We start from the raw sequence: 115,343 nt of genomic DNA, 5'->3' as shown, positions 1-115,343 counted from the left end.
GCCGGGTGCGGGCCGGCGAACAACTGGCCGCCCCACCGCTCCGCTCTTTCCCGCATCGACACCAGCCCGAGCGTGGTTCTCGGCGCCCGCTCCGCACCGGGATCGAGGCCGCAGCCGTCGTCGGTGACATCGATGGTGAGGGCACCGTCGACCAGGGCGACGCGGACGTTCACCGCGTGTGCCCGGGCGTGCTTGACGACATTGTGCAGGGCCTCCTGGACGATGCGGTAGAGGTCCTCCTGGATCTCGATCGCCAGGTCGAACTCCAGGTCCGCGGGTGCCTGGACGTCGATGGCCAGGGCGCCGCGCGCCTCCAGGCTCGCCGCGTGGGCCCGGACCGCGTCCACCAGACCACGCTCGGCCAGCTCCAGCGGGTGCAGCTCGAAGACCAGTCCGCGCAGGTCGGCGAGCGCGCTCTGGGACAGCTCGGCCAACTCGTGCGCCCGGCCGCGCATCCGCGCCGGATCCGGGTCGGCGCTGTCGACCTGGCTGCGCAGCGCCTCGGCCTGCATGCGCATCGAGAACAGCTGCTGGACGACCGAGTCGTGCAGGTCCCGGGCCAGCCGGCGGCGCTCGTCGGATTGCGCCTGCGACCGGGTCCGGGCGAGGTGCGCCGCGATGTCGATCGCGATGGCCGCGTGATCGGCCATGGCCTCGAGGAAGGCCAGCGAGCTGGGCCCGGGGTCCTCGCCCGGTACGTAGTAGGCGTTGATGGTGCCGATCGCCCGTCCACGCACCATCACGGGCATGGACACGAAGCTGTCCCAGTCCGGATGGTCCATGATCGCATGTAGCGGCGCCCATCTCGGGTCGACCAGGATCGAGGGCTTCCGGTTGAGCACGACGACCGGTTCCCGGTTCTGGATGGCGTCCATGAAACGGACGTGGGCGCCCAGCCGCCGGCAGGCGGACAGCCGCTCGATGAAGTCGGCGGCGTCCCCGAAGCCCGCCATGCCCAGCACCCGAAGCTCGTCCCGGGGATCGTCGATCGCCAGGATCTGGACGGCGGCGATGTTCGTCGTCATGACGATCTCGTTCGCCACGGCGTCCAGCGTCGCCCGCAGCGAGCCCGCGTCGGCGACGCTGGAAGCCGCGCGCGTGATGGCGGTCAGCCGCTCCTGCTGCCGCAGGACGTCCGTCACGTCGCTGAACCAGACCGCGTACGCGCCGCCGGCCAGGGGCACCAGCCGGTACTCCAGGTCGCGCCGACGCCCGTCCGGGGTCAGCCATGCGGCGCGGCGGCGGCAGTCGCGCAGCCCCGCGAGGTCGGCGTCGTCCAGCGGGAAGGGCGCCGGGTGACCGATCAGGTCGTCGGCGGGCAGCCCCAGCACCTCGACGGCGGCGGCGTTGACCACGGCGAACCGGCCGTGCCAGTCGAGCACCGCCAGACCGTCGGCGGACACGGCGACGAGGGCGCGCAGCAGGGAGTCGGCGTCGAGGCCCGGCACGGAGAGTTCATCGGCACGGCTTTTCACGTCGCTGCACACCTCTGCCTCGTCACCAGTACAGGGCCCGGATGGTACTCACCCGTATCGCGCCGCCCGCCCGGTGCGTCGCCGGAGCACGGGGCTCCCGGTGACGCACCGGGCGGGCGGGACGGAGGTTTCACCTGACTAGGCCGGCTCCGTCGCCGGGACCCCGCCGACCGGCTGGGCCTCCGGCGGGGTCGGGTCGGCGGCCGCCTGGCGGGCCTTGGCGGGGTTGGGCAGGCCGGCGGCGGCGATCAGGCTCACCAGCGCCAGCGCGGCGACGTAGAGGCCGATCGGGGTGGCGGAGTTGTAGGCGCCGTACAGCGCGGTCGCCACCATCGGGGTCACCGCCCCACCGATCATCCCGCCGAGCTGGTAGGCGATGGAGATACCGCTGTACCGGATGCGGACGTCGAAGATCTCGGTGAACAGGCCACCCTGGGCACCGGACATGAGCCCCTGCACCAGCGCGGCCACCATGAAGGCCACCAGAGCCAGACCGGCGTTCTTCGTGTTGACCAGCGCGAACATGGGCACCGGCCAGATCACCGCGGTCACCGCGCCGATCAGGTACACCCGCTTGGAGCCGAACCGGTCCCCCGCCACCGCCGCGCCCACGATCGCGGCACCCCACACCACGGTCGACGCCATGATCAAGGTCAGCAGCGTGTTCCGCTGGAAGCCGACCACCTTGGTGCCGTAGGTCAGCATGTACGCGATCACCGTGTAGCCGACCGCGGGCGGAGCGATGGAGGCCAGGCTGCCCAGGATCACCGCCCGCGGCTGCCGGCGGAAGAGTTCGACGATCGGCACCCGGCTCACCGCCTTGTCCTGCTTCACCGCCTGGAACTCCGGCGCGTCCTCCAGGCGCGAGCGCACCAGGAACCCGACCACGACCAGGACCACGCTGATCAGGAACGGGATGCGCCAGCCGTAGCTGAGGAAGTCAGCGTTGGACAGTCCGCCGACGGCCAGGAAGGCGAGGTTGGACAGCAACACCCCGATCGGCAGGCCGAACTGGGCGAAGCTGCCGTAGACCGCGCGGCGGCGCGGCGAGGCGTGCTCGGAGGCGATCAGCACCGCGCCGCCCCACTCGCCACCCACGGCGAAGCCCTGGATCAGGCGGAGCAGCACCAGCAGGATGGGCGCGGCGATGCCGATGGCCGCGTACGTGGGGAGCAGGCCGATGGCGAACGTCGCGCCACCGGTCAGCACCAGCGTGAGGATCAGCATCGACTTGCGGCCGATCCGGTCCCCGAAGTGCCCGATGACCGCGGCCCCCAGCGGGCGGGCGACGAAGCCGACCGCAAAGGTGGCGAAGGCCGCGAGGGTACCGGCGAGCGGCGAGAACTTCGGGAAGAACAGGCTGCCGAACACCAGCGCGGCGGCGGTGCCGAAGATGTAGTAGTCGTACCACTCGATCGCGGTGCCGATGAAGCTGGCGGCGAAGATGCCCTTCTTCGACGGCCCGTCGGGGGTTCTGGGTGAGGCCACGGGTGCGTACTCCTCTGGACGCCGGCTTCAGGACCTAGCCGGTACACGGTGTGATGCCGCTCTCACGGTTACAGGCATAGAAACGGGTCGACGGACGTAATACCCGAGCCTGCCGACCCACCTGCACCGCGTCGTCTGGCCCGAACGCCCTACGTCATATGACGTATCGACGCACGCCGACGGCCGGGCGGGACGGGCGACTACGTCAGATGTCGCATGGACGGCTGCCGGATCGCCCCGGTCGGTACGGGTCCGATTACTGGCGAGGCTGCGCACCCGCTGACCTATGGTGACCCGACACACAGTTCCCGGCCGGTTGTCCGGCCCTGCGGCGACCCGAGAGGAACAGCCCAGATGGTGTCCCTGGATCAGTTACCGGAGATCAGAACAGACCTCTTCATCGACGGCGCTGTGCACACCGCCGACGACGCGCTGCGGATCGTCGACCCCGCCGACGGCGCGTCCGTCGTCGGCTACGCGGCGGCCGCGAGCAGCAAGCAGGCCGAGTACGCGGTGGCCGCCGCGCACCGGGCGTTCCCGGACTGGGCGGCGCGCACCCCGCAGGAGCGGGCGGCGCTGCTGACCGCGGCGCTGGCGCCGCTCGAGGCCGACCGCCCGGCGACGGCGGAGGTCCTCACCCGCGAGAACGGCAAGATCCGGATGGAGTCGTTCATCGACTCGGTGGTGTTCGAGCACCGGTTCAACCTGGCGATCGGCCTGACCGACGAACTGGAGCAGGTGAGCCACCTGGCGGCCCCGCCGTACCGGACCGAGGTCTCGTACCTGCCGCTGGGCGTGGTGACGATCATCGTGCCGTTCAACTGGCCGCTCGCGATCCTGGCCGCTTCGCTCCCCCAGGCGCTGCTGGCCGGAAACACGGTGGTGGTGAAGCCGCCGCCCACCGCGCCACTGGCCACCGTCCGCACGGTTCAGCTCGTGGCCCGGGCGCTCCCGCCGGGCGTACTCAACGTCGTCACCGGTACCGATGCCGAGATCGGCCCCGTGCTGATCCAGGACGACCGGGTACGGAAGGTCTGCTTCACCGGCAGCGTCGGCGGCGGCAAGCGGATCATGGAGATGGCGGCCGCGTCGCTGACCCGCGTGGCGCTGGAGCTCGGCGGTAACGACCCGGCGATCGTCCTGGCCGACGCCGACCTGAGCCCGGAGGCGATGCAGCGGCTGTTCACCGGCACCTTCGACTCCACCGGCCAGATCTGCATGGCTTCCAAGCGGCTCTACGTGCACCGCTCGCGCTACGACGAGGTGGTGGACAAGCTGTCGGCGATCGCCGCCGACACCCACCTCGGGCACGGCCTGGACGAGGGCGTCACCATGGGCCCGCTGCACAGCCGGCGCCAGCTCGAGTACGTCCAGGAGCTGGTCGCCCAGGCCCGCCAGGCCGGCGCCGAGGTACGTGAGTTCGGCGAGCTGCCCGACCTCGGGGGTAACTTCCTGCGGCCGTCGCTGGTACTCGACCCCCGCGACGACGCCCGCGTCGTGGTGGAGGAGCAGTTCGGCCCGACCCTGCCGATCCTGCCCTTCGACGACGAGGACGACGCCATCGCCCGCGCCAACGACACCTGGTCGGGTCTGTGCTCCTCGGTCTGGACGCAGGACCTCGACCACGCCGCCGCGGTGGCCAAGCGGCTGCGGACCGGCTACACGTTCGTCAACGCGCACGGCGCTGCCCACCTGGACGAGCGGGCGCCCTTCGGCGGCTTCAACCAGAGCGGCATGGGCCGCGAGATGGGTATCGAAGGAATTCGCGAATTCATGGACACGCACTCCGTCGGGTTCCCGGCATGAGCGGCTCGGTGGTTCTGGTCCACGGCGCCTGGCACGGGCCGTGGTGCTGGGAGACGCTGATCCCGCTGCTGGAGGCGCGCGGACTGGCGGTATCCACTGTGGATCTGCCCAGCTCGGGACCGGACGTCACCGCGCTGGGTGACCTCGACGCCGACGTGGCGACAGTGCAGGCCGTGCTGGACGCCGTGCCGGGGCCGAAGGTGCTGGTCGGGCACTCGTACGGCGGGGTGCCGATCACCCAGGCGGCCGCGGGGCGCACCGACGTCGAACACCTGGTGTACGTCTGCGCGTTCATGCTGGACAAGGGCGTCAGCCTGTACGACGCCGCCGGTGGCGAGCCGGTGCCGTGGTGGCGGCTGTCCTCCGACGGCGCCTGGATGACCCCGGACACCCCGGAGCAGGTGTTCTACAACGACTGCGACCCCGAGGTGACCGCCGCGGCGGTGGCCCGGCTGTATCCGCAGTCGCTGTCCGCCTGCAAGCAGCCGCTGACGGCCGCGGCCTGGGAGACGATCCCGTCCACGTACGTCGTCGGCAACCTGGACGGCGGCCTGCCGCAGGAGGTGCAGGAGGGGATGGCCGCCGGCCGCGCCGGGCGGGTCGTGAACCTGGAGTCGGGGCACTCCCCGTTCCTGTCCCGGCCGGACGAGCTGGCCGATGTGATCGCCGGGTGCGCGGCGCAGGCCGAAGCGGACCGGCAGTCGACCGCCCGATAAGAGCCCTCACCTGACGGCGGCCGCCGGGAGCCTCCCGGCGGCCGTCGTCGGGGAGGTTCCCGGCGGCCGCCGTCGTCGGCTCAGCCCTGCCCCCGATGTCCGGTGAGGCCGAAGAACTCGACCGCGATCCGGGCCAAGCCGGGTTCGTCGAAGGCGACGTTGTGGGTTCCGCCCGCGACGCTGTACGCATCGACCGCGACCCGGCCGGACCGGTCGGTGTAGACCGTGTGGGTCCAGGTCGGCCGCGGGTGGTCGGTGCGCGTCGGTCGCAGGCCGGTGCGCAGGACGTTCGTCCATTGCTTCACTTCTTCGCCGAAGTTCGGGTAGTACAGGATGTCGTCGGCCGTGCCGTGCCACAGCTGCATCGCCGGGCGCGGCCCGCGGTACCCCGGATAGGCGGCCCGGACCAGGTCGCCCCACGCTTCGGGCGTCCTGGTGATCTTTCCGTTGGCGCACGCGCTGTTCCACCCCGATCCGTCCGTGGTGGCGAAGCAGCCGAACGGAACTCCCGACATCGCCGAGCCGGCACGGAACACGTCGGGATAGTCGCCGAGCAGGACGTTGGTCATCATCGCGCCGGATGAGATGCCGGTGGCGAACACCCGGCGCGGATCCGCGTGGTGGCGGCGCTCGACGTAGCGCACCATCGACACGATGCCGACCGGGTCGCTGGTGCCGTCGTGGGTGAGCGCGGCGGGCGAGGAGACGTCGAAACAGTGTCCGGCGCGCGGCGCCGACGGGTAGACGACGACAAAGCCGTAGCGGTCGGCGAGCGAAGCGTACGAAGTGCCGGCGAACATCGCGGGGCCGGATCCGGTGCAGTAGTGCAGTGCCACCACCACGGCCGGGTGTCGCTGGACGCGCTTCGGCACGTACAGGTGCATCTGCAGGCCGGTCGGGTTCCGGCCGAAGTCGGTGACCTGGGCCAGGGCCGCCGTCGGCGGGGGCAGCGGTCCGGTTGGGGTGGATGCGACACCGGCATCCGCCTGGGCGAGGACGCTCGACGCGATCAGCACCAGGGCTGCGGACGAGCGGCGTACGGAACGGATCACAGCGGCCACTTCCCTTCAGCCCCTTCCCGCGCCCCGGCCGGAGCGGTGCGGCGCGGCGGTGTGCGTGAGGATGTCCCGCAGGGCGTTGTACTGCGGCTTGGGGTTGAGGTTCCGGTCGTAGAGCAGGGCGGCGCCTTCGCCGACGAACCAGCTCGGCACCCACGAGTTGGCGTCGCCGAAGCCCCATGCGGTGTACGAGATGCACTCGCGCACCGCCAGGCAGGCCTGGAGCGACTGCGCCCAGTACGACTCCTGGGCCGCCTGCGCCTGCGGGGTCAGCGGCTCGTCGGTGTACTGGCCGTTCGCGTCCTTCTTGACCGGGGTCCGCACGTCCGCCTCGGTCACGGCGACCTTCAGCCCGAGGTCGGCGAACCGCTGCAGGTTCTGCCGCATCTGGTACGGGAATCCGTACTGGGTGGCCAGATGGGCCTGCAAGCCGACGCCGTGGATCGGTACGCCGTGCGCCCGGAGATCCCTGACGAAGGTGTACACGGCGTCGCTCTTGGCGTTGACGCCTTCGATGTTGTAGTCGTTGTAGAACAGCAGCGCCGTGGGGTCGGCCTGGTGCGCCCAGCGGAACGCGTCGGCGATGATGCCGGGGCCCAGGTGCGCGACCCAGAAGTCGCCTGCGTTGAGGGTGGACGCGTCACCGTCGGTGAAGAACTCGTTGGCGACGTCCCACTGCCAGATCCTGCCCTTGTAGTGGGTGACCTGGTCGGTGACGTGCTTGTGCAGCAGGGCGCGCAGCTGGGCGTCGCTGATCGTGCCGTCGGCCACGCCGCTGGTGAGCCAGTCCGGCAGCTGGTTGTGCCAGAGGAGGACGTGCCCGCGTACGAGCTGGTGGTTCCGCCGGGCGAAGTCCACCAGCCGGTCGCCCGCCGACCAGTCGTAGGTGCCCCGCGTCGGCTCGACGACCTGCCATTTCATCTCGTTGCCGGGGGTGACGGAGGAGAACTGCTGGGCCGTGATCGCGCGGTAGGCGGCGTTGTCCAGTTCGAACGGCGTGACGGCCGTGCCCATCCGGAGGCCGACGCGGGCGGCCAGGTCGCGGAGCGAGTCGGCGGGATGGGCGGCACCGCGCCCGGACCCGGACGTGACTGGCACGGTGTCCGGAGACGCCGCAGCCGGCAGCTGACCGGCCAGCGCGGTGGTGGCGCCTAACGCGCCGGCTAACAGAGCATGACGGATCCGCACAACGGACTCCTCGCAGGTGGGGGCTGGACGCACGCCCGGTCGAAAAATCATCGGAGCGCGGCCTGAATTGGCGGGTTACCTGCACGCTAGAAGCCACCGGCAGTGAACGTCAATGAGTTTCGATATTTTCGAAAACCGATTCCAACCGCATCGACGAGAAGGCAGCGGGTACTTGCGGAATTGCATTCACCATCCCGCGAAAATGTCGGAAGTAGCTCCGGTGGATATGGATCCAGCCTGGTCACTCAGGCGGTGAGATCGAGGCGCGCCAGGAATCGCAGTTTCTCGCGATGCTGGCGGATACCACCTCCCTGGTGTCCGGTGAACGGGTACGGAATGATTTCCTTGGGCCGCTCCCCCGATATCCGGTTGTAGGCGGCGAAGACGGTGGACGGCGGCGTTATCTCGTCGATCAGCCCAACGGAGAAAAGGGCCGGCTTCCTGATTCGGGTGGCGTGATTGGCGACATCGAAGTACGAGAGGGTGTGAAAGACGCGCTCGATCCGGTCGGGGTACACCGCGCAGTACTCGGCCAGCTCGCCGTAGGGTTTCGCGTCGGTGATCTGTACGGCGCGGACCGGATGCGACAGGAACGGCACGTCCGGCAGGACCACGGCGACGCGGTCGTGCAGGCTCGCCGCCGCCAGGGCGAGCGCGCCGCCCTGGCTGGCGCCGGTGGTGACGACGGCCCGCCCCGCGGACGCCCCGTGCGCCAGTACCGCGTCGACCGCGCGGGCCGCGTCGACGTACAGGCGGACGTAGTAGTGCCGGTGCGGGTCGGCGATGCCCTTGGTCAGGAAGCCGTTGCTGCTGGGCTCCCCCGGGTCGGCCGGATCGGCGGTGTCCGCGCCACGCCAGCCACCGCCCTGGCCGCGGTTGTCCATGACGAAGTGCGGGTGGCCGGTCCCGGCCCACAGCAACCACTCCAGCGGATCGCCGCGACCACCGTTGTAGCCGACGAACTCCACGACGACGGGGGCGTCGGCCGCCATCTGGCGCGGGAGCAGCAGCCACCCGCGGATCGGATGGCCGCCGTACCCGGGGAACGTCACGTCGAAGACGTCGATGCCGGCCAGCGGCGTGTCGATCGGCCGAAACTCGGCCGGCGGGTCGAACTGTCGCGCCGCGGCGAGTTCGGACGTCCAGAATTCCGCGAAGTCGTCCGGCCGGGCGATGGCCGGCCGGTACTCGCGCAGCTCGTCGAGCGGTAGGTCGACGAACATCAGGTCTCCTGTTCGATCGCGACATCGGACTCGAGTTGCCGGTCCACCCCGACGAACCGGACGGGTCCGGTCATGGTCAGCCGGAGGCGGTCGTGGATCATCGTGCTCGACGTGCCGATCCACAGCTCGACGGGGCCAGGATCGACCCGGCGGCGGCCGTCCCGCCCGGTGTAGGAGGTCTGGTCGCCGTGGATCCGGATCACGGCCGTGCGCTGCTGCCCCGGCGGCAGCTCCACGCGTACGGCCGCGACCAGTTGCTGCACCGGCCGGGCGACCTCCGCCACCTCGTCGTGCAGGTAGACCTGGACGACCTCGGACACCGTCGACTCGGCCTCGTTTCGCAGACCCACCCGGACCGTGACGGTGCCGTCCGTCGGCCAGGTGTCCGGCCCGTCGACGGTGGCGCCGAGCCAGCGGGCCGGCCAGTACGACAGACCGTGCCCGAACGGGAACAGCGGTGTCGGATCGACGGTGCTGACGTCGGACCGGCGACCCAGTTGCGGCGCGAGGTAGGTCGAGGGCTGGTTCTCCCCGGCGGCGGGAAAGTGCACCGGCAACCGGCCCGCGGGGTCGACCCGCCCGGCGAGGACGTCGGCGAGCGCCGCCGCTCCCTCCTCCCCGGGATAGAACCCGCACACCACCGCGGCGAGCCGGTCCAGTTGCCGCTCCAGCTCGTACGGGCGACCGACCAGCAGGACCAGCACGACGGGGGTCCCGGTGCCGAGTACGGCCTCGAGAAGCTCCTCCTGCCGGCCCGGAAGCCGCAGGTCCGTCGCGTCGCAGCCCTCCCCCGACGTGCCGCCGCCGAACAGGCCGGCCTGGTCGCCGAGGACGGCCACGCAGACGTCGGCGCCGGCGGCGACCCGGCGGGCGCGTTCGAGGTCCGCGTCGGAGCCGCCCAGCACCGGGCAGCCCAGCTCGTAGCTGACCTCGTAGCCGGCCGGGTCGTCCGTCAAGGCCGACAACAGCGTCGGCACGTCGACGCCGATCGGGACGTCCGGGTGGTGGACGCCGACGTGCATCGGGAACGAGTAGCAGCCCAGCATCGCCTGTGCGGTGTCCGCCCGCGGGCCGACGACGGCGACCCGGGCCCCGGGCGCCAGCGGCAGCGCCCCGCTGTTGTGCAGCAGGACCACCGACCGGCGGGCGACCTCGCCGGCGAGCGCGCGCCGGTCGGCGTCGTCGAGCGGGACGTTGCCGGCTCCGGCGAGGATCGGTGGCTCCGGTGACCAGCCGGCGTCGAGCAGTCCGAGTTCGCACTTCTGGCGCAGGACCCGCCGCAGCGCGCGGTCGACGAGGCAGGCGTCGACCAGGCCGCTGCTGACGGCGTCGGCGAGGGGCTGGCCGTAGCAGTTCAGGGTCGGCAGTTCGACGTCGACGCCGGCGTCGATGGCCAGGGCCGCGGCCTCGGCCGGTGACGCGGCGACGGCGTGCAGCGTCTGCAGGAAGGTCACCGAGAAGTAGTCGGCGACGACGGTGCCGGTGAAGCCGAGCCGCTCGCGGAGCAGATCGGTGAGCACGGACGGGTCGGCCGCGACCGGTACCCCGTCGATGTCGGTGTAGGAGTTCATCACCGACCGGGCGCCGGCCCGGAGCGCCATCTCGAACGGCGGCAGCAGGACGTCGGCGATCTCCCGCGCCCCGGCCGAGACGGGCGCCAGGTTCCGCCCGGCCCGGGACGCGGAGTACCCGACGAAGTGCTTGAGGGTCGCGACGACGCCGGCCGACTGCACACCGCGGACGTAGGCGGATCCGATCAGGCCGACCAGCTGGGGATCTTCCCCGATGGTCTCCTCCACGCGGCCCCACCGCAGGTCGCGGGCCACGTCGAGCACGGGCGCCAGGCCCTGATGGACGCCCAGCAGACGCATGGTGGCGCCGATCTGCGCGCCCATCCGTTCGATCAGTACGGGGTCGAAGGTCGCGCCCCAGCACAGCGGCGAGGGGTAGATGCTGGCCCGCCACGCCGCCAGGCCGGTCAGGCACTCCTCGTGCACGAGGGCGGGAATGCCGTGGCGGCCGGCGTCCATGATCGCCCGCTGCGCCTCGGCCACCCCGCGGGCCCCCGCCACCGGCTCGACCGGTGCGGTGCCGAACGGCCTGGTCAACTGGCCGATGCCGGCGACGATGAGCTCCTCCCACGCGGCCGGCAGGGTGGCCAGTTCGTGCTGGTTCGGCGCCACCTGGCCGGAGGTGCGGTCGACGCCGACCCAGACGCCGTACAGCTGGGCGATCTTCTCGCGCAGCGTCAGGCGACCGATCAGGTCGCCGACCCGCGCGTCGATGTCGGCTGCCGGGGCGCGCCACAGCTCGGTCGGTTGGCCGGGGTCAGCCGTCACCGCGTTCCCTTCCCACGTGGAGGCGGGGCCGCCGTGGTCGACCGTTGGACCAGCCGGGTCGGCAGCCGTATCTGCGTCTTTCCGTCGGTACCGTTGATCAGCCGCAGCAGCATGGCCACGGCCTCGCGGCCCATGCGGCGAACCGGCTGTTCGACGGTGGTGAGCGGTGGTGTGGCGAGCGCGGACTCCGGCAGGTTGTCGAACCCGACGACGGACAGGTCGCGCGGAACGGCCAGGCCCCGTTCGCGCGCCATCTCCATCACCGCGATCGCCGAGACGTCGTTGGCCGCGAAGACGGCGGTGGGGCGAGCGGGCGCGTCGAGCAGTCGCCGGGCCGCCCGCGCCGAGGGTTCGGGCTGGTAATCGCCGCGGACGACGAGCATCTCGTCGACCGGGATCCCGGCTCTCTTCATCGCTCGCCGGAACCCCTGTTCGCGCAGTCTGGCCGACTCGAGATCGGGGCGACCGGTGACCATCGCGATCCGGGTGTGCCCCAGGCCGATCAGGTGCTCGGTCGCGAGCACCGCACCCTTCAGGTTGTCGGCGACGACGGTCGGCAGCGCGGAGGTCCCGGTGTGCGGATCGACCGCGACGACGGGGGTGCCGAAGTTGACGTCGACGACGGTCGGCGTCACCACCACAGCCCCGTCGATCAGGGTTCCGCTGAGCCGGCTCAGCGACCGGCGCTCCCAGCCGTCATGGCTGTCGCCCAGCCCGCTGGCCGAGTAGACCAGCAACTCGTAGCCGGTGCCACGGATGGCGTCGGCCACCCCCTTCAACAGTTCGGTGCTGAAGGGTTCGAGATCGGCCACCAGCACCCCGATCACCATCGTCTGGCTGTTGCGCAGGCTCTGCGCCACCAGGCTCGCCTGATAGCCGATCTCCTCGACGACCCGCATGACGTGCGCGTACGTCGCCGCGGCGACCCCGTAACGCCGGTTGATCACCTTGGAGACGGTGGCCACCGAGACGCCGGCACGGTCGGCGACATCCCGGATCGTCGGTCGGGCGGTGCGTTCCACGATCCCGGATCGTAATGTTCGAAATCGTTTTCGACAACGATTGACATCGATCGGACACGTGCGCAGAATCGCGGCATCCAACCCGTCGGGCTCCGCCTCCCGGGACTAGTCAGCCCAGGTCAGGAAGGACAGCTATGGTCGGAGTGAAGCGGCTCGCCGCGGCAGCGACCGCGGTGGGGGCGGTGGTGATCCTGGCCGCCTGCGGCAGTGGTGGCAGCGGCGGTGGAAACGCAGGAGGCCCGGTCACCTTGACGTGGTGGCACAACGGAACGAACGAACCGCTGAAGACCCTGTGGCAACAGGTCGCCGACGCCTACCACCAGGCCCACCCGAACGTGAAAATCAGCGTCGTCCCGATCCAGAACGAGCAGTTCACCACGAAGATTCCCCTGGCGCTCCAGTCGAACAACCCGCCGGACATCTACTTCAACCAGGGCGGCGGCCTGCTGGCCACGCACACCGAATCCGGCCGGGTCGCGCACCTGACCGACCTGACGGCCGGGTTCGTCAAAGACCTGGGTCCGGCCGCGGCGGGCTGGCAGGTCGACGGCAAGCAGTACGGCATCCCCTACGACACGCACGTCGTCGGCTTCTGGTACCGCAAGGACCTCTTCGGCAAAGCCGGAATCACCACGCCTCCGTCCACGATGGACGAACTTAACGCGGACATCGTGAAGCTGAAGGCCGCGAACATCACGCCGATCGCCCTCGGCGGGAAGGACCGCTGGCCGGACGCCTTCTACTACAACTACTTCGCGGTGCGTGAGTGCAGTGTGGACACCCTCAAGTCCTCGGTGAAGGCGCGGAAGTTCAACGACCCCTGCTTCACCAAGGCGGGCCAGGACGTCCTGGACTTCCTCGCCAGCAAGCCCTTCCAGCCCGGCTTCAACGGGACGCCCGCGCAGCAGGGCGCCGGAAGCTCGGCCGGCCTGGTCGCCAATGGCGCCGCCGCGATGGAGCTCCAGGGTGACTGGGAGCCGAGCGTCATGGTCGACCTGGCCACGGACAAAAACTTCACGGCCAACCTCGGCTGGTTCCCCTTCCCCTCGATCAGCGGCGGCAAGGGCGACCCGAACGCCGCCCTCGGCGGCGGGGACGGCTTCTCCTGCACCACGAAGAACGCCGCCGCCTGTGCCGACTTCCTCACGTACCTCGCCGGCCCCGAGGTTCAGACGAAGCTGGTGAAGGCGGGTGCGGCGGTCATCCCGGTCAACGCGGCCGCGGCGTCAACGATCACCGACCCGACCGTCAAGCAGGTCTTCGACTACAGCCACCAGGCCAGCTACGTGCAGACGTACTTCGACATCGCGCTGCCGACCAACCAGGGTCAGGCGCTCGATGACGCCGTCGCGAACATGTTCGCCGGCCAGGGCGGGGCGGACGCCGTCGCGAAAGCCGTCAACGGAGCGAGCTGAGTGATGGCCGAGCCCGTGACAGCCGATCCCGACACCGGCGGCGTCACCGCAGAGCCGACGCCGCCACCCGGCCGCCCATCGGTACGGCCGGGCCGGCGCCGCCCGCCGGTCCGTCGGGCCCTGGAGCTCAGCCTGCTGCTCGCGCCGGCCCTGCTGCTCTTCGCCGTCTTCGTCCTGCTGCCCATCGCGCTCGCCGTCTACTACAGCCTCTACAGGTGGAACGGATTCGGACCGCTGTCGGACTTCGTCGGCGTCGAGAACTACCGCAGGGCGCTCGCCGATCCCGTCTTCGACCGGGCCATCTGGCACAACGTGCTGATCGCCGTACTGTCGCTGCTCATCCAGCTGCCCCTGAGCATCGGGCTCGCGCTGTTGCTGAACGGGCGCATCCGCGGGAGGGCCGCGCTGCGACTGATCGTCTTCACCCCGTACGTGCTGTCGGAGGCCGTGACCGCCGTCGTCTGGCTGTCCATCCTCCAGCCGAACGGCGTGTTCGACCAGTTCCTCACGGCGGTCGGTCTGCGCGGGTCGATCCACGAGTGGCTCGCCGACGGCGACATCGTGCTGTACACGCTGTTCGGCGTGATCACGTGGAAGTACATCGGCTTCGGCATCATCCTGATGCTCGCCGGCCTGCAGGGCATCCCGTCCGAGCTGCGCGAGGCGGCGGCGCTCGACGCGTCGAGCTGGCAGAGCACCCGGTACGTCACGCTGCCGCTGCTCGGCCCGACCATCCGCATCTGGATCTTCCTGTCGATCATCGGTGCGCTGCAGCTGTTCGATCTGATCTGGATCATGACCCTGGGTGGTCCCGCCGGCGCCTCCACCACGATGGCGACGTACCTCATCGACCACGGCTTCCGCCGCTACCAGTTCGGCTACGGCAGCGCCGTCGCCGTCCTGCTGTTCACGGTGTGCTTCCTCTTCGCACTGGCCTACCAGAGATTCGCGCTCCGCCGGGACACCGCCGGAGCCGTCGACCGAGCCATGAGGTAACGGCCCATGACCTCAACAGCCGCCGTCGCACCGGCGAAAATGCCCCGGCGCCCCCGGCGGGTCGGGCCTGCGCTGCGTTACCTGGCGGCGCTGGTGATCGTCGCGGTGACGGTCGTACCGCTGCTGTTCGTGATCCTCGGCGGTTTCCGCACCACCGCGCAGATCAACCAGTCACCGGCCGCCTTGCCGGAGCCCTGGGTGCTGTCCAACTACGCCACCATCCTCACGTCGGCGGACTTCTGGCGATTCCTCACCAACAGCGTGATCATCGCCGTCGTCGCCACCGTGGTCGCCGTCGCGTTCGGTTCGATGGCGGGTTTCGCGCTGTCGCACTACCGGTTCGCCGGCCGGGAGGCGCTCTACACGCTCTTCACCGTCGGGCTGCTGTTCCCACTCGGCGTCGCGACGCTGCCGCTGTACCTGCTGCTCCGGCAGATCGGGCTGCTGGAGAACCTGATGGGCGTGGCCATCCCGCAGGCGGCCTTCTCGCTGCCGGTCACCATCGTCATTCTTCGGCCCTTCATGACGGCGATTCCGGGGGAGTTGGCGGACGCGGCGGCCATCGACGGCGCGGGCCGGCTCACGTACTTCTGGCGCATCCTCCTGCCGCTGTCGCGCCCGGCGCTGGTGACCGTCTCCGTACTCGCCTTCGTCACGAGCTGGAACTCGTACCTGCTGCCGCTGCTCGTCTTCAACGACCAGTCCCACTTCACGCTGCCCCTGGGGGTGGCGACCTTCCAATCCCAGTACTCGCAGGACACCGCGCGCATCCTCGCGTTCACCGCGTTGTCGATGGTGCCGGCGCTGGCGTTCTTCTCGTTCGCCGAACGGCGCATCGTCGGGGGCCTGACCGGATCGGTCAAGGGCTGAGCCGGTGGGTTACTTCAGCGGAACGTCGAGATAGGAGCCGCCGGCGATGGTGATGGAGCCGAGCGGGGCATTCTCATCGAAGTAGAGCGGATCGACGCTGTCGACGACGAGGGCGAGGCTGTGGCCGGCCGGCATGTCGTAGGCGGTCGCCGACAGGCCGAGGTCGACCGTACGGCTGCCGGGTTTGCCGCCGAGCCAGCTGACGGGCGCGTGGGTGACCAGCTTGGCGTTGCCGAGCGGGTCGAGGTCGTACAGGTACGCGACGACGGTGCCCTGCGCCGTGGTGCCGGTCAGCTCGAGGTGCAGCGTCGGGATGCCGCGGACGCGCAGCGGTGTGGCCGACGGGGCGGACATCCAGACGCCGGCCCAGGCGCGGTTGACCGTGGGAAGCAGGATCTGCGGCTGCTGCCCAGTGAACCCGGCGGCACCGTTGGTGAGGAGCATGACGCCACCGTCGGCAGTGGTGTCCAGGTCGGTCGGGATCGTCTTGCTCCACCCGGCGGTGGGCTTCCCACCGAGCGAGCCGGTGCCGTCCAACAGCCGGATCCGGCCCAGCCCGTACCGGCGGGTGCTGGAGTTCAGCGCCGACCAGGACGAGCGTGCCTCGGCGGGGGCGTTGAGCGGTTGGATCTGGACCGGTGCTTCGCGGGTGACTCCCGTGTCGACGCCGGCCAGGTACTGGTCGAACCACCGGCGCAGGCTCGTCCACGCGGCGTTGTCCAGCCCCATGAGGCCGGTGAGCTCCGCGGTCGCGTGGTCGCCGGGGCGAAGCTCCAGGCGCTTGGGGGTGGTGAGTCGGCCGTAGAAGTCCGCCAGCTGATTGGGGGCGAAGATGGTGTCACCCCACGCGTTCGCGATCAGCACTGCCGGCCGGTTGGCGTTGATTTTGTCGATGTACGTCTTCGCCGAGCGGACCTTGGCCCACGCGATGATCTGGTCGACGTTGCGGTTGGCGGCGAAGTCGGCCATCACGCCGGCCAGGTCCGGACCGATGTGGCCGGCCCCCGCGGCGGCGACCGTGAGCAGGCCGACCGACTGCTTGTGCCGGGTGGAGTCGCCGTAGAGGGAGTACACCAGGTCGGTCCAGCCGCTCAACATGGCGACCACCCGGATGCGCCGGTCGAACGCCGAGCCGAGCAGGCTGATGCCGGCGCCGTAGGAGACGCCGGCCGCCCCGATGCGGGTCGGGTCCGCGGCCGTGTTCGCGATCGTCCAGTCGATGACTTTGGACAGATCGGCCATGTCCTTCGGCCCGGCGGTGTCGATCTCGCCGCCGGAGAGCCACCAGCCGCGCGGCGTGTACGAGACGACGACGTAGCCGTGCGCGGCCAGCGCGCTGGCCTGGGCCAGGTACTCGGCGTCGTTCATTCCCCAACTGGACGGGAAGACGAGCGCCGGGTACCGGCCGGCCGGGGCCGGGGCGATGACGTTGGCTTTGAGGACCACCCCGTCGCCGGGGATGTCGACGGGCCGGAATCCGGTCGTGGCCACCGTCGTGCCGGAGGCCTGGACCCGGGCCGTGGGTACCGCGCCGGCGGGGGCCGGGCTCACCGTACCGGCCAGGAGCGCGGCGGTCGCGACCGACAGGAGGCGGACGGGCAGGGGCGAACGGCGGGGCGCCATGCGGACTCCTAGCGCGGAGGTCGGATGTGGGGCAGCGGCATGCATGACGGCCTGTCAATGCTCTGGTCCAGAGCGAGGCGACAGCTGTGGTCTTCCGGTTACGGCAGCGTAGGAATCAGTAACGAGAATTTAAATAAGGTGACTTTCTCATTACTCGGAAGTAACATATGTCACTTCGAGAAGGGTGACAGTCATGTACGGCGCTCCGCGGCGGTGTCGCCAAGACGCCCAACGGAACCGCTTGGCCATCCTCGAGGCCGCCAACGACGTCATGGCCGGCCAGCCGCCCGCCGCTGTCATGCCGGAGGTCGCCCGGCGTGCCGGCGTCAGTCAGGCCACGCTGTACCGCCACTTCAGCAATCGGTACGCGCTGATTTCCGCCCTCGTCGCGCACCAGGTGCAACGACTGGAAGCCCTGGCCGCAGCGCTCACCGACCACCCCGAGACGTTTCGTCCGCTACTCCGCGCGGTGCTGCACGCCCAGGTCGCGATGCGCCCGCTGGTACGCCTTACGCAGCACCTGGATCCGGCCACCCGGGACCGGTACCACCAGCGCGTGATCGCGGCGCTCTCCGCGCCCCTGCGGCAGGCCCAGACTCACGGATACGTGCGCGGCGACATCACACCGGACGATCTGGCGCTGTTGTTCCTCATGGTCCAAGGCGTCACCGAAGCCACCGACGACGCGTCGGCGGCGTACACCGCCGCCGAACGCTCGATCGAACTCGCCCTCGACGGTGTGTTCCGCCCGGAAACCTGAGCAGAAGCCGAAGCTTGCGCAGGATCAGCGCTCGACCAGGGCCAGCACCCGCGCCGGGCTGCCCGAACCGCCGACGATCTTCAACGGACTGGCGACGAGGACCACGCCGGTCGGCGGGAGCTGGCTGAGGTTCTGCAGCTGCGTCAGACCGTACTTGCCCGCGCCGTGCATGAAGGTGTGGCAGGGGAACATCGGGTCGAAGCCGGCCGCGGCGCCCGCATCCGTGCCGACGGTCTCCACGCCGAGCCCGACGATCGGCGACTCGTGGGCCAGCCACTGCGCGCACTCGATCGAGATGCCCGGGGTGTGCGGGCCGTTGGAGTCGGCGTTGAGGAACTCCTCCTGGGAGCTGGAGCGGGCGTCCCAGCCGGTGCGGTAAAGCAGCCAGCCGCCCTCGGGGAGCGGCTCGTGCTCGCTCTCCCACTGCTTGATGTGGTCCACCTCGAGCAGGAAGTCGGAGTTCTTCGCCACCTCGGCGGAGAAGTCGAGCACCACCGCCGGGCCGACCAGCCGGCGCGCCGGCACCGACGCCACGTCCTCGCGGTCCCGCCCGGTCACCCAGTGGTTGGGGGCGTCGAAGTGGGTGCCGGTGTGCTCGCCGGTGCGGAAGTTGTTCCAGTACCAGCCCGGGCCGCGGTCGTCGTAGCGGCTGATCTCCTCGAGCTCGAAGGCTGCCGTCTGGCCGAACTGCGGAGGCAGCGCCAGCGTCGGGGTCTCGCTCGACAGCGGGGCGCTGAGGTCGATCACCTCGACCGAGCCGGACGCGAGGGCGGCGGCGAGGGTGGAAAGGACCGACATCTGAAGCCTCCTACGAACTCCCTCACGGTGAGGGTTGAGCGGCTGCCGAGCTGGCGACCGCCGATCCTATGTGGCGTTCTTTGCCCTGGTCAACGAGCCGAGATGCGTCCCAACCCGTGGTATCAGTGGCCTCGGAACGCCTCCTCGAGCCACCACGCGCCGCGGGACGAGATGACCTTGGCGTCGACGACGAGGGGGCGCTCGCGCGCTCCGGCGAGCCAGTCGCCGACCCCCTTAAGGTCGTCGACGGTACGGACCGTCACCGCGTCACAGCCGAAGCCCCGCCCCATGGCGGCGACGTCGGTGTCGGGGAACCGGACCGTCTCGAGCGGGTACCCGTCCGGTCCGAAGTGGTGCACCTCCGCGCCGTAGGCCGCGTCGTTGTAGACGACGATCACCATGGGCAGGCCGAGCCGCGCGACGGTCTCGAGTTCGGCGACGCCCATGAGGAAACCGCCGTCCCCGCAGGCGGCCACGGCCAGCCGGTCGGGCCGGGCGAGGGCCGCGCCGATCGCGGTGGACAGGCCGAGGCCGATCGACTGGTACGCCTGAGTGAAGCAGAAGCCGGCCTCGTCGGGTACGGACAGGAACATGCTCGGGTAGCCCATGAAGTTTCCCGAGTCGACGGCCACGGTCCGCTCGGCGGGCAGCAGGTCGTCGAGCGCGGCCGTCAGCGTGCGCGGGTCGATGTGCGTGGCGTCGGAGGTGTCCGGGTACGGGTGGTCCCGCCAGCGGGGCCGGCGGGCGATGCGGTCGCGTACCTCGTCGGTGCGGTAGCCGCCTGCCTCGTGGCCGCGGGCGGCGAGTTCGGCGGCGACGGCCTCGGCGGTCGCCCGCACGTCGCCGAGCACGCCCAGGTCGACCGGGCGGTGCGCGCCGAGCGCGTCGACGTCGAGGTCGACCTGGACCACCGTCGCGCCGGGGGCGATCAGCCGGCCGTGGCGCATCGTCCACATGTTCAGCGCGCAGCCCCAGCCGACGATGAGGTCCGCGCCGCGGATCAGGTCGGCGGCCAGGGGCGAGGCGAAGCCGCCGGAGACGTCGAGGGCGAACGGCGAGCCGTTGAACAGCCCCTTCGCCACCGCGCTGGTGGCCAGCAGCGCGCCGCACCGCTCGCCCAGGTCTTCGAGCGCTGCGCGGGCGCCGGACAGCCGGGCGCCCCGGCCGGCCACGAACACCGGCCGGCGGGCCGCGGCGAGCACGTCGGCGAGCGCGACGACCGACTGCCGGGCGGGGCCGGGCGGCGGCACGTCGAGGACGGCCGGCACCTCCAGCGCGTCCGCCGGGTACGCCGCGTGCTGGACCTCCAGCGGCAGGTTCAGCACGACGGTGCGCCGCTCCGCCGACGCGCGCTGGTAGGCGCGCGCCGCGTCGGCGACCGCGGTCTGCGGCGACCGTACGCGCTCGGAAAGGGCGCCGACGGCGGTGGCGAGCGCGTCCTGGTCCACGTAGAAGTTCGAGCCGGGCTGCGTCGCCTCGGCGGTGAGCACCAGCAGCGGGGTGCGACTCTTGGCCGCCTCGGTGATGCCGGTCATCGCGTTGGTCAGGCCACAACCCTGGTGTACCGAGAGGGCCGTGACCTTGCCGGACACGCGCGCGAAAGCGTCGGCCATCGTCGCCGCGCCACCCTCGTGCCGAGCGGCGACGAACCGCGCGCCGGCGGCGACGAGGGCGTTGGTGACGTGGAAGTTACCGCTGCCGACCACCCCGAACACGTGATCGACGCCGAGTGCCGCAAGGGTACGGCCGACCGCCTCCGCAACCAGCATCGTTGTGCCTCCCGCCTGCCATGTTCCGGATCATTCTGCACCCCGACCCCCGGTAGTCCCTGGTCACCGGGCGGACATAGGTATTTGTTTTCCGGCATCCGGAAACCACGGTTCTGCGACGACCGTGACAGGGGTCACCATCTCCCTCACCTTCGTCGTCGAGGAGTGTCCCGTGTCCACGATCCCCCGCAACCAGTGGTACGTCGCCGCCTACGGCCGCGAAATCGGCCACGACCTGTTCTCCCGGACCATCTGCGGCGAGTCGGTCCTGTTCTGGCGTACCGAGTCCGGTGATGTCACGGCCGTCTCCGACCGCTGCGTGCACCGCCGCTTCCCGCTGTCGCAGGCCCCGAGCCGGCTCGTCGACGACCAGGTCGTGTGCGGCTACCACGGCTTCACGTACGGCGCCGACGGCCGCTGCGTCGCCGTGCCCGGCCAGACCCGCATCCCCCGCACCGCCCGGCTGACGTCGTACCCGGTCGTCGAGCAGGACTCGTTCGTCTGGATCTGGATCGGCGACCCGGCCCGCGCCGACAGCACCCGCATCCCCCGCGCGCCCTGGCTGGACTCCCCCGACTACACCACCGTCTCCGGGATGGAGCCGCTGCAGGCGCGCTTCGGGCTGCTCGTGGACAACCTGCTCGACCTCTCCCACGAGACCTACCTGCACGGTGGCTACATCGGCACGCCCGAGGTGGCGGGCACACCGATCACCACCGAGGTCGACGAGGAGGCTGGCATCGTCTACGTCAGCCGGCACATGGACGACGCCGAGTGCCCGCCGTTCTATTCGAAATCCACCGGCCTGTCCGGGCGCATCACCCGCTGGCAGGACATCGAGTACACCCCGCCGTGCCTGTACAAGCTGCACAGCCGCATCGCCCCGGTCGGCGTGCTGCCGAACGCCGACGGCACCGACCCCGACGCCTTCCACGTCGAGGTCGTGTACGCGATCACGCCGGAGACGGAGAACTCCACGCACGACTTCTGGGCCGTCGCCCGGGACTTCGCCCTCGACGACGAGTCGGTGTCGGACTTCCTGCGGGAGAGCAACCGCACCGTCGTCCTCCAGGACGTCGCCGCGCTCGACGTCCTGGAGCAGGTCATCGCGACGGAGCCGGAGGGTTACCAGGAACTGTCGATCAACATCGACACCGGTGGCCTGGCCGCCCGCCGCATGCTCGCCGCCCAGCTCGCGCAGAGCGCCGACCGTACCGCCGTCGCCGGGAGCTGAGCCTCGTGGAACCGACCCGCGTCCTGAGCGGCCGCAAGGTGCTGCGCGTGGTGTGGTTGCCGGGCAGCGACCGCCTGCAGGGCAACTGCCACTGCGGTGCGGTGCACATCGCCGATGACCCCGTCGAGGTCTGGACGTGGCTGCTCGCCCACCCCGTCGGGCATGAAGCACCGGCGGCCGACCCGCCACCCCCCGCACGCCCCGAACCCGCCCTCGCCACCGCGGGAGCCGGCTCATGAGGACCGTGCCCGACGAGGTCGAGGTCGACCTCGTCGTGCACGAGCGCCGGGAGCCGGCCGCCGGGGTGGTCACCGTCGACCTGCGCGATCCGTCCGGCGCCGAACTCCCGGCGTGGGCTGCCGGCGCGCACATCGACCTCGTGCTGACCGACGACCTCGTCCGGCAGTACTCGCTGTGCGGCGACCCCGGCGACCGGACGACGTGGCGGGTGGCCGTGCTGCGGGAGCCCGACGGGCGGGGCGGATCGGCGTTCGCCCACGACAAGTTGCAGCCGGGCGCCACCGTGCGGGTACGGGGCCCGCGCAACCACTTCCCGCTGGTACCCGCGCCCCGGTACGTGTTCATCGCCGGCGGAATCGGCATCACCCCGATCCTCCCGATGCTCGCCGCGGCCACCGCCGCCGGCGCGGACTGGCGGCTCACGTACGGCGGGCGCAGCGCCGCGTCGATGGCCTTCGCCGACGAACTGTGCGCCGCCCACCCCGACCGCGTGGTCTTGCGTCCGCAGGACGAGTACGGGCTGCTCGACCTCGACGCCATCCTCGGCGAACCCGCCGCCGACACCCTCGTGTACTGCTGCGGGCCCGGTCCGCTGCTGGATGCCGTGGAGCAGCGGTGTGCCCGCTGGCCGTCCGGGGCGCTGCACGTCGAGCGGTTCGCGCCGAAGGAGCAGGGCGCACCGGTGCTGTCCGGCGCCTTCGACGTCGAGCTCGCCGTCACCGGCACGACGCTGACCGTGCCGGTGAACCGCTCCGTCCTCGAGGTGGTGGAGGAGGCCGGCGTACAGGTGCTGTCGTCGTGCCGGGAAGGCACCTGCGGCACCTGCGAGACGACCGTACTCGCCGGCCAGGTTGATCACCGCGACTCGCTGCTGACCGAGGAGGAACGGTCGGCCAACGACACGATGTTCATCTGCGTGTCCCGCGCAGCCTGCCCCACGCTCGTCCTCGAGCTGTGAGGGGCGATTATGGGTCCGTGAATGGCGACGGCCGCGACGGCGGTGAGCGGTGCGCGGCGGCCGGGCGTACCGGCCCGGTGGTCGCGCGGGCGCTGCACATCCTCGGCGCGTTCACCGCCGACCACCGCCTCATGACGCTCAGCGAGCTGTCCCGGCGAACGGGCCTGCCGGTCTCGACCGTGCACCGGCTCGCGACCGACCTGGTCGCGAGCGGGGCACTCGAACGCAACGCGGCGGGGTCGTACCACATCGGGCTGCGGCTTTGGGAGATCGGATCCCTGGCCCCGCGCGGTCAGGGGCTGCGGGAACGCGCGCTGCCGTTCCTGGAGGACCTCTCTCAGGTGACGCGCGAGAACGTGCAGCTCGCCGTGCGCGAGGGCACCGAAGTGGTGTTCATCGAACGGATCGCCGGCACGGGCGCGGTACCGGTCCTCACCCGGGTCGGCGGCCGGTTTGCGCTCACCGCGACGGGTGTGGGCCTCGTGCTGCTCGCCCACGCGCCCGTCGACATCCAGGAACAGGTGCTGGCGGGCCGGATCGAGCGGTTCACCGAGCGCACGATGACGACCGCCGGCCAGCTACGGGCGGCGCTGGCCGACGTGCGCGCCCGTGGCTACGCGGTCAGCGACCGGCAGGTCACCATGGACGCCCTGTCGGTCGCCGCGCCCATCCACGACGGTCAGGGCGACGTCGTCGCCGCCGTCTCCATCGTCGTTCACCACGGCAGCGCGTCGCCGCACACGCTCGCACCCCTCGTGCGTACCAGCGCCCGGGCGATCTCGCGGGCGCTCGCCCCGTTCCGCCAGGACCCCCCGGTCGCTAGCGGTGAGCAGCGATGAACCACCTGTTGTTGCTGACCGGCGTGGGAGTGGTCGCCGGCGTCTTGAGTACCGCGGTCGGGCTCGCCTCGCTGGTGTCGTACCCGGCACTGCTGATGATCGGGCTGCCGCCGGTGGCGGCCAACGTGACCAACACCGTCGGTCTGGTGGCCACCGGGATCGGCGCGGTGGCCGGCTCCCGGGCGGAGCTGGCCGGCCAGGGCCGGTTCATCGCCCGGCTGTGCACGGTGAGCGCGCTCGGCGGGGTGGCCGGCGCCCTCCTGCTCCTCGATACCTCGCCGCGATTGTTCGAAATGATTGTGCCGGTCCTGATCGCCGGCGCGTCGATCCTTCTGCTCCTCGGTCCCCGACTGCGCCGTCGAGTGGCCGGGCAGGCGGTGGAGCCGGCCGCCCACCGGCCGCCGAACCGGCTCGGCGGGTTGCTCGCGATCGCGCCGATCGGGCTGTACGGCGGCTATTTCGGTGCCGCCGCCGGCGTCCTGATGCTCGCCGTTCTCACGCTCATGCTGGCCGGCCAGTCACTGGCCCGCACGAACGCAGCCAAGAACGTCGCCCTCGGCGCCGCCAATGCGGCAGCCTCGGTGATCTTCGCGGTCACCGGCCCGGTGCACTGGACGGCCGCCGCCGCGCTCGCGGCGGGCTCGCTGGTCGGTGGCTGGATCGGCCCGGCCCTGGTGCGCCGGGTGCCGCCCGGTCCGCTCCGCATCCTGATCGCCGTCGCCGGCATGGCCCTGGCCGTGAAGATCGCCATCGACGCCGGGCTAGGGTAGCCGCCCTGCCGGATTCACGGCAGGTTCGGCAGCGGCCACACCCGGCCGGTGGTGCTGTCGACCAGAGCCGCGCGGTCGACCTGCGCGGTGAGCGCTGGCGGTTCACCGCCGATCCGTCCCCCGACCTGGTCTACCTGTCCACTCTGGTGGTCATCCGGCGCCTCGCGGAACAGCAGGTGCCGCTGTCCAAGGTCTCCGCCCAGTGGGTGCGTGGCGACGATCCCGCGGTTCACGTCCGCGCGCTGCAGAAGATCATCGACCTGGGCGGCACCCCGTTCGCCCACTCCGGGCAGGCCGATCAACCGCGGGTCGTCGACTTCTACGGCCGCCATGTGCTCCCGTACGTGCACCGCCGACGCGCCTCGGATCCGATCGGCCGGGCTGATCTAGTGCAGTTGTCCGGCGCGTAACGTGCCGGAGCGTGGATGGACGGATGCGGATAGGAGCACAGCGGTGAGCACCGCTGTCGCGGTGGCGCTGCTGTTGGGTGTGCTCGCGTTCGCGGTGGCGCGGCCGTGGCGGCTTCCGGAGGCGGCGGCCGCGGTACCGGCCGCGGCGGTTGTCGTCGCCGCGGGTCTGGTGCCGTGGCCGGCGGCGGCGCACGAACTGGCGCTGCTGGGGCCGACGGTCGGGTTCCTGGCCGCGATCCTGGTGCTGGCCCACCTGGCCGACGCCGAGGGCGTGTTCGGCTACGCCGGTGCCGCCGCGGCCCGTTACAGCGGCGGATCGCCGCGCCGCCTGCTCGCCATCGTGTTCGTCATCGCCGCGGTGGTCACCGCGATCCTGAGCCTGGACGCCACCGTCGTGCTGCTCACCCCGGTCGTGTTCGCCACCGCGTCGACGATCGGGGCCCGCCCCAAGCCGCACGTCTACGCCTGCACCCACCTGGCCAACTCGGCGTCACTGCTGCTGCCGGTGTCCAACCTGACCAACCTGCTCGCCCTCGCCGCCACCGGGCTGGGCTTCCTGACCTTCGCCGGGCTGATGGCGCTGCCCTGGCTGGCCGTCATCGCCGTCGAGTACCTGATCTTCCGCTGGTTCTTCGCCGACGACCTGGCCACCCCGGCCCGCCGGCGAACTCCGGCGCCGGTCCGCGCGCCCCGGTTCGCACTCGCCGTGCTCGCGGTGACCCTGGCCGGCTTCGCCGCCTCCGAGCCCCTGGGGATCCACCCGGCCTGGGTGGCGCTCGCCGGCGCGCTGGTCCTCGCCGGACGGCGGCTGCTGCGTCGCCCGGCCGGTCTCGGTGGCAACGGCCGGTCGCGCGAGGTGTGGTCGCTGCTGAAGGCGGCCAACCCGGCGTTCTGCGCGTTCGTGTTCGCCCTCGGCATCGTGGTGCTCGCGGTCAGTCGCAGCGGCTTCGGCGCACTGGTCGACCGGCTCGTCCCCCACCACGCCGACCTGCCCGGTCTCCTCGCCATGGCCGCGCTCGCCGCGGTCCTGGCCAACCTCCTCAACAACCTGCCCGCCACCCTGATGCTGGTACCGCCCGTGGCCCACTCACCCGGGCTCGTGCTCGCCGTCCTGCTCGGAGTCAACATCGGCCCGAACCTCACCTACGTCGGCTCGCTGGCCACCCTGCTGTGGCGCCAGGTCCTGCACGCCCACGACCACGCCCCGGCGACCGGCGAGTTCCTGCGCCTCGGCGCGGTGACCGTGCCGGCCTGCCTGGTCGTAGCGGTAGCGGCGCTGTGGCTCGGTCTGCGAGTCTTTGGGATGTCATGAGGAGGCCGTGATGAAGATCCTGGTCTGGCTCGCCGAAGGCACCTGGGAGGCGTGCGTCGACGCCGCCCGCGACCTCCTCGACGGCCAGGTCACCCTCCTGCACGTCATCGACGAAAGCCTGGCCGCAGCGATCGCCGCACCGCCCACCGCGCTGCTGGGCCGCGGCACCCCGCCGGCCACGACCGACCTGCTCGCGGCCGCCCAGCAGGCGCTGCTGGACGCCGGCGCCGCCCGGCTCGGCCGGCCCGCCGCCCGGCTTCCGCGACACGGCCGCCCCGAACGGGAAGTCGTCGCCGCGAGCGCGGACGCCGACGTCCTGGTCCTGGCCCGCGACGGCGACCGCAGCCGGCTCGGGCCCCGCAGCCTCGGCCACGCCACCCGGTTCGTCGTCGACCACGCCCCGTGCCAGGTCCTGCTGGTATGGCCCGACCAGCCACCCGCCCTGACCACCGTTCCCCCACCACCGCCGAACGGCCCCGCCGGTCGTTAGAGCGCGCAGACATCAGCGGGCGGGACCTGGCCGAGTACGTCGCCGTCGCCGTGTGCGCCACCAGCCATGGTCGGCTGCTACCCACCGCCAGGGCGGTCATTCGCCGAGGATCCACATATTTATTGTTGCCTTGACCGATTGTTCAACAACCCCATACAGTCTAGCCGTCTGATCTACCTACATCGATTGGACGGCCAGGATGAAGAACCCGACGCACACATTCGGCGTCGCCCGCGTCGGCACGGTCGCCCTGCTGCTCGCTGCCACGACAGCCCTCGTGGCGGCGACACCGGCGGCAGCGAACGGACGCGTCTCCGACTGTCTCGACCCTCACACACCACTGTCGGTGGAGGAGAACCGGCTCAGTTTCACCCTTCCCGACAACGACAACCCCGCCGTGCTGCAGTCCAAGCCCTTCGCCCAGCAGATGGTCGAGGGCGGCGGCCTCCAGGACTTCCGCCCGCAACTTGTCCGCAGGCTCTGTCAGACCACCACCGCCGGGACGGCGATGATGCTGGTCAAACAGGAGGGCGAGCAGTTGTGGCAGGCAGCCGTGCGGCGCGCCCAGCACAAGGGCAAGGTCAACGGCAGCCTCCCCTACAGCGATGACCGGCCGCTCTACTGGACCCGCCTGCAGTCGACCGCGGCGATCCGCCAGTGGAAGCCCCGGTTCGACCTTCCCCCCGCCTCGCGGGCCACCCTCATCACCGCGTTCGACCGGGCCTCCCGCGGCATGTTCGACATCGACTTCCCCGCCGGCCGCTCAGTGGTACGAGTCATCACCAGCGGCTTCGACCCGTACACGTTGGACGGCGGACCCGCCGGCACGGCCCCCGGAGCCACCGGCAACAACATCCGCCACGGCAACCCGTCCGGCGCGACCGCCCTGTCCATCGACGGCACCACGTACCAGACCAAGGACGGCAGGACCGCGTACATCCAGGCGTACACGCTGCCGGTGAACTACACCGAGTTCAAGGCGGGGTACCTGGAAGACACCGTGGGGCCGTTCATGCGGCCCGGCCCCCGCCAGGTCGACGCCTCCATCACCGTGAGCCAGGCCGTCGGCTCGGAGTTCTGGCTCGAACAGTGGAACGGCCGCTACCACGGCACCTACCCCGGCAACGACAAGTCCCTGCCGTGCCCGATAGTCAACGGCGTCCCGCAGCTGGCCGTCAACAACCACGGGTGCAACAGCACGGTGGTGCAACGCTGGGGCGGGCCGTCGACGTTCAGCCTGACCAACCCGCCACAGTGGACATCGGCCACCCTGCCGATGGCCGAGATGATCAAGGCGGACACCGGGCGGTCGGTACCCCGGCCGCCGGGTGACACCTGGCCGGACACGTCGGTCGCCTTCGGGGTCATCTGGCACACCAGCTACGACGAGTTCCCGGACTGCACCTCCCCCGCCCGGGTGACCCGCAACAACCCGCCGCCGGTCGCGTTCCCACCGCCGACGGCGCCCATCCCGCCCGATCCCGGATCGTGCTCCTACAACGGCGGGGGCGGCAACTACCTGTCCAACGAGAGCGCGTACCGCAACACCCTGCTGCGCGACCGGATGGGGCTGCGCATCCCGGCAGGCCACATCCACACCCCGGACATGCAGCACTTCGAAACGCCGTACAACCCCAGCGACGCCACGTTCGACGCCTGGCGCCAGGCCATCGCGGCCCAGACACGCAACCTCATCCACGCCGTCGCGGACAGCGTCGACTGAACCGACGGGCCCCCGCCGGCATCCGTTCGCGGGGCCGGCACCGGCAGCCTCCCTGCCGGTGCCGGCCCCGGCCTCCGAGCGGCCTGACCAGGCAGCGGGCGCCGGAGAATCGTGATTTCGGCCACGAACGCCCGCGTGCTGGTAAATGTCGGCCCGCTGCCTCCGATGTCATGTCAGACCGGTAACACCTGGCCTTACCATCTGGACATCCCCGGCACCGGGCTGCTATCGGCGTCACACCGCGACAGGGTGAAACAAATCGACCGAGCCACCTGGATAACCATGGTGATGCCCGTCGGGCGGTGAAGCAACGTCAACGTATGGGTACCCCTATGGAAACAGCCGGCGCGGAAACAGGAGAAGACCGATGGACCACCTGATGTCACCTGCTGACGAGGGGCGCCAGAACTCGCGCCACCGCGTGCTGATCATCGGCTCGGGCTTCGGAGGACTGTTCGCCGCGAAGGCGCTGCGCCGCGAAGACGTCGATGTGACGATCGTCGCCCGGACCAGCCACCACCTGTTCCAGCCCCTGCTGTACCAGGTCGCCACCGGCATCCTGTCCGAGGGCGAGATCGCCCCGGCGACGCGCGAGATCCTGCGCCGGCAGCGCAACGTACGGACGCTGCTCGGCGATGTCGTCGACGTCGACCTCGACTCCCGTACCGTCACCGCCCTCGCCCCCGCCGGCATCACCTACACCGTCGGCTACGACAGCCTGATCGTGGCGGCCGGCGCCTCCCAGTCGTACTTCGGCCATGACGAGTTCGCCGAGCACGCACCAGGCATGAAAAGCATCGACGACGCGCTCGAACTGCGTGGGCGGATCTTCGGTGCGTTCGAGCTGGCCGAGCTGGAGACCGACCCGGCCGCGGCGGAGCGCTGGCTGACCTTCGTCGTGGTGGGCGCCGGCCCGACCGGCGTGGAGATGGCCGGCCAGATCGCCGAGCTCGCCCACCGCACCCTGCCCGGCGACTTCCGCCGCATCGACCCGCGCCAGGCCCGGATCCTGCTGCTGGACGGCGCGCCCGCGGTCCTGCCCTCCTTCGGGGACCGCCTGTCCACCAAGGCCCTGCGCCAGTTGCACCGTCTGGGCATCGAGGTCGAACTGCACACCACCGTGGTCGGCGTGGACAGCACCGGTATCGAGGTCGTCGACGGCACCGGTACCCGCCGGCGGATCGAGACCATGACCAAGATCTGGGCGGCCGGCGTCGCCGCCTCCCCGCTCGGCAAGCTGCTGTCCCTCGGGTCCGGCGCGGAGACCGACCGTGCCGGCCGGGTCATGGTCGAGCCGAACTGCTCGCTGCCCGGCCACCCGGAGGTCTTCGTGGTCGGCGACATGATGTCGCTGAACCGGCTTCCCGGTGTGGCGCAGGTCGCCATCCAGAGCGGCCAGCACGCCGCCGGCCAGATCACCCGCCGGCTCCACGGCAAGCCCACCGGCCAGCCCTTCCAGTACCACGACAAGGGCAGCATGGCGACGATCTCCCGGTTCTCCGCCGTCGCCAGCGTCGGGAAGATGCGCCTGTCCGGCTTCCTCGGCTGGATGCTGTGGCTCGCCGTCCACCTGCTGTACCTGGTCGGCTTCAAGAACCGGGTCACCGCCGCGCTGCACTGGTTCGTCAGCTTCATCGGTCGCGGCCGCTCCCAGCGGACGATCACCATCCAGCAGATCTTCGCCCGTACGATCCTGCAAAAGGTGGCCCAGGAAGAGGCCGCCCGGCTGGAAGCCTCCCAATCGCGTTAGCCCTGTCGGTGACGGGTGGTGGCGCCACGCCGCCCCATCCGTCACCGCGCGGGCAACCGTCACCGGGCGCGTTCGATCTCCGCGACCTCCTCGTCACTGAGCTGCAGGTTCGCGGCGGCGAGCATCGGGTCTACCTGGTCGGGCCGGCGGAAGCCGACGATCGCGCCGTCGACGGCCGGGTTGCGCAGGGTCCAGGCGATGGCGACCGCACCGGGTGTGGTGCCGTGCCGGTCCGCGATGGCCCGCAGCCGCTCGACGAGCGCGAGGTTGGCCGTCAGCTGGGGCTCCTGGAAGCGTGGGTCACGCTTGCGCCAGTCGTTGTCGGGCATGCCCTCGATCCGCTCGCGGGTCATCTTCCCGGTGAGGAGCCCGGACGCCATCGGCGAGTAGACGATCACACCGATGCCCTCACGCTCGGCGTACGGCAGGATCTCGTCCTCGGTCGCGCGGTCGATCAGCGAGTATGGCGGCTGCAGCGTCTCCACCGGCGCGATCGACTGGATCCGACGCAGCTGCTCGACGTTGAAGTTGGAGACGCCGATGTGGCGGACGAGGCCCTGCTCCTTCAACTCGACCAGCGCCGACCAGCCCTCCTCGATGTCCTCGTCGGGTACCGGCCAGTGGATCTGGTACAGGTCGATCGCCTCGACGCCGAGCCGCTCCCGGCTCGCCTCCGCCTCGCGCATGATCGAGTCCCGGTTGAGGCTGTTCACCACCTGCCCGTCCGGGCCTTCCAGCAGTGAGCACTTGGTGAACACGTACGGCCGCTCCGCCACCCCGTCGAGTGCGCGTCCGACGATCCGCTCCGAGTGCCCGAAGCCGTACGCGGCGGCGGTGTCGATCCAGTTCACGCCGCGCTCCAGCGCCCGGTGGATCGCGGCGATCGACTCGTCGTCCTCCTGCGGCCCCCAGCCGAACTCCCAGCCGCCACCGCCGATCGCCCAGGCGCCGAAGCCGATCCGGGTGATCTCCATTCCGGTGCGGCCCAGTTGCCCCGTCGCCAACTGCTGTGTCTTCTGCATGACGCCCCTTCTCACCACGGCCGGCCAGATCTACCGCGGCCGTCTCACCGACCCGTACCCCGGCGGTGACCGGTCACACGACACGCCCCGCGCCGTCGGCCAACCGCTCAGGCCGGACGATGTTCGCGAATGTTTGCCGAACCGACAGTGCGGGTAACCATGACCGTCGTTGGCGTGGAGCGCGATGAGGAGCTGACATGGCTGGCGGTCGGATGAGTACCCACCGGTTGGTAGACGGCACGATGGTCGTCGACGTGCAAGGAGAGCTGGACCGGGCTTCGACCTTCACGCTACGGGACGGACTGTTCGGCGATGTGGTCGCTGCCAGACCGACGCGGGTCCTGGTCGACCTCGGGTCCGTGACGGCGATGGACGACACCGCGCTGAACGCGCTGCTGTGGGTACAGCGGCAAGTACGCGCGCATGGCGCCTCATTGGAAGTGACGAACGCGAGCCCCTCGGCGGCGCGGCTGTTGAGCACAGCGACGCAGTGAGGGCGCAGCGCCGGTCCAGCTTGGACGGCGCCCGGCCGACATGGGTCTGCACGGTGGCGTCGGACAGGTGACGGCACCGTCGCCCCCGTTGGGGACGAGCGGTTTGGACCGGGCGCGTGCGGAGAGGAACACGCTGAAGTACGGCCTGGACCAGGGTTGCCGCCGAGGGGGCCGCAGTGGTGTGCTCGACCACCGGTACACCTGCGCGGCGTCGCATGTCACGCGTCGCCGCGCTGCTCGCCGCCCCCGCGGCGGCCGCCTGTCTGCTGGCGGGCTGCGGTGCCGGTCAGGAGGCGCAGACCAGCAGCATGGTCCCGCCGGTGGCCGGCAACGAGGCCGACTCCAGGCCCCACGGCCAGGCCGCGCTGCGCAACGTCCAGATCAGATACAACAACCCGCAGGGTTACCCGGCCGGGGCGACCGCCCCGCTGTCGCTGTACATCGCCAACAACAGCCTGTCCAAGCCGCTCGTCCTGCGCAGCGTCGCCGCGGCCAGCGCGAAGAGCGGCACCCGGTTGGGACCCGTCGTACTCCTGGGCGGCGCCCCTGACATCGGGGCGGGCGTCGGCGAGCCGTCCATCTCCGCACCGTCCGCCGCCGCACCGTCCGCCAACCCGTCCACGAGCGGTGCGCCGGCCAGGCTGACCATTCCGCCGAACGGGTACGCGCAGCTGGACGCCGACCACGGCGGCTATCTGGCCGTCAGGAACGTGACGGAGGCACTCGCACCGGGTTCGACGGCGCGCGTGACGTTCACCTTCGAGGGCGAGGACCCCGTGGTGATGGCCGTGCCGTTCGGCGTTCCGCTGTCTCCGCCGCCACCGGCACCGGTGGTGCCCTCCGTGACGGCGCCGGAGTGAGCGTGTCGGCCTATGATCCACGCCACCATCTTTCCGGCGCGGAAAACTTGCAAATTTGGCAAGGACGTTCGACCGTAGAGCCATGACCTCAGAACCAGGCCTGCGGGAGCGCAAGAAGGCCGCGACGCGGGCCGCTTTGAGCCACGCGGCGTGGACCCTGATGCTCGAGCACGGCCTGGACGCCGCGACCCCGGAGGCGATCGCGGAGGCGGCCGAGGTGTCGGCGCGCACATTCCGCAACTACTTCGCCAGCCGCGAGGAGGCGATCGTCGACGAGCTGGCGCAGCGCTACCTGACGCTCGCCGACAAGATCCGCGACAGGCCCGCCGGTGAGCCGGTGTGGGACTCCTTGATCGAGGTGCTGCCGTCGGCGGTCCCCGAGATCGTCGGTGACCGCGCCAAGCTCGCCGCACTGATGCGGGTGATGACAGAGAGCCCGGCGCTGCGGGCGCAGCTGCTACTCGTGACCGAACACCTGAGCACGGTCATGGCCCAGGTCGTCGCCGAGCGCACCGGCACCGACGCCGACCGCGAGCTTGCCCCGCGCCTGCTGGCCGACACCATAGGCACCGCGATCGGATCCTCGGTCGGCTTCTGGGCCCGCAGCGGCACCGACGCCGCGCTGCCCGACCTGATCCGCGACTCGCTGACGCAGCTGCGCGCCGGCCTACCCATCGGCGCCGTCGCACCGGCCGCCTGACCCGATCCGACCGTTCCAGCCGTCCGCCCGCAGCGGCCGACGGGCGACTCCGCACGCGTCTTGAACAGGAGATATTTTTCGATGGCTACCTTGCTGTACCGGCTGGGCCGGTTCTCCTTCCGCCGTCGCTGGCTGGTGCTGCTCGCGTGGCTAGCCGTGCTCGCCGCGACGCTGGTCGGCATGGCCACCCTGTCGAAGCCCACCTCGAACGCGTTCAGCATCCCCGGCACCCCGGCGCAGCAGGCGATCGACCTGCTCCGCGAGCGGTTCCCGCAGGCCTCCGCGGGTGGGGCCGCCGCCCGGATCGTGTTCGCCGCACCCGACGGCCACACCCTCGCCGAGCCGGGCCGCAAGGCCGCCGTCGAGCGTGCCGTCGCCGACCTGGCGAAGTCGCCGCAGGTCGCCATGGTGACCAACCCGTTCCAGACCCGGGCGGTCAACCAGGCGGGCACCGTCGCCTACGCACAGGTCACCTACAAGGTGCAGGCGGGCGGCCTGACCGAGGCCGCCCGCGACGCGCTCACCAGCGCGATCTCGACCGCCCGTACGGCCGGGCTGACCGTCGAGGCCGGCGGCGACGCGATGCAGAACCGCCCGCACGCCGGCGTCGCCGAGGTCGTCGGCGTCATCGTCGCCGCGGTCGTGCTGGTCATCACGTTCGGCTCGCTCGTCGCCGCGGGCCTGCCGCTGCTGACCGGCATCCTCGGCGTCGGCATCGGCGTGACCGGCATCGGCGTGGCCACCCACTTCTTCGAGCTGTCCGGGACGACCTCGACGCTGGCGGCGATGCTGGGCCTGGCGGTAGCAATCGACTACGCGCTGTTCATCGTCTCCCGCTACCGGCACGAACTCGCCATCGGTCGCGACCCGCAGGAGTCCGTCGGGCGTGCGGTCGGTACCGCCGGCTCCGCCGTCGTCTTCGCCGGGCTGACCGTCGTGATCGCCCTCGCCGGCCTGTCCGTGGTCGGCATCCCGTTCCTGACCCAGATGGGCGTGGCCGCCGCCGGCACCGTCGCCATCTCCGTGCTGATCGCCCTGAGCCTGCTGCCGGCGCTGCTCGGTTTCGCGGGGCGGCGCATCACCGCCGGCCATGTACCGGGGTTGAAGGACCGCGACCCGGAAGGCGACAGCGCCAAGCCGACGCTGGGCACCCGCTGGGTGCGGGCGATCGTACGCCGGCCGGTCGTCGCGCTGCTGGCCGCCGTGATCGGCCTCGGCGTGGTCGCGATCCCCGCCCTCGACCTGCGGCTGGGCATGCCCAGCGACGCCTCCGCCAGCCCCGACACCACCCAGCGCAAGGCGTACGACCTGCTCTCCGCCGGCTTCGGTCCGGGCTTCAACGCACCGCTGACCGTGGTCGTCGACGCCCCTGCCGGCACCGCACAGGCCGCGGCCGACCAGGTGGCCAAGGACATCCGCGGCCTGGCGAGCGTCGCCGTGGTCACCCCCGCCGTCGTCGGCCCCGCCGGCGACACCGCCATCCTCACCGTCATCCCCACCGCCGGTCCCGACACCACCGCCACCGAGAACCTGGTCCACGCGATCCGCGGCCTCGACGCCCCGGCCAGGGCCTGGATCGGCGTCACCGGTACCACCGCCGTCAACCTCGACGTCTCCACCAAGCTCGCCGACGCGCTGCTGCCCTACCTCGCCCTCGTGGTCGGCCTGGCGTTCGTCCTGCTCGCCCTGGTGTTCCGGTCGCTGCTGGTGCCGTTGAAGGCCACCGTGGGCTTCCTGCTCAGCGTCGCCGCCACGTTCGGCGCCGTCGTGGCGGTCTTCCAGTGGGGCTGGCTGGCCGACCTGCTCGGCGTCAACCAGACCGGACCGGTCATCAGCTTCCTGCCGATCTTCCTGATCGGGATCGTGTTCGGCCTCGCCATGGACTACCAGGTCTTCCTGGTGACCCGCATGCGCGAGGAGTACATCCACGGCGCCGCACCCCGCGACGCGGTCGTCCACGGCTTCAGCCACAGTGCCCGGGTCGTCACCGCCGCCGCTCTGATCATGATGAGCGTCTTCTTCGGCTTCATGCTCGGCCCCGAGGCGATCATCAAGTCGATCGGCTTCGGCCTCGGCATCGCCGTACTCTTCGACGCCATCGTCGTCCGCATGGTCCTCGTGCCAGCCGTGATGACTCTGATCGGCCGTGCCGCCTGGTGGCTGCCCCGCTGGCTCGACCGGGCGCTGCCCAATGTGGACGTTGAAGGCGAAAAACTGCTACAGCACCTCGACCAGCGCTCGCCGCAGTCTTCGATCCAGGGGGTCCACGAGACCGCGCTGCGCTGACCCGACGCCCGTCGGTCGCCGCCGTCCCACCCGGACGGCGGCGACCGGCACGGAGGAGAGCTCGTTCTAGTCGACCACGGGCAGGCTCAGCCGGGAGGGCCGCGCCGCGTCGTGGCAGACGATCTGCGTGACGACCCGGAGCTCGTGCGGGCCGGCCGCCACCGGCGACACGTCCCAGCCGGGGTGGCGGTCGAGGACGGGGAAGCTGCTCCCGGCGATCTCGAGCCGGATCCGGTGGCCGGCGTCGAAGCGGATCGCGGTGGGTGACATACGGATCGCCAGCTCGCGGACGGAGGGTTCACCGTCCCAGGCGATCCGGACGTTCCCGTCGGAGACGTTGATCGCCGTACCGTCCGGATGCACGTCGACGAGGCGGACCACCACGTCGCAGCCGGGGCCGTCGCACGCCGCGAACACCGTCGCCGTCGGCACCCCGATGACGACCAGCGGCCGGTCGAGGGCGGCCGAGGTGTAGACCAGCAGGTCGTTGCGGATCTCCTCCGGCTGCTGGTCGGCCGGGCCCATCGGGGTCAGCGCCGCCGAGGAGGCGCTGCGGCCGCCGAGGCTCATCACCGGCAGGTTCGCGTCGGACGCCCACACGTCGGCGGGCTCGCCGGCGGGCGGCTGCTCCGGTGACAGCGCGCCGGTGCCGTTGACCGAGCCGGCACGGCCGTCGCTGCGCAGGTACAGCAGGCGGTCCCGCGCGGGCGGCGGCCACTCCTGGTACTCGCGCCAGCGGTTCTCCCCCATCACGAAGAGGCGCACGGGCGCCTCTTCGCCCACGTCCTCACCCTTGAGGGTGCGCCGGAAGAAGCGAATCTGCGCGTCGTCGACGAGGTTGCGGGCCTCCGGTCCGAAGTCGCAGGCGCCGACGGTCTGCGCCCACGGCATGTGGTACCAGGGTCCGACGATCAACGATTGGCTGGCCACGCCGCGCCGCCGCAGCGTGCTGAAGTTCTCCAGCGTGCCCTCGAGGAAGACGTCGTACCAGCCGGCCACGTGCAGTCCCGGCACCTCGATCGCGTCGTAGCGTTCCTTCGGCGACACCGCGCGCCAGTAGTCGTCGTAGTCGGGGTGCTCGAGCCACTCGCGCAGGAACGGCGCGTAGCGCGCGAGCTCCGGGGGCAGGGCGTCGCGTACCGGCAGCCGCGCGTAGAGACCGTACGGTGCCGAAAGGATCGCGTCGAACGCCGCGACGGCCGCCGCGTCACCCGCGCGCACCGCCTGGTCGCGCCCGAGCCCGGCGGCCCAGCTGAGGACGAACGCCAACTGCAGCGCGCCGCCGTGGTAGGTCCAGCCCTCGTGGTAGTTCGAGCCCGTCATCGCCGGCGCGATCGCGCGCAGGTGGGGCGGCGACTGCGTGGCCGCGAGCAGCTGCGTCGCGCCCGGGTACGAGAACCCGTACGTGCCGACCGCCCCGTCGCACCACGGCTGGGCGGCGACCCACTCGATCGTGTCGTAGCCGTCCTCGGCCTCCTGGTGGAACGGCCGCAGGGTGCCCTCCGACTCGTACGTCCCGCGCACGTCCTGGCAGACGACCGCGAAGCCGTGCCGCGCGTACCAGGACGGATGGGCGTAACCCTCGAACTCCCCGACCCGCTTGTTGTACGGCGTACGCAGCACCAGGGCCGGCGCGGGCGTGTCCGCGGGCAGGTAGACGTCCGCCGACAGGTGGACCCCGTCCCGCATCGGCACCCGTACATCGTGGTGGACCTCGACCCCGAGGAGGTCCCGCCCCAGCGCCGGGCGCGGCTCGACGGCCGTCATCACGCGACCCCCTGCTCGGCGGCCGGGACCGGCGCGTCCGGCACGGCCGCCCGCCGCGCGACGGTGAGGCGGTGGATGGCCAGGTAGAGCACGCCACCGGCGACCGCGCCGACGAGGTACGTGAGGTCACCCCACTCGCGGTGGGCCGCCGCTATCGGCCCGGTGTAGTGCTTCCAGCTCCAGAACGGCACGGAGATCAGGCACGCCCCCACCCACGCGAGCAGCCCCCACGAGGACGTGCGCGTCCGGTCGTAGAGCTCGGGGATACGGCGTGGGTCACGGCGCCCGCCCACCGTGTAGTCGAGCATCATGATCACCATCCACGGGGTGGCGATGTAGGCGGTCAGCAGGAGGAAGTCGTAGAAGCTGCCGTACAGGTCGCCCTGGAGCGCGATCGCGAGGACCGCGGAGGCTGCGGTGAGGACGATGACGGCGACCGGCCGACTGGTCCGCGGGACGAGCGCGATGACGGAGATCGCGCCGCCGTAGATGTTAACGGTGTTGATCACGATCGTCGACAGCGCGAGGGTGATCAGTACGATCGGCGCGAACCCTCCGGTGAGCTGCTCGATCGCCGGCACGGCGTCGAACTGGCCGGCGAAGCCCGCGATGACCGCGCCGAGGCAGCCTAGCCAGACGGTCGGCACGAAGTTACCGAGGGCGGAGTACATGGTGACGCGCCAGGCCGGCGTGTTCGCGGGCAGGTAGCGCGAGTAGTCGGCGGCGAACGTCGCGTAGCCCATCACGTACGCGAAGAACACGCCCGCGGCGGTGAGCCAGCCGCCCCACACCCCGATGAAGTCCGGGGCCTCGGGGTTCACCCCGAAGGAGAAGTCCGCCTTGCTCAGCGCCAGGACGGTGATGATCGCGAACACGACCGCCATCACGATCGTGGTCCACCGGGCGGCGAGGTGCACCAGGTCGTAACCGAAAATTGCGATGATGGCCTGGGCGATCGCGGTCACGATGACGATGACAGCCAGCGGGATGTTCACCACGCCCTGCAGTGCCCAGGCACCGAACACGAGGTTCACGGTCGCCCAGCCCAGCGAGCCGAAGACGCTGGTGTACGCGACCATCGGCCAGGCGCCGAGGAACCCGAGCGGGCCACGGGCGAGGATCGGCGCCGCCACGCCGAGCCGGCTCCCCATCGCGGACAGCACGCCGATCGCGACCGAGGCGAGGGCCGTTCCGACGACGATCGCGGTGACGCACTGCGCGAGCGAGAGCCCGAGGAACGCCGGGAAGAAGCCCGTCAGCACCACCGCGAAGGCCAGGTTGGTCGACGCGAAGATCGTGAACTGGGTGTGTGGCTTGCCATGGCGCTCGTCCAGCGGGATCGGCTCGGCGCCGTGTTGCTCGATGCGACTTAAGGCAGGCTCGTCGGCCATGGCTTCTCCTCGATTGTGTGCCGCTCCTCACATCAGCGTGCCGGCAACATACCGTCCAGACGGTATGTTGGTCAACGGAGCATCGCTGTACACTCAGGCGGATGGCGAAGCGGGTAAAGGAAAACGCTGCCGGCGCCGGCGACATCGACACGCGGCAGCGGCTGCTCGACGCGATGATCGCCCTCGCCGAGACCTCCGGCGTGGCCTCCGTGACGCTGGAGGCGGTCTCCGCGCACGCCGGGGTCAGCAAGGGCGGCCTTCTGCACTACTTTCCCAACAAGGCGGCGCTGCTCGAGGCGATGGTCGAGGAGATCGTCCGCCGCTACTACGACCGGATCGCCGCCCGCGTCGGGCAAGGACCCGAACCCGAAGACGCAGTCGCCCGGGCGTACGTCGCGACCTCGGCCAACCTCGGGCCGGGCACGAAGCTCTGGACCGCGGTCCTCACCGCGAGCCTCCTGCAGCCGTCCCTGCTGGAGATCCTGCGGGACCGGTCCCGTCAGCTCTGGGCCGAGGGCATGAAGCAGACCGACAACGTCGACGCGGCGGTGGCCTGGCTCGCCGCCGACGGCCTCTGGCTCTCGGAGATGCTCGGCCTCTACGAGGTGACACCCGAGCTACGGGCCGCGGTGACCGCCCGCCTGGCCGAGCTCACCGCCCAGTGATCGGGAGGGTCGTCACGTCCAGGCAGACCGGGCGCAAACTCGTCGCCTCGAACAAGAAGGCGCGGCACGACTACACGATCCTCAAGACGTACGAGGCAGGCATCAAGCTGGTCGGCACCGAGGTCAAGTCGGTGCGCGAGGGCCGGGTGTCGCTGGTCGACGCGTTCGCCCAGGAGCTCGATGGCGAAATCATGCTGTACGGGCTGCACATCGCCGAGTACAGCTACGGCACCTGGACCAACCACAAGCCGCGCCGAACCCGCAAGCTGCTCCTGCACCGGGTGGAGATCGACCGGATCATCGAGAAGGTACGGGAGGGCGGCGTGACGCTCGTCCCGCTGTCGGTGTACTTCTCCAACGGCTGGGCGAAGGTCGAACTCGCCCTCGCCCGCGGTAAGCGATCGTGGGACAAGCGGCAGACCCTGGCCGAACGGGACGCCAACCGGGAGATCGCCCGCGAGATGAGCCGCCACCTCAAAGGCATCACCGGCCGACCCGCACCTGGTCGCTGATCTCCTACGACCCCCACTGAAGCACCACCGATGTCCGATTCATCGGCAGTGGCTGCCCGCGAGCTGCCGGTGCGCTGGTGAAACCGCCGGTTCACGATTCGTTCTGGCCGGTGCCGATCCTGGTGCCGCTCTCGGCGGCGAGCATGGCCTCCAGTTGAACGAACCAGGACGCGGTGAGCGCGATGACCGCCGCACGTTCCAGGTCCCGCGATTCCCTGACCGCTATTTCAATATGGGCGTCGGCGGATTCGAAGTCGCCATTGATCGTGGCCGAGAGCGCCCTCGCCGCGACGCGAAAGACGGGCGGGACGCCCTCCGGGGACATCGCACTCTCATCGCCCGTCGTTGACGGTACGCCTAAGGCCAGGGACGCCGATGGGCTGGCGTGCCGTTGGCCGACCATCGCCGCCGAAGACCGTAGGACCGACCGAATGAGCTCTCTGATCCCCGTTCCACTGTTGCCCTCGACAACCTTCAGACAGGCAACCGCGAGCGCTTCACCATCGTCGACACGAGCGACGGCGATGAGATCGTCTACGGCGAGTCGTTCTGCGCTCATCTCAGCCACAGCAACCTAACGGCCAGCAGGGACGGTCGTTGGAACCGACTAACCGGCAACGGGAAGGAGGCGACCTCCGGGCGCGCGGGTCCGACGATGAGATCGCGAATTACCGTTACTGCAATCTATGAATAGCTGACACAGCCCCACTCGGCACATCTTTTCAGCCTTCCCCACCCCGTCACCGACATGAGCAGGATGAGACAGCGGAGCGCGGCGGCCATCGGTGCCCCGATCCCCTTTTCGGAGACCAGTTGCAGGTGCCAGCCACGAGTCGCGTCGTAGCAGAGGCGTTTATCGCACGACTAGTCCGCTATCGTGACCCCCATCGATCGGGCACTGCCGGTGACGATCTTTATCGCGCCCTCGATGTCCTTCGCGTTGAGATCCGGCAGCTTGCGCTCAGCGATCTTCCGGAGCTGCTCCTGAGTCAGGACGCCGGCGGACTCCAGAGCCGGACGCGACGATCCACCCTTGATGCCGAGCGCACCGCGGATGAGGAAACTCGTGGGCGGGGTCTTGTACCGCAGTTCGAAGCTCCGGTCTTCATAGACGCTCACGACAACCGGAATGATCTCGCCACGGTGGCGCGCGGTCGCTTCGTCGTATTCAGCTTTTACCGCGCGCATGTTGATACCGGTCGGACCAAGATTCTTTCCGAGCTCGACGACTGCGGCGTTGCCTGCCTCAAGCTCAAGGGTGACTTCGTGGGTCTTCTTCTTCCTCGGTGGCACTGCCTACTCCCCATTGACATCGTGCCGCGACCGCCATCGCGTTACGCAACTTCCATCGAGAGCTTGACATTGATGACTGCATCAGCGACGCCACAGCCCCGGCACTGTGGCACATCGCCGCTACACCGCTTCAACCTCACGAACAGCGGAGCAGCCCAGCCGAATGGAAGAGCCGCTGGTCGCTGAATGTGGACGAAGCCTGGCCAATGACACGGCCGAGTAAGATTTATTTCTCCGTTCGACAAGCTTCGTGCGGGCCTAACCTAACCCGCCATCATCCGACTGTCGACCGATAATCCGACCCCCCTACCGGAAGCGCTTCAGACCGGCCGTTTGCGCTGCGGCAGTCAGGTACCAAGTGGTCACTCATTACTTCGCGTCCTTGCACAGCCGCGCAACCTTGACGCTACGGCGAAACCGTCAAGCAACGTCAACGATCACCGTGGCGACGAACGCCGGGGCGTCGCGCATGACCAGATGCCCGCTGCGCGGGACCAGCAGGTGCCGCCCGCGCGGGACGGATGCCGCCAAGACCTGATGCAGCGACCGGACCCGCTCCCGCTCGCGCCGGCGCGCCCGGCCGCCGGGCACCCAGCCCCGGTACGAGCCTTCAGCCGTGATCACCCGCACCGGCACGTCGGGCATGTCCCGCTGCCGCAGTGCCGCGCGTACCTGCTCCGCGGTGGCGGCGAAGGCCTCGTCCTCGCGGACCATCCCCGCCACGTGCCGCGACCGGGACACCACGTGGGCAACGCGCAACAGCCGACTTACCGCGACGTCGGCCCAGCGCATGATCGGCCGGAGCCCCGGCCCCTCGTCCTCGTGAGAGGGGTCAACGAGGACGACGGCGGCGACCTCCCCGGGGTGCTCCAGCGCGAACAGCCGCACGATGAACGCGCCCACGGAGTGACCGACCAGAACGTACGGCGGCGGCATGCGCAACTGGCCCAGCAGTTCCCGAAGCTCGCGGGCTTGCCGGACGCCGGTACGGGGCAGCGCACCAGGATCGCTGCGACCCAGTCCGGCGCGGTCGTAGCGGAGCACCGCCCGGTCCGGGGGTAGCCGGGCGCAGACCCGTCGCCATACCGACCCCGGCAGCCCCAGTCCGGCCTCCAGAACGATCACCGGGCCGCGGCCGGGCCGGTGCTCGACGGCGATAGTGGTGCCGGCCACGCGTACGCGGTCCGCACGCCAGCCGGCTTCCAGGGCACGGCGCCGGCCACACAGAGGCATGAGGCCAGCGTAGGACGAACCGCAGCGCCGTTCCGGCGGGATCGGCCGGCGCTCGACGCGGAGGCAGCGCGATTTCTGAACAGCCCGTAAAGATCTTTGCTCTGCGCCCGAAACGACTTTTGTCTACACGAACGATAGATTCTTCACTTTCCATCTGGCTTTGGTAATGGATCGACGATAGCCTTTCGGCCTTAAGGGGCTTGCTAAACGTATCGAGACGCTTGCTCTGCGCTTGGTCCGACGGACCACTCGACCCGATCACTGGGGAGGTGCCTGCCAGGTGTCCACCTCGTACCGGCCCACCGACCGCGGCTGGTTCCGGCCCGAGCCGAAGCCTCGGCCGCCATGCGGAACCGGTCGGTGCGACTCTCGCGATACAACTACGGCGCCGGCAGGCGCGACCGGTAGCTACAAGTGATCAAGCCTCGGACGTAACCGCGTCCCGAGCCTGCGCCCCCGCCCACCCAGGACCGCGTCTCCAGTTGGCGCCGTAGAGCGGCCCTGGGCGGATTGAGGACGGCAAAAAGCAAGGAGGATGATGTCCCATGCCCGAAGCCGCCAGGCGCAAGGCTAACAGTCTTGCCGGGCTGATAGCGCCGGCCGGCGCTGCGCTCGTCGGCACCGCGCTCACCAGACAGTCGGCCGGACCGCGCGGCGGCCCCCGCAGCCTCCCTCGCCTCGGCAGTGCGACACTCGGCGGCACAGCCCGGTGCGAGGCGCCGGCGCCAGGCCGGAACACCGACGAGGCCCCGCTCGATCAGGAGGATCTGCGGCTGCTGGCACTGCTGGCCGAGGGCATGCCGGTCAGCTCGGTGTCGCGGCGCATGGCCATGTCCGACCGTACGATCCGCCGGCGGATCCGGGCGATCTGCGAGCAACTAGACGTGAAGGTCACCGTGCAGGCGATCGTGTGGGCCGCGCGTCGCGGCCTCGTCTAGATCCTCTACAGGAGACAGTCGCTTGTAGTGGGAAAGAAGCGGCGCGGGCGGTGGGGGGACCCGCCGCCCGCGCCGCACCCGTCACATGTGGTGCTCGTGTCCGTGATAGCGGTCGAGCGCCATCTGGGCGTGCATCGGCAGGCTGCCGTCCTCGTTCCGGACCAGGAAGATGCCGACCATGCCCATGTCCGAGTGGAACTGGACGTGGCAGTGGTACATCCAGGCGCCCGGCCCCACGCCTTCACCTGCGATCACCTGGAATCCGAACGAGTCACCGCCCATCAGATCCTTGTTGTCGATGACCCGGCTCGTGTCGTACGAACCCTCGCGCATGCCCGTACGGTTGTCCCGCCAGCGGTGCCCGTGCACGTGGAACGTGTGGTAACTGTTCCCGTGCCCGATCACGATGAATTCGCACCGCTCGCCGAGGCGCGCCTCGAAAACCGGCGCGTTCGGGGCCATCAGGTTGTTGATCGTCATTTCGTTGAACACGACCGTGAACTGCTTGGCCGGCAGGACATCCCCGCGCCGCCGCACGACCAGCGCGCCGTACAGGCCCTTCGCGATCCCCTCGGTGCCGTGCGGCGTACCCATCGCGTGGTCGTGGTAGTGCCAGTACCCGGCGCTGCCGTCGGCCCACGTGCCGTCCTTGCGCTTATATCCCTCATGGCTGCGCCACACGTGCGTGCGGCGCGCGCCCGGCGGCGTCACCGAGTCGTTGATGTCGGTGCCGTCGGAGAAGACGTCATAGTCCACCCCGTGCACGTGGAGCGACACCGCCTTGTCGGTGGTATTGACGAGTTCGATCTCCAGGGTCTCGCCTTCCCACATCTCCAGCACCGGCCCGGGCACCGTCGCCTTGCCCGGCGCCAGCCCGTACCCGACGAGCTTGTCGGAGATCTTCTCGACGTACATGGTGATCCGGCGGGTACGACCGCGTGGCCGCTCCCTGTCGTCGTCTCGCGATGGCTCCTTGGCAAAGGCCTCGGCCGACGGCAGGGCACCCACCACCAGCGGGGTGACCGCGGTGACCGCGGCTCCGGCCAGCATCGAGCGCCGGGACACCCGACCCGCCGACGGTAAACGAGGTTCAGACATCCGCCATCAGTCCTCTCCGCGATGAGGTGCCCGGTGACTGTGCTTCAGCTCCAGCGCGGCCAGGTAGTCGTGCATCCGGTCAGCGCGGGAATCGGTCAGCGGGTTGCTCTGGTCGTCGTTCTCGATGATGAATTCGCGCATACCGAGCCGGATGGCGGCACCGAGGATCGTCGCGTAGTCGACGATGCCGGTGCCGAGGTCGGCGAGGCTGCCGTCGGGGTGCAGGTCCTTGACGTGACTCAGCAGGATGCGCCCCTTGTTCGCCGCCATCAGGTCGATGTTGTCCTGCGCGCTGAGACCGGCTGCGCTCGACCAGCCCATGTCGAGCTCCAGGTACAGCAGGTGCGGGTCGGAGCTGTCGAGCAGGATCTGGTAGAGGGTCCGGCCATCGGAGCCGCGACGGAGGAACTCCTCGGTGTGGTTGTGGTAGCCGAGTTTCATGCCGGCCGCCCGGATCCTCTCCCCTGCCCGGTTGAAGACGGCGCCGGCCTGGGTGAAGCCCTCGGGAGTTCCCGGCACCCCGCCCGGGCACACGATGTACTTCTGGCCGAGGATCTGCGCCATCTCGATGAGCTCACCGACCCGCTTCTCATTGGTGAACTCGTTGTAGCCGTGGTGGCTGGAGACCGCGGTCAGGCCGTACTTGTCCAGCAGCGGGCGGATAGCCTGGGCGCGCGCGGGGGTCGTACCGCCCGGGAATCCGGCCATCTCGACGTTGCGATAACCGGCCTTGGCGAGAGCGCGGAGACACGCCTCCGTCTGGGTCATGAACGCGTCGCGCACCGAGTAGAGCTGAAGACCAATCTTGCTGTTCGGGAGGTGCCGGCCGGGCGACCTCCCGGACTCCGCGGCGAAGGCGCTCGAGGCGGCGCCGCCGAACACGCCCATCGCACTGACGCCCGCCGCGGTGGCGGCCACTCCCCTCAGGAAGGCGCGCCGGTCAAAGGGGACGCGATGTCCACCACACATTGAACTGCTCCTTTTGGTACTGGCGGGAACGCACACCCGCCGGGGGATACGCGGTGCTGCTGGCGGCTGGTGGCGGGTCAGGCCCGCCACCAGCCGCCCTCGTCCGGGGGTCAGTCGTCGCAGTTGCGCTTCTTGTCGTGGTCCTTGTGGTCGTTGTGCTCCTTCTCGCACCTGTCCGCTGGCTTGGTCTTGCTCTTGCTCTTCACGACGGAGAACGAGGCGGTGCCCACGGCCGAGGTGTTCCCGGCCTTGTCGGTGGCCCGGTAGGTGACGGTGTGCCGGCCAGGCTGGTTGATCGTGAGCGGCGCGGTGTAGGCGGCGAACGCCTGACCGTCCACCGAGTACTCGATCGTGGCGACGCCGGAGCCGGCGTCAGTGGCCGAGATCGTGACGGTCGCGCTGTCCACGTAGTTCCAGGCCCAGTCCATGCTGCCGGCGATCACCGCCGAGACCTGCGGCGCCGTGGTGTCGCCGGGGGCCGGCGGGGTCACCACGGTGAACTGCACCGAACCCACGGCCGAGACGTTGCCCGCCTTGTCGGTGGCCCGGTAGCGCACGGTGTGCTGGCCGGGCTGGTTCACCGACACCGGCGCCGAGTACCCCACGAACGTGGCCTGGTCCAGGGCGTACTCCACCGTGGCGACCCCGGACTCGGAGTCCTGCGCCGAGATGGTCACGGTGGCCGACCCGACGTAGTTACCGCTGGCGTCCTTGTCCCCGGCCACCGCCGCCGACACCTGCGGTGCGGTGGTGTCGCCGGGCGGGCTCGTCACGGTGAACTCGACCGCGCCCACGTTCGAGGTGTTGCCCGCCTTGTCGGTCGCCCGGTAGTTGACGGTGTGCTTGCCGGGCTGGTTGACCGCGACCGGCGCCGTGTAGGCGGCGTAGGGCTGTCCGTCCAATGAGTACTCAACCGTCGCGACCCCGGACTCCGCGTCGCTGGCCGAGATCGTCACCGTCGCGCTGTTCACGTAGTTGCCGGCGCCGTCCTTGGTCCCGGAAACCTGCGCTGAGACCTGCGGCGGCGTCTTGTCCTGGGCCGGTGGGGCCACCACCGTGAACGAGACCATCCCCTCGGGCGAGGTGTTGCCGGCCTTGTCCTTGGCCCGGTAGTGGACCATGTGCTGTCCGGGCTGGTTCACCGTTACCGGCGACGAGTACGCCGTGAACGGCTGCCCGTCCAGCGAGTACTCCACCGTGTCGACGCCGGACTCGGTGTCCTGCGCCGAGATGGTCACGGTCGCCGACCCGACGTAGTTGCCTGCTGCGTCCTTGTCGCCGGTCACCGACGCCGACACCTGGGGCGGGGTGGTGTCCGCGGCGCTGCCGGTGACGACGAACTCGCCGCTCATCTGGTGGCCGGCCATGGCGCAGAAGTAGCGGTACTTACCGGGGGTGAGGTTCACCTGGGCCTCGTACCGGCCCTTGTTCGGGTCGTACGGGCTCGCGGTGATGTTGAGGTCGACGTCGTGGTTGTAGCCCGGCGTCGAAGTGTCGAAGGTAAGGGTGTGCGGCATTCCCGTGGTGTTGCCCGTCGCCGCGCTGTTCTCGAAGACGATCGTCGCGGGCCCGGCCGTTGCCGTGGTCGGCGCGGAGGCGTAGGCGGTGATGCTGTCGTTGCCGGTGAAGGTGAGGACCTGAGCCGCCGCCTGGGTGGCCGCCGGTTGGGTGTGCAGGGTGGTTGAGTTCAGCCAGAGCGCTGCCGTCGCCAGGAGCACCATCAGGGCCGGTAGGCGGCGCGCCGTTCGGGGCGAGCTGAGCGCTCGGAGGAAGGCCGTCAAGGACGGCGCGGAACGTAACGTGGCAAGCATGGCGTCATGCACCTCTCACGATGTGGGGGGTGTGCCGGGTGCGGAGGGTTGTCGCCCCGCACCCGGCACCGATCGGCTACAGCTCCCGGACCCGGATGCTGCGGAACTCGATCAGGTCGTTGTTGCCGTGGTTCTGCAACCCGATGAATCCGCTGATGAACTGCCGCAGGTCCGTGGGCGGGTCGCCGGCGCGGGACGACTGCTTGCCCGGCGTGTTGTCGAACTCGTTGATCACCACGCCGTTACGGATGATCGTGTAGTGCTGGCCGACCACCCGGACCTCGTAGTCGTTCCACTGGCCCTTCGGGGTAGCCCCCGCCTTGTCCAGGCCCTGTGACTGGAAGTTGTAGATCGAGCCGGTCTTCTGCGGCTCGCCGGTCTCCCCGTCGTAGATCTGGATCTCCTGACCGCAGTAGATCGCAACCCAGGCAGGGGACGTCCGGGCCGCCCCGACCGTGCCGCAGCTTCCGGTCGGACGCTGGTCCAGCGGGGTCCTCGGGTCGGGGAACCGGGTGAAGACGCCGCTGTTGGCCCGGAAGGCATCCGGCGAAACGTCCCGGAACTGCAGCCGTACCGAGAAGTCGGCGAACGCCTCCTTCGAGTACCACAGCATTCCCAGGCCGCCGGAGCTACGCATGGTCCCGTCGGGCTGCAGGTTGAACTGGCCCCCTGGAGCCTGGGTCCACCCCGCGAGTGACCGCGCCGTCCCGTCGAAGATGGGCTGGTACCCGGAGGTCTTGCCGACCTCGGAGCGGGTGGCAGCGCGCTTGAGCGCGGACGCCTCGTCGTTGCTGACGCGCCCCTCCTTGCGCAGCTGGTTCACCACGTCGTTCACGTGGCTGACGAATTCGCCCTGGTTCTTCCAGGCGCGCTCGTCGTCGATCAGGTCGTTGATCGTGCAGCCGCCACCGACTTCGTGGTTGGCCACGCCGGTGTCGGTGTCGAGCATCCGGACCCTCGGACGGGCGTCCGGTGCCGCGCAGCCCGCGAGGACGTCGAACTTGCCGGTCGCCTTCTCTCCGTTGGCGTAGGTCACCGTGACCGTCGCGTGGTAGGTGCCGTACCTCGCGTACGTGTGCGTCGGGTTGGCCTCGCGCGACGGCCGGCTGCCGTCACCGAAGTTCCATTCCCACGCCACGCCGCCGATCTTCGCGCCGGAGAACGTGACCGTCTTCGGCTTGCTCTGCACCATCGCCCGCCCCGTGGCGGCGTTCGGGTTCGGCGTCGCCGGACCGCCCTTGTAGCTGATGCGGATCAGCTTCTGGTTGGGGTGCAGGCTGAAGAAGCCGCCCGCGTAGTCCAGCATGTACAGCGCGCCGTCCGGGCCGAACTTGGCGTCCATCCAGCTCTGCAGCTGGGTGTCGCCGCCACCGGCGCGGATGATCTGGCGCAGGTCCTCGGCGAATGCCGGTGGGCCTTGCTCCTTGACGGTGTCCGGGTTGACGGTCACGGCGACGCGGTTGTTCGGGTTGGACTCGTCACCGATGAACCACTTGTTGTCCCAGTATGCCGGCCAGGCGACACCGCTGTCGGTGTTGACCTCCGACCGGTGGTAGGTCGGGCCGTCCATGATGGCCTGACCGCCACCCTTGAGGTACGGCTGGGTGTAGGTCGACTCGCTCGCGACGTAGGTCGGCAGGCCACTGCCGTCGGTCCGCTTCGGGAAGACCGGCCCACCGCCCTGGGGCGAGTACCAGATCATGTTGTTGCGGGCCGGCGGGATGTTGACCAGACCGGTGTTGCGCGGCGAGGTGTTCTTCAGGTTGTCGCAGTCGTACCAGCCGGTCAGGACCGTGGCGTCGGTGTTGCTGCGGTCCCGGTAGGGCTGCTTGTTGCCCATGCAGTAGGGCCAGCCCTGGTTGCCCGCGGACGTGATGATCGTCGCGGTCTCGTACTTCGCCGGGCCCAGCTCCGGGCTCGGGGCTCCCGCGTCCGGGCCGACCCACGCGGCGGTCAGCCAGTTGTTCTTCTTGTCCCAGGCGATCCGGGCGATGTTGCGGACGCCCATCACATAGATCTCCGGGCGGGACTTGCCGCCGCCCTCCTCCTTGCCGGTGAACAGGTTGCCCTGGGGAATCGTGTACGTGCCGTCGGCCTCCGGGTGGATGCGCAGGATCTTGCCGTTGAGGTCGTTGGTGTTGCCGGATGTACGGCGGGCGTCCTGGAACGACAGGCCCTTGTAGTCAGCGGTCCAGTTGTTGCCGGAGTACCCCTCGGAGCCCTGGGACGAGTTACTGTCACCGACCCCGATGTAGAGGTTGCCGTTGTTGTCGAAGGTCATGCCGCCGCCAGTGTGGCAGCAGCTGTGGATCTGGGCGGTCCAGTGCAGCAGGTCCTTGCGGGTGCCCTGATCGATCGTCTGCTTCGCGGCGTCGTAGGTGAACCGCGAGACCGTCCGCTCACCGGTGCGCTTGTCCCGGTCGATCGACGCGTGCGGCATCCAGTACGCGTAGACCCAACCGTTCTTGTCGAACTTCGGGTCGAGGGTGATGCCGACGAGGCCCTCCTCGTTCTTGACGAGTTCGTCACCGCTGCCGCGGTTGCCCATCACCGGGAGGGTGGTGACCAGCTTGACCTGCTTCGTCTTCGGGTCCCACTGGTGGATGGTGCCGCAGCCGAGGCCGACGTTCGGGTCGTTCCAGTCCCGGATCGGGCCGGTCGCGCAGGCGGCCTTGCCGATGTAGAAGACCTTGCCGTCTCCGGCGATGGTCAGGCCGTGCGGCTCACCGATCTGGTCGAGCTGGCCCGGCTGGTTCTTCGCGGTCAACCGCTCGATCTGGTAGTTCGAGCCGATGGTCGCCTGGCAGTCACCGCGGAGCACGCCGGTCGTCCACCCGATCGCGCCGAGCAGGTGGCCGAGGAACTGCGTGTCCTTGGTGTAGCTGTCCGTGGTACGGCCCATGCCGGTGTAGAAGGACCGGCCACCGTCGTAGTCACGGCACCACGAGACCGGGTGGAACGCGCCGTTGCCGCTCTGGCCCGAGTTGTAGGTGTTCTCCTCGACCTGCGCGATCGTGTGGACCTGGCCGATCGGGTTCGGATCCCAGTTCATCCACTGGTCCGACCGCGTCCACTTCAGCGGCAGGCCCTTGTTGGCCGGGTGCTGGCGGTCGGTCACGTCGACCACCGCCTGCTGAACCTTGTCCTCCGCGGGCGACCCGGCATCGGGGCCGAACAGCCCCAACTCGGCGAGCTGGATCAGCGGCTCACCCCGGTTCGCGGTGATGTCCAGCCGGTAGTACTGGTACGCCTGGCCGTTGGTGAACTGGTACATCTTGGTCTGGAACCGTTGCGGGAAGCTCTGCCCGGCCTGGGTGTCCAGGGTCGTCCAGTTCGTGCCATCCGTGGATCCCTGCAGCTTCCAGTCCTTCGGATCCCGGCCGTCGGAGTCGTTGGCCGACGTCATCCCGTAGCGGGTCACCGCCGTCGGCTTCTCCAGCTTCAGCGTGACCCACCCGGTGGGCTGGAACGCCAACCACTTGGTGTTGTTGTTCCCGTCGACCAGCTTTTCCTTGGTCTCGTTCGGCGGGTTCTCACCGCTCGCCGCTACTTCGACCACCTTCTCGGCAGGAGGTAGTCCGGTGCCCGGGCGGGTGCCGATCAGGCCGGTGAACCAGCTGGAATTGGACTGCGCGCGGGCCGCGTCGTGCACGCCGACGAACCCACCGCCGCTGTTCATGTAGGCCCGGAACGCGGCCTCCTGGTCTCCGTTCAGCGTCACGCCCTTGGCGGACAGCAGCACCACGCCCCGGTATCGCGCCAGGTTGTCGTACGTGAAGACGCTCGGGTTCTCGGCCTCGTCGACCTTGAACCCGCCCTTCTTACCCAAGTTCTTGATCGCCGCCGTGGCCTGCTTGACCGGGTCGTCCTGCTGGTCGGCCGGACCGTGGAACACCAGCACGTTCACCGAGCTCTGCTGCTCGTCTTCGTGCTCGTGTCCGTGGCCCGACGGGTCCGCGAGGGCGGGCACCGTCGACAGCCCGAGCACCAGCGCGGCACCCGATGCCACGACCGCCCCGCGGCGCCAGGCGCGGGCCCTGCCAAATCTCCCGGATGTCCGGGGGCTGGGCGGATCGGAGCGGTGCGGTCCGACCCATCGGGATAACCGGAAGTTGGAAGCTTGAGCCATCTCGACTCCTCCAGGGTTGAGGTGCGCCGGACAGGCGCCCCCGATGGCTCATCCGGCTCTCACAACCCACCGGGCGCACGGGCATGGCTGTACCAGGGCATGCCGGCATCGGTCCCGGCGGGCGGGGGGAATGAGATGACCCGGATGAAGAAACCTTGATGCGGGTACGTGACGTGGGTGGGAACCCGGGTGCAGTGCTCCCGTCTGTTATCGAAGGGTTACGCGTTGATTGCAGACGCTAACCATCGATCTCAGCCCCATCGATACTCCGGCCCGATGTTGGCCGATGCCGGCCAACCGTCCGCGGTGCGTCTTGACAGGAATCGGCGCGCTGGCCCGGCCACGCGCTCTGTCGAGGATGGACAGCGCAGGATGCTGCGCCGTCACGGCGCCGCCGGAACCAACCGGTCTTCGACGGCGGACGCCCTCCCGCTCCCGTAGCCGCCGCGCCCACCCGCTGACGGGGATACGGCGGTACGGTCCTATTGACTTCGACAGGCACCCCTAGCTGCGGAATGGCTGAGAGTCCTGGCGTGGGCTAAAGTCTGGTTAGCGCGAAAACGCTTCTCGTAGGGGGACCTCGGCGGCGGCCCGCTCCTCGGTGGGCGGTTCGACAGCGCCCGGGATGGCGAACAGACGCTGTTCTTGCAACGGAAAGATTCCTGTAACTGCCATGAGTTACTGATTCGTTGATAAGCAACTGCGACCGACCATAAGCAATTGACGTCGCGCACGTGCCAGACCGTGCTTCTCCCCCGCCGGAGACGTTACCGACGGGGGGAGAGCGCGCCCATCATTCAGCCACGCTCTCCCGATCGCCCCTGCGATGAACAGGGCAACCTTCAGTACAGCCGAACACGCTGTACTCGTACCAGGCTGCCTGGTAGGTAAAGCGACCAACATCCGTCAGAACGTACTGAAGCCGTCCGGCGTACGTCTATTTGATGTTTGCATTCATCGCCCCATGCCATTGACTGGGGAGTCGCTGCATGAGGGCGATCATCGCGCAATACGTGTACTGGATCCGTCCACTTCAGATTACCCGGATGCGTGTGAGTGCGCCAATCATCAACGCCCGCTGGATCAGGCATTCCTTCACCTAATCGAGGAGGTCCCCGCACCATGCGCATCCGAACCGCTCTTTCGAGAAAACCCGCCCTTGCGGGGGCGGCTGCGCTCGCCGCCCTCGGCATTTCCGCGACGTCCGCGGTGTCCGCCTCGGCATCGTCGAGCCCGATGCCGAGCCCCTCGGCATCGTCGATGCTCAGCCCCTCGGCTTCGTCGATGCTCAGCCCCTCGACTTCGGAGCGGCCGAACCCGAGATCCACGCCAGGAACGAGACTGAGCGCCCCGGCCTCGCCGAGCCCGTACGCATCGTCGAGCCCGGGTCCCTACATTGCGTTGGCGAACACGGACCCGTCGGCGGCGTCGAGCTACACCAACGTGAACCAACTGTTGAACAGCGCGGCCGTCACCGAGGCCGCCGCCTACCAGCAGTACTACGGCTACGCCGCCGCAGCGGATCAGGAAGGCTACACGGACCTGGCCAACGTCTGGCGAACTGTCGGCCAGGTTGAGCACCAGGATCACTACACCCACGAGATCACGCTGTCCGGGCTGTACAGCGGCTCGGACAACATCGCCAACCTGAGGATCGCCATCCTGCAGGCGCAGGAGGCCGCGAAGGCGTACGAGCGCTGGGCCGGTGAGGCACCCGACCACGAGGCGGCCCACGTGCTTCGGAAAGTCGCCGAGCGGCAGACCGTCGCCGCGGACCTGCTCACGCAGGCGCTCGACGCCCTCCAGGGCCAGGATGGCTCGGTGCCGGCCGCGCCGGAGATCGAGTACTACCAGGTCAAGGTCTCACCGGAGCCGCACTACTCCGGCACTTTCTTCACTGAACTGACCGGCGCCTCTAACTCGGCCCTCGCAGCGGCATCCTGGCAGTGGGCGGAGTACCAGTGGATGGCCAAGGTCGCCGTCTCCACCGGCCAGGCGGATCTGGGCAAGTTGCTCAGCGCGCTTGAGATCCAGGAACAGCAGAACTGGAACTGGCTGTCCAACCTTGCCGGTTACGTGAACGGCGTCCAGCTGAACCTCCAGGAGTCGATCGCCTCGGAGCAGGGCGCGATCGACATGTACACGGCGTGGGCGACCAGGTCGGACCAGCTCGGCAACCCGAGCGTCGCCAGCACCTTCCGCAGCATCACGACCGACGAGCAAGGCCACCACCAGACCTTCACGACCGAGCTCGCGCAGGTGCAGAGCGGGAACTGACCCGGGCGGCGGTAGCCCGGCGCAGGATGGAGTGTTCGTGAAAGCCGTCGTCTACGAGGACATCCGCACCGTCGGAGTGCGTGACGTGCCGGACGCACGCCTGGAGGCCGACTCCGACGCGGTGGTCCGCGTGACGTCCAGCGCCATCTGCGGCACCGACCTGCACATGTACGACGGTCGCACCGGCGCCGAACCGGGTCTGGTGCTCGGCCACGAACCGCTCGGCGTGGTCGAGCAAGTTGGGCCCTGCGTCGAAACCATCACCCCCGGCATGCGGGTGGCGATACCGACCCACCTGTACTGCGGCACCTGCCACCTATGCGCCCGGGGGCTGACCGCCGCCTGCCTGCGCGCCCGCCCCGACGGCATCGGCGCCGCCTACGGGTACGCCGGGATGGGACCGTACCGGGGCGCCCAAGCCGAACTGCTGCGCGTACCGTGGGCCGACGCCAACTGCATCCGCCTGCCCGGCCAGCCCGGCGACGCCCACGAAGACGACTTCGTCCTCCTCGCCGACGCCTTCGTCACCGGCTGGCACGCCACCCGGTTGGCCGACGTGGCCGCCGGTGACACCGTCGCCGTCTTCGGCGCCGGCACCATCGGGCTACTCGCCGCCTACTCGGCTCTGCTCCAAGGCGCCCGCGCGGTGTACAGCGTCGACGGCGTCGACGCGCGCCTGGACATGGCCAGTGAGCTCGGCGCCACGCCGGTCGATTTCCGGGCCGGCGACCCGGTCGACCGAATCCGCGAGTTGCGAACCCGGGCCGGGCTGCCGATCGGCGAGGAGAAGCTCGACGGCGTCGACAAGGTCATCGACGCGGTCGGGTTCCAGGCCCACGACCGCACCCACCCGGACCGGGAACGGCCCAACCAGGTGGTCGCCGACGCCGCCCGCCTGGTCAACGCATGCGGCGCGGTGGCCGTCATCGGCGTGTACCCGGAAAAGGACCTGAACCCCCAGCCCGGTGAGACGGCCGACGGGCGGCTCACCGTGCCGTGGGGGACATTCTTCAACAAGGGCGTCAGCGTACGGTTCGGCCGTACCCACGACCGCCGCTACACCACCCACCTGCGCGACCTCATCACCTCTGGACGGGCTCACCCGGGCGCCATCGTCACCCACCACGGCAGGCTCGACTACGCAGCCGAGCTGTACCGGCAGTTCGACAAACGCGAAGACGGCGTCATCAAGGCCGTCCTCCACCCCTGACGCACCGCATCCCGGGCCGGGCGAACAGTCCAGATCCGGCCGGGGAAGCCGACAACGGCCCGTAGGCTGCCGACGCTGGCTCAGGTCCCGCGTGCGTGTTGTGCCCCCGCCATCGCCGGGGTCACCAGACCCAGCTCGCGGGCGAGGCGCGTGCCAAGGTCGGGGTCGACCTTGGCCCAGTAGTCGTTGACGGCGCGCTCCTGGATGGGGCGTTCCACCTCCTGGCTCAGGTGCCCGATGATGTTACCGACCAGATGGTCGCGGTCGGTCGGGGTCATCACCTGGCGGTAGAGCGTGCCGGGCTGGATGAAGTCGTCGTCGTCGCGGTGCGGCTGGTAGGCCGCGCGCATGATCTCGGCGGCCGCCACGAACCAGCTCGGGTCGCGGTAGCGCTGCGGATCGGCCTTGGGCCCGCCGTAGCTGTTCGGCGCATAGACCGGCTGGCTCCCGTTGTGGCGGTAACGCATCGGGCCGTCCTTGTTGTAGTTGTGCACGTCGACCCGCGGCCGGTTGACTGGCAGTTGCATGTAGTTCGGGCCGTTGCGGTAGCGAGCCGAGTCGGCGTACGCGAACATCCGCCCCAGCACCATCCGGTCCGGGCTGGGCCCGATGCCCGGGACCATGTTCGCGACGTCGAAGGCGGCCTGCACAATCTGCGCGAAGAAGTTGTCGGGGTTGCGGTCGAGCACCATCCGGCCGATCGGGATCGTCGGGTAGTCCTTGTGCGGCCAGACCTTGGTGATGTCGAAGGGGTTGAAGCGGTAGTTGACCGCGTCCTCGTACGGCATGATCTGCATCTCGAGGCGCCAGGACGGATAGTCGTTGCGGGCGATCGCGTCCCACAGGTCACGCCGGTAATGGTCGAGGTCCTCGCCGCGCATGGCCTTGGCCTCGGCGTCGGTGAAGTTCTGGATGCCCTGCTCGGTCTTGAAGTGGTACTTGACCCAGAACTTCTCACCCGCAGCGTTCTCCCACATGTACGTGTCGCTGCTGTAGCCGTTCATGTGGCGCCAGGAGCGCGGCGTGCCCCGGTCACTCATCAGGATCGTCACCTGGTGGGCCGACTCGGGCGAGAGCGTCCAGAAGTCCCACTGCATGTTGTTGTTGCGCAGGCCGCTGTCGGGCATGCGCTCCTGGGAGTGGATGAAGTCCGGGAACTTCATGGGGTCGCGCACGAAGAAGACCGGCGTGTTGTTGCCGACGAGATCGTAGTTGCCCTCTTCGGTGTAGAACTTCATGGCGAAGCCACGCACGTCGCGGTCCGTGTCCGGATAGCCCTCTTCGCCGGCTACCGACGACAGGCGCACGAGCATCGGCGTACGCTTGCCAACTCCGTTGAGGAAGGCCGACTTGGTCCACTGGCTGACGTCGGCGGTCACCTCGAAGTAGCCGAAGGCGCCGCCGCCCTTGACGTGATACACGCGGTCGGGCACGCGCTCGCGGGCGAAGTGGGCCAGCTTCTCGATCAGGTACGCGTCCTGCAGCAGGTTGGGCCCGCTTGGGCCGACTGTCAGCGAGTATTCGTCGCTGGAGACCGGGATACCGGCATCCGTGGTCGTGTTCGGTCGTTGCGCAGTCATAATTCCCCCTTGCGCGACGCTCAGTGAGCCGCGTTTACTACCCGGCGGCCTCGGCATACACCTGAGCCGAGCGTCCTGCCGAGGAACCCGCGGATGTAGCCGGTGCCGTGAAAGACTGGTGGGAGCACATCCGGCAGATGACGACATGACCTGCGAGACCGGGGGTGGCTGTGTCATGACCGACCAGGCCGAGGTCTTCGACGTCATCGTGATAGGTGCTGGACCGGTCGGGTTGAACGCCGCCGCGCGCGCCGTACGCGGCGGCCTCACCGCAGCCGTCATCGAGGAGCGCCTGGCCGGCGGCGAGTGCGAGTACTACGCCTGCATCCCGAGCAAGGCGCTGCTGTGGCCGATGGCGCTGGCGGCCGAGGTGAACCGGATGCCAGGGCTCGAACTGCGCGGCCCGATCGACACCGCAGCGGTGCTGGCCCGCCGGGACGAGACCGTGTCCCACCTCGACGACAGCCACAACGTGAGCTGGGTCAAGAATCTCCCGGCAACATTCGTGCGGGGCCACGGACGCCTGGCCGGGCCACGGCGGGTCGAGGTGACCGCGCCGGACGGCGGCTCACGGGGGCTGCGGGCCCGGCACGCCGTCGTGGTGGCGACCGGCAGCGACCCGGCGATCCCCGACGTGCCGGGGCTGCAGCAGGCGCGCCCGTGGACCAACCGGGAGGCCACCGAGGTCCAGCAAGTGCCCAAACGGCTGGTCGCGATCGGCGGTGGGCCCGTGGCCTGCGAGATGTCCCAGGCGCTGCACTCCCTCGGGGCGCTAGCGACGACCGTACTCGTGCGAGAGGACCGCCTCCTCGCCCGGACCGAGCCGTTCGCCGGTGAGATGCTCGTGAAATCGTTTCAGGACAATGGCATCGACGTGCGCCTCAACCGCTCCGCCGTCCGGGTCGAGCGCCCGGTGCCGGGCGGCCCGGTCACCGTCCACACCGACGACGGCGCACAGGTCGATGCCGACGGTCTCCAGGCCGAGGTCGTCGACGACAGCATGCGCGCCACCGGTATCCCCGACGGCTGGCTCTACGCCGTCGGTGACGCCAACGGGCGCAACCTGCTCACCCACATGGGCAAGTACCAGGCCCGCGTGTGCGGCGACGTGATCGCCGCCCGGGCCAAGGGGCTGCCCGACGACGCGCCGGGCATGCGCGACACCGCCGACGGACGGGGCGCGCCCCAGGTCATCTTCACCGAACCGCAGGTATGCATGGTCGGGCGCACCGAGTCCCAGGCCCGTGCCGACGGCTTCCCGATCCGTGCCGTGGAGTACGACATCGGTACGGTCGCCGGCGCCGAAGTCCGCGGCGTCGGCTACACCGGCCGCGCGAAGCTGGTCGTCGACGAAGACCGCCGCGTCCTGCTCGGCGCCACCTTCGTCGCCCCCGACATCGACGACCTGCTGCACTCGGCCACCATCGCCGTCAACGCCGAGGTCCCGCTCGACCAGCTGTGGCACGCCGTTCCACCGTTCCCGACCGTGAGCGAGGTCTGGCTCCGCCTCCTGGAGGAGTACGGGCTATAGGCGCGACCAATCGACGGGAGGTCCACACCATGACATCCGCCAAGCCAGGAAAAGGCGCGGCGATCGTCACCGGCGCCAGCCGGGGTATCGGCGCCGCGATCGCCGAAAAGCTGGCCGAAGACGGGTACGGCGTGGTCGTCAACTACGCGGCGGACGCCGAGGGCGCCGAATCGGTCGTCTCCACCATCCGCAACCGCGGCGGCCGGGCCGTCGCCGTGCGCGCGGACGTGGCGGCGCCAGACGACGTCGCAGGCATGTTCCAACGGGCCCAACAGGAGATGGGGCCGGTGACCGCGCTGGTCAACAACGCCGGGACAACCGGCAAACAGGCCCGCATCGATGAGCAGGAGACCGCTGATCTGGCCCGGCTGATGCAGGTAAACGTCATCGGCCCGATGGTGTGCGCCAGACACGCGGTGCAGGCGATGTCCACCGCCCATGGCGGCAACGGTGGATCGATCGTCAACATCGCCTCCATCGCCGCCCGGGCGATTCCTGGTATCCCAGGATTCGTGCCGTACGCGACGACCAAAGGTGCCCTGGTGACGTTCACCCGTGGGCTGTCCAATGAGGTCGCGCCCGAAGGGATCCGCGTCAACAGCGTCTCGCCGGGCGTCATCGCCACCGAGATGACCTCGGCGTCGCCGGAAGCGATGGAGGCCGCCGCGAGTAGCCCGATCGGTCGTATCGGCCAGCCCGAGGAGGTCGCCGCCACCGTGTCGTGGCTGGTCTCGCCGGCGGCGTCGTTCGTCACCGGCAGCGATATCACGGTATCCGGCGGCCGCTGACAGCAGCGTCAGCGTTCGAAGAGCGCCGGTGCGCTTCCATGAGATCCACCGTCGCCCCCAGTCGCGTGTCACGTGAGGGTGCGGCGGCCAGGCCATGGGAGGGAACATCCGACCGCCGCACCTGCAAACGCACAGTAGGCAGCGCGTTACGAACCTTTATCACCTGTGGTTATGCGGCTACTTCCACGCCCATACGTCGCGCAAGCATCCGGAGATCGTCAGAGACTGATCGCCGTCGAGCCCGGTGCACCATTACCACCACGGCGTCACGAGCCATCGCGTTGAGGCTGAACGGAATCGGGGCAGCCCGCTCCGCGTTCATGAACGCGATCAGCGCCTCCCGGTCGGTCTTCCCCGAATGCGCCAGCGCGCGGCCGAGGTGCAGCCAGTACGACTGGTGCCGATTGGCGACCTTCAGCCGGCGCGGCTCGATCGTGCCGGCCAACTCCACGACCCGGCCGTACTCGCCGAGTTCCGTCTCCACCGCCATGCGCCACAGGCCAAGGTTGGTCGGCCCGAACGCCAACACGTTAAACCCGACCCCATCCCTCGGATCACCGAGCGTCGCCGCTTCCCGACGTGCCTCGACGAGATGGGCGGCGGCATCAGCGGGACGTTGGTCCACCGCGCACACCAGCGATGCCGACAGGTGGAGCTGGCCGAGCATCTGTCGCACGTCGGTATCGGAGGCCTTGTCCTGCAAGGCGGACAGCGCTTTGTTCGCCACGCGGCTGGTCGTGTGCGCCGCCTCGATGGGCAGCGACAGGGTGTAGACGAACTGAGTCGATCCGATCCACGCCGCGTTCTCGGCCTGCTGTGCGGCGTTCATGGCCACCCGCGCCGCGAACATCGCCATGTCCCGGTAGCCGAGGCTACTCAGGCATTCCGACGCGGCATGCCCCACCTCGGCGAGGGCGGCCCCGCCGTACGCGGCAGCGTCCAGCAGGAGGCTCGGCAAGAGCCCTGCCATCGGCGCGTACTCCGACCGGGCGCGTAGGCCCGTGATGTGCTCCACCGCGGCGGCCATCTCCTCCGGACCCCGTGCCGGGGTACGCCGCTCGCCTTCGTCGATCTCGACGAGCGTGACCCGGATCGCCGGTACTGCCGCGTCGGCGCCGGCCTTGAGTGGGTCGGCCGGGTCGCCGGGCTGCCCCAGCAGGTCGGCGACGGACACCTGCAGAGCTGCCGCGACGGCGACGAGGGTGGACCGCCGCTCGACACCCTTGAGACCGGACTCCACCTGCGAGATGTACGACTGCGACACCCCGGCCAGGCCGGCGAGGGCCGCCTGTGTCATGCCGCCGCGGCGCCGCCGCCAGTACCGGATGCGCGTCCCGATGTGCGCGGCGATCGGACCGTCCATCGTCATGGCCACCGTCCCAGGTAGAAGCTGGGCTGCGAGCAGGCGACCGCTACTCCGACGCCCACCGTACCCAGGACGGTACGAGAAATCGAATCTGCTTCGCCACGGCTGTCCCCTATGACGAGCCATTCCTGGTGCCGCGCTCCAGTTCGGAGCCGCCAGGGTGCCAGCTGACGGCTCCGAACTGGGAGTAGTTTCTAGTCCTGGTTCGACAGGTCCAGGATCCTGATGTTGCGGAAGGACACGACGTCCACGGCCCCGCCGTGGGACTGGAGGCCTACGTACCCCACCAGACCACGAGAGCTCGAGTCCGGGTCCTTCGGACGACCGGGGAACGGAACGCCGGGGACGTTCTCGTACTCGTTGACGACGACGCCGTTGCGGATCACCGTGTAGTGCTGGCCGACGACGCGGATCTCCAGGTCGTTCCAGACACCGGCCGGTGTGGGCTGCGACTGCGTGCCGTTCAGGTCCGCGAACCCGTAGATCGAACCGGTCTTGCGCGGGTCGTTGCCGCCTCCATCCGGCGAGTCGTTGATCTGAATCTCATGGCCGCAGTTGACCGCGATCCAGCCCGCCGGGTTCGTCTGCTGCGGGTTGCCGTTGAACGTCATCGGGCACCCGGGGACCGGCGGCCGAGGCGCAGGGAACCGTACGTGGACGCCGCTGTTGGCCCGCTTGCCGGCGACCGGTGAGTCGTCACGGAACTGCAGCTTCAGCGAGAAGTCGCCGTACGGCCGGGTCGCGTACCACAGCGCGCCCAGGTTCGGCGCGCCTGGACCGGACTTCAGGGTGCCGTCGCGTTCGAGCGTGATGCTCGACCCGCCCGCGTACCGCCACCGTTCAAAGCACTTCCGGGTCCCGTCGAAGATGACCTCGTACCCCTTGTCGGCGCCGTCGAGCACCTTCCCGCACTTGGCTTTGTCGTCGTCATGCCGTTCCGAGCCACTACCCGAAACCGACGCGTACCCTTGCTGCGCTGCCGTCTGTACCGTGGCCAACGCCTCAACGGGCAGGAGGCCAACGAACGCGGCTAGCGCGACGATCTTCCGCATGTTCCCTCTTCCCGTGACCGGAACCCGGCCACTTCGCTCGAACCGTGGACTTAGGTGCGCGGAAATCTCACCTGGTCAGGAGGCCGACGGTGACGGCGTCACCGCCATCGGCTGGGTCATGTCGTGCGGCGGCATCGACCCGTCCTTGTTCAGGACGTGGAACGTCGTCGTCATGCCGATGTCCGAGTGGAACTGCACGTGGCAGTGCAGCATCCAGTGCCCCGGACCCACCGAGTCGCCGGCCTTGACCTGGAACCCGAATGAGTCGGCCGGCCCGACGGTCCGGTTGTCTATCACCGGTACCGAATCGGTGTTGTTGTCGTCGCCCTTGCCGAGCAGCCCCGTTCTGGTGTTCGCCCAGGCGTGCCCGTGGAGATGGAACGTGTGCATGTCGTTGCCCGTACTGATGACGACGAACTCCACCCGCTCCCCCTGTCGTGCGACCATGCAGGTGGGGCCGGGCTGCGGGTTATGGGCGTCGCAGGTGTCGGTGTCCGGGGCCCGGCGAAGGTTGATGGTCTGCTGGTTGCCGAACGCGACCACGTAGGTGTGGGCCGGCTTCGGGTCGCCCGGCCGCCGCACGATGACGGCACCGAACAGCCCGGAGGCAACTCCCTGTGTCCCATGTGGAGTCCCGACGACGTGGTCGTGGTACCACCAGTAGCCGGCCGTGCCGGGGGAACCGTCGCGCTTGTCGGGCTTCTTGGCGTACCAGGTGTACGTACGCGACTCGCCGGGCGGGACAAAGGAGTTGCTGTGCGCGGTGCCGTCCGACTGCTCGGTGTACTTGACGCCGTGCACGTGCAGCGACACGCCCAGGGGGTACTCGGGCTTGGCACGCAACTGCGTGAGCGTCTCGATCGGCACCTGGTTGTGCAGCGTGATCGCCAGGCACTCGCCCTCCATCATCTCGATGGTGGGCCCCGGGTACGAGGCCGTTTCCGGAGTCCGGCCGTACCCGAGGCGGATCTGCCCCCTGTCCCGGGGCAACTCCACGGCGTAGAGGTCCATGCTGCGGTTCGGCTTCGCACAGCCTTCGGGCTGCCCGGCCTGGAACGTCTTCGGGCTGGCCCCCGCGGCCAGGCCGCCCACCCCGACGAGAGCCACCACCAGGATCAGCGCGCTGAGCGCACCCCGGGGCGATAACGGAATCGCTCGGGCCAGCAGGGACCGGCCCTTGTCAGAGTTCTTCACATGGATCTCCTCAACCAGTACGTGGGGGCACGCTGATCACCGCGCTGACCGGCGGCTGGGGGTAGGGCGCCGGCGGCGGCCATTCGCGAGGACGATCACGGCGAAGACCAGGGCGATTCTGGCGGCGTGCATCAGTCGTGGTGCCCTTCGGTCTCGCCGTCGGCGGTCAGCGCGCCGCTCCCGGGCGCCGCGGGCAGGAACACATGCGCGTGGCCAAAGCCCGCGTCGATGTTGGCGACGTCGAGTTGCGTCCCGCCGGTCGACCAGGTGGCGACGGCGATGTCCCGCTGGTTCGCCGCGAGGGAGACGAGCGCCTGCTGGGTCGCGGGCGGCGCGGACAGCGACGCCTCGTACGTGCGTACCGCCGCGTCGAGTCCGCGGACCGCGTTCGCCAGGCCGGACCGCGCGATGTTGACCCCGGTGCCGCCCGACGGCGGGTGCGCGAACCGTTCGACCGCCGCGCCGGTGGCCGCGCGCCAGGACGCTACCTGGGCGGCGGTGGCGGGCTTGGCCGCGGCCTGCGGGTCGATCGGCATGGCGGCAGCCATCTCGCTGAGTACCGGAAGGAGCTTGCCCTGCAGCTCGCGCGCGGTCGCGGTCAGCTCCTTGATCTGCGCCTTGTCCCGTGCCGCGTCCTGCGCCTGCAGCGTCTGGACTGTCTGCTGAACCTGATCGGGCCGGCCGGCCGCGTACCCGCCGCCTCCGGCGAGCAGCGCTCCGACGCAGAATGCGACGACCGCCGCGACCGCCACCGCACGCCACGGTCGGGCGGTGCCACCCCGAGGCGGCGGCCCGGCAGACCGTTTACGGGCGTTCGGCATGGCGACGCTCCTTCCAAAAGGTCAAAGGGTGCGGTGGCCGGGGACCCGGGGTGCAACCCCGGCCACCGCACGGATCAGTCGTCCGCGTCGCAGTCGAACCCGGCCCGGCCGGCGGCCATCTTGATGCTGCCGAGCAGGTGCTTGAGGAAGAGCGGTTCGGTGTACGAGGCCTCGGTGTGCCCGAACGCCGTGTACACCGCGCGCCCACCGTCGTACCGGTGGCACCACGCCATCGGGTGGTCGGCGCCCATGGAACCGCCGGTGTAGCCCACCGGGTTGTAGGTCGACTCGTCGATGGTGGCGAGGACCCGCACCGCGTCCCGCGGGTTGCTGCGGAAGTTGTACCACTCGTCCGTGCGCACCCACTTCTCCGGCAGGCCTCGGGTCGCCGCCGTGTCGTTATCGGGGACGCGGACGGTAGCCTGCTGGATGGCCGGGTGGTCGCGGAAGTAGGCGCCGACGAGGCCGCCGTACCAGGCCCAGTTGTAGCCGCTGTCCGCAGCGGCGTGAATGCCGAGGTACCCGCCGCCGTGCTCGATGTAGCGCTGGAACGCGGCCTTCGCGTCCGGCGTGGTGACCGGGTCACCCGTGGTCGACAGGAAGATGACTGCCTTGTACTTCGCCAGGTTGGCGTCGGTGAACTGGCTGTCGTCCTCGGTCGTGTCGACGGCGAAGCGGTTGTCCTGACCGAGTTTCTGGATCGCCGCGATGCCGTGCGGAATGGAGGCGTGGCGGAACCCGGTCGTCTTCGAGAAGACCAGGACCCGGTACGACGGCTTGTGCGCCTTGGCCGCGGATGCGGCGGCTGCGGGCGCGATCAGACCGGCGGCGAGCGCCAGCACCGCGAGGATTCTTGTCGGAGTTCTCATGGTCATTCTTGTCCCTTCGGTTACGCCGGCTGTGACAGCGCGCGTCAGCCGGTCAGGCCGGCAAGACGCAGCAGCATCTCCTTTACCTGTGTCGCTTCGACCCGCTCCCGCGCGCTTGCCGCGTCGGAGCAGAGCAACACCGGGCCGTCGACCGGATCGGTCGGCAGCCGGCCGTGCGAGCCGCGTACCGCGGCGGCGCCGGCGTCGAACCCGACCACGTTCATCAGGTAGCGCATGCCGAGCTTCTTGCGCGCCAGGGCGACCGCGGCGCGGCGCTTGGCCGCGGCCGGCGCCGCCGGATCGAAGAAAAGCTCGGCCGGGTCGTAGCCGGGCTTGCGGTGGATCTCGACAAGCCGGGCGAAGTCCGGGGCCCGCGCGTCGTCAAGCCAGTAGTAGTAGGTGAACCAGGACTCCGGGTCGGCGACCAGTACGAGGTCTCCCGCGCGCGGGTGGTCGAGCCCGTACTCGGCCTTGCCGGCGTCGTCGAGCACCTCCGCGACCCCGGGCAGCCCCTCGCACAGCTTCTGCACGGCGGGTACGTCGGCTGGGTCCTTGACGTACACGTGCGCGATCTGGTGGTCGGCGACCGCGAACGCCCGCGAGGTCCACGGGTCGAGGTACTCCATGCCGTCCTGGGTGTACACCTCCAGCAGGCCCTCGGCGCGCAGCAGGCGGTTGACGTTCACCGGGCGGCTGGCCGCCGTGATGCCGTACTCCGAGAGCGCGACGACCGTGGCGCCCCGCGCGGTCGCGTCGTCGAGCAGCGGGCCGAGCGCCCGGTCGAGGTCGGCGGCCGCGGCGGCCGTCTGCGGCGCGGCCGGCCCGTACCGCTGCGGGTCGTAGTCGAGGTGCGGCAGGTAGACCAGGGTCAGGTCCGGGTTGTGGCGGCGCATCACCGACCGGGCGGCGTTGATGATCCACTGGGAGGACTTGAGCCCCGCTCCCGGACCCCAGTAGGTGAACAGCGGGAAGGTGCCCAGCTCGCTCGTCAGCTCGTCGTGCAGCTCCGGCGGGTCGGTGTAGCAGTCCTGCTCCTTGCGCCCGTCGGCGTAGTAGACCGGGCGCGGGGTGACCGTCCAGTTCACGTCCGCGCCCATCGCGTACCACCAGCAGATGTTGGCGACGGTGTAGTCCGGGTACGCCTTCCGCGCCGCGTGCCACAGCTTCTCCCCGCCGACCAGCGCGTTGTGCTGGCGCCAGAGAAACACCTCGCCGAGGTCGCGGAAGTACCAGCCGTTGCCGACGATGCCGTGCTCGCGCGGCAGCGCGCCGGTCAGCAGCGTGGACTGCACCGTGCAGGTGACCGCGGGCAGCACGGTGCCCAGGGTCGCCTCGAACCCGGACGCGGCGACCGCGCGCAGCCGGGGCATGTGCGCGAGCAGGCGCGGGGTCAGCCCGACGACGTCCAGGACGACCAGGGGTTTGGGGCGGTTGCTCATCAGACCTCCAGGGCGGTGCGGCCCGCGGGCGCCAGACCGAGGGAGTACAGCTCGTCGCGGGCGAACGCGAGCTCGGCGGCGATGCCGGCGGCGAGCTGGTCGGGGGTGTCGGGGCGCTGGTCTTCCGGCAGCACGCCCCAGGTGTACGTCTCGACGTCGAGGTGGTCGCAGCCGGCGCTCGCGCCGCCGAGCAGGCGCCGGAGCGCGTCCCGCAGGACCGGCAGGGTGGAGTGCAGCGGCGGCGTCGGGGCGCCGTGCAGCGGCACGTGGTAGTGCACCCGCCAGGGCCCGGGCAGGCCGGCGTCGAGTGCGGCGTCGAGGTCGTCGGTGCCGTGCCCGTCCGGTCCGCGGGTCTGGTGCAGGAACCGCGGCTCCGCGTACGCGCGCAGCGTCGGTTCCGCGCCGGCCGGTTCGTCGGCGCCCAGCGCGGCGGACACCTGCACCTTGACCACCGGCAGGCCGGCCTGCTCCAGCCGGGCGAGGGCCTCGCCCGGGTCCTCCCAGGCGCAGGCGAGGTGTGCGAGGTCGAGGCAGATACCGAGCCATTCGGTGTCCATCGTGGACAGGTTCCGGGTGGCGTCCTCCGTGCTCTCGACCACGCAGCCCGGCTCGGGCTCGAAGCCGACGCGCACCACCCGGCCGGTCTGCCGGGCCACGTCGGCCAATCCACCCGCGAGGGTGTCCAGTATCCGCCCGGCCGCCGCCGCCCGTTCGCCGTCCCAGGGCTCCCGCCACGCCAGCGGCAGCGTGGAGACCGAGCCGCGCGCCGCGTCGTCGGGGAGCAGGTCAGCCAGGATCCGGGCCAGGTTCAGCGTGTAGTCGAGGCGTTCGCGGGTGGTCCAGTCGGGCTGGTAGACGTCGTACTTGACGACGGGCGCCTGGAACGACCGGTACGGGAAGCCGTTGAGCGTGACCACTTCGAGTCCGCGCGCGGCCAGCTCCCGGCGCAGGCGCCGCCGCTCGCCGGGGTCGGCGGCGAGCTCGGCGGCGACGTCCGCGGCCAGCCACAGGCCGAGTCCGAGGACGTCGGCGTCCAGCCTCGCGCGGACCGGCACCGCGTACGCGTCCAGCTGAGCGAGGATTCCGCCGAGGTCCTCGGCCGGGTGCACGTTGGTGCAGTAGCTGAGGTGGACGAGCTGGCCGTCCGGGTGGGCCAGCCGCATCAGTCCCCTCCCCGCAGAATCGAGTTGCCGGCGTACGTCCCGGCCAGGTCCTCCATATCGGACAGGTCGAGCCGGCCGGACTGGCCGTAGAACTCCACCGGGTTGCGCCACAGCACGCGGTCGATGTCGTCGTCGGAGAAGCCGGCCTCCCGCATCGCCGCGCCGGTGGCGTGGGTCAGCAGCGGATCGGACTTTCCCCAGTCGGCCGCCGAGTTGACCAGAATCCGCTCCGGCCCGTACTCGCGGAGAATGGCCACCATCCGCGGCGGCGACATCTTGGTATCCGGGTAGATGGAGAACCCCATCCAGCAGCCACTGTCCTTCACCAGCCCGACGGTGACCTCGTTGAGGTGGTCGATGACGACCCGCCCGGGGTCGATGCCCGACTCCTTCACGACCGCGAGGCTCCGCTGCGTGCCACGGACCTTGTCCCGGTGCGGGGTGTGGACGAGCGCGGGCAGGTCGTTCGCGACCGCGAGGGCCAGTTGCGCGCTGAACGCCGCGTCCTCGTCGGGGGTCATCGAGTCGTAGCCGATCTCGCCGACCGCCACCACACCGTCCTTGGCGAGGTAGCGCGGCAGCACGTCGAGCACGGGCCGGCAGCGCGGGTCGTTGGCCTCCTTGGGGTTCAGCGCGATCGTGCAGTGGTGACGGATCCCGAACTGGCTGGCCCGGTAGGGCTCCCAGCCGACCAGCGAGTCGAAGTAGTCGGTGAACGACCCGACGTTCGTGCGCGGCTGGCCCAGCCAGAACGCGGGCTCCACGAGCGCCCGTACTCCCGCGGCGGCCATCCGCTCGTAGTCGTCCGTGGTGCGGGAGGACATGTGGATGTGGGGGTCGAAGATGCGCATCAGCCCTCCGTTGCGGCGGTGAGGTGGTGGAGTAGGGCGTGTACGTCTTCGGCGACCGCGCGGCCGGCCGCTTCCCGCTCGGCCACCAGGCCGGCGAGCATGGTGGCCAGTTCCGCGTCGGCCCGCTGGTACAGGTCGGCCACGCAGCTCAGTGGCAGGCCCATGAAGACGCACTTCAGGACCGCCTGCCGCCACGTGGCGTCGTCGAGGTGCGCCGCGTACGGCCCGAGGGCCGCGGCGAGCAGCCGGGGATCGTTGGTACGGATGGCGTCCTGCAGCAGCGGGACGGCCGCAGCGCCGAGAACCAGCAGGGGCAGCGCCCGCAGCACCGCCCGCTTCTCCGCGGCGTCCCCGTAGCGGTAGAGCAGTTCGACCCGGTCTGGCAGCCCGTCACCGGGCGGCAGGGCGAGCAGCAGCAGCGCCCGGGCGGCGTCATCGGTGCTCCAGGTGGGCAGGGCGGCCAGCGGGGCCCGGCCGCAGTGCCGCCCGACCGCCGGGAACAGGTGATTGATGGCGGCGGGGTCGGCGGCGACTCTGGCCAACGCCGTCGACAGCCAGCCGTCCTCCGCTACCGCGACGAATACTCCGCGCAGCTCGTCAACCCCGGTCATCGCCCCTCCTACCCGTCTGTTCCGCGGCACGAAGAAAGTTCAGCGACCGCTCCGCCACCGTGGGCGCGGCGTGGGAGTGGCGCGGCAGCTCCACGGCGACCAGACCGCCGTAGCCGCCATCAGCGAGCGCGCGCAGGACGGGCGGGAAGTCGATCTCACCGTCGCCGAACTCCAGATGTTCGTGCACCCCGCGCCGCATATCGTCGATCTGAACGTTGACCAGGTGCGGCGCTACCCGGGCAACGCACTCCGGCACCGGGTCGGGCTCCAGACACCGGCAATGTCCGATGTCGAGCGTCATGCCGAAGGATCCGGGCGCGCCCAGGTCCGCGCGCAGGCGGAACCAGTCGGCGATGGTCTGTACGAGCATGCCCGGCTCCGGCTCGAACCCCAGGACCACGCCGGCCCGCTCGGCGGCGTCCGCCATCTCCGCGCAGCCCGAGACCAGCCGCCCCCACGCCGTTGCTTCGTCTACAGTGGAGGGGCGGACCCCGGCCCAGTAGGAGACCGCCTCCGCGCCCAGGTCCGCGCCGATCGCAACCGCCCGACGCAGGAAGTCCAACCGCAGCCCGCGCTCGTCGTCCAGCAGGGTCGGCGCATGCTTGCGGCGCGGGTCCAGCAGGTACCGGGCGCCCGTCTCCACCACCACGGCGAGGCCCAGTTCGTCGAGCCGGGCGGCGGTCTTCGCCACCCGCTCGACCAGCCCGTCGGCGTACGGGTCGAGGTGGTGGTGGTCGAGGGTCAGCGCCACGCCCTCGTACCCGAGGTCAGCGATTACTGCCAGCGCATCCGTGAGCCGATGGTTGGCGAACCCGTTGGTGCCGTACCCGAAGCGCAGGCTCATGTCGGCGACACCCGCCGTGCGAGTCGGCGGCCGAGCGGGGCGGCCGCGGCCACCGCGAGGGCGCCGGCCGCGTTTCCGGCCCGGGCGACCAGCGCGCCCTGGAGCACCGGCAGGCCGGTGATGCCGGCGGCGACGGCCGCACGCATACGGGCAGCGGCGGGGTCGGCCGCCGCGCGGGCCTGGACGCCGCCGTACTGGGCCGCGTACCAGCCGGCGAGCAGCGCCGCGAGCCCACCCCGGCGCACACCGCCCCGGCTCGCGCCGGCGGCCAGGGTGACCGCGGCGGTGGTGGCGAGGGTGGCCGTGGCGACCTGGCGGTCGCCGCCCTGCACCTCGTGCCTGGACAACGCGGTGACGGTGTAGGTGTGCGCCGCCACGGTCAGGGCAGCCGGCACCGCGCTGCGCACCCGCCCGGCGCTGGCGCCCAGCAGCACGTCGAGACCCCGGCAGGCGGCCATCAGCGCCGGCCCGGCGACGGTGTCCTTGCCGCCCAGGTCGTACGCCCAGACCGCGCCGGCCAGCGGCGCGGCGACCGCGAGGGCCCGCCGCCCGCCGGCCAGCCCGGCCGCGGCGACCCCCGCGGCGGTGAGCCCCGCCGCGATTCCCAGCGCCAGCCGCGGCGACACCCGGCCGGACGGGATCGGGCGCTCCGGGCGCTCCTGCGCGTCCACGCCCCGGTCGGCCCAGTCGTTGGCCGCCATCCCGGCCCAGTACAGGCACACCGAGGCGCCTGCCAGGGCCGGCGTGCGCGGGCCGAGCACCCGGGCGGCCGCGGCGCCGGCGACCACGTCGCCGGGGACGGACAGCGCGGCCGGCGCGCGTACGAGGTCGACGAGGTCACGTAGCCGCATGGTCACGCCCCACTTTCCAGGCTCGTCGCCCACGCGACGAGCGACTCGTACTGTGCGCCGAGCCGGTGCTCGTCGGTACCGACCGGGTCCTTGAAGAAGAAGCCGAGCGGCGTCTGCGGGCCGGACCTGCCCGCGGCGTGCGCCTGGGCGAGCAGGCGGGCGAGGTCGAGCACCAGCGGCGCGGCGAGCGCCGAGTCGCACCCGTGCCAGGTGAACTGCAGGCTCATCCGCAGGCCGAGGAAGCCCTCGAAGGAGATGTGGTCCCAGGCGGTCTTGAAGTCGCCGAGGTCCGGGACGTAGTCGATGTGCAGCGGGGCGTCCACCTCGTACCCGAGGGTCTCCCCCAGCAGGCGCCCCTTGCTGGCGATCTTGTTCGCGGCGGCCCGCTCGTCGGCGAGCGTCGCGCCGTCCCCGCCGCCCAGCAGGTTCGTGCCGGCCCAGGACCGCACCCGCAGGTTGCGGAGGGCGAACATCGGCGCGAGGACCGACTTCACCAGCGTCTCCCCGGTCTTGCCGTCGCTGCCGGCCCACGGCAGGCCGTTGGCCTCGGCGAGGTCGCCCAGGGCCGGGATGCGCGCGCCGGCGCCCGGGGTGAAGTCGACGAAGGAGCACCCGGCCCGGAACGCCGCGTACGCGTACAGCGAGCTGAGGGACAGCACCGGCGAATCGCCGCGCAGCGCGGTCTCCAGCGCCGCCAGGTCGGCGTGCGCCGGGCTGGACGCCAGTGGCGGCTCGGTGGACGCCACGTTCACCACGACCACCCGGTCGCAGCCCTCCCGGTCGCGGAACTCCCGCAGGTCGTGGGAGATCCGCGCGGCGTACTCGAGCTGGCGCCCCGCCGGCAGCGGCGGCACCCGCCGGATGCGCCGGTCGACCCCGGCCAGGTCGGCGGCGAGCATCCGGACGAGCGCGGTGGGAACCACCCCGGCGTCGGCCAGCAGCTCGGCCCGGTGTGGCAGCGGCGTCGGGTCGATGTCGTGCCCGCCGAAGACGAGGTCTTCGAAGTCCGGCAGCACGACGCCGGACAGCCCCGGCAGGTCGGTGACGAGGCCGGTACGGTCGGCCAGCTTCTGGGCGACCGCGAGCGCGCCGACCACGGCCGTCGTCGCCACCGATCCGCGGGCACCGACGAACCAGACGCCGGTTCTCGTTATCCGAGCAGACATGATCTCTCGCTCCCCACCTGTGCCGGGTCAGTCCTTGCTGGCGAACGCCGCGTCGAACGCGGCCGACGGCGGGTCGAACGCGAGCCCGCGCACGAACGACAGCGCTTCCGGCGCGCCGATGAGCCGGTCCATCCCGGCGTCCTCCCACTCGATCGAGATCGGGCCGTCGTAGCCGATCGCGTTGAGCGCCCGGAAGCAGTCCTCCCAGGGCACGTCGCCGTGGCCGGTGGAGATGAAGTCCCAACCGCGGCGCAGATCTGCCCAGGGCAGGTGGGAGGAGAGCCGCCCGCGCCGGCCGTCGCCGGTCCGTACCTTCGCGTCCTTGCAGTCGACGTGGTAGATGCGGTCGGCGAAGTCGAACAGGAAGTTGACCGGGTCGAGCTCCTGCCAGACGAAGTGCGACGGGTCCCAGTTGAGGCCGAACGCCGGGCGGTGCCCGATCGCCTCGAGGGTGCGCTTGGCGGTCCAGTAGTCGTACGCGATCTCGCTGGGGTGCACCTCGTGCGCGAAGCGCACACCGACCTCATCGAAGACGTCGAGGATCGGGTTCCACCGGTCGGCGAAGTCCTGGTACCCGTCCTCGATCATCTGCTGCGGCACGGGCGGGAACATGGCCACCGTGTGCCAGATCGAGGATCCGGTGAACCCGACGACCGTGGACACGCCGAGCTTGGCCGCGGCCCGCGCGGTGTTCTTCATCTCCTCGGCGGCCCGCTGGCGTACGCCCTCCGCCTGCCCGTCGCCCCAGATGCGCGCGGGCAGGATGCCCTGGTGCCGCTGGTCGATCGGGTGGTCGCAGACCGCCTGCCCGACCAGGTGGTTGGAGATCGCCCAGACCCCCAGGTTGTACTTGGCCAGCGTCTGCCGTTTGCGGTCCAGGTAGGACTCGTCGGCCAGCGCCTTGTCGACCTCGAAGTGGTCGCCCCAGCAGGCGATCTCCAGGCCGTCGTACCCCCACTCCGCGGCGAGCCGGCAGACCTCCTCGAACGGCAGGTCGGCCCACTGCCCGGTGAACAATGTGATCGGTCGCGCCATCATGTCCTCCTGTTCGACCGGCTCACGCCAGTGCCTGGACGGTGGGCGCGGCGACCGGAACCCAGCCGGAACCGGCCCCCGCACTTCGCTCGACGGCGTCGAGCACCAACTGGACCTGCAGCGCTTCCTCGAAGGAGGGCGAGGGATCCGCGCCCACCGCGACTGCCTCGATGAGGTCGCGAATCTGATGGGTGAAGGAGTGCTCGTAGCCGATGATGTGCCCCGGCGGCCACCAGGCCGACAGGTACGGGTGGTCGCCCTCGGTGACCAGGATCCGGGAGAAACCCTGCTGCGGCCCCGGCACGGTGGCGTCGTAGAACTCCAACTCGTTGAGCCGCTCCAGGTCGAAGACGGCCGACCCGAGTGAGCCGTTCACCTCGACCCGCAGCCCGTTCTTGCGCCCGGTCGCGAAGCGGGTCGCCTCGTACGACGCGAGCCCGCCACCGGACAGTCGCGCGATGAAGAGCGCCGCGTCGTCGACGGTCACCGGTCCGGTCGCCGGCGTCGCGCCGTTGCCGGCCGAGGCGGACAGACCGCTCGCCTCGGCTGGCAACGGCCGCTCCCGGATGAATGTCTCGGTCAACCCGCTGACCCCGGTGATGAGCTCGCCGGTGACGTACTGCGTGAGATCGACGATGTGCGCGCCGATGTCACCGAGCGCACCGGATCCGGCCTTGTCCCGTTGGAGTCGCCAGACCAGCGGGAACTGTGGGTCGGTGATCCAGTCCTGGAGATAGACGGCGCGCACGTGCCGGATCGCGCCGAGCCGGCCGTTCGCCACGAGCTCACGCAGGTAGGCGACGGCCGGCACCCGGCGGTAGTTGAACCCGACCATGGCGCGAACCCCGTCGATCCGGGCGCGGGCCGCCGTAGCGGTCATGGTACGGGCCTCCTCGACCGAGTTGGCCAGCGGTTTCTCGCACAGGACGTGCTTGCCGGCCCGCAGCGCCGCGACGGCGATCTCACAGTGGCTGTCGCCCGGCGTGCAGACATCGACGAGATCGATGTCGTCCCGCGCGATCAGCTCACGCCAGTCGGTCACCGACTCGTCCCAGCCGAGCCGGGTCGCCGCAGCGGCGACCTTACTGGTGTCGCGACCGGCAATCGCCACCATGCGTGCGCGAAGCGGCAGGTCGAATACGCGATTCACGGTGCGCCACGCCTGTGAGTGCGCGGCACCCATGAAGGCGTAACCGACCATACCGACCCGCAGTTCCTGTGTGGACACTGGCGGAACTCCCCCCGTGGGTTAGGACCTGAATCCGAGTGGCAGGTACTTGTCGACGTTCTCCTTGGTGATCGTCTCGGAGGCGAGCACGATCTGCTTGGGCACCTGGAGCTCCACCAGGTCGGAGAGGCCCTTGCCCTGGGCGATCAGCCGGGCCAGCGCGATGGCCGAGGAGGCCATGCTCGGCGGGTAGGTGACCGTGGCCTCCAGCGGCGTGTCGCCGGCCTTGATGTGCTCCATGACGTCGAGCGATCCGGCGCCGCCGACCATGAAGAACTCCTTGCGGCTGGCCTGCTTGATCGCTGCCAGCACGCCCACGCCCTGGTCGTCGTCGTGGTTCCAGATCGCGTCGATCTTCGAAGCGGCCTGCAGCAGGTTGGCCGTGACGTCCTGGCCCGACTGCACGGTGAACTGCGCCGCGACCCGGTTGGTGACCCGCAGGTTGAAGGTGGCGAGAGCGTCCTTGAAGCCCTTCGAACGGTCCTGGGTCAGCGGCAGGCTGTCGATGCCGGCGATCTCGGCGATGACCGCGTCGGACTTGCCCTTGAGCTTGTTGCCGATGTACAGACCGGCGGCGTAGCCCATGCCGTAGTTGTCGCCCTTGATGAGCAGCCGGGACGCCCCGGCGTCGGAGAACTCCCGGTCGAGGTTGATCACCGGGATCCCGGCCTGCATCGCGGCCTTGCCCGCGGCGGTCAGCTGGGCGCCGTCCTGCGGCAGCAGCACGATCGCGTCGGGCTTCTGCTGGATCAGCGTCTGCAGCGCAGCGACCTGGGCGGGGGCGTCCTTGCCGGCGTCCACCTGGGTGAACTTGACGTCGGAGTAGAGCGCCGCCTGCTTCTTGGCGTTGTCGGTGATGGCCCGGATCCAGCCGTGGTCGGCGGAGGGGGCGGAGAAGCCGATCGTCACCGTCTTGCCCGGCGCCGCGTTGTCGCCGCTGCCCGTCTTGGTCTGGCCGGCGTCGCTGGTCTTCGGCTCCGCGTTGGAGGTGCAGGCGGCCAGCAGGGTGCCGGCGCTGAGGGCGGCCCCGCCCATGAGTAAGCGTCGGCGGGACAGGTCACCCGGGGTTCTGCTCATTGACGACCTCCTGGTCGAAAAAGGGTGCGTTGATCTACACCTGCGTCCGTGGTGGGCGCAGGCCTGGCGCGCTGTGGGTGTGTGGAAGGGGATACGTGGGCTGTTCAGGCGCCGGGAGGCGCCGGCCGCCGCAGCGCGGCGACCCGGAACTGCTGGATGAGCACGGCGCCGACGATGATGGCGCCCTGGGCGATCAGCTGGAACTCCAGCTGAAGGTTGTTGACGATGAACAGGTTGGTGATCTGCGTGAAGACGAGCACGCCGAGCACCGAGCCGACGATGGTGCCGCGGCCACCGGCCAGGGACGTACCGCCGATGATGGCGGCCGCGATGGCCTGGAGTTCGTAGAGGTTTCCGTGGTCGGAGGAGCCGGCGTTGGACAGCGAGGTGACCATGATGGCGGCGATACCGCAGCACAGTCCGGACAGCGCGTACAGCAGCACCTGGTGACGACGGAGGTTGATCCCGGCCAGTCGGGCGGCTTCGGGATTGCCACCGATCGCGACCGTGCGCCGGCCGAAGGTGGTGCGGTTGAGCAGGATCCAGCCGGCCGCCGCCACGGCGCCGAAGATGATGACGAGCAGCGGGATGCCCAGCACCTTGGTCTCAGCGATCTTGTTGATGGTGTCGACCTTGGAGATCTGGGTCAGCTTGCCCGAGATCTTCTGCGACAGGCCGCGCGCCGCGACCATCAGGGCCATCGTCGCGATGAACGGCACCATCCGGCCGTACGCGATGAGGATGCCGTTCACCGCGCCGGCGACGGTGCCCACCGCCAGGGCCGTGAAGATCATGACCCCGGGGCCGTAGCTCTGCGTCGCGACCGTGGTCGACCACACGCTGGCCAGCGCCAGCAGCGCGCCGACCGAGAGGTCGATGCCGCCGCTGATCATCACGAACGTCATGCCGATCGTGATCACGCCGATGCTCGCCGCCTGGGTGAGCACGGTCAACTCGTTGCTCCACAGGCGAGCGCCGCTGGCGAAGATGTCCGGCCGGGAGAAGACCCCGATCAGGTACAGCAGCACCAGCACGCCGACGAGGCCCAGGTTGCGCCGTACCGGTTCGCTCGCGTCACCGCCCCACCAACCACCGCGGGCCTTGCCCGGCCGGGGCGGTCTCGCGTCCGCGGGGGCGGTCGTCGTATGTGGCGGGGTCCCTCCTGCCTCCGCCACGGCATTCCCCGGCTCGGTCATGGCGCCGTCACCTCCAGCAGCGACCCCGCCATGACGAGGTCGAGTACGGTTTCCTCATCAAGTTGCGCGGCCGGCGCCTCGTGGATCAGATGGCCCTCGCGCATCACCAGGACGCGGTCGGCCAGTCCCAGCACCTCGGGCACCTCGCTGGAGACCAACAGCACGCCCATGCCATCGTCGGCCAGCGCGCGAATGACCTGGTACAACTCGGCCCGGGCGCCGATGTCCACGCCGCGGGTCGGCTCGTCGAGCAGCAGCAGCTTGGTGCCCTGGCCCAGCAGCCAACGGCCCAGCACCACCTTCTGCTGGTTACCGCCCGACAGCGTCCGGACCGGCCGGCGTACGTCGCGGGGGTGCAGCGCGAGCGCGTCGGCGACCTTCTCGGCCGCCTTGCGTTCCCGGTCGGCGTTGGTGAACCCGCCGGTCGCGTACTTTCCGAACGAGGCCAGCGTGACGTTGCGGTAGATCGGCTCGTCCAGGACGAGCGCCTGGCTCTTGCGCTCCTCCGGCGCCATGCCGACGCCGGCGCGTACGGCGGCGCCAACCTGGCCGGCGGGCAGCGACCGGCCGTCGACCCGTACCTGGCCGGCGTGTGCCCGGCGGGCGCCGTAGATGGTCTCGAGCAACTCCGAGCGCCCGGAGCCGACCAGCCCCGCGATGCCCACGATCTCCCCGGCGCCGACCGTCAGGGAGATGTCGGTGAACTCCCCGTGCCGGGTCAACCCCTCGACCTTCAGCAGCGGGGCGGATGGGCGGTCGGCGGCCGGCGCCGGCCGGTCCGGGAAGACGTACTCGATCGAGCGGCCGGTCATCCGGCTGACCAGTTCGGCGGTGGGGGTGGTGCGGGCCGGGAGGTTGACCGCCGAGGTGCGACCGTCCTTGAGCACGGTCACCCGGTCGCCGATCTCGCGGATCTCCTCCATCCGATGGGAGATGTAGATGACCGCGATGCCCTGTGCGGTCAAGTCGCGGATCACCCGGAACAGGTTGGCGACCTCGTCGTGGGCGAGCACGGCGCTCGGCTCGTCCATGATGATCAGACGCGCGTCGTAGGACAGCGCCCGGCCCATGCTGACGATCTGCTTGGCCGCCGCCGGCAACTTGCCCACCGCCCGGCCCACCGGGATCTCCGCGTGCCCCAGCCGACCGAGGATCTCCCGCGTGGAGCGGCGCATCCGTCCACGCTGGACGAAGCCGCCGGTACGCGGCTCGTGGCCGAGGAACACGTTCTCCGCCACCGTCAGGTCCTCGACGAGGTCGAGCTCCTGATAGATGGTCGCGATGCCGGCCTTCGTCGCCGCCTGCGGATTGCTGAACGAGGTCGGCTCGCCCTGCCAGACGATCTCACCGGCGTCCGGCCGGTGCACCCCGGCCAACACCTTGATCAAAGTGGACTTGCCGGCGCCGTTCTGGCCGAGCAGGCAGTGCACCTCGCCGGCCCGTACCTCCAGCTCCACCCCGTCGAGAGCGCGTACGCCCGGGAACGTCTTGACGATGCCGGCCAGCCGCAGCACGACCGGGTCCTGCGCGGTCATGACGGCTGTCCGTACGCGAGATCGCTGGCGAGGACGGCCGCACCGACCACGCCGGCGCGCGCGCCGAGCTCCGACATGACGATCGGCAGGTTGCCGGTGGCCAGCGGAAGCGAGCGGCGGTAGACCACGCTCCGGATCTCGGCGAGCAGCAGGTGACCGAGGCCCGCGAGCCCGCCGCCGATAACGATCATCGAAGGGTTGATGAAGCTCACCAGGCCGGCGAGCACGGTGCCGACCCGCCGGCCGCCGTCGCGGATCAGCTGGACACACGTGGCGTCACCCTCCGCGGCGCCGGCGGCGACGTCCGCGGCGGTCAGCGCGCCGCTGTTGGACAGCCGCTCGGCCAGGGCCGGGGACTGACCGCTGCGCGCGGCCGCCAGCGCGTCGCGGCCCAGCGCGCCCCCACCGAAGTACGCCTCCAGGCAGCCGATGTTGCCGCAACTGCAGACCGGGCCGTCGTCCTCGACCTGGATGTGGCCGATGTCGCCGGCGCAGCCGTCGGTACCCCGGTACACCTGACCGCCCACGTAGATGCCGCAGCCGATACCCGTACCGATCTTCACGAACAGCAGGTTGTCCGTCATCCGGGCGACGCCCCCGTACCGCTCCCCGATCGCCATGATGTTGACGTCGTTGTCGACCACGACCGGACAGCCGTGCTCCCGGCCGAGCACCTCACGTACCGGGAACCGGTCCCATCCGGGCATGATCGGTGGCGAGACCGGCACACCGTCGCGGAAGCTGACGGGGCCCGGTATCCCGATACCGATCGCCTGGAGCCGGTCGTAGGCACCGTCCACCTTGAACTTGGCCAGGATCTCGCTGACCCGGTGCAGGATCACCTTCGGGCCCGAGCGGATGTCGGCCGGCTCGGAGTGCACCGCGATCGGCTCGAGCCGACCATCGGTGATCTCCACGTCGATGGATCGGGCGCCCAGGTCCACCGCGGCGAACCGCAGGTCACGGTTGAGCTCCACCAGTGTGGATCGGCGTCCACCGCGCGACTCCGCCGGACCGGCCTCCTGCACGAGGCCGGCGGCCAGCAGCGAGTCCAGTTCGGACAGGAGTCGGGCCCGCGGCACTTCCAGCCCGCTGGCGAGTTCAGCCCGGGACAGCGGGCCGGAGTCGCGCAGCCGCCGCAGCAACCGCGACCCGACCGGGTCCGTGACTTGATCTGGAGCTGCCATTCATGACCTCCATGGGAGAACGGCGCTTGGGGCGAGAGGCTAATCGAGTTCTGATCGACTCGTAAAGACATTCACCCCGTCGATTACAAACTTTTGCTTAGTTCGACGGAAGTCCCCTGTCCGCAGCCGCCTGACGCACCGTCACCGCGACGGCCCAGCCGGGCCGCGACGCCGAGGCGCCGACCGCCAGCGGTTCGCTACGCAGGCACGGAGGACTTTTGTCGACACGAACGGAAGATTTTTCGAAAGGCGTCTAGCTTTGAACATCGATCACCTATAGCCTTCCGGCCTTAAGGGTTGACCGAGCGTTTGAGCTGCTTACTCTCCGTCAACCCGGCACGTTGCTCTGTCCCCCGAGTATCCGGGAGGCGCCATGAAGGGCACCCACCTCGCACCGGCGAACCCGCCCGCCGTCAGTTCCCGCGGCACCCGCCTAACCTGACGGCCCTCCCGCTCGACCATCCGCCCGGATAGATCATCTCCGGGCGGACGAATTCCCATACCCACCCACGACCGTCGGCGTCGGGTGTCGATACCGCGCGCCCGGCGTCGTCCGTAACACGGGCTGCGGCCCCCAACAACAACCTCTGCGCCCCGCAGAGAAGGAGGAGTAATGGGTACGGAAAACCAGGACGTATGCGCACCCTCGCGCCTGAACCGGCGCCGGTTACTCGGCGCCTCGGCCGCCGCGGCGATCGGCGCCGCAGCGATGTCGCTGATCCCGTCGGCCGCGTTCGCCTCGGACGGGAAGGGCGACGACCGCCATGACGACAACGGCCACCACGGCGGCCCGACCGTTCTGCCGGCCCGCCGGGGCATCATTCTGTACACCGTCCGTGACGTCATCTCCCGCGCTCCGGACCCGGCCAAGGGTCTCGACGGCGGCTTCCGCTACGTCTTCGAGGAACTGGCGAGAATGGGCTACAAGGAGGTCGAGTTCGCCGGGTACACCCAGCACACGAGCATCCTGGGCCGCCAGATCACGCCGGCGGAGATCCGCCAGCTGCTCGACGACAACGGGTTGAAGGCCAACGGCAGCCACGCGTCCATCAACTTCACCAACCCGGACGCATTCAAGGCCCAACTCGACATCGCCGAGACGCTCGGCCTGCCGCACATCGGCTACGCCTCCATCCCGACCAACAGCCGGTACAAGGAGGACTGGCAGATCGCCGCCGACAGATTCAACCAGTTCGGCGAGCTGGCCAGGCAGCGTGGGATCAAGCTGTACCAGCACAACCACCACGCTGAGTACAACTTCCTGCTGGACTCGGGGCCGCTGGACGCCAACGGAAAGCCCACCCGGTCGTCCGGCCTGCGCGCGCTGGACTACTTCTTCAGCCTGACCGACCCCAAGCTCGTCCACTTCGAAATGGACATTTTCTGGGGTTACGTCGCCCAGTACCGCTACCAGACCTACACCGCCCCCGACGGGACCACGCGCACCAGCACCTTCGACCCCGTCAAGACGGTGAAGCGGCACTCGAAGCGCTTCCCGCTGTTCCACGTCAAGGACGGGGTGAAGGACACCACCCGTGCCGACGGCTACGCCATGGTGCCGGCCGGCACCGGCGACGTCCCGCTGCAGAAGTTCCTCGAGGAGATCGGCAGGCCGGGCTTCCGTCACCCCAACTACGAGCAGGACAACGCCCCCGGCGGCACCGCGGCGCCCGGCCAGTCGCTGCAGTTCGCGCAGCTCAGCTACAACAACATCGCCAGCTGGCGCAACGAGCGAGAAGACGGCGAGACCGACGACTAACAGCACGAAGCACGGCTAGCCACGCAAACCCCGGCGTAACAACGAACCGCCTGGCCGTCCGCCTGCCCCCAGGGTCGCATCTCCATTGTCCGGTGCAGATCGACCCCGGGGGCGGGTGCGCCGACGGCGAGCGGCGGGAGGAGACCCGATGCACAGAGCCGTCAAACGCAAGATTAGCAGGCTATTTACCCTGGTCGCTCTGGTCAGCCCGCTGGCCGCGATCGCCGCGCAGCCCGCGTCGGCGGCGCCCGCGCCGGCTCCGACCGGGCAGCGCCAGCAGCAACAGAACCAGTCGGATAGGTCCGAGGAAAGGGTCAGGGAAGACTCCCACTTCAAGGTCCTGGTGTTCACCTCGGACCGCAGCGAGCAGACCAGGACCGGCATCGGCACGATCGAGAAGATCGGCGAGCGCAACAGGTTCGAGATCAAGGCCACCCACGACCCCCGCGAGTTCAACCCGACCACCCTCAAGAAGTACGGGGTCGTCGTCTTCCTCAACACCTCGGCGGCGTCCCTCAACCCCACCCAGCAGGCCGCGTTCGAGGAGTACTTCACCAACGGCGGCGGCTTCGTCGGCATCCACTCGGCGATCGAGACCCAGCCCGACTGGAAGTTCCTCACCGACGTGCTCGGCACCCGGGCGTCCGGCAAGTCCGGCGTCACGAGCGCGACGATGAAGGTCGCCGACCGGGTGCACCCGGCCTCGGCGAGCCTGCCCGAGTACTGGAAGCTGTCCGACGCGTACTACAACTTCACCACCAACGTCCGTGGGGTCTCGCACGTCCTCGCCACCGTCGACGAGAGCACGTACACCGGCGGCACGATGGGCTTCGACCACCCGATCACCTGGTGCAAGGACTACAAGGGCGGCCGGTCGTTCTACACCGGCCTCGGCGCCACCACGGCGACCTTCAAGGACACGTCCTTCCAGCGCCACCTGGCCGGGGCCATCCAGTGGGCCGACGGCAAGGGTAACGGCGACTGCGGTGCGACCATCCTCGCCAACTACGAGATGACCACCATCGCCGCGCCACCGAACCTGGGTGAGCCGATCGAGTTCCACGTGCTGCCCGACGGCCGGGTCATCCAGACCGCCCGTACCGGTGAGGTCCGGCTGCACAACCCGGCAACCGGCGTCACGTCCATCATCGCCACCGTCCCCGTCTACACCCACGACGAGGACGGCCTGTACGGCGGCTCGGTCGACCCGAACTTCGCCACGAACAAATGGGTGTACCTCTACTACGCGCCCAAGCTGAACACGCCGATGACCAACGCGCCCACGAGCAGCACGGACCCGAACGCCTGGGACGTGTACAAGGGCTACAACCAGTTGTCGCGGTTCACGTTCGTGGAGACCCCGACCCCGCACCTGGACCTCGCGTCCGAGCAGAAGATCCTGCAGGTGAACACGGACCGCGGCGCGTGCTGCCACGTCGCCGGGCAGATCCGGTTCGACTCCAAGGGCAACCTGCTGATGGTCACCGGCGACGACACGCCGGCCGGCGGCGGCAACTCCGGCGGCTTCGCGCCGTTCAACGGGGACCTGACGGTCAATCCGACCGCGTCCTGCCCGGACCCGTGCTACAACGCCCCGTACGTCGACGCCCGCCGGTCGTCGCTCAACACCAACGACCTGCGTGGCAAGCTCCTGCGGATCAAGGTGGCCGACGACGGCTCGTACACGGTCCCGGCCGGCAACCTGTTCGCGCCCGGGACCGCGGGCACCCGCCCGGAGATCTACGCGATGGGCTTCCGTAACCCGTTCCGTCTGAACCTCGACTCCAACGACGTCGCCTACGTGACCGACTACTCGCCCGATTCGCAGACCCCCCAGCAGTACCGCGGTCCGCAGGGCACCGGGCGGCTGGAGATCGTCCGCAAGCCGGCGAACTACGGCTGGCCGGTGTGCGTGTCGCCGACGTTGCCGTACTACCGGTGGGACTTCAAGGCGAGCAAGCCGCTCGACGACCCGCCGCAGCCGTTCGCGTGCGACGACCCCACCCGCGGCCCGGAGAACACCTCGCGGCACAACACCGGCCTGACGGTGACGCCGCCGCTCACCGCGCCGGACATGTGGTACTCGTACCGCGACAACGCCAACCCACCGCTCGGCACCCCCTGCGCGGCGTCGTACACGCAGGCCACGCCGGGCGCCTGCCCGCAGCTCTTCCCGGAGCTGGGTGCCGGTGGGGTGGGTCCGCACGGCGCGGCGCCCTACCACTACGACCCGAAGAATCCCAACCCGACGAAGTTCCCCGCCTACTACGACAAATCGATCTTCTTCGGTGAGTTCACCCGGGACACCCTGAAGGAGATCAAGCTCGACTCGAAGGGTCAGATCTTCAAGATCAACAGCTTGTTGAACTGCGGTGACATGTCGGCCGACCGCACCAAACTCCCGTTCATCTGCGACGCGCCGATGGACATGGAGTGGGGCGCGGACGGAAACTTCTACCTCATGTCGTACGGCGACGGGTTCTTCCGGCCCAACCCGGACGCCCTGCTGGTGAAGTTCAGCTACGTCAAGGGCCAGCGCTCGCCGATCGCCAAGCTGACGGCGACCCCGACGAGCGGCAAGGCACCGCTGGCCGTCACCTTCACCAGCGACGGATCCAACGACCCGGACCCCGGCGACTCGATCAAGTTCGCCTGGGACTTCGACAACAACGGCACGACCGACTCGGTCGAGGCGAACCCGTCGTTCACCTACACCGCCAACGGCGTCTACACCGCCAAGCTGACCGTCACCGACTCCAGCGGCAAGACGGCGATCGCCACCACGACGATCACCGTGGGCAACACCGCACCGACGGTGCAGCTCACCACGCCGGTCGACGGTGGCTTCTTCAACTGGGGTGACAAGATCGCGTGGTCGGCCACCGTCACCGACCCCGAGGACGGAACGATCGACTGCAACAAGGTCGCGTTCAACTTCACCTTCGGCCACGACAGCCACGGTCACAACGAGGGCTCCGTGCCAGGGTGCAGCGGAACGTGGCAGACCGACCCGAACGGCGCCTCGCACGGCGGCGGTTACCTGTACGGCGGCCTGACCGCCACGTACACCGACCAGGGCGCGAACGGCCAGCCGGCGCTGACCACGATCGACCAGCACGTCATTCAGACAAAGCGCCAGGAGCTGGAGTACGCCACCGACGGGGTCGGCACCGGGACGGCGGTCACCACCGACCCGACCGGCGGGGGAAACAACCGCAATGGCATCGACTCGGGCGACTGGGTCGCGGTCAACCGGGTCGTCAACTTCCTCAACATGAACTCCGTGACGTTCCGGGTGTCCGGCGGATCCGCCGCCACCGCCGGCACGCCGCGGGGAGCGATCGAGCTGCACCTCGACGCAGTGGACGGCCCCCTCCTCACCACGGCAACGATCAATGCCACGACCGGGAACAACGACTACGCTAGCCAGACGTTCCCGATCACCGACCCGGGCGGAACCCACCGGCTCTACCTGGTGTTCAAGTCCGTCCCGGGTGGGCCCACCGCCAACCTGTTCAACCTGAACTGGGCTGAGTTCGGCGGCGCCGGCGTCGGCACGCCGTAATCAGAAGTGGTAATGGGTGCGGGGTCCGGCAGCGGGCCCCGCACCGCATTTTTCCAACGCCGAGAGGAACGCATGACCGTGAACCCCAGCAAGGAAGACAAGTTCTCATTCGGCCTGTGGACCGTCGGCTGGCAGGGGCGAGACCCGTTCGGCGACGCCACCCGCCCGGCCCTGGACCCGGTCGAGGCCGTGCACCGGCTGGCCGAGCTCGGCGCGTACGGGATCACCTTCCACGACGACGACCTGATCCCGTTCGGCTCCGACGACGCGGCCCGCGACAAGCAGATCGCCCGTTTCACCGAGGCCCTGGCCGAGACCGGCATGGTCGTGCCGATGGTCACCACCAACCTGTTCACCCACCCGGTGTTCAAGGATGGCGCGTTCACCAGCAACGACCGCGACGTCCGCCGGTACGCCCTGCGCAAGGTGATGCGCAACCTGGACCTGGCCGCGCGGCTCGGCGCGGAGACGTACGTGTTCTGGGGCGGCCGCGAAGGCGCCGAATCAGACACCGCCAAGGACATCCGCGCCGCCCTCGACCGCTACCGCGAAGGGCTCGACCTGCTCGCGCAGTACGTCATCGACCGCGGGTACGGCCTGCGCTTCGCGATCGAGCCCAAGCCCAACGAGCCGCGGGGCGACATCCTGCTCCCCACGGTCGGCCACGCTCTCGCCTTCATCTCCGAGCTCGCGCACCCCGAGATGGTCGGGGTCAACCCCGAGGTCGGCCACGAGCAGATGGCCGGGCTGAACTACGCCGCCGGCATCGCCCAGGCGCTGTGGCAGGGCAAACTGTTCCACCTCGACCTGAACGGCCAGCGCGGCATCAAGTTCGACCAGGACCTGGTCTTCGGACACGGCGACCTGCTCAACGCGTTCTCCCTGGTCGACCTGCTCGAACACGGCGCGGACGGCGGCCCGGCCTACACCGGACCCCGGCACTTCGACTACAAGCCCGCCCGTACCGAGGACATCAACGGCGTCTGGGCCTCGGCGGCGGCCAACATGCGCACTTACCTGCTACTCAAGGAGCGGGCAGCGGCGTTCCGCGCCGACCCCGAGGTCCAGGCCGCCCTGGACGCCGCCCGGGTCGGCCAACTGGCGGTGCCGACGCTGGGCGACGGGGAGACCTACGCCGACCTGCTCGCCGACCGCAGCGCGTACGAGGACTTCGACCCCGACGCGGCCGGCGCGCGTGGCCTCGGCGCCGTACACCTCAACCAGCTCGCCGTGGAGCACCTCCTCGGCGCCCGCTGACGCGGTATCCCAGCACGCCGCCGTGCCGGAGGCCCACTGTGGACCTCCGGCACGGCGGCTTTGCGGTCAACCCAGCCCAGGCAGCGGGCACAGAGTCACGAATATCGATATTGATGATTACAGGTGGCTTCCCTTACTGTTCGCTGACCTGCTTCCCATCCCCTACCGAGGTCAACAACTGATCACTTCACCGGGGGGAGCCCCCGCAGACCGTCGACGGTCTGCGGGGGCTTCGCTTTGGTCTGTAATGTCATGGTTTTTCCAGCCCGATCGCGGTGTCCGCCAGTCGATAGTGGGCCAGCGAAGTCCCTGTACGCTTGTTCGCGCAGCTCATGCCCGACGGTCAATTTGCCGGGGAGCTCGGCAGACTGACAGGGGGGCGGCCGGATGGCTGGCAGCGACGAGACCGGCGCTCCGGTGACCGGAGCAGACGGCTCGGACATCTACGACGTGCTTCGCACGTCCGGCCAGGTCGGCGCGGACCTGCTGGCGGTGGACTGGGAATCGACGCGGCTGGGACCGCCCGGTTCCTGGCCGCAGAGCCTGCAAACGGCGCTGCGCATCATACTGAGCTCACGGTTCTCCATGTGGATGGGCTGGGGCCCCGAGCTCACCTTCTTCTGCAACGACTCCTACCGTCGCGACACCCTGGGCACGAAGTACCCGTGGGCGCTGGGCAGACCGCTGAGCGAGGTGTGGGCGGAGATCTGGACGGACATCAGCCCGCGTATCGACGCGGTGATGGGCGCCGGGACCGCCACCTGGGACGAGGCTCTCATGCTGTTCCTCGAGCGCAGCGGGTACGCGGAGGAGACCTACCACACCTTCTCCTACAGCCCGCTGACCGACGACGCGGGCCGGATCGCCGGCGTGCTGTGTGTGGTGAGCGAGGACACGCTGCGCGTGGTCAGCGAACGCCGGATGGCCATCCTGCGCGACCTCGGCTCGGAGCTTGCGACCGTCCGGACGGAGGCGCAGGTGTTCGCGGCCGCGGAGCGGCATCTCGGCACCGCCGCGACGTCGCTGCCGTTCACTCTGCTGTACCTGTTCGACGACGACATGGCGACCGCGCGACTGGCGGGCGCGTCGGGCATCTCCGACGGCCACCCCGCAGCCCCGGCGGTCATCGACCTTGCCGCGCCCGATCAGCCCTGGCCCGCCGCCACCCTCGCGCGGGGACGTGCCGTCACCGTCACCGACCTCGGCGAGCGGTTCAGGGCGCTTCCCACCGGCGCCTGGAGCGAGCCGCCCACGCAGGCGCGCCTGGTACCACTGACCCAGCAGGGCCGCAGTGAACCGTACGGCTTCCTCGTGGCCAGCCTCAACCGGTACCGGCTTTTCGACGAGGCCTACCAGGGGTTCGTCGACCTGATCGCCGGCCAGCTCGCCGCCGGTATCGCCAGCGCCCGCGCGTACGAGGCCGAACGCCGGCGCGCGGAGGCGCTCGCGGAGCTGGACCGGGCGAAGACGACGTTCTTCACCAACATCAGCCACGAGTTCCGCACTCCGCTCACCCTGCTGCTGGGGCCCGCCGAGGACGCGCTCGCCGACCCGGCCAACCCCCTGCCGCCAGCCCAGCAGGAGCGCGTCGAGATCATGCACCGCAACGCGCAGCGGCTGCTCGGGCTCGTCAACTCCCTGCTCGACTTCTCCCGGCTGGAGGCGGGCACCACCAGCCCGCGCTACGAGCCGCTCGACCTCGCCGGCTACACCGCCGAGCTGGCCGAGACGTTCCGCCCCGCGATCGAGCGAGCCGGGCTCACCCTCACCGTCGACTGCCCGCCACTTCCCGAGCCGGTCCACGCCGACCGGGACATGTGGGCCAAGATCGTACTGAACCTGCTGTCCAACGCGCTGAAGTTCACCTTCGTCGGGGGTATCACCGTCCGCCTGGACCGCACGGAGGACGGCGTCGAACTCGTCGTCATCGACACCGGCGTCGGGATCGAACCGGCCAACCAGGCACGGGTGTTCGAACGCTTCCACCGTGTCACCGGTGTCCGGTCACGCGCCTACGAAGGGTCGGGCATCGGCCTCGCGCTGGTCGCCGAACTGGCCCGGCTGCACGGCGGAACGGCGACCGTACAGAGCGCCCCGGACGAAGGCAGCGCCTTCGCCGTGCGGATCCGGCGCGACGCCGGGCGGCCGTCCACCGATCAGCCCGCTTCCCGCGCGACCGAGGGCGGGGCCGACGCGAACCGCCACGCCGAACGATTCGTCACCGAGGCGATGCGCTGGCTCGATCCGGTGGAGTCGCGGGCCACCGGGCGCACTGCGGCCGCGACGGCCGCGTCCGCCCTGGACGACCGGCCACGGGTGCTGGTCGTCGACGACAACGCCGACATGCGGGCCTACATCGCCTCGCTGCTCGTCGACCACTACCGCGTCGACACCGCGCCGGACGGCCAGGCCGCCCTGGAGCACGTCCGGGCCAACCCGCCGGACCTCGTCCTGACCGACGTGATGATGCCCAACCTTGACGGGTTCGGGCTGCTGGCCGCGCTGCGGGCGGAGCCGGCGACCACTCTCATCCCGGTGGTGATGCTCTCCGCGCGGGCCGGCGACGGCGCGACGGTCGAAGGGCTGGAGGCCGGCGCCGACGACTACCTGGTCAAGCCGTTCTCCGGCCGGGAGCTTCTCGCCCGGATCCGGGCCAACCTGGAGCTCGACCGCTCCCGCCGGGCGCGCGACGAACTGGAGCGCAGCCGGAAGCTACTCGACCAGGCGCAGCGGCTGGCGGCGGTGGGTAGCTGGGAGCTGGACCTGGAGACCGGCGCGATCGTCGGCTCCGACGAGTACGTACGCCAGCTTCAGCTCAGCCCCGAGGACCTGCGCAGCGGCGGGTTCGACGAAGCCGTCCTGCGGCGCGTGCACCCCGACGACGCCGACCGGATCCGGGCCTCGATCGAGGCGGCGGCACAGGGTGAACCCCTCGACTTCGAGGTACGGCTCCTCGACCCCGACGGGACCGTACGTCTGCACCGCGCGATCGGCGAACTCGACCGCGACGCCGACGGCCGCCCGGCCCGGCTGCGCGGAAGTATCCAGGACATCACCGAGCAGCGCACCGCCGAACAGGCCCTCGCCGCCGCGACCGCCGCGCAGGAGGCCGCGGCGCGCGAGCACCGCATCGCCGACGAACTGCAGCGCAGCCTGCTCCCGGCGCACCGCTTCGACCCCGACCAGCTCGACGTCGCCACGTTCTACCGGGCCGGTGTCGAGGGCACCCAGGTCGGCGGCGACTGGTACGACGTCATCGAACTAGGTGCCGACCGGACCGCGCTGGTGATGGGCGACGTGATGGGGCGCGGGGTGCGCGCGGCCGCGGTGATGGGGCAGCTACGGGCTGCGGTGCGCGCGTACGCCCGGCTGGACCTGCCGCCCGCGGACGTGCTGGAGTTCCTCGACGGGGTCGTCCGCGACCTGGGCGACGACCAGATCGTGACGTGCGTGTACGCCGTGTACGACCCCGGTCACGGCACCCTCACCTACGCCAACGCCGGTCACCTGCCGCCGGTGCTCGTCACGCCGGACGGGCCGGCCCGCCTGCTGTCCGGCACGGCCGGCCCACCACTGGGCACCGGCCCCCACACGCTCATCGAGGTACAGATCGACCTGCCGGCCGGAGCGCTGCTGGCCCTCTACACCGACGGGCTGGTCGAACAGCGCGACAGCGACCTCGAGGACGGAATCGAGGCTCTGGTCACCCAGCTGGCAAAGGTCGACGTGCCGCTCGAAGACGTCCCCGGCACCCTCGTCGAAGCCCTGCTGCCCGACGGCCCCGCCGACGACATCGCCGTGCTCCTGGCCCAGGTGACCGGCCAGCTGCAACAGACCACATCGGCGATCCGCCACATCACCGCCGAAGAGCGCGCCGTGCACGACGCGCGCCGGTTCGCGGCCGGCGTGCTCGACGACTGGGATGTCTCGAACGCCCGTGCCAGCGAGATCGTGCTGCTGGTCAGCGAACTCGTCACCAACGCCATCGTCTACGGCCGGCCCCCCATCGAGCTGCGCATGCGCCGCACCCCGACCCACATCGTGCTCGAGGTCTACGACTCCGCCCCGTTCCTGCCCCGCAAGCTGCGCCCCACCCCCGAAGACGAACACGGGCGCGGCCTCCAGCTCGTCGCCCACCTCGCCAACCGGTGGGGAACCCGACCCACCCAGGACGGTAAGGCCGTCTGGTGCGTCTTCTCCACGCCGTCCACGGCGTGACCCGGTCGGGGCCGCGCCAGCGCTCGGCGTGACCGATCCGTTGGACGACCGAAACCGGCCGCTCATCGATCACCCATGCCCGTTGAGCGCTCGCCGCTACGGGGCAGTTACGCGCCGTGCGTAAGGTGTGGCATCGATAATGCTCGACGGGTGAGCTGGGGAGACCACATGACGGGCATCAGAAGGCGGAACCTGCTGGCGGGTGTGGCCGGCGCCGCGGCGATCGCGGGGACCGGGGTCGGCACGGCGGATCCGGCGCAGGCGGCGTCTCGGACTCCTGGCGCCGGCCGGACGGTCGATCTGCGCGAGGGTACGGATCTGGCGGCTCAGGTCTCGCCCGAAGGGCGGATGATCGCGATCGACGTCGTGGGTGTGCTGTGGGTGCTCCCCGCGTCCGGCGGTCCGGCGCGCCGGTTGACCAGCGACCTGTTCGACATCGCCCAGCCCGAGTGGTCTCCGGACGGCAGCACCATCACGTTCCAGTCCTACCGCGACGGCGTGTTCAACATCTGGACGATCCGTCCAGACGGGTCAGGGCTGCGCCAGTTGACGCACGGCCCGTACGACCACCGGGAGCCCCGGTTCTCCCCCGACGGCAGGCGGATCGTGTTCTCGTCGGACCTGTCAGGAAGCTATGGCATCCACACTCTCGACCTGGTCAGCGGCGCCGTCACCCCGGTCACCGACACTCCGGCCGAGGAGTACGAGCCGGCGTGGTCGCCGGACGGCAGTCGCATCGCGTTCGTGGTCGCCAACACCCGCATCGACGTCGTGGAGGTCGCCACCGGTGCGCGGAGCACGGCGGTTACCGTGCCCGCCGGCCAGGTGATCCACAGTCCTGCGTGGACCCCCGACTCCCACGACCTCGTCTACAGCCTCACCGTGGACGGCCGCAGCGAGTTGTGGCGCTCCGGCACGCCGCTGGTGATCGGCGAGGAGGTGTTCGGATTCCGGGTCTCGTGGCCGTCGCCGCACGAGTTCGTCTACACCGCTGACGGTGCGATCCGCCGCCGCGCCGTGGACGGCGGCGCGGCGCGCAACATCGGCTTTGTCGCGCCGGTGACGGTCGTCCGGCCGGCGTACCGCAGGCGGCAGCGCGACTTCGACTCCGCGATCCCGAAGCAGGTCAAGGGTATCGGCAGCCCGGTGCTGTCGCCGGACGGCAAGCACGTGGCGTACCGCGCGCTCAACGACATCTACACGATGCGGATCGGCCAGCCGTCGCGCCCGCTGACCCGCGATCACTGGTGGAAGTGTGACCCCGCCTGGTCGCCGGACGGCCGCTACCTGTCCTACTCGACCGACCGGGGCGGAAAGCTCGACATCTGGCTCCGCGACCTGCGCACCGGCTCCGATCGCCAGTTGACCCACCTACCGGGCGCCGCGGCCGTGTCCGGCACCTGGTCGCACGACGGCTCGCACCTGGCGTTCCTGGACCAGACCGGGGCGCTGTACACCGTCGAGGTCGCCTCGGGAGACGTCCGGAAGGTCTTCACCGCGACGTTCGAGCCGGGCCGCCCGACCTGGTCGGCCGACGGCAACGTCATCGCGCTCGCGGCGATCAAGCCGTACTCGGCGCGCTACCGGGAGGGGCTCAGCAAGATCCTGCTGGTCGACCGGCGTACCGGCGCGGGCACCTACATCGACCCGCTGCCCGGCCGATCGATCCAGACCCGGGGCGACGACGGCCCGGTATGGTCGCCCGACGGCACGACGATGGCCTTCGTCGTCGCGAGCGTCCTGTGGGTGGTCGACGTCCACCCCGACGGTACGTTCGCCGGCGCCCCACGGCAGCTCACCCACGAGGTCACCGACGCGGTGAGCTGGAGCGGCGACTCCACGCGCCTGCTCTACCTCAACAACGGCCGGTTGCGCCTCGTATCGGCCGACGGCACCCGTACGCAGACCGTCCCCGTACGGTTGACCTGGACCAACACCCAGCCGCGAGGCCGGACCGTCATCCGCGCCGGGCGCATGTGGGACGGCAGCAGCCGCCAGCTGCGCGACGACGTTGACATCGTGGTCGAGGGCCACCGCATCGTCGCAGTCGAGCCGCACCGCCCGAGTCGCGCCGGCCGAATCGTCGACGCCGGCGACTCGGTGGTCATTCCCGGCCTCATCGACATGCACCACCATCGGGAGATGCAGGGCTACTGCTACGGCGACCGCCAGGGGCGGCTGTGGCTGTCGCTGGGCGTCACCACGACCCGGTCCCCCGGAAGCCCCGCCTACCACATGGTCGAGGCACGCGAGGCGGTCCAGTCCGGCGCGCGCGTGGCCCCGCGCTACTTCGCCACCGGCGAGGCGGTCGACGGCCCCCGCATCTTCTACAACTTCATGCGGCCGACCTTCGACGAGCACCAACTCGCACTCGAACTCCAACGGGCCGGGGCGCTCGACTACGACCTCATGAAGGCGTACGTGCGGCTGCCCACCGAATGGCAGCGCGCGGTCACGGAGTGGGCGCACCGGCGCGGCATTCCCATCACGTCGCACTACCACTACCCCGCTTTCGCGTTCGGCGGCGACGGCATGGAGCACATCGGTGCGACGAACCGCTTCGGCTACTCCCGAACGGTGACCGCGCTCGGCACCGGGTACCGCGATGTCATCGACATCTTCAACGCCTCCCAGGCGGTACGGGCGCCGACGCTGTTCGGGGCGAACACGCTGCTCCGCGAGGACACGTCGCTGGTCACCGACCGGCGGGTGACGACGCTCTACCCGTCGTGGGAGTACGCGTCGCTCCAGGCCGCCGCCACGGCGGCGAAGACCACCGACCAGACCGTGGCCCGCGAGAACCTCGCCCGCCAGGTCGCCCAGATCACCGCGATGATCCGCGGTGGCGGCCGGGTGATCACCGGCACGGACTCGCCTATCGCGTTCAACGCGATCAGCGTCCATCTGAACCTGCGGGCGATGGTGAAGTACGGCCTTACTCCCTACGAGGCCCTAACCACGGCCACCCGGGTGCCCGGCGAATTCCTCGCCGAACCCGTCGGGCAGATCCGACCCGGCAGTTACGCCGATCTCGCTGTCCTCGCCGGCAACCCGTTGGAGGACATCAACCAGGCGGCGAACGTACGGCAGGTGATGGCCAACGGTGAACTGCACACTGTGGACGAACTTCTCGCGCCCTTCGGTACGGCCACGCGCACCGCGGCGGCCGTCACCACCACCGTCCTCGAGCCGGTCCCGGACCACCCCGCCAACGCCGGGTACTGGTGGCACGACCCGCACTACGTACGGGAGAGCAGGCACTCCTGCTGCGCCGGGGCGTGACACCGTGCGACTCAGCTCGATCCGACGAGGGAAGCGAAGACGATGATGTTGTCGCTGTAGTTTCCGGACCGCCGGTCGAAGCTGCCGCCGCACGTGATGAGGCGGAGCTCCGGCCGGGGGGTGGCGGCGTAGACCTGATCGGTGGGGAAGTCGTTCTTGTCCACCTGTCGCGTCCGGTAGACCACGAACCGGGCGGAGGTGCCGTCCCGGCGGTCTATGCGAATCTGGTCGCCGCGCTTCAGTTTGTACAGGGAGTAGAAGATGCCCGGCTCGTGGTAGCCGTCGACGTGCCCGATTATCACGCTGGCGCCCGGCTCCCCGGGGGTCGGACCGAGCGAGTACCAGCCGGCCTGCATCGGGTCTTCGACGGGCGGTACCTCAACGGACCGGTCGGGGTTGAGCCCGAGTGGCCGCAGCGAGGAGTCCGCGTCGATCGCGGGTATCGACATCCGCACCGGTACGGACCGGGGCAGCACCGGACCCGAGGGCGACGCAGCGGCGGGTGGCCCCGCCGCTGCGTCGGGCGCAGTCGGCGGGGCAACCCAGGTCGGCGCGGATGAGTCAGGCGCGATCAGCATCCCCGCCAACGGGCCGACGGTCAGCAGCGCGGTCAAAGCGATGAACAGGCTGAACACCGCGCTGCAGACCAGTCGCCGCACATAATCACTCATTCGTAAGCCGGCGTCGCCGTGCTACGAGGAGGCCACACGCAGCCAGGAGCCCCGCGCTGACCAGGGACATCGCAACGTTGCCACCGCCGGAACCGGCGGCGGTGCCGCCACCACCGGCACTGACCGCACCGGTCGGCGTCACGGTGGCCGTTGCCGTTGCCGTCGCTGTCGGCGACACCGTCGGCGACACCGTCACCGTTGGCGACACCGTCGGCGACACCGTCACCGTTGGCGACACGGTCATCGTCGGCGTCCCAGACGGGTCCTCTGTCAGCGGACGGCTGGCTGCCGCGAACCCACTGGTACCACCCAGGACCATGACGGCGAGCGACACCACCATCACTGACAGCGCCGCCGCTGCCGACACCCGCAGCAATGCGCCGCTGCGTCGACCAGGAGTACCTCTCGCCCTCTGCGGCGATCCATGCTTGATCCGCTTGTGCACCACTACCCCCTTGAGATCGCAGAGTCGGAGTACTGAGTACTGACCTTTGAACTGCTGGGGTCTCGCCTAGTGCGACCACGCGTGGTGCGAACTATGCCGGCGGTATGAGATGAACTAGGCCATCGGTACCAGGCCGGCGCTGACGAGGTACCCCGACGGCGGCGGGCTATCCACCCGGCACCGATTTAATGGACGGCAGTTGCCCCTAGCCCGCGTCAACGAAGAGGGACGACGAGGCGCCCCGACCCGGTGACGACGACCTCGGTTCCCCATTCGGCGCAGGCCGTGGCGAACCGCCGCCGCACCCATGCCGCTTCCGTCCGGTCGGCGATCCTGGTGCGGCAGTACTCCCGTACCAACGGCACCGCCTCCAACTCGGCTATGCCATGGGCGTCGATGCCGACCAGAAACAGCAGGCCGAGGTCGTTGCGCAGCCGCGGGTCGACGGCGTAGTCGTCGATGAAGTCACCGAGGTCGTACAGGACCGGCCGCTCGACACCGTGAAAGACGTGGGCGGAGTGGCCGGCGACGAGATCTGCCCCGGCGGCGACGAACTCACGGGCGGCGGCCCGCACGTGCGGCGGCGGCCGGGTGGTCATGTTCGGCCCCCAGTGCGGGCTGACCAGGCCGACGTCCACCCGTCCACGCATCGCCGCGATCTGCCGGGGCAGCCAGTCGGGAACCTCGGTCCACAGGTCGGCGAAGGCCACCCCCGGCCGGTCCGGGCCGGCGGCGAAGTCGTCCGGGTGATCGGTCACTCCCAGCACACCCAGCCGCAGCCCACCCGCGCTGATCACCCGCCACCGGCGGGCCTGGTCGACGTTCGCGCCCGCGCCCACCGTCCGGATTCCGGCGTCGGCCAGGTACGCCAGCGTGTCGGCCAAGGCCGCCGGCCCGAAGTCGAGGGCGTGGTTGTTGGCCAGCGTCGCGCAGTCCACCCCCAACCATGCCAGGGCGTCCGCGGCGCGGGGCGGCGCGCGAAAGAAGAACAACTTGCCCGGCGCGGGCCACCGCGCGCCGCGGTCGGAGACGCAACACTCCAGGTTGACCACGCACGCGTCCGCGCCCGCCGTCAACTCCCGTACCTCGGCGGCGATCACCGCCTCGAACGGCTCCGCTGCCAGAAGCCGCCCAACCGCCCTTCCCAGCATGGTGTCGCCGGCCAGGGCAAGCGTGATCATGAGGCTGCCCCCTGCGGAACCTGTACCCATGGGGGTATCCACCAACCAACGCAAGCCGGCCCGGCCGGAGCGGATCGCGCTCCGACCGGGCCGGCGGTCGTGGTGTTCGGTTCCTACCGTTCCTGTTGCCGCTGCTCGTCCTGGCCGTGCCGCGACTTCGAGCACGTCGCCGAGCCGGCGTCGGTGAAGGTGCCGTTGCCGTTGCCGACCTCCGGCACGAACTGCCAGTCGTAGCCGCTGGGCCGCAGCGTCAGCTTCAGTACGCCGAACGTGTCCCCGTTGGCGACCGCGAGGTTGGGCACCTGGGCCAGGTTGGGGCGGAGGTCGACGCCACCGGTTCCCACGATGAACTCCCGGAGGCCGTTCGGGTCGGCCCTGCCGTTGGCGTCCTGCGGCTCAAACCGCTGGTAGCTGTGGTCGTGGCCGTGGAGTACGAGATCGGCACCGAAGCGCTGGGCCAGCTCCCACAGCGGCTTGGTGTCGGGGCTGCCGAAGCCGTCGCGCGCCAGCGCCGTGTAGAGCGGTTTGTGCCAGGTAGTGCTCCCATCGACCAGTAATGCGCAGGACGCTAGGGTCGTCACCTTGCTGGGAGCTGAACACGCGGCGATCTGCCGGCGGCCTCGAAGAGTGGATCAAGAAAAGTCCGGCAGCGGTCAGGTACTCACCGGCGCGGCCCGGGCGCCGTCCGATCGGTGACCCGATCGGGAGTGGCCGCGTGGGTGCGGTCGCGCCGGGACCGGACGATCTCGATGAGGATCGGGATCAGCGACAGCAGCACGATCAGCACGACGACCGGCAGCAGGTACTTGTCGATGTTGGCAGCGCCGATGGTGTCGCGCAGCTTGCGCGCCGGAAGGTAGCCGACCAGCACGATCGCGTCTGTCCACAGCAGACCGCCGATGACGTTCCAGAGCAGGAACCGACGGGCGGGCATCTGGAGCATGCCGGCCACTGGATTGAGGAAGGTCCGGACGACCGGGACGAAGCGGGCCAGCATCACGGCCTTCGCCGGCCCGTACTTGTTGAAGTAGTACTCGGCGCGGTCCACGTACTCGGTCCTGAACAGCCGCGAGTCGGGCCGCGTGAACAGCCGCCGCCCGTAGCGGGCGCCCAGGACATGCCCCAGCTGAGCCCCGACGATCGCGCAGATCGGCGCCCCGACCAGCAGCACCGGCAGCGACAGCTGGACCCCGACGATGTCGGCGGCGACCGGCGAGGCCGCGATGCCGGCGATGAACAGCAGCGAGTCACCGGGCAGGAAGAACCCGATCATGAGGCCGGTCTCGGCGAACAGGATGACCAGCACACCGACGAGACCGAACGCCTGGATCACCGACTTGGCGTCGAGCGGATTGACGGCTGATGCGGCGTGCGCGGCAAAGGCATGCACCGGAGTGGGCTCCCAACGGCGTGACCGGAGGCGGATCGCCCCCCTGCCCGGAACCCTACATCATGTAGGGCACAGTCACCGCTCGTCGTCGCTCCGGTCCGACCGCTGGCCGTCGACATTGTTCAGCAGCTCGCGCAGCGCGCGCTCGTCCGCCGCGGTCAGCGAGGTGACGAACCGGCGCAGGACCAGCTCGCGGTCGCCTCCGGCATCCAGGGCGCCGCGCATCCGCTCGGCGGCGAGTTCCGCGGCGTCCTTCACCGGGGTGTAGGCCGTACGCCGATCCTGCTGCACGCGGACCACCAGACCCTTGTCGAGCAGTCGGGTCAGAATCGTGTGCACGGTGTTGTACGCGAGGGTGCCGCCGAGCGCGGCCTGGAGCTGGGTCGGCGTAGACGGGGCGCCCGCGGCCCACAGCGCCGCCAGGGTCGCGTGCTCAAGCTCGCCGGATCCCCGGCGCCGCTGCCGATCACTCATCGTCGTCGCCTCCGGGCGTCGTGCCGATCAACCTTACGTCCAGCGGCGTCAAGGCGGCCTTCCGCGAGCAATCTACTACGCCACGCATAGTAGATTCGGGAACGGTCTCACCAGCCCGGTTGGCCGACACAACGGCCGAGCCCAGCCGATACGCTCGCCGCAGTGGGCCGCGGCGGCTCACGAAAGGGCAGCCAGTGGATCGAAGTCGCCCATGGATCGAATCGAAGCCTGACGGCAGCCGGGGAGGCCCCGCGTGATCGCGGCGTCGATCGTCGGGGCCATCGTGTGGCTCGCCGTCGCCGCGGCCGCCCCCGGCCTCGGCCGCCGGCTGCCACCTGCGGCGGCGACCCGACTGCTGGTGCTCGCGGCCGTAGCGGTGATGGCGAGCAGCCTGTGGGTCGGCGGGATGCTGGCGTTCACCTTGCTCGCGCGGCTGCCCGAGATCGCGGAGATCGGCCCCTGGTCGCCCGCCAAGCTGAGCGCCGGGCCGCCGGTGCCGGTCGCCGTGGCCGTCGCCGCGATCGCCGTGGTCACCGCCTCCCTCGCACGCGCCGGCACGGTGCTGGCGCGCCGCGCGGCGGCGCTGTGGGGCACACGCCGGGCGGTCGACGGGCTCCCCCACGCCGCCGGGCTGATCGTGCTCGACGACGACCGGCCGGACGCCTACAGCACGCCGCCGCCGGACGGACGCGTCGTCGTCAGCACCGGCCTGCTGCGCGAACTCGACCCGACCGAGCGGCGGGCGCTCCTGGCGCACGAGACGTCCCACCTCGCACACAGCCACTCGTGGTGGGCGCTGGCCGCCGACCTCGCGGCGGCCGCCAACCCGATCCTGATCCCGACCGCCCGGGCCGTCGGCCACGCCGTCGAGCGCTGGGCCGACGAGGACGCCGCCGCCAAGGTCGGTGACCGCACGCTGGTGGCGCGTACGCTCGCGCGCAGCGCGCTCCTCATCCACGCCCCCTGCGCCCCGGCGCCGGCGCTGGGCGCCACGGCACGCGCGGTACCCCAGCGGGTGCGGGCCCTGCTCGCCCCCGCCCCCCGGCGCCGGCCGGTGACCGTGGCGGCCCTGCTCGGTCTGCTGCTGGCGACCGCCGGCATCACCGCAGTGGCACAGCACAGCGCGGACGAGTTCTTCGACCACGCGCAGACGACGGCCGCCGCGCGGGACCGCTAGTCACGGGGCCGCGTCGGGCTCGGTCGTCACCGCTACCGCGACGACGTGGGCCGTACCGCGACTTCCTGCCGGCGCTGGACCAGGTCGCGGAGGCCGAGTAGCCCTACGGATCGGGCCGTGCACCCGCCGGGTGCACGGCCCGAGTTCGTCGGCCGTGATGGTTACGCGTCGCGTTTCTTGAACAGCACGGCGGCCACGGCCAGCAGCAGGACGGTCCAACCGGCGAAGACGCCGAGCCCCTGCCAGGGGCTCAACAGGTCGTCCGGGAGCTGGTGCGGCTGGAGGATGAGCTGGCCGGCGTTGGTGGGCATCCACGCGTGGATGTGATGACCCCAGCTGTCCGGCAGCAGCCCGGTCAGGTTGGACACGATCAGGATCAGGCCGAGCACCGTGGTGATCGCGCCCGCGGTGTGCCGCAGGATCGCGCCGAAGGCGAGCGAGAACAGCCCGAGCACCGCGAGGTAGAGCCCGGCGCCGATCACCGACCGGGTGACCCCGAAGTCGCTGAGGCTGACCGGGATGTGCCCGGCGATGATCTGCTTGCCGACTCCGAAGGCCGCGAAGCTGAGCAGCTCGCCAACGACGAGCATCAGGACCGCGAAGACCGCGATCTTCGCGGCCAGCACGGTCAGCCGCCGCGGCTGGGCCTGCAGGGTCGAGCGGATCATGCCCGTCGTGTACTCGGACGAGATCACCATGACGCCGAGGACGGCCACGACGAGCTGGCAGACGAAGACCGGCCGGACCAGGATGATCTCCAACGGCTGCTTCAGCAGGGCCGCCTGCTCCCGCGGCTCGAACCGGGCCCACCGGTGCATCGTCGCCCACGCGATCAGCGACATCAGCCCGATCGAGATGCCGGCCATGGCCAGCAGCGACCACATGGTGGAGCGGACTGAGCGGATCTTGGTCCACTCGGACCGCAGCGCCCCACCGATCCCGGCCTTGCGGGTCGCGGGAGGCAACGCCCCGCTGAGAGTCACCGTCGTCATGCTCGGCCCTTCTCGTCGACGCCGGGAACGGCGGCGTGGTACTCGACGCTGTCTCTGGTCAGCTCCATGAACGCCTGCTCCAGCGAGGCCTGCAGCGGCGAGAGTTCGTGCAGGCGTACCCCGTTGTCGAACGCGAGGTCGCCGATGCGGTCCATGGTCAGGTCGGTGACGAGCAGCGTGCCCTCGCCGTCCGGCACGGCCTTGCCGCCGTCACCGGTCACGAGCGCGGCGAGCCTGGTCGGCTCCGGGGTACGCACCCGCACCACCAACTCGGAGTTGGCGTCGATGAACTCCTGCACGGTGCAGTCGGCGATCATCCGGCCGCGTCCGATGACCAGCAGGTGGTCGGCGGTGTTCTCCATCTCCGACATCAGGTGGCTGGAGACGAACACCGTGCGCCCCTCGGCGGCCAGCATCTTCATGAAGTTCCTGATCCACAGGATGCCTTCGGGGTCGAGGCCGTTGACGGGCTCGTCGAAGATCAGGATCTTCGGGTCGCCGAGCAGGGCGGTCGCGATGCCCAGGCGCTGCCCCATGCCGAGCGAAAATCCCTTGGCCCGCTTGCGCGCCACCTCGGTCAGGCCGACCAGTTCCAGCACCTCGTCGACCCGCCGCCTGGGCAGGTTGTTGCTCTGCGCCAGGCAGAGCAGGTGGTTGTACGCGCTGCGACCACCGTGGATCGCCTTGGCCTCCAGCAGAGCGCCGACCTCGCGCATCGGGTTGGCGAGTTCGACGAATGGTTTGCCGTTCACGGTGACCGTGCCACCGCTCGGGGCGTCGAGACCAAGGATCATTCGCATGGTCGTGGACTTCCCGGCTCCGTTGGGGCCGAGGAAGCCCGTCACCTGACCGGGTTTGACGGTGAAGGAAAGCTGGTCGACGGCCAGCCGATCACCGTAGCGTTTTGTGAGGCCGACAGCCTCGATCATCAGCGGAATCCCCTCAGATTCGTGGCGCGGCCGGCCGTGCAGCGGCGCGCCAGCAGGGTGTGGCACCCCTGGGTGCCGCGACGACGCTAGCGGGGGACGGTGAAAATTCGCGGTGGGCGACGCGAGAGTCCGCTTAAGAAAATGATGAGAAGTCGAGCCCCAACGGCCAGCGGGAACCCCTGGCGCAGGGGTCGCTTTTACGGTCAGACGCCGAGGGTGATCACACGGACTGCGGGTAGCGGCCCGGCATGAGCACCGACGCTGTCAAGAATCACGAGGAAGCCACCGGCAGTGTGGTCGTCGAGCCGCGTACGCAGGCGTGGCTCGACGACCTTGCCGCCGCGTCCGCCGGCAGCCCGCCGCTCCACGAACTCTCACCGCAGGACGCCCGGCAGGTGCTGCGCGACGTCCAGGCCAGTGTGCAGGCCGGCCGGGTGCCGGCCGATGTCGACGACCGGGTCGTCAAAGGCGGCCCGACCGGCGAGGTGAACATCCGGGTCGTCCGGCCGCTGAACGGCGGCGCCACGCTGCCGATCATCATTCACTGCCACGGCGGCGGCTGGATCCTGGGCGACAGGGACACCCACGACCGGTTGACCCGCGAACTGGCCACCGTGGCCGGCGCGGTCGTCGTCTTCGTCGACTACGTACCGGCCCCCGAGGCGCGGTACCCGCTGCAGAACGAACAGGCGTACGCCGTCCTCGAGTGGGCCGCCAATCATGGCGGGGAGGTGGGCGGCGACCCGCGCCGGATCGCGCTGTTCGGCGACAGCGCCGGTGGCAACATGGCGGCGGCACTAACCCTCATGAGCAAGGCCCGGGGCGGCCCCGCGATCGCGGGGCAGGTGCTGTTCTACCCGGTCACCGACGCCAACTTCCACACCGCTTCGTACGAGCGGTACGCCGACGGGCCGTGGCTGACCTGTGCGTCGATGAGGTGGTTCTGGGACGCGTACCTGCCGGACGAGGCGACGCGCGGCGAACCCACCGCGTCGCCGCTGCGGGCGTCCGCCGCCGAACTGAGCGGACTTCCACCCGCCCTCGTCGTCAACGGCGAGCACGACGTGCTGCGCGACGAGGGTGAGGCGTACGCGCGCAAGCTGTCCCAGGCGGGGGTGCCCGTCACCCAGGTCCGGTACGGCGGCACGATCCACGACTTCGTCCTGCTCAACCCGATCACGCAGACTCCCGCGCCGCGCGCGGGGATGGCGCAGGCGGGAGAATTCCTGCGCCGTGCCCTCGGCCGCTGATAGCCGTCCCGCGCGCGAGCGGATAATGACTGGTGCGGCCCTGCGGCGAGGAGAACGCCATGACCTTGGTCGAGCCGCGCCTGTGCGGCGAGTCGACGACCACCGGCCGGTACCTGCAGGTCGCCGAGCACGGCCTGATCGGCGATCTCAGAACGGCGGCGCTGGTCGGCTCCGAGGGCTCCATCGACTGGTACTGCTGCCCGCGCTTCGACTCGCCCAGCGTGTTCGCCTCCATCCTCGATGCCGAGCGGGGCGGTTCCTTCTCGGTGTCCGCCGACGTCAGCGCCAGGACCAGGCAGTTCTACTTCCCCGACACCAACGTCCTGATCACCCGGTTCTTCGCCGAGGACGGGGTGGGCGAGGTCCAGGACTTCATGCCGGTCACCGAAGACCCCCGCGACCCCGGCCGGCGCCGGCTGATCCGGCGGGTGTCCTGCGCCCGCGGGTCGCTGCCGTTCCGGGTTCAGGTCGCGCCCCGGTTCGGGTACGCGACGCAGCCCCACACCGTGCACTACCGCGACGGCGCGGTGGTGTTTGAGTCACCGTCGCTGTCGCTCGCGCTGACCGCGACCGTCCCGGTCAAGTGCGACGGGCAGGACGCGTCGGCCCGGTTCACCCTGGGGCAGGGCGAGCGCGCCGTCTTCGCGCTCGACCAGATCGACGGGGTCGGGGCCGACGGGGTCGGGGCCGTGCCCCAGCCGATCACGGTGGCCGACGCCGAGGAGCAGTTCACGGCGACCGTACGCTACTGGCGGCGCTGGGTGTCGAAGTCGAAGTATCGCGGGCGGTGGCGGGAGACCGTACACCGCTCGGCGCTGATCTTGAAACTACTCACCTACGCCCCGACAGGTGCGATCATCGCCGCCCCGACCACCAGCCTGCCCGAGCAGCTCGGCGGCGAGCGCAACTGGGACTACCGCTACGTCTGGGTCCGTGACGCCGCGTTCTGCGTGTACGCCCTGCTGCGGCTCGGGTTCACCGGTGAGGCCGCCGCGTTCATGGACTTCCTGGCCGATCGGGTCTGCACGTGCGAGTACGGAGCGAGCGGCCCGTTGCAGATCATGTACGGCATCGACGGGCGGACGAGGCTACCCGAGCATCAACTGGACCACCTGGCCGGTCACGCGGGCTCCCGCCCAGTACGGGTCGGCAACGACGCGGCCGGCCAGCTGCAGCTCGACATCTACGGCGCCCTGATCGACGCCATCTACCTGTACGACAAGTGGGCCGAGCCGATCTCCAGCGAGGCGTGGGACTCGGTCACCGACATCGTCAACTGGGTCTGCGAGCACTGGGACCAGCCCGACGAGGGCATCTGGGAGACCCGCGGCGGCCGCAAGAACTTCGTGTACTCGCGCCTGATGTGCTGGGTGGCGATCGAGCGCGCCATGCGGATGGCCATCCGCCGTGGACTCCCCGCCGACCTGGCCCACTGGCGGGAGGCGAGAGACCACATCTACCGGTACATCATGCGGCACGGCTGGTCGGACAAGAAGCAGGCGTTCGTACAGCACACCGACTGCACCGTGCTCGACGCGGCGCTGCTGATGATGCCGCTGTCCAAGTTCGTCTCCCCCACCGACCCGAAGTGGCTGTCCACTCTGGAGGCTCTCCGCGAACACCTCGTGTCGGACTCGCTGGTGTACCGCTACGACCCCGACGCGAGCCCGGACGGGCTAAAGGGCGATGAGGGTACCTTCTCGATCTGCTCGTTCTGGTACGTGGAAGCGCTCGCCCGGGCGGGACGGGTGGACGAGGCCCGGCTCGCGTTCGAGAAGATGCTCACGTACGCCAACCACCTCGGCCTGTATGCGGAGGAGATCGGGCGCACCGGGGAGCAGTTGGGCAACTTCCCGCAGGCGTTCACGCATCTGGCGTTGATCAGCGCGGCGTTCAACCTGGACCGGGCGCTCGGGTGATCCCTGAGTCCGGTCCGCCCGGTACGGAGTGGCCGGTGCGCGGCGGTCAGGCGGCGGTTGCCGGACCGGAGGGGGTCCGGTCGAGCTGAGGGTCGATCTCCGCGCGGCGCCTGACGTAGTCGACGGACATGGTGTCGACCGCGGTCCCCCGCCCCTGGCCACAGCGATAGGTGGCCATCACCGCCGTGGAGGAGGCCGCTTCGACCACGCCGGGCTGCCATGTCCCGGACCGGTAGACCCAGATCGGATCGCTGCGCCGGTAGGTGCCGGCCGTGGCCACCTCACCCGGGTTGCGCTGGATGGGGTTCGACGTCGAGGCAGACATCGTCCTCCTTTCACTGGGATGACGGGACTATCGCGAATTCCAGGATCCGGGGACCGAGTGGTGGTGGGTGCCCATGGGCTGCCGACCGCGCCTGCGGAGCCGCCCGCGGCTGGCACGTTCCCTCGCCCGCGTCGGCCGGGTCGGCGCCCCAGACGGAGTGGCGGCTGCCGCTCGCCTTCGCTTGGTACATCGCCTGATCCGCCTCGCGGAGGAGGTCTGCGACCTGGGCGTCGCCATGCGCTGGGGCGACGCCGATCGACGCGGTCACGGCGACGGTATGGCCGGCCACCGCCATCGGTTCGGCGATGGTCGCAGACAAGGTGGTGACCGCAGGCTTCCACCATTGCTTGCCATGGTGCGGGTCAGGGCAGGTGAGCACGGCGGCGAACTCGTCACCACCGAGTCTGGCCGCAAGGTCGTCGCCGACGCAGTGAGACAGTCGCCTGGCGACGACACACAGGACGCGATCACCGGTGTCGTGACCGAGTCGGTCATTGATGGGCTTGAAGCCGTTGAGATCCAGGACGATGACCGCGGCAGGCCGTACGGACGCACGGAGCAGCGCTGAAGCAAGTCGGTGGAAGCGCCTGCGGTTCGCCAGCCCGGTCAGGTCGTCATGGCCGACGGCCCACCGCAGCGCCGCGCGTTCCGCCTCCAGCCGTGCCACCTGCGCGCGCAACCGGGCAAGCTCCACCTCCACGTCGAGGGCGGTCTGCTGTGGGTCGGCATCGATCCTGACGGTGGGACTGAGGATCTCCATGCCCGCCCCCTCGTGGCTAAAACGGACCGGATCGTGGTCGGAGCGTGACGGCGGTGTCGGCCGCTCCGTCCTCGCGGTAGTAATCATGACAGTCACTTAATTCGGCGTGCAAGATTTCACGCCGACCAGACGTCGTGCAGAGATCGTGCATGGGGACCGGTTTCGGTTACGCTACGTGCCTCGACTTTCGTCGTGAAAGAGAAGGCGAGCAGGCAGATGTCAGGACGTGCTGGTCACCGGGGCGAGCGACTGGCACAGGGCCCGCGTCGACTCCCGATCCGATCACCCAACGAAGTTGTAGAGAGCCGCGCCATAGCTGGCGGTTGTTCGGGGGGAGGGGCGCCGACGGTGAGACCGGTCATCCGAGACAGGCAACCGAGTGCCGCAACGCCTCGCCACCGTCGTCGCGGCGACGGGTCCGGCCACGCCCATAGCACTTCAGGTCCTTTGAGGACGCCCGACCGATGGGGGAGAACCGATGAACAGCGAGACCGGATGGATCATGTCCAGCAGGTCGACCGGAAACGGCGGCAGCTGTGTACAGGCCCGCCGGCACGCCGGGTTGATCGAGGTCCGCAACAGCAAGAACCCCGAGGCCGGCACCGTCCGGTTCACCACAGCGGAGTGGGACTCCTTTCTCGACGGCGCCAAGAAGGGTGATTTCGACCAACTGCTCGCCGACTGAGCGGACCACGCCGGCAGCCGGCCGACCTTCACGGTACGAAGTCAGTTACCGCAGGGTGCTCGACGGCCTCAGATCTTGCGACCGACGCCGACCCATCCCCCGCTGTGCTGAGGATTGTCGGCGAACTCCGCCGGCACATCCTCGTCGGGCCGCCATTCATGCGGCCAGACCACACCCGGCTCCAGCAGTTCAAGGCCGGCGAAGAAGCGCTGAACGTCGGAGCGGGTACGCGCCGCGACGGGTGTCGTGGTTCGCCGCTGATAGACGTCGGAGGCGGTCTTCATCTGGTCGCTGGTGGGCATGAAGCTCTCGGCGGCGATGTGCGACGCGAGCAGGTAGCTGCCCGGGGCGAGCGCGGAGACGAACTGGGCGACCACGTCGTATGCCTCGGCGTCGTCGGGTACGAAGTGCAGCACGGCGGCCATCACGAGGCCGATCGGCTGATCGAGATCCAGCACGCGCCGCACTTCCGAGTGATCGAGTACCGCGCGCGGGTTGCACAGGTCCGCCCGCACCGCCGTGGCCCACTCGTTGCCGTCGAGGATCTCCAGGCTCTCGGCCACCGCGACGGGATCGATGTCCACGTACACCACCCGGGTGTCCGGCCTGTTCTCCTGGGCGATCTCGTGCACGTTGCCCACGGTCGGGATGCCGGAGCCGAGGTCGAGAAACTGGCGCACGCCGGCGTCCACCAGGTGGCGCACCCCACGGCGCAGGAACGCCCGGTTGGCGCGCGCCAGTACCGGCATGAAGGGGAACTGGGCGATAACCTTCTCAGCCGCTTCCCGGTCAGCCGGGAAGTTGTGGATGCCCCCCAGGTAGTAGTCGTACATCCTGGCAGCGGTCGCCGGTTTCTGCGCGTTGCCCTGCGGAGCAGTGTCCATGGTGGTCGTGCCCTCACCTGTCGTCACGGAAGTTCGGCCCGGTCACCGACGCATTGCCTGACGCCGCACCGGTTCCCGGTATTCTCGCGCGTCCGACGCCGTACCGCATAGTGGCCGGCGGCCAGTCTACAAAGGACGCAATAAGCCGGTTTCGCGGGTCACCGGTAGTCCTCCACCGGGATCGCGTCCTTGCGGATCAACTCGAAGATCCGCCGGTACTCGTCAACCTCCGCGGGTTCCTCCAGGTACAGGGCACCCACGTGCGACTCCAGGTACACAACGTCGGGATCGTCGGGATCGTCGAAGTCAAGGATCCGGAACGCCCCCGCCATCGCGGCGTGGGCGCCGACCGACCAGGGCAGCACCTTGATCTCGATGTTGTCGCGCCGCGCCACCTGCCGCAGGTGCGCGATCTGGGCCTCGAGCACCGCCGCACCGCCGACCGGCCGGGTCAGCGCCCCTTCGCCCAGCACGGTGACCAGCCGGGGCGCGGGACTGCGGGAGAACAACGTCTTCTGCCGCTGCATCCGCAGCTTGACCTGCCGCTCGGCGACTTCGCTGTCGACCGACTGCTCCGCCCCGAACACCGACCGGGCGTACTGCTCGGTCTGCAGCTCACCCGGCACGATCTCACCGTCGTAGCTGCAAATCTGGCTGGCGCTGGCCTCCAGCCCCACGTAGAGCTTGAACCATTCCGGTATCGCCGGGCTGGTGTCCCACCACTCCTCCTGCGAGGTGCCCAACGCCAACTCCGCCAGCGCGGCGGTGACGCTCTCGTCCGCTCCGTACAGCCAGCACAGCGCACGTACGTTCGCCACCGTCACCGGTACCTTCCCGGTCTCGATACGGTGCAACGTGGGCTCGGATATCCCCAGCCTGGCCTCGGCGACCTCGCGTCTGCTCTTACCACTGGCGGTACGCAGCAGAGTCAGCCTTCGACCCAGGGCCCGGCGGACAACCCGTTGTCCGGTGACCGGCACGTCCTCACCCTCTCCCAGCCCTCTCCCTGCCCTCTCCCACGGTCGGGCGATACCGTACCGCGCCTCAACCGTCGCCGACAGTGGCCGACACGGTGTTCCGGGTTGTCCCTCCAGCATGGATTCGTCGACCCGGCGAGATCTCGGAGGGCACCGGGATCAGCGGCTCTGCAGCGCGTCCAGGCCAACCGCCATCGCGATCACCAACCGCCGGTCCAGGGGCGGCGACCCCGCGCCCTCCGTGGTGCCACAAGGACGCGGCGTCTCCAGTGGGTGCAATCTTGGCGTTACGCCCGAATCGGTGCTCATCGCGCGGTCGCGTGCCGGGAAATCGTGGCGTACCGGGGCAGCCAGCCCACGAACTGGTCGTGCAACTCGCCGGCCGGGGTGCCACGCAGGTCGGCCGCCGCCTCAACCATCGCGGCGCTCAGCACCAACGCCAGGCTTGCCGGTGCGCCGTCGTAGTGCGCCAACAACTGCCGCCGCCTGGTCTCGCACGGCCACGCCAGCCAGCAGGTCGCGCACAGCCAGGTACGAGCCGTCGGCCGGTGCAGCGTGCTCACCGCGCAAACCGCCCTGGGTTACCCTGACGCTTCTTGTCGACCTCCAGCACACTGACCATCCCGGCGTTCCGAGTCCGCTCCAACCAGCTCACCAGTACGCGCAGGGCTGAGTTGTCGAACCTCTTGACTGCCCAGTCGATCATCCGCTGGTCGTACGTGCCCAACTCCACTCCCCGCAGCGCATCGCGCAGCGCCTCCTCACGCTGCTCGGACTCGGTGTACGAACCGAGCGGTTCGGTCTCCAGTGGAGCGATGGGTGCGTAGTGACGCGCCTTCATACCGGACACTGGTCCAGACCCTTCCCCGCCAAGGCCCCTGGTTGGCACCGCGAGCGCCGATCAGAGGCCGCCTATTGACGACTGCCAACTGCCATCGTCGCCCGTTTGGCAAAACAGCGCAAGGGCAGATTTGGCCTAATCGGTTCCGCCTTCATTTGGCCAAAACGGATAATGCGACCATCGCCACGTGTCGGACAACCTTGAATCCGCCGTACGCGCATACCAGGAGGCGCAAGCCGCCATTGGCGATGCGCAGACCGCGGCTGAGCGGCTGATCGCCGAGGCAAGGGCCGATGTGGTCCGGGCACGCGAACGGCTGGCCGACGCGATCGTGAAAGCCGCGCGCGACGGCATGCGCCAGGTCGACATCGTCCGAGCCACGGGCTACACCCGGGAGCGGGTACGCCAGATCTGCCGCGCCGCGGGCATCGAGGCAGACCAGGACTAGCAGTCTCGACGCGGCTACCCACGCCCGCGTCGTGCAGGCAATCGATCTACCCGGCAACCAATCGACGACGTACTGGCAGGACGTCCTGAAGGTCGGCCGGGCACTAGCGACCTACTACCGACCGCTCAAGATGAACTACCAAACGCTCGGCAACAGCGTTCCGCACCTGCACATGCATCTGCTTCCGCGATTCGTCGAAGACTCCGCCCCTGGCGCCCCTTCCCGCTCCTGCCCCAAGAAGACACGGAGCGACACGTCCCCGACGAGCAGCTCCAAGTCGAGGCAAAGGCCCTCCGGACGCTCCTCCTCTAACCGACCCCCGCGCACGCTGATCTGCCGACCGGGTAAGTCGGACGGTGCGACTCAGCTCATTCCCGGAGGCCATTCAGTCAGCTCGGCAGCAATGGCAAGATCGGCCGGGTCTACCGTTGCCGTGTGGCCGGAAACCATAAGCCGTACGCAATATCCCTCTGGCGGACCCAGTGACTGGATGAACCATAGCCCCGTGGTTTCGCCAAATTGACCCGCAATACCAGCGCACTCCGTGCGTTCGTTAGCCAACACCTGCACCAATGTGCCGTTCCCGAGCACCGGACGGTAGGCAATTCCTGCGGACGAGTGGTAGGCGCCGATGCTCCGTAGGAACGCAGCCGACAGCACCCAAGGCGAGTCGTCCTCCAGAAGGATTATCGAGTAGGTAACGTCCTCGCCTCCCGAGGTGTGGTCATCGCAGCTGACTACCACACCCCGACTCCCGACCACATCATCGGGCAATGTTCCCGTTGCAGTGTCCGCCGGATTTTGAAGAATCACCAATTCGCCATGGCCAAATGCCACATCCTCAGGCCACTCCGGTTTCTCGACAACCCAGCCAAACATTACCGCCACCCTCATCTCATGATCAGTGCGTAATCTTCCCTCCCCAATGGCGGCCCGCTCACTCAGCTTCACCCCGCACTGGAACGCGGTCGAACTACGGGCTCGCTTTGGCGACCTGGCCCTATGCAATCAGTGCAGCGTTCAATCTGGACCGGCCCTCGTCGAAGCTGTAGAACTCCGGCGAGGTCAGCCCGGGTCGATGGTGGCGCGACGTCGCCGTGCAGGATCGTCAACTTCAGCCGTATATCGCCGACCCTCCACTGTGGATCAGCTTCACGCAGCAATCTCGCTTGATCGGTAACGGGACAGAAGCTTACAGGGTGGGGCTGATGCCCGGGCGGGGGCTGCCGCACCATAGGCGATGCCTTAGCACAATCGAACTTAAGGCGAAGCCGTTCTCTCCGTCGAAGAGTTCAGTATCGAATCAAAGGCGAAGAGTAGCATTCGAGATAGGCCGCTGCATGATATTCCTCGCCTTTTTTAATCTCGCTCTCGAAGCGCCAGTACCTCTCATATGCGGCAACATGGACGCTCCCATCCGCAGTTATCTCGGCCAGAGCTATTGGGTACCTATGCTCTTCTACCACCTCGAAATCCATCTTCAAGACTCGAGGATAGAGGTACAGCTCCGGAGAACAGGCAGGATCAAAGCGCTGCATCAATAAAGGCGCCAAGAAACGCGGGGCCGACGGCGCGTCCGGCGCCACCGCGACGCGCTTCAGCGTGATAACCACGGCGGGGGAGACAGCATCCAAACCAGGAAGTTCCGAGACGGATCTCATAAGCTCGACCAAGGTCGCCACTACAGTTCGGCACACCACATCGGCCGACGCCTCTTCGGCGACCACCCCTAGGTCGTCTAGATGGACAGAAACTATCTCCGACCTTGCCCGATCCCAGTTCTCATTTACCCATTGCTGTACAGGTTGCCGCACATCCGGTAGTACCATTTCATCAGAGTACGCTGTCATCGAGGCGCGGTCCAACCATGCTTCTTAAACCACTTCTTCTCCGCGTTGGTCAGCTTGCGGCCCCCGTGCTTCCATGTCCCGTCCTGGTTAAGCGCATGCGATGACTTCTTGTCGCTTGCACTATTCCTTAGGTGGACATGCGGCTTCTCGTGCGGAACCTTAGGACTGTCTGCCCTCTTGACCGTCCTCGGCGCGATCCCCCTTTCAATCTCCCGCTGCATAACACTGCACGACGATGCGTTATGCACAATCAACTGAGCGTTATCGGCACCTACCACGAAGGTGTGGATGTTGCCGACGTTGAGGTTATAGACGGTCTGGTCGACTACGAAGCCAAGGTCGTGAACCCCGGTAACGCGTACCCGTCCGCCATCGGAGGTTATGACCAGGTCGCCAGGCTTGACTTCGACAGCGAACGTCCACCCCTTGCCGACGACCCAGATCGGGTGCTGGTCCGTCGCCACCAGTGGCTGACTGTTGTCGCCGCCAAGATCAATATTGACCAGATGCTTAGTTCCCTGGCCGACGATGACGTCGAGGACCGGTTGAGCAGTGCGTTCGCCAGTCTCTGGGTTGACCGCTGTCACCCAGTCGCCGATCTGAATCTCGGAGATCGGCAGGTAGGTGCCGTCGGCCATCAGGACCGGGGTATCCGGGGCGAAGGAGTTGCAGCCCCTGCTGACCACTCCCTTCACGGCACGCCCGGCCTTCGCGGCGAATGAGCCGAACTTGGCCGCCTTGCTGGACGCCCGAACCGCCGTGACAGCGACCTTCGCGGCCTTGACTGCCGCTCCAGCGCCGACCACCGCGGCGGCCGCACCGGCCATGGCCCAGGCGGCTTCTTTCCAGTTGCCGGTGGCGGCGTAGGCGACCGCGGAGACGACACCGGCGATGGTGCCGATCGGCCCCGGGATCATCGAGGCGACCGAGGCCACCTTGGCGACGGTTCCGACGATCTTCTTCCACGACCAGGTGCCGGCGAGGTCGGTGCAGTTGACCGGATCGGCGTTGCAGTAGTCGTAGGCGGTCGCCGAGCCGCCCGGTACCGGGTCGACTTGCAGGAACCGACCGATCGCCGGGCTGTAGAGCCGGACGCCCATCAGGATCACGCCGCCGAGGGCATCGGCGGAGCGCTGCTTGCCGCCCAGCCAGCCGTAGCGCTGCTGGGCCTGGCCGTCGGCCGGCAGGCCGAACTCGTCAAAGCTGTAGAACTCCGGCGCCGTCAGCCCGGTGTCGATGGTCGCCGCGACGTCGCCGTGCAGGTTCGTCAACTGCAGCCGGACGTCCCCGGTGGCCGACGTGGTGGCCACCAGATCGGCGTCCGGACCGGACACGTTACGGGTGATCGACCCGAGCGTGGTGTCCTCAACGACCCAGCGCGCCTCGTCGGAGTCGTCACCGTAGTGATTCAGCTTCGACGTGGCATTCGCCCACGAGCCGTTGACCAGTTTCGCGGTGGTGTAGGCGCGGAACCGGTGGGCCGGGTCGAGGGTCCAGTCCTGCTTGGTGTCAGCGGTCTGCTGGGAGGCGACCAGGTCGTTGGCGTAGAAGGTGTTGGTCAACCCGCCCGGCAGGCCGGTCGTGCGCCCGAACGCGTCGTAGACGTAGCCGGCGTCGGTGATGCGGTCGGCGGAGTCGTAGCTATGTCCCTCCTCCGCATCTGCCGCACCATCGGCGCGGCACCCGCCGTCGGCGGCCGGGTGGTAGGTGCGCTTGGCGATCCGGTTGGTCCGACCGTCGTAGGCGTAGGCGCGGGTGGTGCACTGCGCCGCCATCGTCTGCTGCACCGACGTAAGCCGGCCCAGGGTGTCGTAGCCGTAGTTCTTCGACCCCCCCGTGTACGTGTGATTGATCCACTGGCCCTGGGTGTTCTCCACGATCTGCTCGGAGTAGATCGTCTGGCCGTCGGAGTCACGCTTGTACACCCGACCCACCGGCGCGAACGACGCATCGAGCGTGTCGGTACGCGTCATCCCACCCGGATACTTCAACTCCACGAGCTGGCCGTCCGGCGAGTACTTGGCAGCGAACGTCCCCGCGACCGAGTCCGTCACCGACGTCAGGAAGCCACGCGGCTCGGCCGTTCGGTCATAGGTGAACGTCGACGAGCCGGTGTTGTCGGACACCTTCGACGGCTTGCCGTACTTGTCGAACTCGCTGCGGGTCACCCCGCCGTCGGCATCCGTATACGTGATCACCCGACCCAGCAGGTCGTACTCACGGGTGATGGTCGCCGTTCCGAACCTGGTGGCAGTGGCCAGTCCCGATACCGAGTCGTAGTCGGTGGTGGTTGCCGGCAGTGCCACGCCCTCGTCGGAGGTGATCTGCACACTGGTGACCCGGTCAGCGCCGTCGTACGTGGTGACGGTACGGCGGGTTTTGCCCGCCGACGTCTCGGCCACCTTCGACGCCTCACCGATGCGCGTGTATTCCTCCACCCGCTTGACCGGCAGTTCGGCAGTCATGTCGGCGCGCTGGCCGGTGATCGACCCGCCGGCCTTGGTAACACATGGCTGGCCGGCCCACTCCGGCTTGTTGCCACAGGAAGTGTCGGAGGCATTCGCGCCGGCCGTGTAGTAGACCGTCACCGTGGTACGTGCGTCAGCGCCGTTGGAGCCGATCCCCCACGACTGCAACGGCCGGCCGGCGTCGTCGTAGACGACGTAGGCGGTACCCGCGTCAGTGGTGGTCGAGGTGGCCTTCTTCAACGTCCAGCCCGACGTACCGCCCTTGGCGTTGTCGTACCCGGTGCGAGTGACACGGATGTCGCCGTCCGTGGCGTAGCCGTCGACCCGCGCACCCGTAGTCTCGGTGGTCTCCAGGTGGTAGGCCTGCCCGTCGGGCTTGCCTTCGTCGTAACGGTGGGTGGTGTGCGCCCGCGCCACGACCTGCGTACCCGCCGTCAGCGTCGGCCGCCCGTCGCTGGCCAGGTCGCGTTCGAGGGCGACCTTGACGACCGGACCGAACTCCTCGATCAGGTCGAGACCGTCCGGGCTGTACGTCTTCCTCGACGCCAGCAACTGGGCGCGGGCCGCACTATCGGCCGGCAGGTTCAGCTCGGCCGCCTTCGCCTCGGCCTCCGGCAACGTGCCCAGCGCGAGTTCCCGGTTGGTCGCCTCCAGCGACCAGACCACGTTGCCGTACTCGTCGTACTGCTGGCTGTCGACATGCCCACCGGGGGTGGCGGTGTTGACCTCCTGCCCAGAGGCGTTGAGGTAGTGCGTCGTGGCGTACGTGTAGCCGCCACTGCCCGGGGTGGTCCCATCCGCGGAGTTGGTGCCCGGGTCGGTCTCCGGCCCGAACAGCGCCGTGGCGTCGGTGGCCAGATCCTTCTGCCCCCACTTCGAAATCGCCCCGAAGTCCACGTCGTGCGGGCCACCCGCGCCCTTCGTCAGCGGCACGTTGTACACGACGTTCGTGGCGACCTCACCGTCGAGCTGGTTCTTGCTACCAGCGACCAGCGCGGCGCGGCGGACCTTCAGCAGCCGGCCGGCGTTGGCGTCACCGGCGGCCGTGCCGTAGTCGAACATCCACGGCAGCTGACCCGCCGAGGTCACCTTCGTGACGCGCCCGGCGCCGTCGTACTCGTAGCTGGTCTTGATGGGGTTGGCCAGCCGCGGGTCCCAGACCTCGCGCAGCCGTCCCTGGACGTCGTAGGCGTAGTGGGTGACCTCGACGGCCGACTCGACCTGGGCGACCGGATCCCACGACCAGACCTTCACCGCGCGGACGTGGTCGACGAAGTCACCGAGAGCGGTACCGGACGCGGTCGTCGTCGTCGCGTAGTCGTACTCGAGCACCTCGCAGCCACGGGCCGGCGTAGCGGTGGTGCAGTCGCCCACGCCTGGCTCGACCGGGTTGATGACCCGCTTGAGAAGCGCCCGGTTGTCGTTGATGTCGTACAGGTACCGGCTCTTGGAGGCGGTGTCCGGGGTCCAGGTGGAGCTGACCGCGAACGCGGTGCCCTGCTGGGTGAACTCCGTCACCGAACCGTCCAGATCGGACAACTGGTAGGTGGACCCGTTCACCTGGGTCAGGGTCAGGTCCTCGGCACCCGGCTCCGGGAAAAACTGGCCAGAGGAGTTCTTGGCGAATGTCAGCCACGAACCACCGACCAGGTTGACCTTCGCCACCTCCGGCGTGGGGAACTCCAGGGTCGTGTAGTCACTGGAGCCGATGCCGTCGCCAGCTCCCCCGCGCCACTGCGGGCCGAACGGCGCCACGACCTCCTTGAGCGACAGGTTGTCCCAGTACACCTTCTTGTTGGAGCCGAAGGCCATGCCGTTGTACAGCCGGAAGAACGCCTCGGTCGCGCCGGCCGGGATGTCGAGGTCGACCGACAGCTCCTGCCAGCCGTCGACCCAGCCCGCCTTCACCGAGGAGACCTCGTGATAGCCGGAGGCGTCCTTGTACAAGCCGACGATGCGCAGACCCCGGCTGGCAAAGCTTGGCGTGAGGCCGGTGCCGGCCGGCACGTAGATCCAGCCGGTGAACCGGTAGCGGTGGCCGGCCTTCATGCCCAGCTGCACTCCACCTTGGTCACCGCCGACGGACGCATATACGTCACCGGCTGCGGCGCCAGCCGGAGGCGAGGCCGCGGGCGTCATTTCCAGCGAGTCGGTGCTCGCGCCCTGCCCGCGCGTGACGCTGCGGGCCAGCACGGCGGTCGTGGAGGTAAAGGCGCGCCCGTCGTTGAGCTGCGTGGGGTTGTTAAAGCCGCTGCCGACACTGACGTAGCCGTTCAGCAGTCCGTTTGCCATCGTTACCAGGTCTGCGGCGCCGTCACCGGTGTAGTCACCGATCTTGGTGTTGCCCCAGAGCGTGTCGGTCCAACCCGAACCCACCGCCACCGGAACGTTCCAGCTGGTCCCCACGCCGCTGTAGGCGTACAGCGCGCCGTTTTCCATCTTCACCAGGTCGGCGAAGCCATCGCCGGTGTAGTCACCGAGCCGCGTGTTGGCCCAGGAAACGTCGGTCCAGCCCGTTCCCCTCACCACCGGGCTGTTCCAGCCGTTGCCGACACTCGGGTAGGCGTTCAACTCGCCGCTGTCGGTCTTGACCACCAGGTCGGCCTTGCGGTCAGCGTTGTAGTCGCCCAGCTTGGTGTTGGACCAGAGCGTGACGGTCCAGCCCGAGCCGACCGCCACGGGGCTGTTCCAGCCGCTGCCGTTACTGACGTAACCGTTCAACGTGCCGGCGTCAGTCCTGACGATCAGGTCGGCCTTGCCGTCCCCGGTGTAGTCGGCCAGTTTCGTGTTGGCCCAGAGCGTGCTCCATCCGGAGCCGACCGCGACACGCGCGCCCCAGCCGCCGCTACCGACGCCGGGGTAGCCATACAGGATGCCGTTCTCCATCGTCACCAGGTCGGCCTTGCCATCCCCGGTGTAGTCACCCAGGCGGGTGTTGGCCCAGAGCGTGTCGGTCCAGCTCGAACCGACCACCACCGGGCTGTTCCAGCCGTTGCCTTTGCTGCTGTAGGCGTACAGCAGGCTGTTTTCCTCCCGCACCAGGTCGGCGCCGGGTTCGCCGTTGTAGTTACCAAGCTTGGTGTTGGACCAGAGCGCGGCGGTCCAGCCCGAGCCGACCACCACGGGGTCGTTCCAGCCACTGCCGTAACTGGTGTAGCCGTACAGCGTGCCGTTGTCGAACTTCACCAGGTCGGCCAAGCGGTCACCGGTGTAGTCACCCAGGCGGGTGTTGGCCCAGAGCGTGTCGGTCCAGCCCGAGCCGAGCACCACGGGGCTGTTCCAGGC

91 protein-coding genes and 2 pseudogenes (1 of these 93 running past the window's edge) are annotated in these 115,343 nt (G+C 69.7%); 37 read left to right on the top strand and 56 right to left on the bottom strand.

All coding sequences use genetic code 11. The features are described 5' to 3' along the window. A protein-coding gene (locus tag HC028_RS28210; RefSeq protein WP_168078734.1) for a sensor histidine kinase crosses the window boundary here: on the bottom strand, window positions 1–1,475 show its 5' portion. It extends 79 nt beyond the left edge of the window; 1,475 of the gene's 1,554 nt are visible here — the first part of the coding sequence; it begins with the start codon at window positions 1,473–1,475; the stop codon falls past the left edge of the window. A gap of 138 nt (window positions 1,476–1,613) precedes the next feature. Further along, window positions 1,614–2,963 carry an MFS transporter gene (locus HC028_RS19125; protein WP_168078733.1) on the bottom strand — a complete coding sequence of 450 codons (1,350 nt, stop codon included), beginning with the start codon at window positions 2,961–2,963 and terminating at the stop codon, window positions 1,614–1,616. Window positions 2,964–3,317: 354 nt separating this feature from the next. On the opposite strand from HC028_RS19125, the gene HC028_RS19120 reads away from it, so the two are divergent. Both HC028_RS19120 and HC028_RS19115 read left to right on the top strand, forming a co-directional pair. Beyond that, a complete protein-coding gene (locus HC028_RS19120; RefSeq protein WP_168078732.1) occupies window positions 3,318–4,769 on the top strand; it encodes an aldehyde dehydrogenase family protein in 1,452 nt (483 codons plus the stop codon). Continuing rightward, window positions 4,766–5,485: an alpha/beta hydrolase gene (locus tag HC028_RS19115; protein ID WP_168078731.1), complete on the top strand. Its 720-nt coding sequence runs from the start codon at window positions 4,766–4,768 to the stop codon at window positions 5,483–5,485. The genes HC028_RS19120 and HC028_RS19115 overlap by 4 nt, the downstream gene beginning before the upstream one ends. 80 nt (window positions 5,486–5,565) lie before the next feature. Here the strand turns inward: HC028_RS19115 and HC028_RS19110 are convergent, their stop codons facing one another. The 5 genes from HC028_RS19110 to HC028_RS19090 form a co-directional block, all read right to left on the bottom strand. Then, window positions 5,566–6,546, bottom strand: coding sequence for an extracellular catalytic domain type 1 short-chain-length polyhydroxyalkanoate depolymerase (locus HC028_RS19110; protein ID WP_308442038.1), 981 nt, complete (start codon window positions 6,544–6,546; stop codon window positions 5,566–5,568). A 6-nt stretch (window positions 6,547–6,552) separates the two neighbouring features. After that, window positions 6,553–7,731 (bottom strand): endo-1,4-beta-xylanase, encoded by a 1,179-nt coding sequence (locus HC028_RS19105; RefSeq protein ID WP_239075412.1) that lies wholly within the window; start codon window positions 7,729–7,731, stop codon window positions 6,553–6,555. A 245-nt stretch (window positions 7,732–7,976) separates the two neighbouring features. Beyond that, the gene (locus HC028_RS19100; protein WP_168078729.1) at window positions 7,977–8,954 is read right to left on the bottom strand and encodes an acetylxylan esterase; all 978 of its coding nucleotides are present in this window, start codon (window positions 8,952–8,954) and stop codon (window positions 7,977–7,979) included. After that, window positions 8,954–11,293: a beta-glucosidase gene (locus HC028_RS19095; protein ID WP_168078728.1), complete on the bottom strand. Its 2,340-nt coding sequence runs from the start codon at window positions 11,291–11,293 to the stop codon at window positions 8,954–8,956. Before HC028_RS19095 ends, HC028_RS19100 begins: the two co-directional genes overlap by 1 nt. Continuing rightward, entirely contained in the window at window positions 11,290–12,315 is a 1,026-nt protein-coding gene (locus HC028_RS19090; RefSeq protein ID WP_168078727.1) for a LacI family DNA-binding transcriptional regulator, read from the bottom strand. Before HC028_RS19090 ends, HC028_RS19095 begins: the two co-directional genes overlap by 4 nt. 134 nt (window positions 12,316–12,449) lie before the next feature. On the opposite strand from HC028_RS19090, the gene HC028_RS19085 reads away from it, so the two are divergent. Genes HC028_RS19085 through HC028_RS19075 form a run of 3 tightly spaced genes read left to right on the top strand, consistent with a single transcriptional unit; the run spans window position 12,450 to window position 15,596 of the window. Next, a complete protein-coding gene (locus tag HC028_RS19085; RefSeq protein WP_168078726.1) occupies window positions 12,450–13,730 on the top strand; it encodes an extracellular solute-binding protein in 1,281 nt (426 codons plus the stop codon). 3 nt (window positions 13,731–13,733) lie between these two features. After that, window positions 13,734–14,726 (top strand): carbohydrate ABC transporter permease, encoded by a 993-nt coding sequence (locus HC028_RS19080; protein ID WP_168078725.1) that lies wholly within the window; start codon window positions 13,734–13,736, stop codon window positions 14,724–14,726. A 6-nt stretch (window positions 14,727–14,732) separates the two neighbouring features. Beyond that, a complete protein-coding gene (locus HC028_RS19075) occupies window positions 14,733–15,596 on the top strand; it encodes a carbohydrate ABC transporter permease (protein WP_239075411.1) in 864 nt (287 codons plus the stop codon). Window positions 15,597–15,605: 9 nt separating this feature from the next. On the opposite strand, the gene HC028_RS19070 is transcribed toward HC028_RS19075, so the two are convergent. Next, the gene (locus HC028_RS19070) at window positions 15,606–17,219 is read right to left on the bottom strand and encodes a CocE/NonD family hydrolase (protein ID WP_203981255.1); all 1,614 of its coding nucleotides are present in this window, start codon (window positions 17,217–17,219) and stop codon (window positions 15,606–15,608) included. A gap of 241 nt (window positions 17,220–17,460) precedes the next feature. On the opposite strand from HC028_RS19070, the gene HC028_RS19065 reads away from it, so the two are divergent. Continuing rightward, on the top strand, window positions 17,461–17,979 hold the full coding sequence (locus HC028_RS19065) for a TetR/AcrR family transcriptional regulator (RefSeq protein ID WP_239075410.1): 519 nt from the start codon (window positions 17,461–17,463) through the stop codon (window positions 17,977–17,979). 24 nt (window positions 17,980–18,003) lie between these two features. Here HC028_RS19065 and HC028_RS19060 read toward each other — a convergent pair whose 3' ends face one another. Together HC028_RS19060 and HC028_RS19055 are read right to left on the bottom strand one after the other, a co-directional pair. Further along, window positions 18,004–18,777 (bottom strand): cyclase family protein, encoded by a 774-nt coding sequence (locus tag HC028_RS19060; protein WP_168078723.1) that lies wholly within the window; start codon window positions 18,775–18,777, stop codon window positions 18,004–18,006. A gap of 122 nt (window positions 18,778–18,899) precedes the next feature. Further along, the gene (locus HC028_RS19055; protein WP_168078722.1) at window positions 18,900–20,546 is read right to left on the bottom strand and encodes a thiamine pyrophosphate-binding protein; all 1,647 of its coding nucleotides are present in this window, start codon (window positions 20,544–20,546) and stop codon (window positions 18,900–18,902) included. A 172-nt stretch (window positions 20,547–20,718) separates the two neighbouring features. Between HC028_RS19055 and HC028_RS28530 the strand changes: the two genes are divergently transcribed. Genes HC028_RS28530 through HC028_RS19030 form a run of 5 tightly spaced genes read left to right on the top strand, consistent with a single transcriptional unit; the run spans window position 20,719 to window position 24,587 of the window. Next, window positions 20,719–21,780, top strand: a complete 1,062-nt coding sequence (locus tag HC028_RS28530) for an aromatic ring-hydroxylating oxygenase subunit alpha (protein ID WP_168078721.1) — start codon at window positions 20,719–20,721, stop codon at window positions 21,778–21,780. A 5-nt stretch (window positions 21,781–21,785) separates the two neighbouring features. Continuing rightward, window positions 21,786–22,019 (top strand): hypothetical protein, encoded by a 234-nt coding sequence (locus HC028_RS19045; RefSeq protein ID WP_168078720.1) that lies wholly within the window; start codon window positions 21,786–21,788, stop codon window positions 22,017–22,019. Beyond that, window positions 22,016–22,978 (top strand): PDR/VanB family oxidoreductase, encoded by a 963-nt coding sequence (locus HC028_RS19040; protein ID WP_168078719.1) that lies wholly within the window; start codon window positions 22,016–22,018, stop codon window positions 22,976–22,978. Before HC028_RS19045 ends, HC028_RS19040 begins: the two co-directional genes overlap by 4 nt. A 17-nt stretch (window positions 22,979–22,995) precedes the next feature. Continuing rightward, entirely contained in the window at window positions 22,996–23,817 is an 822-nt protein-coding gene (locus HC028_RS19035; RefSeq protein WP_239075409.1) for an IclR family transcriptional regulator, read from the top strand. Continuing rightward, the gene (locus HC028_RS19030; RefSeq protein WP_168078718.1) at window positions 23,814–24,587 is read left to right on the top strand and encodes a sulfite exporter TauE/SafE family protein; all 774 of its coding nucleotides are present in this window, start codon (window positions 23,814–23,816) and stop codon (window positions 24,585–24,587) included. The genes HC028_RS19035 and HC028_RS19030 overlap by 4 nt, the downstream gene beginning before the upstream one ends. 14 nt (window positions 24,588–24,601) lie before the next feature. Here the strand turns inward: HC028_RS19030 and HC028_RS19025 are convergent, their stop codons facing one another. Continuing rightward, window positions 24,602–24,919, bottom strand: a complete 318-nt coding sequence (locus HC028_RS19025; protein ID WP_168078717.1) for a hypothetical protein — start codon at window positions 24,917–24,919, stop codon at window positions 24,602–24,604. 121 nt (window positions 24,920–25,040) lie between these two features. On the opposite strand from HC028_RS19025, the gene HC028_RS19020 reads away from it, so the two are divergent. The 4 genes from HC028_RS19020 (at window position 25,041) to HC028_RS19005 (ending at window position 30,272) form a co-directional block, all read left to right on the top strand. Next, complete coding sequence (locus HC028_RS19020) at window positions 25,041–26,309, top strand: SLC13 family permease (protein WP_168078716.1); 1,269 nt, start codon at window positions 25,041–25,043, stop codon at window positions 26,307–26,309. Window positions 26,310–26,319: 10 nt separating this feature from the next. Continuing rightward, the gene (locus HC028_RS19015; protein ID WP_168078715.1) at window positions 26,320–26,799 is read left to right on the top strand and encodes a universal stress protein; all 480 of its coding nucleotides are present in this window, start codon (window positions 26,320–26,322) and stop codon (window positions 26,797–26,799) included. Between the two features lie 199 nt (window positions 26,800–26,998). Next, a complete protein-coding gene (locus HC028_RS19010; RefSeq protein ID WP_168078714.1) occupies window positions 26,999–28,522 on the top strand; it encodes a hypothetical protein in 1,524 nt (507 codons plus the stop codon). Between the two features lie 379 nt (window positions 28,523–28,901). Then, window positions 28,902–30,272 carry an NAD(P)/FAD-dependent oxidoreductase gene (locus HC028_RS19005; protein WP_203981271.1) on the top strand — a complete coding sequence of 457 codons (1,371 nt, stop codon included), beginning with the start codon at window positions 28,902–28,904 and terminating at the stop codon, window positions 30,270–30,272. A gap of 59 nt (window positions 30,273–30,331) precedes the next feature. On the opposite strand, the gene HC028_RS19000 is transcribed toward HC028_RS19005, so the two are convergent. Next, entirely contained in the window at window positions 30,332–31,294 is a 963-nt protein-coding gene (locus tag HC028_RS19000; protein ID WP_203981254.1) for an aldo/keto reductase, read from the bottom strand. Window positions 31,295–31,491: 197 nt separating this feature from the next. Between HC028_RS19000 and HC028_RS18995 the strand changes: the two genes are divergently transcribed. From HC028_RS18995 to HC028_RS18980, 4 genes are all read left to right on the top strand, one after another. Next, window positions 31,492–31,788, top strand: coding sequence for an STAS domain-containing protein (locus HC028_RS18995; protein WP_168078712.1), 297 nt, complete (start codon window positions 31,492–31,494; stop codon window positions 31,786–31,788). Window positions 31,789–32,003: 215 nt separating this feature from the next. After that, window positions 32,004–32,648: a hypothetical protein gene (locus HC028_RS18990; RefSeq protein WP_168078711.1), complete on the top strand. Its 645-nt coding sequence runs from the start codon at window positions 32,004–32,006 to the stop codon at window positions 32,646–32,648. 82 nt (window positions 32,649–32,730) lie between these two features. Continuing rightward, window positions 32,731–33,348, top strand: coding sequence for a TetR/AcrR family transcriptional regulator (locus HC028_RS18985; protein ID WP_168078710.1), 618 nt, complete (start codon window positions 32,731–32,733; stop codon window positions 33,346–33,348). Window positions 33,349–33,429: 81 nt separating this feature from the next. Next, complete coding sequence (locus tag HC028_RS18980; RefSeq protein ID WP_168078709.1) at window positions 33,430–35,634, top strand: MMPL family transporter; 2,205 nt, start codon at window positions 33,430–33,432, stop codon at window positions 35,632–35,634. Between the two features lie 66 nt (window positions 35,635–35,700). Here HC028_RS18980 and HC028_RS18975 read toward each other — a convergent pair whose 3' ends face one another. Continuing rightward, entirely contained in the window at window positions 35,701–37,401 is a 1,701-nt protein-coding gene (locus HC028_RS18975) for a CocE/NonD family hydrolase (RefSeq protein ID WP_168078708.1), read from the bottom strand. Further along, on the bottom strand, window positions 37,401–38,792 hold the full coding sequence (locus tag HC028_RS18970) for a purine-cytosine permease family protein (RefSeq protein WP_168078707.1): 1,392 nt from the start codon (window positions 38,790–38,792) through the stop codon (window positions 37,401–37,403). The genes HC028_RS18975 and HC028_RS18970 overlap by 1 nt, the downstream gene beginning before the upstream one ends. Window positions 38,793–38,893: 101 nt before the next feature. On the opposite strand from HC028_RS18970, the gene HC028_RS18965 reads away from it, so the two are divergent. After that, entirely contained in the window at window positions 38,894–39,457 is a 564-nt protein-coding gene (locus HC028_RS18965) for a TetR/AcrR family transcriptional regulator (RefSeq protein ID WP_168078706.1), read from the top strand. Then, on the top strand, window positions 39,454–39,969 hold the full coding sequence (gene smpB / locus HC028_RS18960; RefSeq protein WP_275408236.1) for an SsrA-binding protein SmpB: 516 nt from the start codon (window positions 39,454–39,456) through the stop codon (window positions 39,967–39,969). Before HC028_RS18965 ends, smpB begins: the two co-directional genes overlap by 4 nt. A 91-nt stretch (window positions 39,970–40,060) precedes the next feature. Here smpB and HC028_RS18955 read toward each other — a convergent pair whose 3' ends face one another. The 3 genes from HC028_RS18955 to HC028_RS18945 form a co-directional block, all read right to left on the bottom strand. Next, window positions 40,061–40,528, bottom strand: a complete 468-nt coding sequence (locus HC028_RS18955) for a hypothetical protein (RefSeq protein WP_168078705.1) — start codon at window positions 40,526–40,528, stop codon at window positions 40,061–40,063. Window positions 40,529–40,833: 305 nt separating this feature from the next. Then, window positions 40,834–41,262 (bottom strand): uL11 family ribosomal protein, encoded by a 429-nt coding sequence (locus HC028_RS28525; RefSeq protein ID WP_168078704.1) that lies wholly within the window; start codon window positions 41,260–41,262, stop codon window positions 40,834–40,836. A 420-nt stretch (window positions 41,263–41,682) separates the two neighbouring features. Next, on the bottom strand, window positions 41,683–42,495 hold the full coding sequence (locus HC028_RS18945; protein ID WP_168078703.1) for an alpha/beta fold hydrolase: 813 nt from the start codon (window positions 42,493–42,495) through the stop codon (window positions 41,683–41,685). A 545-nt stretch (window positions 42,496–43,040) separates the two neighbouring features. Between HC028_RS18945 and HC028_RS18940 the strand changes: the two genes are divergently transcribed. After that, on the top strand, window positions 43,041–43,433 hold the full coding sequence (locus HC028_RS18940; protein WP_168078702.1) for a LuxR C-terminal-related transcriptional regulator: 393 nt from the start codon (window positions 43,041–43,043) through the stop codon (window positions 43,431–43,433). An 81-nt stretch (window positions 43,434–43,514) separates the two neighbouring features. Here HC028_RS18940 and HC028_RS18935 read toward each other — a convergent pair whose 3' ends face one another. From HC028_RS18935 to HC028_RS18920, 4 genes and pseudogenes are all read right to left on the bottom strand, one after another. Continuing rightward, on the bottom strand, window positions 43,515–44,531 hold the full coding sequence (locus HC028_RS18935; RefSeq protein WP_203981252.1) for a multicopper oxidase domain-containing protein: 1,017 nt from the start codon (window positions 44,529–44,531) through the stop codon (window positions 43,515–43,517). 6 nt (window positions 44,532–44,537) lie between these two features. Beyond that, window positions 44,538–45,500, bottom strand: coding sequence for a sugar phosphate isomerase/epimerase family protein (locus HC028_RS18930; protein WP_168078701.1), 963 nt, complete (start codon window positions 45,498–45,500; stop codon window positions 44,538–44,540). Window positions 45,501–45,700: 200 nt separating this feature from the next. Further along, window positions 45,701–47,221: pseudogene (locus HC028_RS18925) on the bottom strand (chitobiase/beta-hexosaminidase C-terminal domain-containing protein); the annotation flags it as partial. A gap of 166 nt (window positions 47,222–47,387) precedes the next feature. Beyond that, window positions 47,388–51,320, bottom strand: a complete 3,933-nt coding sequence (locus HC028_RS18920; protein ID WP_239075408.1) for a ThuA domain-containing protein — start codon at window positions 51,318–51,320, stop codon at window positions 47,388–47,390. Between the two features lie 1,521 nt (window positions 51,321–52,841). On the opposite strand from HC028_RS18920, the gene HC028_RS18915 reads away from it, so the two are divergent. Next, window positions 52,842–53,717, top strand: coding sequence for a ferritin family protein (locus HC028_RS18915; protein WP_168078698.1), 876 nt, complete (start codon window positions 52,842–52,844; stop codon window positions 53,715–53,717). A 37-nt stretch (window positions 53,718–53,754) separates the two neighbouring features. After that, entirely contained in the window at window positions 53,755–54,927 is a 1,173-nt protein-coding gene (locus HC028_RS18910) for a glutathione-independent formaldehyde dehydrogenase (protein WP_168078697.1), read from the top strand. Window positions 54,928–55,007: 80 nt separating this feature from the next. Here the strand turns inward: HC028_RS18910 and HC028_RS18905 are convergent, their stop codons facing one another. Continuing rightward, window positions 55,008–56,507 carry a catalase gene (locus HC028_RS18905; protein WP_168078696.1) on the bottom strand — a complete coding sequence of 500 codons (1,500 nt, stop codon included), beginning with the start codon at window positions 56,505–56,507 and terminating at the stop codon, window positions 55,008–55,010. Window positions 56,508–56,682: 175 nt separating this feature from the next. Here HC028_RS18905 and HC028_RS18900 point away from each other — a divergent pair, with 175 nt between their 5' ends. Both HC028_RS18900 and HC028_RS18895 read left to right on the top strand, forming a co-directional pair. Continuing rightward, window positions 56,683–58,038 (top strand): dihydrolipoyl dehydrogenase family protein, encoded by a 1,356-nt coding sequence (locus HC028_RS18900; RefSeq protein WP_168078695.1) that lies wholly within the window; start codon window positions 56,683–56,685, stop codon window positions 58,036–58,038. 29 nt (window positions 58,039–58,067) lie between these two features. Beyond that, the gene (locus HC028_RS18895; RefSeq protein WP_168078694.1) at window positions 58,068–58,826 is read left to right on the top strand and encodes an SDR family NAD(P)-dependent oxidoreductase; all 759 of its coding nucleotides are present in this window, start codon (window positions 58,068–58,070) and stop codon (window positions 58,824–58,826) included. 169 nt (window positions 58,827–58,995) lie between these two features. On the opposite strand, the gene HC028_RS18890 is transcribed toward HC028_RS18895, so the two are convergent. From HC028_RS18890 to HC028_RS18805, 18 genes are all read right to left on the bottom strand, one after another. Next, window positions 58,996–60,195, bottom strand: coding sequence for a helix-turn-helix domain-containing protein (locus HC028_RS18890; protein WP_239075407.1), 1,200 nt, complete (start codon window positions 60,193–60,195; stop codon window positions 58,996–58,998). A gap of 191 nt (window positions 60,196–60,386) precedes the next feature. Further along, window positions 60,387–61,244, bottom strand: a complete 858-nt coding sequence (locus tag HC028_RS18885; protein ID WP_168078693.1) for a 3-keto-disaccharide hydrolase — start codon at window positions 61,242–61,244, stop codon at window positions 60,387–60,389. A gap of 75 nt (window positions 61,245–61,319) precedes the next feature. Continuing rightward, on the bottom strand, window positions 61,320–62,438 hold the full coding sequence (locus HC028_RS18880; RefSeq protein WP_203981249.1) for a multicopper oxidase domain-containing protein: 1,119 nt from the start codon (window positions 62,436–62,438) through the stop codon (window positions 61,320–61,322). Between the two features lie 131 nt (window positions 62,439–62,569). Continuing rightward, window positions 62,570–63,259, bottom strand: coding sequence for a hypothetical protein (locus tag HC028_RS18875; protein ID WP_168078692.1), 690 nt, complete (start codon window positions 63,257–63,259; stop codon window positions 62,570–62,572). Between the two features lie 74 nt (window positions 63,260–63,333). Next, the gene (locus tag HC028_RS18870; RefSeq protein WP_203981248.1) at window positions 63,334–64,128 is read right to left on the bottom strand and encodes a ThuA domain-containing protein; all 795 of its coding nucleotides are present in this window, start codon (window positions 64,126–64,128) and stop codon (window positions 63,334–63,336) included. 44 nt (window positions 64,129–64,172) lie between these two features. After that, window positions 64,173–65,567 carry an alkaline phosphatase family protein gene (locus HC028_RS18865; RefSeq protein WP_168078690.1) on the bottom strand — a complete coding sequence of 465 codons (1,395 nt, stop codon included), beginning with the start codon at window positions 65,565–65,567 and terminating at the stop codon, window positions 64,173–64,175. After that, window positions 65,567–66,730 (bottom strand): metabolite traffic protein EboE, encoded by a 1,164-nt coding sequence (gene eboE / locus HC028_RS18860; RefSeq protein WP_168078689.1) that lies wholly within the window; start codon window positions 66,728–66,730, stop codon window positions 65,567–65,569. The genes HC028_RS18865 and eboE overlap by 1 nt, the downstream gene beginning before the upstream one ends. Next, window positions 66,730–67,581 carry a TatD family hydrolase gene (locus HC028_RS18855; protein WP_168078688.1) on the bottom strand — a complete coding sequence of 284 codons (852 nt, stop codon included), beginning with the start codon at window positions 67,579–67,581 and terminating at the stop codon, window positions 66,730–66,732. The genes eboE and HC028_RS18855 overlap by 1 nt, the downstream gene beginning before the upstream one ends. Beyond that, the gene (locus HC028_RS18850; RefSeq protein WP_168078687.1) at window positions 67,581–68,192 is read right to left on the bottom strand and encodes an EboA domain-containing protein; all 612 of its coding nucleotides are present in this window, start codon (window positions 68,190–68,192) and stop codon (window positions 67,581–67,583) included. The genes HC028_RS18855 and HC028_RS18850 overlap by 1 nt, the downstream gene beginning before the upstream one ends. Further along, complete coding sequence (locus tag HC028_RS18845; protein WP_168078686.1) at window positions 68,179–69,036, bottom strand: sugar phosphate isomerase/epimerase family protein; 858 nt, start codon at window positions 69,034–69,036, stop codon at window positions 68,179–68,181. Before HC028_RS18845 ends, HC028_RS18850 begins: the two co-directional genes overlap by 14 nt. Then, window positions 69,033–69,920 carry an SCO3242 family prenyltransferase gene (locus HC028_RS18840; protein WP_308442037.1) on the bottom strand — a complete coding sequence of 296 codons (888 nt, stop codon included), beginning with the start codon at window positions 69,918–69,920 and terminating at the stop codon, window positions 69,033–69,035. Before HC028_RS18840 ends, HC028_RS18845 begins: the two co-directional genes overlap by 4 nt. Next, window positions 69,890–71,053 (bottom strand): inositol-3-phosphate synthase, encoded by a 1,164-nt coding sequence (locus HC028_RS18835; protein ID WP_168078685.1) that lies wholly within the window; start codon window positions 71,051–71,053, stop codon window positions 69,890–69,892. The genes HC028_RS18840 and HC028_RS18835 overlap by 31 nt, the downstream gene beginning before the upstream one ends. A gap of 27 nt (window positions 71,054–71,080) precedes the next feature. Beyond that, window positions 71,081–72,088, bottom strand: coding sequence for a sugar phosphate isomerase/epimerase family protein (locus tag HC028_RS18830; RefSeq protein ID WP_168078684.1), 1,008 nt, complete (start codon window positions 72,086–72,088; stop codon window positions 71,081–71,083). 22 nt (window positions 72,089–72,110) lie between these two features. Beyond that, window positions 72,111–73,289 carry a Gfo/Idh/MocA family protein gene (locus HC028_RS18825; protein ID WP_203981269.1) on the bottom strand — a complete coding sequence of 393 codons (1,179 nt, stop codon included), beginning with the start codon at window positions 73,287–73,289 and terminating at the stop codon, window positions 72,111–72,113. Window positions 73,290–73,337: 48 nt separating this feature from the next. Then, window positions 73,338–74,393, bottom strand: coding sequence for a substrate-binding domain-containing protein (locus HC028_RS18820; RefSeq protein ID WP_168078682.1), 1,056 nt, complete (start codon window positions 74,391–74,393; stop codon window positions 73,338–73,340). A 104-nt stretch (window positions 74,394–74,497) separates the two neighbouring features. Further along, entirely contained in the window at window positions 74,498–75,589 is a 1,092-nt protein-coding gene (locus HC028_RS18815) for an ABC transporter permease (protein ID WP_168078681.1), read from the bottom strand. Continuing rightward, window positions 75,586–77,124, bottom strand: coding sequence for a sugar ABC transporter ATP-binding protein (locus tag HC028_RS18810; protein WP_168078680.1), 1,539 nt, complete (start codon window positions 77,122–77,124; stop codon window positions 75,586–75,588). The genes HC028_RS18815 and HC028_RS18810 overlap by 4 nt, the downstream gene beginning before the upstream one ends. After that, complete coding sequence (locus tag HC028_RS18805; protein WP_168078679.1) at window positions 77,121–78,311, bottom strand: ROK family transcriptional regulator; 1,191 nt, start codon at window positions 78,309–78,311, stop codon at window positions 77,121–77,123. The genes HC028_RS18810 and HC028_RS18805 overlap by 4 nt, the downstream gene beginning before the upstream one ends. Before the next feature lie 613 nt (window positions 78,312–78,924). On the opposite strand from HC028_RS18805, the gene HC028_RS18800 reads away from it, so the two are divergent. The 5 genes from HC028_RS18800 (at window position 78,925) to HC028_RS18780 (ending at window position 92,392) form a co-directional block, all read left to right on the top strand. After that, entirely contained in the window at window positions 78,925–80,070 is a 1,146-nt protein-coding gene (locus HC028_RS18800; RefSeq protein WP_168078678.1) for a sugar phosphate isomerase/epimerase family protein, read from the top strand. A 148-nt stretch (window positions 80,071–80,218) separates the two neighbouring features. Continuing rightward, window positions 80,219–83,635 carry a ThuA domain-containing protein gene (locus tag HC028_RS18795; RefSeq protein WP_168078677.1) on the top strand — a complete coding sequence of 1,139 codons (3,417 nt, stop codon included), beginning with the start codon at window positions 80,219–80,221 and terminating at the stop codon, window positions 83,633–83,635. 72 nt (window positions 83,636–83,707) lie between these two features. Further along, on the top strand, window positions 83,708–84,892 hold the full coding sequence (gene xylA / locus HC028_RS18790) for a xylose isomerase (protein WP_168078676.1): 1,185 nt from the start codon (window positions 83,708–83,710) through the stop codon (window positions 84,890–84,892). A 387-nt stretch (window positions 84,893–85,279) separates the two neighbouring features. Then, the gene (locus HC028_RS18785; protein WP_168078675.1) at window positions 85,280–89,110 is read left to right on the top strand and encodes a SpoIIE family protein phosphatase; all 3,831 of its coding nucleotides are present in this window, start codon (window positions 85,280–85,282) and stop codon (window positions 89,108–89,110) included. 168 nt (window positions 89,111–89,278) lie between these two features. Beyond that, the gene (locus HC028_RS18780) at window positions 89,279–92,392 is read left to right on the top strand and encodes an amidohydrolase family protein (protein WP_168078674.1); all 3,114 of its coding nucleotides are present in this window, start codon (window positions 89,279–89,281) and stop codon (window positions 92,390–92,392) included. Between the two features lie 11 nt (window positions 92,393–92,403). Here the strand turns inward: HC028_RS18780 and HC028_RS18775 are convergent, their stop codons facing one another. From HC028_RS18775 to HC028_RS18755, 5 genes are all read right to left on the bottom strand, one after another. Next, window positions 92,404–93,063, bottom strand: coding sequence for a class F sortase (locus tag HC028_RS18775; protein ID WP_168078673.1), 660 nt, complete (start codon window positions 93,061–93,063; stop codon window positions 92,404–92,406). A 660-nt stretch (window positions 93,064–93,723) separates the two neighbouring features. Then, entirely contained in the window at window positions 93,724–94,689 is a 966-nt protein-coding gene (locus HC028_RS18770) for a CapA family protein (protein WP_203981247.1), read from the bottom strand. A 113-nt stretch (window positions 94,690–94,802) separates the two neighbouring features. Beyond that, window positions 94,803–95,270 (bottom strand): metallophosphoesterase family protein, encoded by a 468-nt coding sequence (locus HC028_RS18765; RefSeq protein ID WP_168078671.1) that lies wholly within the window; start codon window positions 95,268–95,270, stop codon window positions 94,803–94,805. Between the two features lie 80 nt (window positions 95,271–95,350). After that, window positions 95,351–96,079: a DedA family protein gene (locus tag HC028_RS18760; protein ID WP_239075406.1), complete on the bottom strand. Its 729-nt coding sequence runs from the start codon at window positions 96,077–96,079 to the stop codon at window positions 95,351–95,353. 75 nt (window positions 96,080–96,154) lie between these two features. Next, window positions 96,155–96,553, bottom strand: coding sequence for a BlaI/MecI/CopY family transcriptional regulator (locus HC028_RS18755; RefSeq protein ID WP_168078670.1), 399 nt, complete (start codon window positions 96,551–96,553; stop codon window positions 96,155–96,157). 253 nt (window positions 96,554–96,806) lie between these two features. Between HC028_RS18755 and HC028_RS18750 the strand changes: the two genes are divergently transcribed. Further along, window positions 96,807–97,730, top strand: a complete 924-nt coding sequence (locus HC028_RS18750; RefSeq protein ID WP_168078669.1) for a M56 family metallopeptidase — start codon at window positions 96,807–96,809, stop codon at window positions 97,728–97,730. 161 nt (window positions 97,731–97,891) lie between these two features. Here the strand turns inward: HC028_RS18750 and HC028_RS18745 are convergent, their stop codons facing one another. Next, window positions 97,892–98,722, bottom strand: coding sequence for an ABC transporter permease (locus tag HC028_RS18745; RefSeq protein ID WP_168078668.1), 831 nt, complete (start codon window positions 98,720–98,722; stop codon window positions 97,892–97,894). After that, window positions 98,719–99,651 carry an ABC transporter ATP-binding protein gene (locus HC028_RS18740; protein ID WP_168078667.1) on the bottom strand — a complete coding sequence of 311 codons (933 nt, stop codon included), beginning with the start codon at window positions 99,649–99,651 and terminating at the stop codon, window positions 98,719–98,721. The genes HC028_RS18745 and HC028_RS18740 overlap by 4 nt, the downstream gene beginning before the upstream one ends. Before the next feature lie 248 nt (window positions 99,652–99,899). On the opposite strand from HC028_RS18740, the gene HC028_RS18735 reads away from it, so the two are divergent. Both HC028_RS18735 and HC028_RS18730 read left to right on the top strand, forming a co-directional pair. Beyond that, on the top strand, window positions 99,900–100,901 hold the full coding sequence (locus tag HC028_RS18735; protein ID WP_168078666.1) for an alpha/beta hydrolase: 1,002 nt from the start codon (window positions 99,900–99,902) through the stop codon (window positions 100,899–100,901). A 59-nt stretch (window positions 100,902–100,960) separates the two neighbouring features. Further along, window positions 100,961–102,820 carry a glycoside hydrolase family 15 protein gene (locus tag HC028_RS18730; protein WP_168078665.1) on the top strand — a complete coding sequence of 620 codons (1,860 nt, stop codon included), beginning with the start codon at window positions 100,961–100,963 and terminating at the stop codon, window positions 102,818–102,820. A 46-nt stretch (window positions 102,821–102,866) separates the two neighbouring features. Here the strand turns inward: HC028_RS18730 and HC028_RS18725 are convergent, their stop codons facing one another. After that, window positions 102,867–103,145 (bottom strand): hypothetical protein, encoded by a 279-nt coding sequence (locus tag HC028_RS18725; RefSeq protein WP_168078664.1) that lies wholly within the window; start codon window positions 103,143–103,145, stop codon window positions 102,867–102,869. A 10-nt stretch (window positions 103,146–103,155) separates the two neighbouring features. Beyond that, window positions 103,156–103,905 carry a GGDEF domain-containing protein gene (locus HC028_RS18720; protein ID WP_168078663.1) on the bottom strand — a complete coding sequence of 250 codons (750 nt, stop codon included), beginning with the start codon at window positions 103,903–103,905 and terminating at the stop codon, window positions 103,156–103,158. A gap of 478 nt (window positions 103,906–104,383) precedes the next feature. Between HC028_RS18720 and HC028_RS18715 the strand changes: the two genes are divergently transcribed. Further along, window positions 104,384–104,590: a DUF397 domain-containing protein gene (locus HC028_RS18715; RefSeq protein WP_168078662.1), complete on the top strand. Its 207-nt coding sequence runs from the start codon at window positions 104,384–104,386 to the stop codon at window positions 104,588–104,590. Window positions 104,591–104,658: 68 nt separating this feature from the next. Here the strand turns inward: HC028_RS18715 and HC028_RS18710 are convergent, their stop codons facing one another. The 4 genes from HC028_RS18710 to HC028_RS18695 form a co-directional block, all read right to left on the bottom strand. Continuing rightward, on the bottom strand, window positions 104,659–105,474 hold the full coding sequence (locus HC028_RS18710) for an SAM-dependent methyltransferase (RefSeq protein WP_168078776.1): 816 nt from the start codon (window positions 105,472–105,474) through the stop codon (window positions 104,659–104,661). 158 nt (window positions 105,475–105,632) lie between these two features. Continuing rightward, complete coding sequence (locus HC028_RS18705; RefSeq protein ID WP_239075405.1) at window positions 105,633–106,571, bottom strand: helix-turn-helix domain-containing protein; 939 nt, start codon at window positions 106,569–106,571, stop codon at window positions 105,633–105,635. A gap of 185 nt (window positions 106,572–106,756) precedes the next feature. Beyond that, window positions 106,757–107,014, bottom strand: coding sequence for a hypothetical protein (locus tag HC028_RS18700; RefSeq protein WP_203981245.1), 258 nt, complete (start codon window positions 107,012–107,014; stop codon window positions 106,757–106,759). Next, complete coding sequence (locus tag HC028_RS18695; RefSeq protein WP_168078660.1) at window positions 107,011–107,292, bottom strand: hypothetical protein; 282 nt, start codon at window positions 107,290–107,292, stop codon at window positions 107,011–107,013. The genes HC028_RS18700 and HC028_RS18695 overlap by 4 nt, the downstream gene beginning before the upstream one ends. A gap of 187 nt (window positions 107,293–107,479) precedes the next feature. Here HC028_RS18695 and HC028_RS18690 point away from each other — a divergent pair, with 187 nt between their 5' ends. Further along, entirely contained in the window at window positions 107,480–107,740 is a 261-nt protein-coding gene (locus tag HC028_RS18690) for a hypothetical protein (RefSeq protein WP_168078659.1), read from the top strand. A gap of 31 nt (window positions 107,741–107,771) precedes the next feature. Further along, window positions 107,772–107,921, top strand: a pseudogene (locus HC028_RS28750) (HIT domain-containing protein); the annotation flags it as partial. A 182-nt stretch (window positions 107,922–108,103) separates the two neighbouring features. On the opposite strand, the gene HC028_RS27715 reads toward HC028_RS28750, so the two are convergent. The 3 genes from HC028_RS27715 to HC028_RS18675 all read right to left on the bottom strand — a co-directional run bounded on the left by HC028_RS27715 (window position 108,104) and on the right by HC028_RS18675 (window position 115,328). Then, complete coding sequence (locus HC028_RS27715; RefSeq protein WP_239075404.1) at window positions 108,104–108,619, bottom strand: hypothetical protein; 516 nt, start codon at window positions 108,617–108,619, stop codon at window positions 108,104–108,106. Between the two features lie 413 nt (window positions 108,620–109,032). Next, a complete protein-coding gene (locus HC028_RS18680) occupies window positions 109,033–109,467 on the bottom strand; it encodes a hypothetical protein (RefSeq protein ID WP_168078658.1) in 435 nt (144 codons plus the stop codon). Between the two features lie 119 nt (window positions 109,468–109,586). Continuing rightward, window positions 109,587–115,328 (bottom strand): polymorphic toxin-type HINT domain-containing protein, encoded by a 5,742-nt coding sequence (locus tag HC028_RS18675; protein ID WP_203981243.1) that lies wholly within the window; start codon window positions 115,326–115,328, stop codon window positions 109,587–109,589. Window positions 115,329–115,343 lie beyond the last annotated feature (15 nt).

Origin of the sequence: Planosporangium flavigriseum (assembly GCF_011947225.1) — a bacterium.
Classification (GTDB): domain Bacteria; phylum Actinomycetota; class Actinomycetes; order Mycobacteriales; family Micromonosporaceae; genus Planosporangium; species Planosporangium flavigriseum.
This window is presented reverse-complemented; position numbering and strand designations above follow the sequence as displayed.

Coding starts and splice junctions, on each gene's coding strand:
- HC028_RS19120 (WP_168078732.1), top strand. CDS start 3,318: ATGGTGTCCCTGGATCAGTTACCGGAGATCAGAACAGACCTCTTCATC.
- HC028_RS19115 (WP_168078731.1), top strand. CDS start 4,766: ATGAGCGGCTCGGTGGTTCTGGTCCACGGCGCCTGGCACGGGCCGTGG.
- HC028_RS19100 (WP_168078729.1), bottom strand. CDS start 8,954: ATGTTCGTCGACCTACCGCTCGACGAGCTGCGCGAGTACCGGCCGGCC.
- HC028_RS19085 (WP_168078726.1), top strand. CDS start 12,450: ATGGTCGGAGTGAAGCGGCTCGCCGCGGCAGCGACCGCGGTGGGGGCG.
- HC028_RS19080 (WP_168078725.1), top strand. CDS start 13,734: ATGGCCGAGCCCGTGACAGCCGATCCCGACACCGGCGGCGTCACCGCA.
- HC028_RS19075 (WP_239075411.1), top strand. CDS start 14,733: ATGACCTCAACAGCCGCCGTCGCACCGGCGAAAATGCCCCGGCGCCCC.
- HC028_RS19070 (WP_203981255.1), bottom strand. CDS start 17,219: ATGGCGCCCCGCCGTTCGCCCCTGCCCGTCCGCCTCCTGTCGGTCGCG.
- HC028_RS19060 (WP_168078723.1), bottom strand. CDS start 18,777: ATGTCGGTCCTTTCCACCCTCGCCGCCGCCCTCGCGTCCGGCTCGGTC.
- HC028_RS19055 (WP_168078722.1), bottom strand. CDS start 20,546: ATGCTGGTTGCGGAGGCGGTCGGCCGTACCCTTGCGGCACTCGGCGTC.
- HC028_RS19040 (WP_168078719.1), top strand. CDS start 22,016: ATGAGGACCGTGCCCGACGAGGTCGAGGTCGACCTCGTCGTGCACGAG.
- HC028_RS19030 (WP_168078718.1), top strand. CDS start 23,814: ATGAACCACCTGTTGTTGCTGACCGGCGTGGGAGTGGTCGCCGGCGTC.
- HC028_RS19025 (WP_168078717.1), bottom strand. CDS start 24,919: ATGGCGGCCGTAGAAGTCGACGACCCGCGGTTGATCGGCCTGCCCGGA.
- HC028_RS19015 (WP_168078715.1), top strand. CDS start 26,320: ATGAAGATCCTGGTCTGGCTCGCCGAAGGCACCTGGGAGGCGTGCGTC.
- HC028_RS19010 (WP_168078714.1), top strand. CDS start 26,999: ATGAAGAACCCGACGCACACATTCGGCGTCGCCCGCGTCGGCACGGTC.
- HC028_RS19005 (WP_203981271.1), top strand. CDS start 28,902: ATGTCACCTGCTGACGAGGGGCGCCAGAACTCGCGCCACCGCGTGCTG.
- HC028_RS19000 (WP_203981254.1), bottom strand. CDS start 31,294: ATGCAGAAGACACAGCAGTTGGCGACGGGGCAACTGGGCCGCACCGGA.
- HC028_RS18995 (WP_168078712.1), top strand. CDS start 31,492: ATGGCTGGCGGTCGGATGAGTACCCACCGGTTGGTAGACGGCACGATG.
- HC028_RS18990 (WP_168078711.1), top strand. CDS start 32,004: ATGTCACGCGTCGCCGCGCTGCTCGCCGCCCCCGCGGCGGCCGCCTGT.
- HC028_RS18985 (WP_168078710.1), top strand. CDS start 32,731: ATGACCTCAGAACCAGGCCTGCGGGAGCGCAAGAAGGCCGCGACGCGG.
- HC028_RS18980 (WP_168078709.1), top strand. CDS start 33,430: ATGGCTACCTTGCTGTACCGGCTGGGCCGGTTCTCCTTCCGCCGTCGC.
- HC028_RS18975 (WP_168078708.1), bottom strand. CDS start 37,401: ATGACGGCCGTCGAGCCGCGCCCGGCGCTGGGGCGGGACCTCCTCGGG.
- HC028_RS18970 (WP_168078707.1), bottom strand. CDS start 38,792: ATGGCCGACGAGCCTGCCTTAAGTCGCATCGAGCAACACGGCGCCGAG.
- HC028_RS18965 (WP_168078706.1), top strand. CDS start 38,894: ATGGCGAAGCGGGTAAAGGAAAACGCTGCCGGCGCCGGCGACATCGAC.
- HC028_RS18955 (WP_168078705.1), bottom strand. CDS start 40,528: ATGAGCGCAGAACGACTCGCCGTAGACGATCTCATCGCCGTCGCTCGT.
- HC028_RS18945 (WP_168078703.1), bottom strand. CDS start 42,495: ATGCCTCTGTGTGGCCGGCGCCGTGCCCTGGAAGCCGGCTGGCGTGCG.
- HC028_RS18940 (WP_168078702.1), top strand. CDS start 43,041: ATGCCCGAAGCCGCCAGGCGCAAGGCTAACAGTCTTGCCGGGCTGATA.
- HC028_RS18935 (WP_203981252.1), bottom strand. CDS start 44,531: ATGTCTGAACCTCGTTTACCGTCGGCGGGTCGGGTGTCCCGGCGCTCG.
- HC028_RS18930 (WP_168078701.1), bottom strand. CDS start 45,500: ATGTGTGGTGGACATCGCGTCCCCTTTGACCGGCGCGCCTTCCTGAGG.
- HC028_RS18905 (WP_168078696.1), bottom strand. CDS start 56,507: ATGACTGCGCAACGACCGAACACGACCACGGATGCCGGTATCCCGGTC.
- HC028_RS18900 (WP_168078695.1), top strand. CDS start 56,683: ATGACCGACCAGGCCGAGGTCTTCGACGTCATCGTGATAGGTGCTGGA.
- HC028_RS18895 (WP_168078694.1), top strand. CDS start 58,068: ATGACATCCGCCAAGCCAGGAAAAGGCGCGGCGATCGTCACCGGCGCC.
- HC028_RS18890 (WP_239075407.1), bottom strand. CDS start 60,195: ATGACGATGGACGGTCCGATCGCCGCGCACATCGGGACGCGCATCCGG.
- HC028_RS18885 (WP_168078693.1), bottom strand. CDS start 61,244: ATGCGGAAGATCGTCGCGCTAGCCGCGTTCGTTGGCCTCCTGCCCGTT.
- HC028_RS18875 (WP_168078692.1), bottom strand. CDS start 63,259: ATGCCGAACGCCCGTAAACGGTCTGCCGGGCCGCCGCCTCGGGGTGGC.
- HC028_RS18870 (WP_203981248.1), bottom strand. CDS start 64,128: ATGAGAACTCCGACAAGAATCCTCGCGGTGCTGGCGCTCGCCGCCGGT.
- HC028_RS18865 (WP_168078690.1), bottom strand. CDS start 65,567: ATGAGCAACCGCCCCAAACCCCTGGTCGTCCTGGACGTCGTCGGGCTG.
- eboE (WP_168078689.1), bottom strand. CDS start 66,730: ATGCGGCTGGCCCACCCGGACGGCCAGCTCGTCCACCTCAGCTACTGC.
- HC028_RS18855 (WP_168078688.1), bottom strand. CDS start 67,581: ATGCGCATCTTCGACCCCCACATCCACATGTCCTCCCGCACCACGGAC.
- HC028_RS18850 (WP_168078687.1), bottom strand. CDS start 68,192: ATGACCGGGGTTGACGAGCTGCGCGGAGTATTCGTCGCGGTAGCGGAG.
- HC028_RS18845 (WP_168078686.1), bottom strand. CDS start 69,036: ATGAGCCTGCGCTTCGGGTACGGCACCAACGGGTTCGCCAACCATCGG.
- HC028_RS18835 (WP_168078685.1), bottom strand. CDS start 71,053: ATGTCTGCTCGGATAACGAGAACCGGCGTCTGGTTCGTCGGTGCCCGC.
- HC028_RS18830 (WP_168078684.1), bottom strand. CDS start 72,088: ATGGCGCGACCGATCACATTGTTCACCGGGCAGTGGGCCGACCTGCCG.
- HC028_RS18825 (WP_203981269.1), bottom strand. CDS start 73,289: ATGGTCGGTTACGCCTTCATGGGTGCCGCGCACTCACAGGCGTGGCGC.
- HC028_RS18820 (WP_168078682.1), bottom strand. CDS start 74,393: ATGAGCAGAACCCCGGGTGACCTGTCCCGCCGACGCTTACTCATGGGC.
- HC028_RS18815 (WP_168078681.1), bottom strand. CDS start 75,589: ATGACCGAGCCGGGGAATGCCGTGGCGGAGGCAGGAGGGACCCCGCCA.
- HC028_RS18810 (WP_168078680.1), bottom strand. CDS start 77,124: ATGACCGCGCAGGACCCGGTCGTGCTGCGGCTGGCCGGCATCGTCAAG.
- HC028_RS18805 (WP_168078679.1), bottom strand. CDS start 78,311: ATGGCAGCTCCAGATCAAGTCACGGACCCGGTCGGGTCGCGGTTGCTG.
- HC028_RS18800 (WP_168078678.1), top strand. CDS start 78,925: ATGGGTACGGAAAACCAGGACGTATGCGCACCCTCGCGCCTGAACCGG.
- HC028_RS18795 (WP_168078677.1), top strand. CDS start 80,219: ATGCACAGAGCCGTCAAACGCAAGATTAGCAGGCTATTTACCCTGGTC.
- xylA (WP_168078676.1), top strand. CDS start 83,708: ATGACCGTGAACCCCAGCAAGGAAGACAAGTTCTCATTCGGCCTGTGG.
- HC028_RS18785 (WP_168078675.1), top strand. CDS start 85,280: ATGGCTGGCAGCGACGAGACCGGCGCTCCGGTGACCGGAGCAGACGGC.
- HC028_RS18780 (WP_168078674.1), top strand. CDS start 89,279: ATGACGGGCATCAGAAGGCGGAACCTGCTGGCGGGTGTGGCCGGCGCC.
- HC028_RS18775 (WP_168078673.1), bottom strand. CDS start 93,063: ATGAGTGATTATGTGCGGCGACTGGTCTGCAGCGCGGTGTTCAGCCTG.
- HC028_RS18770 (WP_203981247.1), bottom strand. CDS start 94,689: ATGATCACGCTTGCCCTGGCCGGCGACACCATGCTGGGAAGGGCGGTT.
- HC028_RS18755 (WP_168078670.1), bottom strand. CDS start 96,553: ATGAGTGATCGGCAGCGGCGCCGGGGATCCGGCGAGCTTGAGCACGCG.
- HC028_RS18745 (WP_168078668.1), bottom strand. CDS start 98,722: ATGACGACGGTGACTCTCAGCGGGGCGTTGCCTCCCGCGACCCGCAAG.
- HC028_RS18740 (WP_168078667.1), bottom strand. CDS start 99,651: ATGATCGAGGCTGTCGGCCTCACAAAACGCTACGGTGATCGGCTGGCC.
- HC028_RS18735 (WP_168078666.1), top strand. CDS start 99,900: ATGAGCACCGACGCTGTCAAGAATCACGAGGAAGCCACCGGCAGTGTG.
- HC028_RS18730 (WP_168078665.1), top strand. CDS start 100,961: ATGACCTTGGTCGAGCCGCGCCTGTGCGGCGAGTCGACGACCACCGGC.
- HC028_RS18725 (WP_168078664.1), bottom strand. CDS start 103,145: ATGTCTGCCTCGACGTCGAACCCCATCCAGCGCAACCCGGGTGAGGTG.
- HC028_RS18720 (WP_168078663.1), bottom strand. CDS start 103,905: ATGGAGATCCTCAGTCCCACCGTCAGGATCGATGCCGACCCACAGCAG.
- HC028_RS18715 (WP_168078662.1), top strand. CDS start 104,384: ATGAACAGCGAGACCGGATGGATCATGTCCAGCAGGTCGACCGGAAAC.
- HC028_RS18710 (WP_168078776.1), bottom strand. CDS start 105,474: ATGGACACTGCTCCGCAGGGCAACGCGCAGAAACCGGCGACCGCTGCC.
- HC028_RS18705 (WP_239075405.1), bottom strand. CDS start 106,571: ATGCTGGAGGGACAACCCGGAACACCGTGTCGGCCACTGTCGGCGACG.
- HC028_RS18695 (WP_168078660.1), bottom strand. CDS start 107,292: ATGAAGGCGCGTCACTACGCACCCATCGCTCCACTGGAGACCGAACCG.
- HC028_RS27715 (WP_239075404.1), bottom strand. CDS start 108,619: ATGTTTGGCTGGGTTGTCGAGAAACCGGAGTGGCCTGAGGATGTGGCA.